Below are 113999 nucleotides of genomic sequence, written 5' to 3'. Positions count from 1 at the left end.
CCGAGCTGGCGCTCGTGCTGCTCGACTCCGGCGACCCGGACGCCGCCGCCGACGCCCTGGCGTCCCTGTTCGACCGCTTCGCCTCCCTCAAACGACCCGCCGGCCACGAGGCTGCGCTGGCCGGGGCACTCTTGGCGCGGGCCGCCGTCGAGGCACCCGGCGATCCCCAGGCGTCCGAGCGCTCGCTCCAGGAAGCCCACGCTCTGGTCGCCGGCCTGCTGGACGCCACGCCCGCCGGCCGCACCCTCTGGGCGGGCGCCCCGGCCGAGGAGGTCGCCCACGACCGCGCCCGGGGCCGCCTCAGCCGCTCGCCCCTGCCGACGCCGCACTGGGAGCCCCTGTCGGACGCCGACGCCCTCGCCGGAACGACGCGCGGCCGTGCCGTGCCGGAGCCCATCGCGGAGCCGGAGCCCGTAGCCGAGCAGGTCGCGGCACCCGAGCCGGCCGCCGAGCGCGAACCCGTCGCGGCACCCGAGCCTGTCGCGGCACCCGAGCCTGTCGCCGAACCCGTCGCGGAACCGGAGCCGGTTGCCGAGCCCGTCGCCGTTCCGGACACCATCGTTGAGCCGGAGCCGGAGCCGGAGCCGGAGCCGGAGCCAGAGCCGGCGCCGCAGGCCGAACCGGAACCGATCCTCGACCCGCAACCAGCGACAGCGCCGGAACCTCAGCCCGAGCCCGAACTCCAGCCCGAACCCCAGCCCGAGCCGACCCCCCGGGCGGACGCGGTGGCCGCCCTGGTGGGGCAGGCGGCCGAGCGGTACGCGTCCGCCCGGGCCGCAGGCGACCGGCGGGAGGCGCTCGCGGCGGCGGTCGCGTGGGTCGAGAGCATTCGCCCGCTCGAGGGCGCGGACCGCACCACCTGGGGGCCGCGGCTCGTCGAGGCCCTGCACGCCCTGGGTGAGGCGCGCTTCCGCGCCGGCGACTGGTGGGGGTCACGGCAGCCGAACAAGGAGGCCAAGCAACTCGCCAAGGAGTTGGGCCTCTGACGCCCACGGCACCCGGCGCGCGTTAGGGTCGGGTCATGCCGGATGACTTCCTGGTGGCGCGCAACCCCGAGGAGAATTCATCCCTGCCGTTCCTCATCCGCATCCCGCTGGGCGAGCGCGGCATCGTGCTGAAGGCGCGCGAGGCGTGGCCCCGCACGGCCAAGGTCTACTGCCACCGCGCCGACGCCTGGCCCGACGAGCCCGACGTCGTCGAGCGCGTCGGCACCCGCTCGTGCCAGAAGCGCGGCGCCGCGATCGACCTTGTTCTCGACCGCGGCCGGGAGAACCGCTCGCAGTTCGTCCTCACCTATGTGCGCGGGCGCGAGGCCATCTTCTGGCAGACCTCCCGGACGACCAAGCAGGCCCGGCCCCACGCCTCCGCGCCGACGGGACGCGCGCAGGGGCGTCCGGACCTGGAGATCCTCGTCGACGCCCACGAGCGCTACGCCTGGAAATTCTCCGATCTCCCGGTCACGACGCGCACGAAGGCGCTGGCCGCCGGTGACTACGGCGTCGAGGTGGACGGGCGGCTCGTGGCCAGCGTGGAGCGCAAGTCGCTCGCCGACCTCATCAGCACCCTCAGCAGCGGCAGGATGCGCTACGTTCTCGCCGACCTCAGCTCACTTCCCCGGGCCGCGCTGGTGGTGGAGGACCGGTATTCCAAGATCTTCGCCGACGCCCACGTCCGTCCTTCGGTGATCGCGGACGCCGTGGCCGAGTGCCAGGCGCGCTTCCCGAGCGTCCCGGTGATCTTCGCCGAGAACCGCGCATTCGCCCAACAGTGGGCCTACCGCTTCCTCGCCGCCGCGCTCACCGAGATCGAGGCGGACGCCCCCGCCGCCTCACGGCTGGCCGAGCTGCCGACCGCGCCATTGCCGCCCCGCGCCCCCACGACCGCCGAGATTCGCGCGTGGGCCCTCGCCGAGGGGCTCCCGGTCAGCGATCGGGGCCGGCTGCGCCCGGACGTGCTCGCGGCCTACGCCGCAGCGCACCCCACCGAGCCATGACTCCAGCGTTCCCCGGCAGGGCCAGGGCCAGCACCCGGCCGGCTCAGGCCTTCTTCTTCAAGTCGCGCCGCAGCTCGGGCGGCAGCGCGAAGACGAGATTCTCCTCGGTGAGACGCTCCTCGACGGCGGCCGGGTAGCCGCGCTCGACCAAGTAGTCGAGCACCCCCTGCACGAGGGCGTCCGGCACGGATGCACCCGAGGTGACGCCCACCTTCTCGACACCCTCGAGCCACGCCGGGTCGATCTCACCGGCGTTGTCGACGCGGTGGGCATCCTTGGCGCCGGCCTCCAGCGCGACCTCGACGAGCCGCACCGAGTTGGACGAGTTCTGGGAGCCGACGACGATGACGAGGTCGGCGTCCGCCGCGATCTGCTTGACCGCCGACTGGCGGTTCTGGGTGGCGTAGCAGATGTCATCGCTCGGCGGGTCGATGAGCTTCGGGAACTTCTCGCGCAGGCGGGTCACCGTCTCCCAGGTCTCGTCCACGCTGAGGGTGGTCTGCGAGAGCCAGGCCACCTGGCTGGCGTCCTTCACCTCGACGCCGTCGACGTCGTCGGGGTGCTCGACGAGGATCGTCCGCTCGGGCGCCTCGCCCATCGTGCCCTCGACCTCCTCATGGCCCGAGTGGCCGATGAGCAGGATCTGGTTGCCCTGGCCGGCGAAGCGCTTGGCCTCGTGGTGCACCTTGGTGACGAGCGGGCACGTGGCGTCGATCGTCTTGAGCTGGCGGGCGGCCGCCTGGTCGTGGACGGCCGGGCTCACCCCGTGCGCGGAGAACACCACCGTCGCCCCCTCCGGCACCTCGGCGACCTCCTCGACGAAGATCGCCCCGCGCGCCTCGAGGTCTTCCACCACGTGCCGGTTGTGCACGATCTGCTTGCGCACGTACACCGGGGGGCCGTACAGGTCGAGGGCCCGCTCGACGGTGATCACCGCACGGTCCACCCCCGCGCAGTAACCCCGGGGGGCTGCGACGACAACGCTCTTGGTCATGCGGGCGAGTCTACCGAGCCGTCCTGGACGCCTCGGCGCGCGATCCCCACGTATTCCCACAGACCCCCACCGTTGCCAACCTTTGCCTTCATGTTGAGCGTACGTTTGAGTCGCGTAGACTAATAGTCGTGTTGGGGAGCTACCCCAGCCACCTTCCCCGAAGGAGAAACACCATGAGCTTCCTGAACGATGTCACCCGCTCCCTCGCCCTGCTCGGCCTGGCGACCGCCCCGGCCACCGCGGGCAACTACCAGATGATGCGCGACCTGCTCGAGGGCAACGAGGACGCCGAGATCTGAGCCCCCACCACCCCGATCGACCGACTTCCCGAGAGGAGGAAACACACATGAAGTTCTTCGGTTACGTCGTCGAGTCCTGGAAGGAACTCGCCGAGCTCGAGCTCAAGGCCAAGGGCCTGCTCTGAGCCCACCCAACACCACCGGTTCGCACTCGCTGACGACCAGCCCGAACCACCCGGAGCCCTCCCCACGACGCAGTGGCGGTGGGCATCTTCGGTCTCTGGGGCCATGTGGCCCCGGTCAGGGGTAGCGTCACCCCATGGAGTACCGGCGCCTCGGCCGTCTCGGCCACGAATCCTCTGTCCTCATCTATGGCGCGGCGTCGCTCGGGGCCGTCAGCCAGGACGTCGCCGACGCCTCGGTCGCCGAAGCCCTCGCGGCCGGCATCAACCACATCGACGTCGCGGCCAGCTATGGGGACGCCGAGCTGCGCCTGGGCGCGATGATGGACGACCTGCGGCCGCGTGTCTTCCTCGCCACCAAGACCGGCGACCGGGACGCCGAGGGTGCATGGGCGTCCATCAACCGCTCCCTCGAACGGCTGCGCACCGATCGGATCGACCTCATCCAGCTCCACGAGGTGGGCCAGCAGGAGACCCTCGACGAGGTCACCCGCACCGGCGGGGCGCTGGAGGCGCTCGTCCGGGCGCGCGACGAGGGGCTCGTGCGCGGCATCGGCATCACGGGCCACCACCACACGGCACCGGCCACCCACGCCGAGGCGCTGCGGCGCTTCGACTTCGACACCGTGCTGACGCCGCTGAACCGGCGGCTGTGGCGCGTCCCGGGGTACGCCGACGACTTCGCGGCCCTCGCCGAGATGACGCAGGCCCGCGACGTCGGGCTGATGACGATCAAGATGATCGCGCGGCGTCCCTGGCCCGACGACGAACGAGAGCTCGCCACGTGGTATGAGCCGTTCACCGAGCAGCAACTCATCACGGCGTCGCTCGCCTGGCTGCTGAACGGCCACCCCGAGGTCACCGGGTTGGCGACGGCCGGCGAGACGCGCCTGCTGGGCCGGGTGATTGCGGGCGAGCGTGCGCGGGTCGGCCTGTCCGCCGAGGACGCCGCCGCCACCCTGGACGCCCTGCCGGCCTCCGAGTACGTCTCCGTCTACGACGGGTAGCCCGCACGGGCGACCGTTTGGTGGAAACATCGCCGTGGTTGCCCTGACGGGGCATCAATATTTCGCTCCGAGGCCCCGTAGGCCGTAGAATCAGGGGTGTCAGTAGCCAACTGGCGCCCACCGGCCGGACCGCGCCGGAGCAACACGTAAAGGAAACACAGTGCAGCCGTTCGTCATCATGGTCGCCCAGGGCCACGCCGCGCAGATGGCCCACCTCACGCGCCGCTGAACCACAGCGTCGCCTCGACAGCCCGAGCCCGCACCGCACCGTCGGTGGCGGGCTCGTTGCCTGTCCGGACGCCTCGCGTCCCTCGGCACGCAGAACTGTCCGGGGCACGCCGTAGGCTGGCGGCCATGGCCCTGGAGAGTTCCCCCGAGCAGCCGCAACCGCTGCGCGCGGTGGTCACCGCGCTGAAGGGCTGGGTGGAGCGCACGGGCGCGGTCTGGGTCGAGGGTCAGGTCATCCAGGTCAAGCGTCGCGCCGGGTACGCCGTCCACTTCCTCACCCTGCGCGACAAGCTGGCCGACGTCTCGGTGCAGGTGAGCATCTCCACCGCGGTGTTGGACGCCGCCGGTCCCGTCCCCGAGGGCACGCTGGTGGCCGCGTGGGTGCGCGCCACGGTGTTCCCCGGCAGCGGCTCGCTGACCTTCGAGTGCCGCGACCTACGGCCCTCCGGCGAGGGGCGCCTGCTCGCCCACCTCGAGCAACGCAAGCGCGCCCTCCAGGCGGAGGGCCTCTTCGATCCGGCGCTGAAGAAGCGGCTCCCCTTCCTGCCGCGTGCCATCGGGCTGGTGACGGGCAAGGATTCCGCCGCCGAGCGCGACGTGGTGGAGAACGTGCTGCGCCGCTGGCCGGCCGCCCACATCGTCACCCGCCACGCCCTGGTGCAGGGCCAGCAGGCGGTCGAGCAGGTGACGGACGCCGTGCGCGCGCTCGACCGCTCCGGCGAGGTGGACGTCATCGTCATCGCCCGCGGCGGCGGCTCGTTGGAGGACCTGCTGCCGTTCTCCGACGAGACCCTGGCCCGCGCCGTCCACGCCTGCCGGACGCCCGTGGTGAGCGCGATCGGCCACGAGCCGGACGTCCCGATCCTCGACCTGGTGGCCGACGTCCGAGCCTCCACACCCACCGACGCCGCCAAGCTGGTCGTGCCGGACGCCGCCGAGGAGGCGCGCGTCGTCGCCACCGGACGCGATCGGCTGCGGGAGGCGGTCGTGCGCCGGGTGCGCTCCGAGCAGGACCGCCTGGGCGCCCTCCGCTCGCGTCCCGTGCTCGCGGACCCGAGCGGGGCCATCACCCTGCAGTCCGAGCGGCTGACCGAGATCCGTGCGCGGCTGGGGCGCGGCGTCCGGCGGGCACTGGAGCGGGAGGACGACTTCCTGTCCGGCTCGCTCGCGCGCGTGCGGGCCCTGTCGCCCCGGGCCACCCTGCAGCGTGGCTACGCGATCGTGACCACCGACGACGGCCGGACGGTGGCGTCCATCGCCGACGTCGAACCCGACGAGACGATCATCGCCCGGCTGCTCGACGGCGACATCGCCGCGGCCGTGATCGATGTCGAACCCCACGCCCACGAGGAACACGCCCACGAGGAGGAACGGTGAGCGAGAACGCACCGGAGGAAAAGCTCAGCTACGAGCAGGCCCGCGAGCAACTGGTGGAGGTGGTGCGCCAGCTCGAGTCGGGCCACGTGCCGCTGAGTGAGTCGATGGCACTGTGGGAGCGCGGGGAGAAGCTGGCCGCGCAGTGCCAGGCGTGGCTCGACGGGGCGAAGGCGAAGATCGACGCCGCGCGGAGTTCGGCCGACGCCTGAGTTGGGGTGCCCCGCGGGCGTGTCGTAGACTCACCGGGCCAGGTCCCCATCGTCTAGCGGCCTAGGACTCCGCCCTTTCAAGGCGGCAGCGCGGGTTCGAATCCCGTTGGGGATGCCAACAGGAGTGGACCGGGGATGACCTGTCCGCTCGAGTTCCCACCGCACGTCCACGCCAGGACGGCGTCAGCTCGGTGGGGCAGAAGGCGGCCGCGAAGATGGAGGCGAACATGTGTGGCATGGTCGCCACGGAGCCGTCCCTCAGCCACGACTGCGCTCACGCGGGCATCTCCACATGAGTCAATGACCCTCCCACGCGGGCATCTCCACATGAGTCAACGACCCTCCCACGCGGGCATCCAGCATGAGTCAACCCGTCGATTTCGCGGTCACGGGGCGGCTGGGCTATGCTTCTCAAGCTGCCTTTTGAGGCGGCAGGCCTTCTCCAAGGCCCCGTAGCGCAGTTGGTTAGCGCGCCGCCCTGTCACGGCGGAGGTCGCGGGTTCGAGTCCCGTCGGGGTCGCTGCCGGTTCCGGATCACGGTCCGAATCGCCCGGCATGGCCAGGTAGCTCAGTTGGTACGAGCGTCCGCCTGAAAAGTGGAAGGTCACCGGTTCGACCCCGGTCCTGGCCACCCAAAGATCGTTGTTCAAACCGCCGACATCTGGGGTTTGAAGCCTCGATTCCGCCGTCCGCCCTTGTCGGCGGACGGCGAGGGCCTGCACCTCCGGGTTGAAGAACACGTTGAACGGTTCGCCTGGCTCGCCGTCGATCCCGTCGTCGGGCAAGACGACCAGCTTGTTGAAGAAGGCCTGGTTGGCCACCCGTCGCAGTGAGTCGTCGATGCTCAGTAGATCGCGTGGCAGTCCGCGGCGAGGGCGAGGCAGTCGTCGAGGTGTGCCTTGGTCTGCTCGTACTCGATGTTGCCGGCGTCGATCTGCGCGTCGAGGAACGCCAGCCTCCTGGCGATCCGGTCTTGTTCCTCTCCGAGCAGGTCGAGCGGGACCATGCCGGCGTAGTGGGCTTGGAGCAGTTTCTTGCGCTCGTCGCGCAGTGCCTCGCGTTCGGTCTGGTAGGCCTGTCGTTCGTGTCGCCCGACCTCGTGCAGGCGGTCGAGTTCGGTGGTGATGAGTTCGCGGAGCGCGTCGACGATGTGCGGGGCGATCTGGATGCGGCGGTAGTAGTCCTCGACGGCGGCCTCGATGTCGGGAATGTACATGGCCTTGCGCTCGCAGTTGGTGCGCTTGGAGTGACGGCCCGCGCAGATGAAGTACGGGTAGATCACACCGCGTCGGCTCTTGGCGTTGGACAGGATCAGCCGGGAGCCGCACTCCCCACAGAAGATGCTGCCTTTGAGGTAGTGGCCGTGGGCTTGGGTCTTCTCCCCGGAGGTCCGGTTCGCGGCAAGGACAGCCTGGACCCGATACCAGACTTCGGGGGCGACCAGCGGTTCGTGGAGCCCGTCGTAGGTCGCTCCCCGGAACAGCACGTTGCCCTTGTAGTACGGGCTGGCCAGCATCTTCTGGATGGTGGACAGCGCCGGAGGCTTGGCCGGACGCTTCGGTGTGGGCACGGTGGTCAGTCCGCGGTCGATCAGTTCCTCACGCAGCGTGTTGGTCGAGTAGTTCCCGGTGGCATACGCCTCGAACGCCCACTTCACCAGCGGCGCGCGCACGGGGTCGAGTTCGATGGTGCGGACCTCACGGCCCAGCTCGTCGCGCCTGGTGACGTTGAGGTAGCCGACTGGTGCCTTGCCGTTGGTGCCTCCGGTACGGGCCTTCTTGCTCATACCCTTGGACACCTCGCTGGCGAGGTTGCGCGAGTAGAACTCCGCGATGGTGGACATGATCCCGTGCAAGAGCATCCCGGAAGGGGTCTCGTCGATGTTCTCTGTTGCGGAGACGAGCATGACCCCGGCCTCCTGCAAGGCCAGGTGAATGGCCACGTCGTCGGCACGATTACGGGCGAGCCGGTCGACCTTGTGGACGATGCAGTAGGCGACGTCGTGGGTCTTGACGTACTCGATCAGCCGGATCAGTTCGGGCCGGTCGGCCTTACGAGCGGACTCCCCCGCATCGACGAACTCTTCGGTGATGATCGCGTTCAACTCGCGCGCCTTGCGCAGGTTCGCCTCCCGCTGCGCGGGGATCGAGAACCCCTCGTCGCGGCCACCCTTGGAGGCCTGCTCCTTGGTGGACACGCGCAGGTAGGACACTGCGAGGCAGGTCGTCTCACCGAGACGCGAAAGCGACCCCGGTGGCGATTGGGTGATGGTCATGGGTCGTGTTTCCTTCCCGGACGAGTGGTGCCGACGCGAGCAGCGCGAACTGCTCGCGCGGTGCGACTCGTAACGGGAAACACGGCCCGGACGGACTCTCTAGAGAGCCTGCCGGGTAAGCCACGATGGGCCAAACATGACTGCGCACCACGGCCGAACCGAGGTTCAGCCGTTGGCTTCTTGCGTACCCGATTCTACCTTGCCGGCACCGGCCCGGCCAGCACTTTCACTGGCCCGGCCGGTTGCGCGGTCCTGCTCTGCGCGTTGCATAGCCATGCCGATGAACAGCTGCGCGAGCCGGTGAAGGTCGGGGGTCTCCCGCATCTCGGCGGCGACCCGGTAGTCGCGCATCCGGGCTGGCGGGTCTCCGCTGGGCCGCGTCATGTCAGCTCCCCGGTCTCGTAGTCGAGGGTGCCGTAGAAGGCCTCCTCAGCTTGCTGTCGCTCGGCGACCTGATCGAACACGAACTGGACGAAGTCCTCGGCGCGGTCAGTGATGACGACATCTTCGACCGGTGGTGCGGGGTCCTCGCCGGGCCAGCTGGTCTGGCGGGTCGGGCGGTCACGGTCCAGGCGGGTGCCGGAGGTAGCAACCCAGTCCCGGAGCCGGGCGCGGGCGTCGGCGAAGTCGCGGTGCCAGCCCAGCGGTGCGGAGCCGTGTTGCTCGGGGTCGTAGGCGCACAACCAGTGGAGGTGGAGCGCGGAAAGTTCCCACACCAACTCGGGGTGGCGATGCCAGAACGGCGGGATCACGGTCGCGGGCAGTCCGTAGGTGCGGCGCAGCCATGCCACCCAGTCGTTGAGCGCCAGCCATTCCTGTTCCAGCTCGTGGGCGGTCAACAGGTTCCAGTTCACCGGACGCGGCGGCTCGGGCTGATCGAAGACCCCGGGCTGGGGTGGGCTGTCGATGGTGCCGGGCTCGTCGGGTTCGGGTGTGTGGTCCGTCATTGCTCTGCCCTCGTCACATGCTCACGGTCGCGGGCTGCGTGACCGATCGTGGTTCCGGAGACTCGAACCCGACGGCCTCGCGTTCGGTGGTGCGGCGGGCGCTGCGGTCGACCTCGTAGCGGGTCCGGGCCAGGTCGTGGCCGATCCGGCGGGCGACGAACTCCTCACCCTCGACCGCCTGGCCGCTGGCGTCGCGGTAGCGGTACTCGCGCACGTAGCCCTCGGCGATGATCTTGTCGCCCTTGGCCAGCCTCAGGTGGCCCTGCTCGGCGGCGGCCTTGAACGCGACCAGGTGGTGGAAGGTCGTCTCCAACTGGGTGAAGGAACCGTCATCCTCCTGCCGGTAGTGCTCCTTGCCGACCTTCATGTAGAGCCTCGCGTCCCCGCTGTCGGTCTCGGAGAGCTGCGGATCGGACGCGATGAAGCCCGAGAACGCCTGCTGAGTCTGGATAGCCATCGGGATGTCTCCTTGTCACACCTCACGCGACCAACACCTCGCAGTCGCTGTGATGGACAGGTGCGCTCGTCGTTCCAGCGGTGAGGTCAGGAGGGGCGGCGCAAGAGAGCTTCGAGTTCGTCGCGGTCGTGGCGGAGTTGGGCTGCATCCGGACGGCTTGGCCAGGCGCGCAGGTCGGTCACGATCGGCGGCGCAGAACGGAGCAGAGTGATCCCGGTCCCGAAGGGCAGGGTGCGGATTCGGTCTGGTGGCAGGATCGGGACGCGTCGGATGGAGCGCTGGTTGGAGCGGGTCCCGTGATCGCCCAACGTCACGGAGTTGGTGTATTCGTCGCGTTCGCCGATGAGGGTGGAGAGGTCTTGGAGGTCGCGGCTGTTGGACGCGCCGCCGAGGATGATCTTGACAATGGAGGCGTCCCAGATCGCACCGGCTTGGTGTTCGCTCCACCGGTCGCGGGCCTGGGCGAGAGATTGCAGCACCGGCATGGTGGTGACCCCGGTCCCGCCGCCCTCGGCCATCAACACCGGCAGCGACGGCAGGGGCGCGAGGTTGCCTATCTCGTCGAGAGCCAAAAGCAGTGGTGGGTCGAGCCGCGCGCCGGGTGAGCGAGCGGCGAGGTTGCGGGCAGTTTCGATCAAGTCTTCGACGAACGCTGCCACGAGTGCGGCGGATGCACCGGCGCCGGCGCCGGTCGCGAGCAAGTAGAGAGTGCCCTGTTCGGTCAGGAAGGTTGCGGGGTCGAAAGTCTCACCGGGTCCGGGGGTGACAGCATCGAGGACGCGTGGGTCCGCCAGGGCGGCGAGGGCGAGGGAGACGCCTTGCCAGATGCTGTCGCGGGTCTTGGGGTCGGCGTCGATCATCGCGGCCAACGAGTCGTCCCAGCCCATCGCCGCGTTCGGATGTGAGTTGAGGATGGCGACGGCCTCGGACGCGGCGCTGGGGTCGAGAGTCCATCTGAACAACTCCGCCGGCGGGCGACCGTCGAGCGCCGCGGCGTGGAGCAGGCTTTGGAGCGCGGTCCGGGTCTTGCCTTCCCAGAACCCGCCGGACTCGACCCCGCCGGCGGACAGCCCGGTGGCGGCGGCGAGGCCGTTGGCGCGGATCATCGCGGTGAGCGGGTCGTGGCAGCCGCGTACCGGTGACCAGCGCAGTCCGGCGGGGATGCCTTCGGCGAGGTGCTGGGGGTCGAACACGGCGACTGGCCCGCCCTTGCGTTGTCGGGCGCGGAGAGTTGCGGTGAGGTTGTCGGGTCGGGTGCTGGTGGTGACGACTGCGCCGGGGGCGTCGAGGATCGCATTGATGACGACATGGAGGCCTTTGCCGGAGCGGGGTGGGCCGATCAGCAGGATCGAGTCCTCGACGGATCCCCACACCTTCGTGCCGCGGCTGGCCCCGAGGAGGTAGCCCACATCCTGCGGTGTGGGCGACTCCAGGGAGGGTCGCAGGGTGCTGGCGCGGCGCAGGAGGGCTTTCGCGGAGGCGGTCGTCTTCACCTCGTGGCTGGTGGCGATTCCGGCCAGCCGGTGCGGGTCGGCCTCGGCTATACGAGTCTGACGGCGCAGGAGGGTCCACACCCACACGGCGGTGGCGGTGAGTGCGCCGAGCAGGCCGGCGCTGACGAGCCAGTAGATGACAGGATCGAGTCCGTCCGCGCCCAGCGCCGTGGCGGGGTCGGTGGGGCTGAACAGGACGGCAATACCGCCTGCTGCCCCCACGGTGGGCTGGGCCGTGCCGGTCAGGACGGCGGTGATGGTGCCGGACGCGCGTAGGACGAGGCCGATACAGAAGATGCCGATCAGGCCGATGAGGGCGGCGTTGGTGAGTTCGTCACCCATGCTCCCCGACTGGTATTGGGTCATGCGAGCCGCCGGACCGTGCTCGTGCCCGAGATACGGCCAAACAGGAGCACCTCGCTGGTCGCTCCGATCGACAGGTCGTCGAGATCGACGATGGCCCGAGCCGTGCCGGTTCCGGTGGCGTCGGTATGGCCGACGATGACGGCGAGGGCGACGTCTTCGCCCGGCACGAACCCGTCCCCGCTGACTTCGACCAGGCGTGGCGTTTCGGGTGGGAGTGCGCGTCGGCCGCGTCGTGGTCCCGGCTCGGGGTCGGTCTCGGCAGTTGGGGCGGGTGGGCGTGGGCGGGCGCTGATGATGTCGGTGAAGACGGTCTGGTCGACTTCGTGGACTTCGATCCGCACCGGGAGGCTCCGATCCCTGCTGGCGTGGTCGATGATCTGCGGCAGCGATGACCGTCGCCACCGGCCGATTCCTTCTGGTGGGAGCAGGGGGTGGCCGTCAATGGTGGCGTCCAGGGTGCCGTCGGCGCGGACCTGGAGCAGGACGGTCGGGATCGTGACCGGCATGGGAACCGGTTCGGAAGTGTGTTTCCTCATGCCACCAGGTGCGCCTGCCCCGGCGCGCCGGGGCTACAGCGTGGGACCGGTGTGCGTCGTCGTTGGACGGGAGCGGCCAGCCTCAGGCGTGAATGCGTTGGCCGCCGTGGTGGTGGTCTGGGTGCCGCGGATGTGGGTGATGAGGGCGTGGTGGACGGCCTGGCCGGCGTGTTCCAGAATCCGGCCTCGTACCGAGGGCCAAGCCGAGGGCGGCAGTACTTGGTCGATGACGGCTGCCAGCAGTTCGGCCGGCCCGGACACGCGGAGCCGGGTGGTGGCGGCCTGTGTGCGGGTCAGGGCTATGTTGGCGCTGGCGCCGTCGCCGGCGACCCAGGCCGCGATCCCGGCGATCACCGCCGGCACCTCGGCGAAGCTGTTGGGCGTACGGTTCAGGACTTCGCTCCACAGCGCCAGATGGCGAGGCGCGGTGGCTTTGGTGATCGACGCGAGGGCGAAGTCGCGTGCCTGCCGGTTCTTCACGAGGTGCGCCAGCTGGGCGGCGTCCGTGGTGCTCATCGGCGTCGAGGGCCGACCTGAGCCGAACGGTGTGCGCGTGCTCAGGTTGCGGTGCAGAAGATCGCGGGTGTGGTTCAGGAGTGCGGGGAGGTCGCGATGTCGCGGGAGGTCGTCGAGGGCCGCCCGGACGGCCTTGGCGAGTTCGGGGCTGTCGGGAGCGCTGGCGAACCGGGCTTCTAGGTCGGTGCGGTGGGTGAATGTTCGGAGGCCGTGGTGGGCGGCCTCGGCGGTGATGCGGCTCGATGGGTTGAGGTGGCCGTGGGTGCCGTCGGGAAGGTGCCAGGTGTCCTGGTTGACGAGCATGGTCTGTCGCAGCACAGCGTCGGGAAGGTGGTCGGCGCTGCGTTCCAGGAGCGCCCAGCCCGTCTCGGGGTGTTGTGTGTAGGCGATCAGGGTTGCGTCGGCGGTCGGGAACCGTGCCCAGATGCGATCCAGCACATCCTCGGCCGCACCGGGCTGCCGCATTTCGGCGAGATCGGCTCGGGCGGTGACCTGGACCTGCTGGTCGTCGATCACCACGATCACCAATGATTCTTCGGGTGCGAAGCCGATCAGGTAGGGCACGAGTTGGGCCATGTCGGCCGGGCTGTCGAGACGGAACCGGGGAATCGGGGTGTCACTCATCGGGATGTTCCTTCCATGAGGTGCGGCGTCGGTGTGCGTGCCGCTGCGCGGCTGCTGGTGTCGAACAGGGCGAGTTCGGCGGGATGGAGTTGGTGTTGGCAGACGAAGCTGCGCGCTTTGATCCGCCACAGCCCTTGACCGACGCCCAGGTTCGGCAAGAGCTGTTGTTCGGTGCGGCTGAGGCCGAGCGCGGTCGCGGTCGAGCCGAGTTGGTCGGACTCCTGCCGGTAGACGATCCGGGTCTCGGCGTTCGCGAGCAGTGAGTTGGCCAGGGAGCGCATGGCGGAGCCTTGGTCGCCGACGTTGTCGAGGTCGCCGAGGCGATGGAAGATCAGCATGTTCGCCAGCCCGTAATGCCTAGCCAGACGCCAGTGGGCGTCCATCCGGCGGAGCAAGGATGGATAGCTCATCAGCCTCCACGCCTCGTCATAGATGACCCACCTCTGCCCACCATGAGGGTCGAGCAGCGCGGACTCCATCCACGCCGACGAACACGTCATCAACACCGAGATCAGGGTCGAGTTCTCCGCGACTCGGGACAGATCGAGGCTGATCATCGGCAGGCTCGGATCGAAGGCGACGGTGGACGGTCCGTCGAACAGGCCGGCCAGGTCCCCGGCGACCAGGCGGCGCAGCGCGTGGCCGACGAGCCGGCCATCCTCAGCCAGCCGGCCGTCGGCATCCGAGCTGGGGTTGAGGATGTGATCGACCACCATCGGCAGGATCGGCACATGGTTCTCTCGCACCGTGTGGGTGAGGGCCAGGTCGATCGCGGTGTGCTCCAGCGGCGTCAACCCCCGGGCGAGGACGGTCTCGGCGAGTGCGCCGATCAGGTCACGACGGCGGGACGCGACCGTGCTGGCCCACTGGACGTTCGACAAGCCGCTGGGCCGGTGGCCCTCGTCGAGGGGGTTCAGCCGGGTGTTGAGCCCGTGGCCGAGCACGATGGCCCGACCACCGACCGCGTTGGCGACCGCGGTGTGTTCACCCTTCGGATCACCGGGCACATAGACACGCCGGTTGAAGGGAAGCGACCTCGTGTACAGCGACTTCGCCAACGAGGACTTGCCCGAGCCGACGATCCCGGCCAGCACGACGTTCGGTGCGGTGATGAGGCCGCGGGAGTACAACACCCACGGGTCGTAGACGAACGAGCCGCCGCTGTAAAGGTCTTGGCCAATGAACACCCCGTCCGCGCCGAGACCACCTTCGGCCACGAAGGGATAGGCCCCCGCCAATGTCGCGGACGTGTCCTGATGCCGGGTCAGCCGGAACCAGCCCGGCGACCGCAGCGCCGCCGGTCCCGGGTCACCCACCCGCGGCAGGAACGTGGTTGCTCGCCGTTCGGCCCGCTCCCGCTCGGCCTTCATTCTCACCGCCGCCAGTTCGGCCTTGCGCTGCTCGGCGTGCAACCTGACCTCGGCGCGGCGGCGCTGCCTACGGAGCCGGCGGCGTTCCTTCGCCGGGGCAACCAGAACAGCGGTGTGCAGCCGCTCGTGCTCGCTCACAGCGATAACTCCCGACGACCGGCGGCATCACCAGCTGCGGGGCCGGCGAACCAGTCGCGGCCAGCCGGTCCGGCGCTGCGGCGTGGTGGCGCTGCTTTGGTGGCCGTCGTCGTGGCGTCGGTCGCGGGGCCGACGGTGAACGGGGTGTCGATGCCGAGCAGCGCCGGGTCTGGTAGCGCGGTGGCCTCGCGGTAGAGACCGACATGGCCCAGCAGTGAGCTGTAGGTCAGGGTGTACACGTCCTGGGTCGCGGTCCGGTCAGCCGCACCAGCCTGCGGCTGGTCGTAGACGTGCCCGTTGGCGATCGCCGCTTCGACGGTCTCATCGCCGTAGTCGTAGCCGGCCAGGTGCTCGAACGCCGCATCAATGCCCTGAGCGTCGATCAGATCGAGGACCTCGTCGGCCTCATCGCCTTGAAGGAACACCACACTGATCCACTGCGGCACCGGCTCCTCCGCCACCGGCTCAGGTGCCGGTTCGGGGTGCCAGGCGATCCGCCCCGCGGCAATGAACCCGGCCGAGAGTCGGTCGTCGGCCCGGTCGACCAGCAGGGCGCATTGGCGCAGCTCCTCCGCCGCCGCGAGCGCGTCCCGCACCCCGGCGTCGTGATCACCGTCGTCGTTGAAGGCGTGAGCAGCCTTGCGTTCATGGACATCGGCGAGCTGCTCCAACGACTGCCGCAGCGAACGGATACTCGAAGACAGGTCCCCGATCACCCCGTACATCTCGGCAGGCCGCTCGAAGGCTCGGCTCGCGTGGGCCAGGCCTCGCAGGGCCTGGGATGCTTCCGCGGCATCGGCAACAGGATCATGGAAGGTGGGCATCTGGGCCTCCGGCTGGAACGGAACTGGTTCAGTAGCCAGGTGCGCCTTCCCCGCGCGGGATGTGGGCGTCGACCAATACCCTTTGAGGCATGAGTTTCACTGCCTCGGTGCTGCGGGTCATGATCGCCTCACCCTCAGACATCCCCGACGCCCGCGATGCCGTCGAGGCAGCCATCAACGACTGGAACAACGCCAACGCCAAGAACAAGCAGATCGTCTTGTTGCCGTGGCGGTGGGAGACCTCGTCCGTGCCACTCCTTGGCGGTCATCCCCAGTCCCTCATCAACGCTCAGGGGGTCGACGAGTCGGACATCGTCTTCGCACTGTTCGGTAGCCGGCTGGGCTCCCCGACCCCCGATGCCGTGTCCGGAACGGTCGAGGAGATTCAACGGGCCGTCGATGCCGGTAAGCCCGTTCACCTCTACTTCTCGACCGCCGCGCTCCCCAACGATGTCGACACGCGCCAACTCGATGGGCTACGCGAGTTCCGAACCGAGATCAGCCAACGCGGACTACTCGGTGAGTTCGCCACCACCGCACAGCTCGGACACGAGGTATGGAAAGCTGTCGAGTTCGACATCTCGTCGCTTGGACTCGCGGGCGCAGCACCAGCAGTCATCACGCCGTCAGGCGTGGACATCCGGGTTCAGCCTCAACAGGAACGCGAGGTCTCAGGAGTCGACAAGAAGGGCGCGCCCCGATATCGGACGAAACGCTGGCTGGAGGTGACCAACGATGGCGACCAGGACGCCGAACAGGTGAGCTTCGAGAGCATTACCGCAGCCGGGATGTTGCGCGTCATCGCACCTAGTCAGCCGACGACCTTGCACAAGAAGACAACGCGCAGGCTGCCGATTGCCCTGTCAGCAGGCGTCGACGGAGCGAAGCTCCGCGTCACCTGGGTGGAGGACGAAGAGACGAGAGAGAAGATCTTCGATGTCTACTGATACTCATACCCTCCGGCAGAGCGGGAGAGCAGCCGCCGTGAACGCGGCGGCCTGTTGGCCGACGAGGAGTCGGGTTTCGCAGGAGGCTTGGATGGCGGCTTGTTCGATGGCGGCGACGGCGGCGTCGAGTTCTTCGACGGTGGGTGCGGAGACGGCGATGAGGCCGGTGTAGCGCAGGATGCCGTGGCCGGCGGTGAGGTCTGCTTCTTGCTGGAGGACGTCGCCGTATTCGGCGGTTTGGGAGGCGTCCTCGATCTGGCCGATCTTGGCCCGTTGGGCTTGGTCGGAGATGTGTTCGACTTTCTTCTTGCGGATGTCCCGCACGGCAGCATCGGCGCGCATCGGGGTGCAGATCAGCGAGAAGCTCCGCTGGACACCGGTGGACAGCAGCACCGGGGACAAGAACCCGGGGTACACCAGCGAGCGTGGCCACTCCGAGATCCAGAGCACGGCGTGGTGGGCAGAGTCGGTACGGAGGCGTCCCCAGGTCTCAGTCACGGCGACCGGCCCTGCGATGGCCAGCGATTGTCCGAGCTGGCCGTGGCGTTCCAGGGTGGCGGCGATGGCCGGGTCGTAGGCAGAGCGCAGCATCACCGCGATCTGCCCTGGTGTCAGCCAGCCTGAGGGTGACAGGTCGGCGGAGCGAAGCGCGGCGACGAGAGTGTTCATCTCCTGGCGAAGGACAGCGGCAGCACCACGGACTCCGCCGCCGGCAGTCCTGATCTGCCGCGCACTGGTCTTCATATCCAGCGACAACGAGAGAGTCGTGGCGTGGCGTTCGCCGGCGGGTCCGGCCCGGCTGATCAACTCGGCGTAGGTGTCGGCCGCCCAGGACCCGTCCGCGGTGCCGTGCGCGGCCCACCATTCAGCCAGGCCGGTGCCGGAGTCCGGCAGGGTCCGCTCCAAGACCTGAAGGGTGGCGATCCGTCCGGAACGGCAGACGGTGGCCAGGACGCGGCCCCAGGAGGTGACGCGGCGTTCTTGTTCGGAGGGGTCGAGGAGGACGAAGGCCGGGTGGCTGACTTCGCAGACTGCGGTGAGGGTCGCTTGGTGGGGGTCGTGGATCATCCCGGCGTCGGTGGCGGGGTCGGTGTACTCCCTGAGGCGTGCCTGGTCGCCGGGCAGCGCGAGGGTCCCGGCCGGACGCGGGACGACGATCCTGCGCCGGTACAACAGCTGCCCGCCGGTGGCGCGCCACAGCCACCAGCACACCACCGGCAACCATTCGACCATCGGCCGCCCCGCGACCGGTGTCCAGGTCAGCACGGCGGCGAGCACCCAGACGGGGGCGGTGTAGGCCAGCAGCAGCCCACCGCCGGAGTAGAACGCGCCGACCAGGGTGATGCCGCCGATGGCGAGGGTGACGAGTTGGGCCAGGGAGAGTCCGAGGAGGATGCCGCGGCGGGTGAGCCGGGAGAACTTCACCGGCACCAACTCGCCAGCTGTCGGGGTTTCGTGGTGCTTCGACATGCGCGGGTCTACTCCTTCGATGGGCGGGGTGCGGGCGGAGCGGTCGGCGTCGACGAACGCGGTGACACCTCCGCACTTGAAGCTCTGGGGACCGGAGTCGATGGCGGAGGGGGTGCGGCAGCCGTCTGGACGGCCGCGTCCGCGGCACGTTCACTCTGGCCGGCCAGGGCCGTGCCGGCTTTCGGGCCGGCGGTCGCAGCTGTCTTGGCGACCTGCGCGCCGACCACCACCGCGGCGGCGACCGGACCAGCCGCCGCAGCACCGCTGCCCGCGGCCGCACCCCCACCACCGGCAGCACCTCCGGCGGGTGCGGGAGCTGGCTTCGGTGCGGGCGGCGTCGCCCCTCCACTACTCGAGCTGCCGGCCGACCCGCTGGTGCTCCCGCTGCTGGCGCCGTCGAGGACCTTCTTCGGTTCGCTGCCGCCTGGTGTCTTGCTGGGGATCGGGATGGGCCGGTTGAGCGCGTTCTTGGCGTCCTGCTCGGAGCCGATCGCGTGGTACATGTCGAACCCGACGAACGCGATGAACTTGTAGGTCAGATACGGCGCGAACGCTGCCATCGCCATCAACACGATCCCCGCGATGGGATCGCTGATCGACGCCAGGTCCGCATCGATCGGCGCCGACACCTGAGTGATCGCGACCAGGAACATGACGACCAACACCAACTTGGAGCAGATCAGGGCGATGACGAACATCGCCCACTTCCCGATCCACCCCCGCGAGGCGTCCCACGACGCCCCCGAGAAAGCGAGTGGGGCGAGCACGACTGCGACCAGCAGCAGCGCCTTCCTGACGAGCAGGGAAAGCCAGACGATGGCGGCGGAGGCTATCGCCAGGCCCGCGAGGAAGATCGTGATGATCGCCCCGACACCGGGAGCGGCGAGGTTGATCCCGACCAGCCCGGCGGCCATCAGGGCGAGCCTGTCGCCCATCGACTCTGTGGTCTCCCCGGCCGCGTGCACGATCCCCAGGCACAGCTGATCGACGACCTCCAGCAGCAGCGCCGTCAACGTGATGACAACGAACGACCCCAGCACCGACTTGGCGAGCCCCAGCGCCGCCCTGGCCAGGGCGGTGGGGTCGCGGCGGACCAATCCGGTGAGGAGTTGAAGGCAGAAGAAGATCAGCATGACGAAGACCGCGACCCCGAAGACCACGTTGTACACCGCGACGTAGCCGGGCCGGGTGACATCCACCAAGGTCGTGCTATCGAACACCGACCAGACCGCCTCGAACAACCAGCCCGCGGCGGCGCCCATCGCTTGGGCGAGCCAGTCGAACGGGGCCGCCACCAGGGAGGCGGCCCCTTCGCCGACGGCATCGCAGACCGAGGAGATGACCGGAACGTCACACACACTCATCACAACCACCAGCACTCTCGACGTGACCGACCGGAGCGGGGTCAGACGGACTGGCCGACGCCCCAGAAGAAGTTGACCAGCGTGACGCTCGCGCCACAGATCACCGCCGCACCACAGGAGACGAGCACGCCGACCTTCCCCCGGGAGGCGAGGTGCGGGTTGGAGGAGTTGGCGCCGAAGCCCCACACGATCGCCGACACGATCAACGCCAGCACGCTAAGGATGAGGCCGATGGTCATGACCGCGCCCACGATGGTGCGCAGCTGGTTGATCCCAGGCAAGCCGTTGGTGTTCGGGTCGATGGTGATGTCCATCGGCACCAGCAGCGGCAGGAACGAAGCGGTGGTGGTGAGTAGATCGAACACAGCAGGACTCCTCGACACGGACAGGCCCACGCACAGACGGCGCGAGCGGGGTACGCACCACAGGTGCACCCAACACCCCGCCCTGGCTGCCGTTCGATAGACGTGACGATGCCCGCACCCCCGGGGGCGCGGGCAGTCGCAAGACTCTGGGGTGTGGGTCAGAACTGCTCGCCGAGGTTGATCAGCCAGTTCATCCACGCGACCCCGCTCCCAGCCAGCGCGGCAGCTCCGAGGGCCACCAGGACGCCGGTTCGGGCCTTGCCCGCACTGGCGTAGTTGCCGTTGGCGGCGGCGATGGCCCAGACGATCGCGGAGATGATCAACACCAGTACCGCCACGATCAGCACGACCGTCAACAGTGCGCCGACGACCGCGCGGAGATCACCGATCCCGCCGAGGCCACCGAAGTCGGGAAACACGTTCATCGCCGGTGTCACCTTCCTGCATCAGACGTAGTCATCGCTGGTTCACCGCTGGCTGAGGTGGATATGGTCGTGGTGACCCCCTGTGGGACTGGTCACGTCATAGATGCCGCCGCCGGTGTAGGTGCGCCAGCCTTGGCTGGCGCGGGCGGAGCTCCACACGCGGCCACCCCAGATGACGTAGTTCACGCCCCAGACATCGGCGTTGGCGACGAGCCATTCCGCGAGCCGGTCGCCATTGGCCTTGTCGGCGCCTTCGGGAAAGTGGCCCAGGCTGCCGAACACGATGTCGCAGGCCTTCCCCTTGGGATGATCCGACGTGGGGTTCCAGGCGTGCGGGTCCCAGCACGCGATGCCGTTGTGTCCGACGTTCATGGCTTCGATCTGCCGGATGATGGTCGCGGTCCGCGGGGTGACGCACGCGCCGCGACGGCGTGGCTGGGTCGGGTCCGGCAGCGAGCAGGACTCGGCCGGCCAGCTCCCGTCCGGGTTCTTCGGTGGTGGTGCGATGCCGGTGTTGGCGTAGAGCCCGGTGCCCTGGCAGCCTCTGGCCCGGCTGTCGGTGGTGGCTGCGGGAAGGTCGGCTGCCTGGTGGGCGGTGAGCCAGGCGGCGGCGTCGACTGCCGGGCTTCGGGTGCCGCTGGGTCGGACCTCGAAGTGCAGGTGCGGGCCGGTGGACAGTCCGCTGCTGCCGACATCTCCGATGTGCTGGCCGGCCTGCACGCGCTCGCCGACGTTGACGTGGACGCCGCGGTCCCACATGTGGGCGTAGGCGGTCGCCACGGTTTGGCCGTCGATGGTGTGTTCGATGACGATGAGGTTGCCGTACCCGCCCGAGGCTCCGGCGACGGTCACGGTGCCGTCCGCGACGGCGAGGATCGGGGTTCCGTCCGAGGCGGAGAAGTCTGTGCCGGCGTGCAGTTTGCGTTCCCCGGTGATCGGATGCACCCGCACGCCATAGGGCGAACTCGTCACCCAGGTGCCGGCCGGCAGCGGGAACACCACCCGCGACGATGACACGGCTCCACTCGCCCCCGCACCGCTGGTGGTGAGGGTGGCGAGGATCGTGTCGGCGACCGGTCCATAGTTGCGGTAGCGGTCGGGGAACGCGCTGACTTCGACGGCCTGGGCGGCTTGGCCGGGGTCCATCTGCTGCCAGCCGGGAATGTCGAGAAGTCCGCGGGGGCTCGGGTAGTTCGGGCCCGTGTTACCGCCGTAGAAGGCCTGCGCCTGGTAGGTGGGGTTCATGAGGTCGGCGACCGTGCCCCAACCGGACTGGGGACGCATCTGGAACAAGCCCAAGCTGTCATGGTCCGAGCCGTTGCCATCGTGGGGATAGTTCGCCGATTCCGGGTAGGCGCCGGTGTTGGACAGCATCCGCAGGGTGGATTCGGTGAGGGCGGCCATCAGTGCGATCTTGATCCCGGCCCGTCCGACGCCGTCGATGCCGCTGCCAACACCGATGATGGTCGCCGCGTGGGTGAGTTGCTGGCGGTTGAGGGTGAAGGTCTCGCCCCTGACGGTGGTCACGGTCAACGACTCGGGGATGGCGCCAAGGTTCACGCTCCCGGTGAGGTTGGCGCAGTAGGCGGCGGCCGGGTTCATCAGCACTCCGATCCCGATCAGCCCCATAGCGGGGCCGAAAAACACCAGCGCGAGCGCGGCGGCGGCGAGTTTCCGAACCATGACGGCACCCTCCTTCTTCAGCGCAGCGGGTTGTCGAGCTGCGACAGGCGCAGCAAGTGGCAGGTCGGATAGGAGGGTGCGCAGACCATGAACATGGTGAACGCGACCGGATGCTCCGAGGTCACGGGTTGGCCGTTCCACACGCCGGCGCGGTGGCGGGTGCCCTCGATCGTCACCGCGACCGTCCCGGGGGCCAGCTGTCCGGGGTTCGCCTGTTCCACCGCCTCTCCCCAGGCGTCGGGGATGACCGTGGTGTCGATGACCAGGTGCTGGCGGGTGGCGTGCTGGCGCAGTTCGATCCAGGCGTTTCGGGTCGGCAGGTAGGTGGAGATGTCGGAGGCGAGTCCGGCTTGTTCGTCGCCGGAGGGGTCGCCAACGCCAAGGATGGCCGAGGCGTAGTCCAGCGGTAGGAGCCCCGAGGCGGTGTCCCACGCGAACAAGGCTGTGGCCACGTTCCGGGCGAACACCTCGGGGTCAGCCGAGCGCGCCACTGCCGGAAGCTGAGGCAGAGACGGCGAGACCGTGGCCGAGGGTTTCACGTCGGGCGACGGCGTGGATGTCTGGCTACCAGTGGTCGTGGTGCGGGGGCCGGTGAGGAGGCCGTAGACGCCCACGCCAGCAAGCAGGAGCAAGACGACGCCTGCGGCAAGAAGGACGGCCAGGCGACGGCGTGAACGAGGATCGGGATCGGCAGGATTCATGCCTGCCAGGTGCACCAAGAGCACCCACGCTTCAGCTCAGAGGGCGCGGAGCAGCGGTGGTCCTGGTTCCTCGTCGGGGGTGCGGGCGGCGCGCAGGTCGTCGGCGAACCGGCTGGTGCCTTCAGCCGTGGTCAGGAAGTTCTCGACCTGCTCATCGGTGAGGTGGACGGCCAGGTCGTCAGCGTCGTAGTGGGTCCACCAGCCGGCCAACTCGCCCCAGGTCTGCACGAACGCCCGCACCGGGTAACGCACCGGCTCTCCCTCATCCCCAGCGACGGGCAGGGAGCGCAGCGGGGTCCGCTTTCCCTTCTTGCTCGCCTTCGCGCGAGCAACCGCCGCCTCGGCACGGGCTTGCAACTCAGCCTCACGCCGCTGCCTGGCGGTGGCATCGTCTCGCGGATCGTCTGGTAGATCGGATGCACCGGGTCGCCGGCCTCGATTCGCTCCAAACCGGCGGCCGCCTCCGCCCGCAAGGCTTCGGGCTGGGTGGTGTCGGCGGCGATGGCTTCGAGGTAGCCGATCTTCTCCAAGGTGGTGTGGGACGCGCCGCCGGGGATCATCGCGGCAGCCTGTGCCCGCGCCTCACCAAGCGCACTGGACGGTCCCGCAAACTTTGCGGGACCGTCGCTTCCCGGCTGGTTCTCGCTGCTGAACTGCGTCGCCGACTTCCGGCGGGCGGCGTCCTCGGCGAACAGCTGCTTCAACTCCCGGTACAACCCGGCAGCTTCCAGCTGGCTGAGCGGCTTGTGAAGGGTGTTGTCGTCCTGTTCGGCGAGGAGCTGTCCGAGCCGGTCGGACAGACCACTGCGCACCCACACGTTCACGGTGCGCCAACCCAGCTGCTTGATCGCCGCCAGCCGCCGCGCCCCACAGATCAGCACGCCGTCGATGGTGATCGTGATCGGCTGCAGGAGTCCGTCGCGTTCGATGGACGCCGCCAGCGCATCAATGTCGCCCAGGTCGACGCGGTGCCGATGTCCGACGAGGATAGATTCCACCGTGCGGTCGAGCTGGATGCTCCCGATCTGCGCCTCAGACATCACTCGCCCCCTCGGCCGACGGGCGCGGCGAGCGCGAGGGCGAGGATCAGGTCGTCGTCGCGCAGCAACACATCCAAGGTCTCCCCGACCAGGAGCCGCAGCAGCACCCCGCGCCCGGCACTGGTGGCCCGGTAGGCAGGGTCCGGGTTCCCGAGCAACGCCTTCAACAGCACGTTCCACGAGCGGCGTGGCAGGTCGAGCAGCGCTCGGACGTGCCGGTCGCGGCGCAGCGCCTCGGCGGCGGCCTGACGGCTGCCGGACTTCATCAGCGCACCGCACACATGCTCCACCGACGCCCGCGCCAAATCCGCGGGCCAACCCAGCAGACCCAGCAGCACCATCGCATCCTCGGCCGCCGACGTGGCCGAGCGGCAGGCCTGCCCCGACCTCAGCTCCTCACTGTCGGCCGGCTCGCCGGGATCGTCGTGGGGATCGGTGGTGTGGAACGCGGGATGGTAGTCGGCCAGAGGAGTGTCCCGGTCGCAGAACCGTTCAGGATCGTGGAACGCCGAGACATGCGCACGGCGCGCCTGATGCACCGAACACAGCAGACCTTGGGCCCGTTCCTCGTACACGCAGGTGATCCGCACGGCGTGGGTGATGATCGCCCACGGATCGTTCGCCTCCCGGGTCGAGCGGTACTGCATCGCATCGAACGCCGCCGTGGCCGCCTCCCAGGTATCCAGCTTGTGCTTCCTGGCCAGAGCCGCGTACTTATCGGCAGCGAACTCCATCAACTTCCGTGCGACCGGGTCGTGAACCCAGGCGTCCTCGCCGCTCTCGCAAAGCCGGTTCAGCAAGGCGCGTAGGCCCTCGCCGGTGGTGAAGTCCTCAGCCCCGAACGCCGTTTGGTCGCTGCCGGTGGTGGTTGTGGTGGTGGGTGTGGTCATCGTGTCGGCACCTCCTGGCAGACAGGTGCGCACCCGCTCCCACGAACGCGTTCCCTTTTCTGCCGATGCCCTGGCCATGACCTGTCACCGTCAACCCATCCCGACCCCGGACCGCACCGGAGCCGACTGCGACGCGGCGTGCCGGCCGAACGCCGACACCGGAGGCAACCTGCGCACCCGCTCGCTGAGGCGACGTATCCCCGCGCTGAGCGGGGCTCGGGCGCGCCGGGACAACTCGGTCTGGAAGTCGATGCCCCGTCCCGCGGCGGTCGCGGAATGCCGGACCATCAGATCGGTCGGGCGCACCCACTCCACACCCCGACCCCGGACGAGCGCGTGGCGCTTGTCGTGACGGGCGACCTGCGCAGCCCGCACCGCCTCCGGCGTCGTAGCCGCTACCGGCTCAGGATGCTCACGCGACGCTTCCGGGCGCTCGCCGGCTGGGTCGGTGACCGTCGGGCGCGGGTCGTGGTGGTGGGTGTCGTGTTCGTTCATGGGGTCGTCTCCTCCCGCTCGACTGTGGCGTCATCATTGGTGTCGGGAAGGTGCGCGGCGGCGAACCATCTCCCCACCGTTGCCGGATGAACCTGCATCTCGCGGGCAATCCGCTTGTTCGACCAGCCCGCGGCCCGCAACGCCGAAGCACGGGCCTGGCGGTCAGAACGACCAGGGGTTTCATCCGAGGCTAAGGACAACTCCCGCTCATCGGCCAGAGGTTCAGAGGCAACGGACAACAACGACTTTGAGTGGACAACACCCTGCGGTCCGGCATACACCTCGGACAGCATCTCCGGGATCTCGGACAACACCTCAGGCTGCCCCGGCAACTCCTGTGGGAAGGTGCGGGTGAGGATCACGGTGAGATGGGTGATCGCCAGCAGCACCACCGGCGGTACCGCGGCCACCGAGGCAGCCAGCAGGCCGGGCACATCGGCGTCCGCAGCGACCACAGCGTGGATCGCATTCGCCGTCACCGACACCAGCGCCCCGCCGACCAGCAGCGACCAGGGATACCAGGCTGAGCGTTGCCCAGCCAGCGCCACCACCGCGACCGTCGCCACCACGATGATCCCATCAACGATCAACGGCCACGCCCACGCCTGTCCCCGGTCGACCCCGGAACGCGCCGCCAGATCGGCGAGCGCGGTAAAGCTCAGCCAGAACGCACCCAACGCGATGAACACCGTCCCCACCACTGCGGTGCGCCCCGCCCACTGCCTACCGGTCGTCTTCATCACAGCCTCCGCCCACCCATGCCTGGGTTCGGGGCGTTGGCTCGCTCGAACCAGGCGCCGCCACCGAGGCCGGGGCCACCGGCTTCGGGCGCGGGGTGCGCGATCCGGTAGGCGGAGCGCACCGTGGTGGCGATCTCGCGTTCGCCCAGCCCCGCCTGGCTGGCGGCTGCGCTGAGGACATCGAGCGCATCCGAGGCAGAGACATCACTCTCGGCCAAGCGGCACGCGGCCCAGAACAGCCCCCGGTTCCGCTCACCCTCACCACGCCCAGCGACCCAGAACGCCAGCCGGTTCACATCCGCCAACCGCACCAACCCACGACCCTGCCGCACGACCGGTCCCGGACGTGGATCGAGGAAGTCCCGCAGCCGACGCGAGTCCAGCGCAGCGGCAGGCTGGTCGCCGACATTGACGACCTCGTAGCGGATCGGGACACCGCCGAGGATGCGAACCGAGGGCGACACGATGATGTAGCCGCCATCACCCCGGAAGTCCACCCCAGCGCGAGCGGCCTGCCATGACCGCTGCTCGACCCCCGCCGTCGCAGCGAAGTAGGCGTGCAGGCCACCCGTCGGGGTCTCCACCAGCAGACCCCAGCCATCGACGAGCCCGGCTCGCTCGGCGCGGGCGAACGCTTGCCGCCCATCAACCGGGCCATGCACGTCCACATCCACCACGACCATCCCCGACACCGCGCCAGTCGGGACACCCAGGTTCGCCTCCGGAGTCCGCGACCACCACACTTCGACCCGGCCGATATCGGTGGTGGCATCGTGGAACCCCCGCGTCGTGAGCGGACGCTTCCCGCGCGGCTGGCACGGGAACACCGGCACCCCCACCTGCGCGAGATGCCGGGCCGACGCCGCCAGCGTCGAAGCACCACTGGCACGCAGCAACGCCCTGGTGAAGTCGGCACGCGCAGGCATCACAACCCCCGACCCGCCACCACCGGCACCCTCGCCGCCGGCCGATGCTCCGACGGCGGCGGCACAAGCAGCGCCTTCGGCTCCGCAGTGGGAACATCACGCGCAAGACCAGGCGGCGTGCCATCGGCGACCTGGAACGTGTCCAGCTGGTCGAGGATGCCCAGCGCCGTCCTCCGCACCCGCTCACCGGTCGCCTTGACGACCTCCGCAGGTTCGGTGTCCTTGACCGACGACGCCCACCCCGCCACATACGGGATCGTGTAGCCACTGGTGTCCAGGCCGTGCGCGGCACCGATCATCAGCGCGACCGACTCGGCCTCCACCTCCCGGATGCCGCGGTGCTGGCGGGCCTCCTCGTCCTTGGGGTCGTGCATCAGGACATGCGCCAACTCGTGCGCCAACGTGGCAACCTGATTGACCTCCGTCACATCGGTGCGCACCGACACCTGCCGAGCCACATAGTCGGTCAGGCCATCCGCGCCGCCGATCCGCCCGGCATCCGGCACCCGCAGCACCTCGAACCCCAACGCTTCGACCTGCATGGCCAGGCCCTCCCACAATCCTCGCGGGGGTTCGCCATCCAGCAGCTTCGGCGCCGGCGTCTCGGGGATCGGATCGCCCTCGGTCTGCGTCACATCCCACACATAAGCGGGCCGAGCGCCCACCATCTTCGTGCGCACTACCTCGTTGACCTTGTGCTTCTCCCGTGGCCCCAACCTGCGCCACGATGACGGATCGGCAGGGCTAGATGAGGCGAAGCGGCCGGTGACCGGGGCGAAGATCATGTAGCCCGGCTGGCCCTTCTGCACCTGACGGCCAAGCTGTTGCCACTGCCGGTACCCGGCTACATACGTTGGCACTGGCACGGGCACCCGTCCGGCGTCGAACGCAGCCTGGTGCTGTGCCCAGATCAGCAAAGTGTTCCCGAACGAGCGCGACCGGAACCGAGCCGCGAACTCCAACGCTCGCGCCCAGTCAGCGCCGGACACCAGCGTCTCCACCGCGCCAGTCAGCTTCTCGTGCAGCTCATCGAGCTTCGCGTCCCGCTTGGCCCGTGCTTCCTCCATCGCAGTCATCCTGGACCTTCCCTCCGCCGAGATCACCCGATCGTCGGTGACCGTGAGGTACGCCAGGAACATCAAGAAGCACGGCGGGCCAGGGGTGCGACCAAGACCGCCAGGCGACAACACGAACCTGACGAGTCCCTACCGGACTACATCACCGACCGGCTATGAGAGGCCCAGGGAAGACAGACGTCCCGAAATCGGGCACTGAACACGACGAGATCGGGTACATCAGTTGCGCCCACACGACCCTTGGCGTCGTCGGTAGGCACCCGGCGTCAGTCCGACGTACTGACGGAACAGTTCCGTGCCGTGACTTCGGCTGCGCCATCCGACCCGCCACATTGCCTCGGTGACAGTGAGGTCCGTCTCGCGCAGGTACCTTGCCAAGCGTTCGGCTCGCACCATCGTTAGGAACGCGAGCGGTGTCTTGCCAAAGGCGTCGACGAACACCCTGCCTAGCTGAGCAGCCGACAGGTGTACTTCCATGGCCAAAGCAGCGAGAGTCCATCGCCGCTCGGGTGATGTCCGCAACAGCTCAGCAACTCTGCGGGCCTCCTCCCTGATGGGAGCGAACCGTCGTTCCCTCGGCAAGGTTGGCCGGACATGACTCGGCCGGGCGGCTGATATCCGCACCGGGGACGCCTTGATGAACGGGGCAATGACGTGTGCTATGGAAAACCACAGGGCCTGCATCCGGAAGAAGTAGCGAGCAACGGGCCGCTCGGCGCTCAGCGCGACCATCTCGTCGAGCCAAATTGTGAGTGCCTCGGCCTGCCTTTCACCGAGGCTGAGAACCTGCGCTGGCTCGGCGTAGATGGTCGCCGCGAAGTCCTGAGCATCAAGCCGATCCCGCACAAGCCCAGCGTGCTGCCAGTAGACCTGATCGATCACATAGTCCGTATCCGCATGGATCGTGGTCAAGGTGATGTGGCCCTCAGGCTCGCTTCCGCACAGGACGTTTGCTGCAAGGAGGACCACATCCCCCGTCTTCACAAGCCTTTGCCCCAACTCGCCAACGAGGAGTGCGCTACCACTACGGATCACGATGACTCTGACACAATCGAGAGCCGCGGGGCCGATGGGGCGAGAGCCGGCGTACGTGCATGCCCAAACCGGCCAGTAGTCGCTGCCGACCCGCAGTGGCTCAGACATGTAGGCAGTACCGCACCCGCAGCGGTCTACTCAGCGAGCGCCTGGTCGAGCATGGTGGTGAGGTCATCAAGGGTCTCAGGACTGATCAACTCTCCATTGAGGAAGAAGGTTGGCGTACCAGTCACGCCCAGGGCCACACCGTCGTTGAAGTCGTTGCGGATGAACTGGAGCGTGGCCTCAGAGTTGTACGCGGCGTCCCATTGCTCAAGGTCGAGGCCGAGTTCTTGGGCGTACTGGCGGAACAGGTCGTCTTTGGGTATCTGCTGTTCACCCCACTCGGTCTGGGTCTGGTACATCTTGGTGTACATCGCTTCAAGTTCTCCTTGCTGAGCGGCGGCTTCGACCGCTCTGGCCGCGCGTTCGCTGTTGAAGTGGCTGGGTAGCGGGAAGTACCGGATGACAAAGGACACTCGATCGCCGTAGGTCTGCCGGAGTTGCTCGATCGCCGGGAAGACCGCGGCGCAGGCCTCGCACTCGAAGTCCAGGAACTCTACGAAGGTCACAGTGGCATCTGGCACGTCGTTGAGTCGGCGGGAGTCTTCGCGTACCACGAGCGCGCCGGAGGTTTCGGTGGGGACGGGTGTGGACGGCTCGACGACGGCGGCGGGCTGGCGACTGGCTTGGATGATGCCGAAGATGACCACCGAGATCACCAGCACCGCGCAGATCAAGATGATGGTTCTTCGGGCGCCACGTTCCCCTGGTTCGGGGCGTTCGTCGACGATTGGCTTCTTGGGCTTCTGATTGCTGGGCATGTAGGGCTCCTTGCCGGAAGATGTGGGTAGGACGCGTGCTGACTGGCGGCGACGCGGTGTGTGGGCAGGTCGTTTGGTTGGGGTCCTTACCCGAAGAGGGCTGGACCGTATTTGGCGAGCACCAAGGTGGTGATCGCTCCGAGCCAGAGCACGACGAGCAGGTTGTCGACTCCCAGGCGAAGCCCTTTGGTCAAGGTCTTGTGCAGGCTCGTTGGGAGGAACAGGTTGTTGTCGCGCAGGTTGACGTGGGTGAGTGATGCGAACACCAAGGTGGTGGACACAGTCACCAACAGGCACCAGGGGCACAGCGCCCCGATGACAAAAGTGGACTCAAAGAACAGCCAGTAGGCGAACACGAAGCCCAGGCCATAGACGATCTGGGCGGCGAGCATGAAGCCTCGCGGAAACCTGACGCCGGCGAGGCTGGCGACCGCGATGGTGATGACTACGGGCTCGGCCATCAGGCCGAGGAACGCGTTCGGGAATCCGAACAGTCCGGCCTGCCAGGATCTGGCGACTGCGCTGCAGTTGATGACCTCGTTGAGGTTGCATGGGAGTCCGACTTTGGGGTTGGCCGCTAGCCGGACGGCGTCGGTTGACAGGACGAAGGAGGCGTACAGGCTGAGGCAGGCCGAGAAGAGCATGGTGGAGAAGATCCACCTGTCGGTCTGTCTGAAACGGTGGATGCGCTCCAAAAGGTCGTCTGATGTGGTCAAGGTGGTTGGACCTGTCTGTCGTCGTTCGGACACACCGCAGCGCCGCGCCGAGCACCAGGACCTCGGCGTTCACCGAAAGGGCGCTCGTCTGCGCACGGGTGCGAGTTGAGTCGATCAGCAGGACAGGGCGGGTGGGCCTCGGCGTTGAAGCGGGTGATAGGGGCGACGTCCGGGGGTGGCCACCACGAGGGCCGTGACGGCAACGTGGGTAGGCACGGTAAGGGTCGCCGGCCTGGCATCACTTAGGCGTGTCCGGAACCAGTCGCGGGCCGTCTTTGCTGCCTGGCGGGCGTAGAGTCCCACGCCGAGCCCGAGCAGCAGAACGACCAGGCCGGCGATCAAGGTGGTTGCTGAGAGCACAATGAAGGACTGTGCGAAGCGTCCGAAGTTCAGCCCTGGCAGGTAGCTGTGCTCTGGGCACAGCTCGGACTCGACCAACAGATCGAGGTGGACGCCGAACGGCGCGATCAGGGGCACCTGCGGCATACAGGCTGTATCGGCGATGTTCACCGATCTCACTCCGGTAGCAAGGTTGCTCGCACCGATGAGCATCAACACGGCGGCGCCTGCGGCGCCGCCGCGTTGTGATCTCATGCTCGCTCCTCGGGTTGTCGATGAGTCTAGCTTACTGGCCGAAGCGTGCCGCTGCGCTCTGTCCGACGACGGCAGTACTCGCAGCGATAGAGGGTTGACGCGAGATCACGTGGCTGATGGGGTTTGACTACCAGGCCACGAAGCTGCTTGCCGGGGGCCCTTTTCGGCTGTGGCAGTCTTGTGGGCCAGGGACGGTCCCTGGCAGTGGTCGGGACCGCAACTGTGACTCTGAGAGGTTGGATCAGTGCAACGGTCGCACATTGGGAGCCTTCCGCACACGGTCAGGCGCCGGCTCTGGAGCGCGGCCGTTGCGATCGCGTCGGGTGTTCTGCTCGCGGGTTGCGGGTCGGCACAAGCCAACACTGGAGGGTTCGTGTCGGGTGATGGCAGCCTGGCGGTGCTGCCTGCCGATGAGCGTCCGCAGGCGCCCGTGATCGAGGGCGTCACGCTGGATGACGAGCGGTGGACGAGTGCTGACGTCTCCGGGAAGGTGATCGTCTACAACGTGTGGGGTTCCTGGTGCGCGCCATGCCGCTCCGAGGCGCCCGCGCTCGTGGCCGCCAGCCAGAAGCTTGCCGACCAGGCAGTCTTCGTCGGGTTGAACACCCGAGACTTCGACAAGGCCGCGCCCCGTGCGTTCGTGCGGGCATTCGAGGTTCCCTATGTGAACCTGTTCGACCCTGAGGGTGCGCTTCTGCTGAACTTCTCCGGCGAGTTGCCGCCCAACGCCATCCCAAGCACGATCGTGGTCGACCTGGAGGGCCGGGTCGCTGCCCGGATCATCGGCGAGACCACAGAATCGACCCTGGTGGGTCTGATCCAAGACGTGGCAGCGGGCAAGTGATCCCGCTGGAGTTGGGCGACTGGATCCGCCAGGCTGTGGGCGGCTCGGTCGCATTGGGTTTGCCGATCGCGCTCCTCGCCGGGCTGGTGTCGTTCTTCTCACCGTGCGTGCTGCCGCTGCTGCCTGGCTACCTGTCGTACGCCACCGGGATGGGGGCTGCGGACATCACTACCGGCCAGAGCGCGAAAGGGGTGGCCGGGCGGGGTCGCGTACTGCTCGGGACGCTGGGGTTCGTGGGCGGTTTCGCGGCGGTGTTCGTCGCCACCGGAGCGCTGATGGGTTCGGTGGGTGCCGCGCTCTTCGCGTGGCAGCGGCCATTGATGGTGGCTGCCGGCGTGTTGAGCATCGCCCTGGGATTAGTGTTCACCGACTGGCTGCCGTGGGGTCGCGGGACGTGGCGGCTGCAAGTGCTCCCCCGAGCCGGCGTGGCGGCGTCGCCGCTGCTGGGAATCGTGTTCGGGCTGGGGTGGACGCCATGTATCGGCCCGGCGCTATCGGTCGTGCTCACGTTGGCCCTGAACGAGGGCACTGCGCTGCGCGGCGCCGTGCTTGCCTTCGCTTACGCGCTCGGCCTCGGGCTGCCGTTCATTGTCGCTGGACTGGCCTTCGACCGGCTGGGCGGCACGCTGGGCTGGGTGCGCCGCCACCATCGTGCCATTCAGGTCACCGGCGGGGTGACCATGATGGTGATCGGGGTGCTGCTGATCACCGGCTGGTGGGACATCGCAATGGCCGGTGTACGGCAGTGGGCGAGCAGTTTTGCACTGCCGGTCTGACCCGACACCGATCCACGTACTCACCGCCGGGATCAGCGTGAGCCACGTTGCGGCGTCAAAAGAAACCGGGCTGCCTGGGTGACCCATCCTCACGCATAAGGTCAGCATCCGATGTATGGTCAGTGTGTGCTGACTCTTGCTTCCCGGTTGGACGTGATGAATCGGTTGGGCCGGGCGATGGCCGATCCGACCCGTTCGCGGATTCTGCTCCAGTTGCTGGAGGCGCCGGGGTACCCGGTTCGGTTGTCGGAGTCACTGGGCCTGACCCGCACCAATGTGTCGAACCATCTGGCCTGCCTGCGCGGCTGCGGATTGGTGGTGGCAACGCCCGAGGGCCGGCAGACGCGGTACGAGATCGCTGACCCGCATCTGACGCGAGCGCTGGAGTTGCTGGTGGAGGCGGTGGTCGCCTACGACGACGGCGTGTCCTGTGTGAATGAGGACTGTGACGTGCCGTTGTGCTGTGGCCCGGGTGCTGGCAGGACGGGAGAGGCCCGGTGAGCAGGGAGTGCTGCGGCGAGGACGCTCCACGTGGGGACGGCTCCTTGCCGATGAGTCTGCTGCGGGAACCTGGAACAAACCAACCCGGACCCGCCGGAGACCTGAGAGTTGCGGCGCACACACCGGGCGGCGCGTGCTGCGAGCCGGCTTCCAATGGTCGCGGCGAGCGCGACGAGGACACTGAGGGGGTGCGGCCACCGTGGTGGCGGGATCCCGCTTTGCTGCCGTCGCTGGTCTCTGGGGTGTTTCTGCTTGCCGGTTATGGTCTGGCATGGGCCGGGCTCGACCTGGCCGCTGGAGGGCTTCAGGCCGTTGCCCTGGCGGCTGGGGCCTACACCTTCGTGCCGGGCGCTCTCCGGCGGCTGGCTCGCGGCCGACTCGGCGTAGGCCTGCTCATGACGATCGCGGCGGTCGGGGCGGTTCTTCTGGGACATGTCGGGGAGGCGGCTGCGCTGGCCTTCTTGTTCTCGTTGGCCGAGGCTCTTGAGGACCGGGCGATGGATCGTGCGAAGGACGGTCTGCGGGGGCTGCTGGCGCTGATTCCGCAGACCGTTCGTATCTCGCGGCTGGGCGGAGACGTGACGGTCCCGGCCGCGGAGGTGCAGGTGCTGGACATCCTGGTGGTCGGCGCTGGTGAGCGGGTTGCGACCGATGGGGTCGTGGTGATGGGCCGATCGAGCATCGACACATCGGCAGTGACTGGAGAGTCGATCCCGGTGGAGGTGGGTCCGGGCGATGAGGTGCCGGCGGGGTCGGTGAACGGCTCGGCGACCCTGCAGGTCGAGGCCACCGCGGATGGCCGGGATAACTCGCTGACTCAGATCGTGGCGCTGGTCGAGCAGGCCCACGCCCGCAAGGGGGAACGGGCGCGTTTGTCGGATCGGATCGCCCGCCCGCTGGTGCCCGTGGTGCTGGTCGTGGCGGTCCTGGTGGTTGTCTTCGGGTTCATCGTCGGTGATCCATGGACCTGGACCGAACGAGCTCTGGTGGTGCTGGTCGCGGCGTCACCGTGCGCTTTAGCCATCGCGGTGCCGGTGACCGTGATCAGCGCAATCGGCGCGGCGTCGAAGTTCGGTGTCGTGATCAAGTCGGGCGAAGCGTTCGAACAATTGGGGACCATTCGCACGATCGCGCTGGACAAGACCGGCACCCTGACCCGGAACGACCCCGCGGTGGTGGACGTACGAACCTCGCCTGGCATCTCGCGGGGGGACTTGTTGTCGCTGGCTGGGGCTTTGGAGGCATCCAGCGCCCACCCGTTGGCGGCGGCGATCGCCGCGACCGTATCGGGCGCGCCCGCGGCATCCGGGGTGGTCGAAGAAGCCGGCTGCGGCATCACCGGTCAGGTCGGAGATGCCCGGGTCAGGGTCGGTAACGTTCGATGGATCGACCCCGCAGGGCTTTCGCCAGATGCTGATGCAATGGCGGGCGAGGGCATGACGGTCGTCGTGGTCGAAGCCGACGGTCAGATAGCCGGGCTGATCGGCATTCGTGACGAACTGCGACCTGAGTCCGCAGAAACGGTACGTCTGCTGCGCGCCCAGGGCATTGACACGATCATGCTGACCGGCGACAACGCCAGCACCGCGAACGCGCTGGCCCGGCAGGCCGGGATCACCAACGTGAGGGCCGAGCAACTTCCGGCCGACAAGGCCCTGGCCATCAGGGAACTTACCGGTGGCAGCCCCACGGCGATGGTGGGCGACGGCATCAATGACGCCCCAGCGCTAGCGACCGCGACGGTGGGCATCGCCATGGGCGCCAAAGGAGCAGCCGCCGCGATCGACTCAGCGGACGTGGCGTTCACCGGTCACGACCTGCGGCTCATACCCGCCGCGCTGGCTCACGCGCGCCGGGGACGGCGGATCATGACGGTGAACATTGGCCTCGCGCTGGCGATCATCGTGCTGTTGTTCCCGCTGGCGCTGTTCGGCATCGTCGGACTGGCTGGGATTGTCCTGGTCCACGAGGTGGCCGAGGTCGTGGTGATCCTCAACGGCATCCGCGCCGCCCAACGACCGGCCGCTTTGAGCAATGCCAGGTCTGCGGAACAACCCAGTGCCGTGCTGGCCAGCACCCACTAGCGGTCAGCATGACCATCACCACGACCAGTCCGCCTGCGGACGGCATCAGCCAGCCCGCGCAGCCGGCGCGGCCTGCGCTGCCGCTGGGGTGGGCCATTGTGACCTCGGCTTTGGCTGGCGTGGGGCTGGACGCTGCATTCCCCGAACTCGGCTGGTGGCCGATCGCCTTCGTCAGCGTCACCCTGGCCCTGCTCGCGCTCGCCGGCCGGAAGTCGGGCGGAGCCTTTCTGGTCGCTCTGGTCTACGGCGGTGCCTTCTTCGTGGCGCACCTGAGTTGGGCGGGACGGTTTCTGGGTCCGCTGCCGTGGCTCGGTCTGGCCGGCTTGCAGGCACTGTTGTTCGCCGCGGGAGCAATACCGATCGCGTTGGCCTACCGGTGGTCCACGCGGACGCTGCGCGGCAAGTGGGGTCAGCTAGTGATCGTCCCGCTTCTGGTCGGAGGGTTGTGGACACTGCGCGAGTCCATCATGGGCAGCTGGCCCTACGGCGGGTTCCCCTGGGCTCGTCTGGGGATGAGCCAGGCCGGCAGCCCGTTCGCCGAAGCTGTCTCGTGGGTAGGTGTGACCGGCTTGTCGTTCCTGATAGCAGCCGTCTGTGCAGGGATCGCGCAGTGGTGGCGGATCGGTCGCCGGCGTGACTGGCGGGGCCTGGTCATGCCTGCCGCGGTGACCGCCTTGCTGCTCGTGACACCGCAGTTCCCCACCACCCCGGCTGGTGAGGTGACCGTGGGCTGGGTGCAGGGCAACGGGCCGGCCGGCTACTTCGACGCCGCGGCCCCTGGTGCGATGCTCACCGCACAGACCGCCGCGACCATGCCGCTGATCGGCCAACCGATGGATGTGCTGGTCTGGCCCGAAGGAGGGGTCGACAGTGACCCACTCAACAACCTGGGGACCAGCAGGGCACTCGATGAGCTGTCCCACCAGGTCTCGGCGCCCTTGCTGGTGAACGCTGCAACCCGCCGCGGGGAGAACACCTACAACACCTCCCTGCTCTGGCCGCCTACCGGCGGCGAAGTCCAGCTGTTCGACAAGGCGAATCCGGTGCCGTTCGGCGAGTATGTGCCCGACCGCTGGTTCTACCAGCGCATCGCTCCGGACCTGATCGGCCTGATCGGACGCGAGTACACTCCCGGCACCAACTCCCCGTATGTCAGCCTGAACGGGGTCGGGGTGGGATTGGCCATCTGCTTCGACGTCATCTTTGACGACGTCATCTGGCAGGGCGCCCAGGACGGGGCTCAGCTGTACCTGCTTCAGTCCAACAACGGCGACTTCCGCGGCACCGACGAGAACCTGCAACAGGCCGCCCTCGCCCGGATGCGCGCAATCGAGACCGGTCGCGGCGTCGTGAACGTCTCCACGACCGGCACCAGCCAGGCCTTCGCCCCCGACGGCACAATCCTCGACGAACTCCCCACCGACACCATCGGCGCTCGGGTCACCACCATCCCACTACGCACCGGACTGACCCCGGCTGTCTCCCTCGGCCCGTGGATCGCCGGTCTCCTGGCCGCGACCAGCCTGCTCGGCCTCCTGCTGCTCAGGTTCGCAGCTCGGCGCTAGGCCTGCCGCGCGTCCCCGTCCTCGATCCAGTCAACCCGGCTACCTGAGGCCGCGAAGGCTGTGCCCAACGCCTGGGACGAATCTGCCGACTCTAGCGGCGTAGTCGCGGTAGGCGTCGCCGTGAACGGCGAGTAGGTAGGGTTCCTCGACCGCCCGGACTTGTACCTGAATGGCGGCGAGCAGCACGACGGTCGCCGCCGTCGCCGCGATCGTCGGGGCCAGCAGGAACAACCCGACGCTTGACACAGCCATCCCGGAGAACACCGGGTTGCGCACCATCGCAAAGGTCCCATCGGTCACCATCTCGGTGTGCTCCTCCGGGTCGACGCCAACCCGCCAGGAAGCGCCCATCTCCCGCTGCGCCCGCAGCAACGTCTTCATCCCGAGCAGTGCAAGGACCAGCCCGATCCCTTCCACGATCGTGCCGCCGGGGATGGTCAGGCGTCCGATGCCGACGATCTGCGTCACCGGGCCTGCCAGTCCGAGCAGCAGCGCGACCGCGAACAGCAACTTCCCCCACCATCGGGCGGAGCCCGCCGCACCTGCTTTGAGTCGGAACCCCGTATCTCCGTTGCGGCGCAGGTGCACCACCGCTCGAAAGCCGAAGGCCAGACCGAGACCGATCAGGTACAAGGCCAGCGCGATCCAGCCGTTCAGGGCCGTCACTCCACTCGCCCGTCCAACTCGGTCTGGGTGCGGCCGGCGAGTTCCTGCCGTGGAGCAGCCGATCCTGCACGTCCGGCCGGACGGTCTTCGTGGGTGATGCCGTGGTGGTCGCGGTTGTGGTCGAACCGCAGCAGTCGCAGGGCGTTGAGGACGACGAGGATGGTCGAGCCTTCGTGGATGAACACGATCGGACCCATCGCTAGCCCGAGCAGGCTGGCCGGCACGAGGAACGCGACGATGGCGAGGGCTGCGATGAGGTTCTGCCGGATGAGCCGGGAGGTTGCTCGACCGAGTCGCACCATGAACGGTACCCGTCCGAGGTCGTCGGCCATCAGAGCGATGTCGGCGGTCTCCAGGGCGACCGCCGACCCGGCAGCGCCCATCGCGATGCCCAGGCTCGCGCTGGCCATCGCGGGGGCATCGTTCACACCGTCGCCCACCATCGCCGTGGTGCGACCGCCTTCGGTGAGGTTGCGGATCGCGACCACTTTGTCCTCGGGCAACAACTCACCCATGGCCCGGTCGATCCCGACTGAGCGGCCCACGGCGTCGGCGACCGCCTGGTTGTCCCCGGAGATGAGGACCAGTTCCCCGATGCCGGACTCGCGCAGGACGTCGAGCGTCTGGCGGGCCTCGGCCTTCGGCGCGTCCATCACACCGATCACGCCGAGCACCCGGACACCATGGGTGACCACCATCGTGGTACGGCCCTCGTCCTGGAGTTGTTCGACCGAGGCTTCGACCTCGACCGGCAGCTCATGGCCGGCCCCGGCCATCATCCGGACGCTGCCCACCAGCACGATCTCGCCGTCCACCATCGCGCGGATACCGCGACCGGTGACGGCTTCAAGGTCAGTCGCCACGCGGCGCGCGTTCGCTCCGACCAGATCGGTGAGGTCGCGGACGATGGCGGTCGCCAACGGGTGGTCGCTCAACGTCTCGGTAGCCAGGGCGATCGCAGCGAGTTCGTCGGCCGACACGCCTTGTGCTGGGATGGTGTCGGTTACCGTGGGGTGTCCCCAGGTGAGGGTGCCGGTCTTGTCGAAGGCCATGGCGTCGACCTTGCCGAGAGTCTCCAGCGGGGCACCGCCCTTGACCAGGACGCCGGCGCGGCCAGCACGAGCGATCCCCGCCAGCACAGCTGCTGGGGTTGCGATCGCCAAGGCGCAGGGGCTGGCCGCGACCAGGACCAGCATCGCCCGGTAGAAGCTGTCACCGAACGGCTCGGCAGACCAGATCATCCCGACCGCCAACACCACGACCACGGCCAGGATGACCGCGGGCACATAGAACCGCTGGAACCGGTTGATGAACCGCTGGGTGGGCGATTGGGCTGTGTCAGCCTCGGTGACGAGCTTCACCACCCGCGCCAATGTGGTGTCGGCGGCCGCTGCGGTCACCACCATGTCGAACGCGCCGGGGCCGTTCACCGTCCCGGCGAAGACCCGCGAGCCACTGGAGATCGCGTCGGGATTGGCCAGGGCCTTGGCGACGTCGGGCACTGCAGCCTTCTCCACCGGGATCGACTCCCCGGTCACCGCGGACTGGTCGATCGCCGTGCTGCCGACGCTGACGAAACCATCCGCAGGTACCCGCGAGTTCGGTCGCACGACCGCGACATCGCCCACCTGAAGCTCTTCCACCGGACGCTCAACAAGCTCGTCCGGGCCGACGCGGAGCGTGGCCGTGCGGGGTGCGAGCTCGCCCAGCGCCTTGATCGAGCGCGTCGCGCGGGCCATCGCGTACTCCTCCAGGGCGTGTCCGAGGCTGAACAGGAACAACAGCACGGCACCCTCGGAGAGCCTGCCGACCGCTGCTGCACCGGCGGCGGCCACGATCATCAGGAAGTCCACTTCGAACCGGCCCCGGCGGATCGAGCCCCACGCCCCCCGCACGGTGAAGAAGCCCCCACAGAAGTAGGTCGCAAGATACAGGCCCAGCACCAGCGGTTCCGGGGCACCAAAGCCGAACTCAGCGATCAGCCCCGCGATGTAGGTCACGCCGGAGGCGATAGCGAAGTACAGCTCCCACCTGCCCTGTCCGTGGGAGTCGTCTTCGTGATCTTCATGCGCAGCACTCATGATCTATATATATCATGATGTAATGATGCATTGCCACAGATCGCTCGGAATCTGGTTGGATCAATCCAGGCCGCGTTCCGGAAGGGGGGTGGTGGTTCATGAGGTTGAATGCCAGCGAAGCCGAGCGCATCGCGGAGGTGATGGGCGGCCTGGCGACGCCGGCGCGCGTCCTGATCCTCGCTCGCCTGTTGGACTCCCCGGCCACCGTCAGTGAGCTCGTCACAGAACTGGCGATGTCGCAAGCCTCGGTCTCCAACCACCTGCGCATCCTGCGCCACCTAAACCTCGCCGCCGGCGACCGGCAGGGACGCAACGTCCTCTATCGCCTGCAGGACGACCACGTTCGAGCGATGGTCGAACAGATCCTGAACCATGCCAGTCACGACTAGAACCCTGAATGGAATCTGAGAAACTCTTAGGCTAGTCTTACCGCCGTCGAGAGGGGACGGGGTGGCTGCCAGCGAGGTTCGCGCGAAGCGATTGCCGGGAACGGCAAGGATTATCGCTCTGGCAGCTGCCGTCCTCATCGGCGCCAGCGGGTCGCTGGACCAGGGACACACGGCTCATGCCGCTGATGCGCCGTTGCCCCCCGCCTCGGCGGCAGCCGTCGCCGCTGAGCGGGCGCCCACCTTCGAGGACCTGCTGGAGAACCGCAGCAAACAACTCCAGGCAACCGCCGCTCAGGTCGACCAGGTGCGGTTCCAGTCTCTCCTCGCCAAACACGAGAAACGCGAGCGCAAAGTCGCCTCCGACATCGAGGCAGAACTCACCCGGTTGAAGGACCTCAGCAGGTTCACCTGGCCCACCAAGGGTGGCGTGGCCTCGGGATTCGGGATGCGCAAGCACCCCATCCTCGGCTCCATGCGCCTGCACAACGGCGCGGATATCGGAGGCGCGTGCGGGAACCCCATCTACGCCACTCAGTCCGGAACCGTGACCAGGGCCAACTTCAGCCGCAGCGCCGGCAACAACGTCCGGATCGACCACGGTCGTATCAAGGGCAAGAACGTCGAGACCTCCTACCTCCACATGAGCAAGTACGCCGTCAGCGCAGGCCAGAGTGTCACCAAGGGCGACGTGATCGGCTACGTCGGAACCACCGGGCTGTCCACCGCCTGCCACCTCCACCTAGCCCTCTACGAGAACGGCAAGGGTGCCGACCCTGTGCCCTACCTCGTGAAGGACTGAGCGGTGGCCATCTCCCAAGCTCGGACTTCTCCGACCACCAGTGCCGGCATCCAACCACCCCGCGACACCGGAACCTCACGTCGAGCACTGCTGGGCGGTGGATTCGCACTCGCCGGCAGCTGGCTTCTCACCGGATGCGTACCCGCGGCGAGCGACCCTGCGATTCCCGGTGGCTCGCGGTGGCCACGTGGATCGCTCACCGATCAACCCATCGTCCAGAAGACGCTGCGGGCAGCGCCTTCGATCATCGACCTCGGCGGCACGTTGGCCGAGGCCTGGGCCTACAACGACACCCTTCCCGGGATCGACCTTCGAGCCAACCCGGGCGATCTGCTGCGCCTCAACCTGGACAACCAACTCCCCAGCCCCACCACGATCCACTGGCACGGAATGCCCATTCCGAACGACGTCGATGGCGTCCCGGGACTCACGCAGAACCCGATCCAGCCAGGGCAACAGCATCTCTACGAGTTCACCGCACCCCAGCCCGGCACTTACTTCTTCCACTCGCACGTCGGAGTCCAACTGGACCGCGGCCTCTACGGGCCACTGATCGTTGATGATCCCGTAGAGCCGGGCCGTTACGACGCCGAATGGACCGTAGTCCTGGATGACTGGCTGGTCGTCGACGGTCAAACCCCTGAGGACATGTTCCGGCGCCTGAACGCCCGCCGCCCCTCGACCACCGGCACCCAGGCCGTTCAGCTGTCCTCCCGCAACGAGCCGTTCTTCGGCGACGCTGGCGACATCCCCTATCCGCTCTACCTGATCAATGGAGCAGTACCGACAGCGCCCGTAACCCACCAGGGCCGCCCCGGCGACCGTGTCCGGCTCCGCGTGATCAACGCCGCCTCGGACACGATCTTCGCCCTCGCCCTCGGCGGACATCGCCTGACCGTCACCCACACCGACGGCCACCCGGTCAAGCCGCACACCACCTCCGCGCTCTATCTCGGCATGGGCGAACGATACGACCTCCTGGTCACCCTCGGTGACGGCGTCTTCCCTCTCGTGGCCAAGCCATGGAACAAGCCCGGCCACGGCCTCGCGCTGGTACGCACCGGGTCCGGGAGCCCACCGGAACCACCGGTCCAGCTGGCCGAGTTCACAGGCCAACTCACTCAGGGGCTCGACCTGTACCCGGAGGAGTCGTCGTTGCTCCCGACCCGGCCGATCGATGCGCGCGCGACCATCGAGCTGGGCGGGCAGGCCAACCCCTACCGGTGGGTCATCAACGGTGCGCCCTTCGGCCAGAATCAACCCCTTGAAGTGGTCGACAACGACCGCCTCCTGCTCGAGGTCGTCAACACCACCACACGCGCACACCCGGTGCACCTGCATGGCCACACCTTCGCGCTGGACAACGGACTGAGGAAAGACACCCTCCTGGTTCCCCCATCCAGCACCACCGCCGTGCACCTGGATGCCACCAACCCGGGAACATGGGCACTCCACTGCCAAAACGAGTACCACACCAAAGCCGGCATGATGCTCACCATGCGCTACAAGGGCCGCTGACCCGCTCGCCGATTGCCTCCGCCAGGCCGTGTCGCCCAACTACACTGGGCGTGTCCGGACGAGGAGCGCTGATGAGGAACCGTCACCACAGCCTCTGGAGCGCTGCGCTGATGACGGTGCTGGGCGGGATCGGCCTGGCTAGCGCGGCCGGCAGTCTGGACGTGAGCGACAAGACCTGTTCCCCGCAGCTTCCGCTGCTCGCCTCCGTGGGCGTCCACCTGGACCTGTTCGCACAGGCTCGAAGCTGCCCCGAACACAGCTATCTCCCCGGCAGCAACTTCGACACCACGGTACGGCTGTGGGTGCTGGTCTCGACCTCAACCCTGGCCGCCGGCATCGTCGGCGTGCTGCTGGCGCTGGGCGCAGGACTATGGGTACGCCGCACCCTGCGGTCGGCGCGCGACTGGCTGCACCGAAGGTTCCCGACGCCGTCATTCACCAGGCCAGTCGTGGCCAAGCCTGTACTTGCGGCCGCCACCCCGCGGCCTTTCCACTCTTTCGAGCACTATCAGCCATCGCAACGTCGCGGGCCACCAGTTTCGTTCTGCTGACTAGCCCTCTTCGTTCGCCGCGCCCAGCCGGATCGCGGCACCGCTTCCGCACGCGGTTCATGCCTCCGACGCCGTGGGCGTGACGAACGAGCCATCCCGATGGCGAACTCAGCGGGCAACCCAGGTTCGCACACGACGGACTCGATGGTGTCCTTCGGCCCGCTCCGCAGTTCACCGTCCGCTGCAAATCGCGGGAGCCGTCACCATCGCTACGCAGTCATCAGGAGACTGACATGAGCAAGGATCAATCGACTCACCCAAGCGCTGGTGACGCCCGAGCGGCGCCGCGAGCCCCCATCAGGCTGAGGACCAGGACGATCGTGATGCTCCTCATCGGGGTCGCATTCATCGCTCTGTGGGTCTACCTCGGACTCCAGTTGACCCGTCCGGTACCGACGCCGGCACATTCAACGATCTCGGCAGTTCACTCCAGGTGAGCGAGATCCAGGCAGTGATCCCGAGAGGGATAGCCGACTTCGTGCGAACAGTGGCGAGTGACCATGGCGGTGAAACGGCCTCGCACACTGTCGTCTCTGAGTTGGCCCACCAGGGCCAGCGCCGACCGCAGCCCGATCGGGCGCGCGCACGGCTCTACGCCTGCGCCGGAGTTGTCGTGAAGATACACCCCTTTGGGGCCGATACAGCACTCCTACGACGCCGGCTGCAGGTCATCACCCAACCCGGAGCAAGCCGCTTCTGGGTTCAGCCACTGCACGGCATTCCGATACTCGCGCCCGACGGACAACTCACCACGATCTGGCCACGAGTAGCCGTGCTGGCTCCCGACCACCGGCCACCGTGGACGCAGTTGGGAACCCTGCTTGCTGAGCTGCATCGCACCCGTCCCGCTGGGTCGTCATTCCCGCAGGCGGGCGTGCTTGCCCGGCTTGGCCGGGCGATTGACTATCTGCGCCGCCGTCCCTACGACGACCTGATCTGGCTGGTCGAACTCGGCGAGAACCTTGCCAGCCGGCTACGCCGGCCACAACGCACCGCGATGATCCACGGCGACCTCCACCTGGGTCAACTGGGCCGCCCCTCGCCGGCGGGCGACTGGTACCTGCTCGACCCCGACGACACGGGCGTCGGCGACCCGGCCTGGGACCTTGCGCGCCCAGCCGCGTTCTGGGCGGCAGGGTTGCTCCCTGACGAGCCCTGGACGATCCTCCTCAATGCCTATCGAGCCGCTGGCGGTCCCGCCGTGCCGCCAGCCGGCGACCCCTGGACCGACCTCGACCCACCGGCTCGCGCCGCGACCCTGATCGCGGCCGCTCGCTCTCTCCGCTCCGGCGAGTCCCCAGCCACGACCCGCGCACTGCTACAGGCGTGCCGCCGGATGCAGGACAGTTGACAGCCCCAGCAGAAACCACAGGTGCCGGCGGTTCACCGTGCCACGCCGACATCCGAGTCAGCGTCAGCGACCCGCCTCACTCCGACGCCCGGGTGCATCCGCACAAGCCACAACGGCGAGCGGGCCGGACGGCCCGCGACCGAGGCTGTCCTCGTGGTTGGCGAGCACCGCCCGCGTCGCCACCAGTCGATGAACGCAGGTCCGCGAGACTAGCTGGAAAAGAACAACCCCGCCAGGCCGCCTTTGCGATACCGACGATCACCGTGCTTGCCCCAAGCGGGGCCATAGCCGGGCGGTGGCGGTGCCTGGCTGACGAACCGGCCCTCCATCTGCGTGAGGTGCTCAAGTTCACCGAAGTCGAGGAAGAGCCCTCGACAACTTCCGCACTGCTCCAGCTGGATTCCGTTGCGCTCATAAGTTCGCATCGCGCCGTGACACTTCGGGCACACAATCGCCGCCCGCGGGGGTTCCTGCCCCGGATAGGGATCGTATGGACGCGGGTGGTTCGGATAGGTCATGCCACCAATCATGACGACCCGAGCCAAATCATCGGCCAGCTCATCGAGGCCGGGACGGAATGTGGAACGCGGGGTCTGGATGAAGACGAAACCGGCGTCTGGCTTGCACAAACGCCACGGAACAAGACGGGAGAGTTGTGTGACTCCTCCAACACCAAGTTGTGCATAGACACACCAGGGAGCCGTCGGAGAGGGTGGAACTCGAAGGGGAGTAGTTCCGTCCAGGCCCTCGGTTCGGACGCGGTGCGTCGACATGCTGGCGGTCATCTTGATCCGCCCGGCGTAGCACCTCATTTTGCGAGGCGAACGAGACCTTCGGCCACGGCCTTGACCTGGAGTGCCCAATGCCTGCTGCCCTGATCCGCCGCGTCCTGCTGTGTCTACTCGTTGCAGGCCCAGCCGTCGCCATCCGTGTGTTGGGAGTTGAGTTCTCAGCAGTGGCTGAGGTAGTCGTCTTCGGCGCGGCTGTGGTGGCAGCAGCGTTCCTTCTCGCCTGGGCCGCCGAAGCCGCCCAGAAGGACATCTCGGGCGCCCTCGCCATTGCCTTGCTGGCACTGATCGCAGTTCTCCCGGAGTATGCCGTAGACCTGTACTACGCCTACCGCTCCGGTTCCGATCCGTCCTACCTCCACTTCGCGGCCGCGAACATGACCGGCTCGAACCGGCTGCTACTCGGCTTCGGCTGGCCCCTCGTCGTGGTCGTCGCACTCGTCGTCGCGCGCCGCCAGGCACGCCGGGACGATGCACCCACCCCCAATGCGCTGGAGCTGCCTGTTGCCAGCCGACGAGACGTCGGCTTCCTCGCTATCCTCGGGCTCGTCGCGTTCGTGATCCCGCTCATCGGGAGCATCCCGCTGTGGTTCGGGGTCGGTCTCATCGTCGTGTTCGGCCTCCATCTATGGCGAGCCGCGCAGACCTACGACGCTGACCAGGAGGAGTTCGTAGGCGCGGCAGCGCTGATTGCCGGGCTTGACGCCCGACCGAGGCGCATTCTCGTCGTGGCGATGTTCCTCGTCTCCGGGGCGGTGATCCTGATCTCAGCCGAACCGTTCGCCGATGCACTAGTCGCCTCAGGCTCGGCGCTCGGCATCGACAGCTACTTTCTGGTTCAGTGGCTCGCCCCGCTAGCCTCGGAGGCCCCGGAGTTCATCATCGCGGTGATGTTCGCCGCCCGCGGCAAAGGTGTGGCTGCCATCGGCACGCTGATCGCATCCAAGGTCAACCAGTGGAGCCTGCTGGTCGGCTCACTGCCCGTGGCGCACTTCCTGGGCGGTGGACCCAGTTCGCTGGCTCTAGACAGCCGCCAAGTCGAGGAGTTCACCTTGACGGCCACCCAGACGCTGCTCGGGGTGGCAATCATCCTCGCGCTGCGGTTCCACTGGTGGTCCGCGATCGGGCTCGCCGCGCTCTTCGGCGTCCAGTTCCTCATCACTGACACCACCGGACGGTACGTGCTGAGCGCCATCCACCTCGCCCTCACCATCGGCTTCCTCGTCGCTCATCGACACAGCATCCTCCCCACACTCGTCGCGCCCTTCCACGAGCAGCCCGCAGTCGATCAAGACGAGCCGAAGACCGTTATGGACACCCACGCCTAGGATGACCCCGATGAAGCGCTCTCCTGCCACCCGCATGGTCGAGGACTATGTAACGCTGATCTGGAAAGCCCACGAATGGCCTGGCGGGGAGCCCTCTACAACAGACCTAGCCGCCCAACTCGGCGTGACTCCCTCGACCGTCTCGGCCAACCTAAAACGACTCGCCCGCGACGGACTCATCTCCTACGAGCCTTACGGCCCAATCGAGTTGACCGACGACGGGCGCGCAATCGCGATAGACATCGTTCGACGACACCGAATCGTGGAGACCTATCTCGTCGAGCATCTAGAGCTGTCCTGGGACCAGGTCCACGACGAGGCGAACCACCTGGAGCACGCCGTTTCCGACCTCGTACTGGACCGCATGGACGCCGCACTCGGGCACCCCACCCACGACCCCCACGGAGCCCCGATCCCCGACCCTGACGGACGGATCCCGCCCGATCACAGCCAAGCTCTCAACGAGGCCGAACCCGGCACCTCCGTGCAAGTGCTGCGCGTCTCGGATCGCTCGCCCGACATCCTCCGCTACCTCACCGGACACGGAATCTCGGTCGGTACCAGACTTACCGTCACCGACGTCAGCCCCGCGGCTGCGGCCGTCCGGGTCACCGTCGACGACACTACGATCGACCTCGGCCTCCCGGCCGCCATTGCAGTACGCGTCAGCCCCCGAACAGACCCAGAAGCACACACCCCTGGTCCCGCCTAGGTTCCGCCAATGAAGGGCCTCGGCATGGACAGCGCTCAGCCGGGGCTCACGGGAGCACACAGAGAGCACTGCACATGGCTTATCCCAGCAATCAGCCGGACCCAGACAGCAGGACGGACAAGACCTCGCCCGCGCCGCCGGTCACCTACGCTGAGCAGCTCAGCTGCCAAGCAGGACGACCCGCAGCGCTGCTCGGCATCCTCATCGCGTTCGCGTTCTACTTCACTCTCACGCCATGGATCTCGCTGGCGATCACCGCCGTCTCCCACTACGTGACAGCACCCGACGTGCCTTTCACCGACTTTCAGAGTTATGCCGCCAGCTACCAGATACCCACCGGACTCGCGGCGAACGGCATCGCCATCGCCGGGCTGCTCCTGTGCTGCTGGCTCCTGATGACCCGACTCCACCGTGCCCCGCTTGGACAACTCTCCTCGGTGGAACAACGTCTGCGCCGCGGCTATCTCGGGATATGTCTCGGGATAGCGACCATCCTCATCCTTGGCGGGAGCTTGCTGGTCGGCTACCTCCAAAGCCAGCCCTTCCAGTTCGCGCCGCAGCCGCAGTGGTGGAGCTTCCTTGTCGTCGTGGCAATCGTCACCCCGTGGCAGGCCGCAGCCGAAGAGTACCTCTTCCGCGGCTACCTACTACAGTCGATGACCAGACTCACCGCCAACCCCTGGATCGGGGCCGCCGCATCGTCACTCGTGTTTGCCTCACTCCATGGCGTCCAGAACGCCGCACTGTTCGTAGACAGACTCGCTTTCGGGCTGCTCGCCTCGACCCTCGTGATCCTCACCGGCGGTCTCGAAGCAGGCATCGCGGCTCACATCATCAACAATGTCGGCGCCTACTCCATCGCCGCAATGACCTCCAGCATCGCGCAACTCCGGGCAACGCAGGCGATCTCATGGACCGACGCCCTCACAAACATCACCATCTTCGCCGCCTTCGCCACGGCGGCGACACTCGTCATACGACTACACCGGCTACCCACGAGGATGGATAACGCGGACGCGTCATAGGCCCAACCCCTGTCAACGACTCCCAAACAGGCAACAAAGCGCGCTACCCCACACCTCTCAATCACCACCCACACCGCGGACCCCAGCACGCCGAGCGCCAACGGGCTCCTACTGCTCGCTGCCTGGCCGACCTACGAACGCAGGATCACCGCATCGGGGACACCCCCGCCGCTCACCCAGCGGAGTGATCGCGGCCGGCGGTCGCGTAGCCTCCGCTACCCAAGCGGCGAGAACGCTGACACGGCAGTCAGTGCGATCGCCGCTTGTAGAGGCAGGACCCCATTGCCAAGCGCCATCAGTTGCTGGTTCGGCGGAAGGCCATGTCGTGGATCGGAGAGCCAGGCGGTAGGGAGTCCCATGAGCCACTCCACGAACTCCGGTGCTGGACGCGGGCCATTCTCGTTCCTCAGGAGTGCGGGCGCTGGTGCGACTCGTCCGGTGATGTGCTCCCAACGAGCCACGGCGTGGGCATAGCGTCCCCAGCGGTGAAGATGTCCTCGGTCAGCGACCACAACGTCGCCGAGTCGCTGTGCCTGCTGAGCGAGCCATCCGGTCCGTGGAGCGCGAGGTCGATGATCTGGTGCGAGAGTGCGATCGTGCCCCGTCTCGCCTTCACCTTGTCCAGGGTCTCTCCACCTCGAAGCGAGTCCGACGCGAGCGGGGTTCGGAACAGCGTCTTGACGCTGGGCCAGGAGGAAGATGCGGAACCGGGGGTGAGGAGCGCCGACAAGGGAAGCAGGTAGACCGACCCATCGTGCATCCATCCGCAGGTCGGCCAAATCGCCGAGTACGGCGCCGGCTGCTCGTAGAGGTCGAGTTGCGCTGTCTCCCAGATGCCACGGGTCGGGCTCCAGAGCGCGAAGGGCTGTATCGTCGGGGGTTGCTGCGCAGGGGTTGCGCGGGGCATTGTCGTCTCCTTCGGTGATCGGTCGGATGGCTGGGGACGAGAGCAGACCGCGGACGTTTTCGACGACGACCCATTGGGGTTGCAGCACTTCGATGGCTGTGCCCATGTGCGCCCATAGACCTGAGCGGGTTCCGGGTGCGAGACCGGCGCGCTTGCCGACGGTGGACACGTCTTGGCAGGGGAAGCCGCCGATCAGAATGTCAACGGGCTCGACCTGCGACCAGCTGATCCTTGTGATGTCGCCCAGATTCGGGGCGTCGGGCCAGTGGTGGGCGAAGACCCTGGCCACGGGCTCATTGATCTCAGAGAACCAGACGGTCTCTCCGCCGAAGACATGTTCGACAGCGAGGTCGAGGCCGCCGTATCCCGAGAAGAGCGAACCGATCCTCAGCGGACTCGCGGGATCGGTCGGTGTGTCGTGCATGAATGCTCCGGCTGACGAGATGATCCCCGGCCAGAACTCGCGTGAGTCGTGTCGCCGGGCTGGTCACCTGTCAGGTGCACCACTACGTCGTGCTGACCTGTCCTCGCGGTCGCCGGCCCAGTGCCATCCAGTCCATCGACCAGCAACGTCCATTCACGACAGCCCGCACTCAGGAAGCTCCGCCACACCCTGCCTTTTCTGAGCTGACACGCCTCTTGCAGGTCGAGGGTTAAGGCTCTGTGGCAGCAGAAGTCACAGGAGGCTGGCGCTCACCTGCCCGGCAGGACCGGGAGGTGGGCATGACGGTTGCCATGCGGGTGATGTCGGCGGGCGACGGCTACAAGTACCTGCTGCGCACGGTCGTGGCCGCGGACGGTGATCGTCCTCTTTCGACGCCGTTGACGCGGTACTACATGGAGCCGGGGACGCCTCCTGGCCGCTGGCTAGGTGACGGCGTGGCCTCGCTCGGTGCGGGCGAACTGGATGTCGGGGATGTGGTGTCCGAGGCGCAGCTCCAGCTGTTGATGGGGATGGGTCGTGACCCGATCACCGGTGATCCGCTGGGCTTGGCGTTCCCTGTCTACAAGACGCCGAGGGAGCGGATCGAGGCCCGGATCGCTGACCTGGACCCAGCGCTGTCACCGGGTCGCAAAGGTGAGGTGGTCGCACAGATCGTGGCCGAGGAGACCGCGCGGGGCACTCGGCGGGCAGTAGCCGGGTTCGACTTCACCTTCTCGATTCCGAAGTCCGCGAGCGTGTTGTGGGCGGTCGCGGATGCTGGGGTGCAGGCGTTGATCGGTGAGGCGCATCATCGCGCGGTTGCGGAGGTGGTTGCGTTCATGGAACGCGAGGTTGCAGCCACCCGCACGGGCGCAACCGCCGGAGATGGCGCGGTTGCACAGGTGGATGTCACTGGCCTGATAGCGACGGCGTTTGATCACTTCGACTCCCGCGCCGGCGACCCCCACCTGCACACGCATGTGGTCATATCCAACAAGGCCAAGACGGTCCTCGACGGCAAGTGGCGCTCCCTTGACGGCAGGCCGATCCACGCCGCGGTGGTTGCGTTGTCGGAATTGCATGAGGCGGCATTTGCCGACCACATGACCCGCACCTTCGGCGTCGCCTGGGAAGCCCGCGATATGGGCCGCGACAAGAACCCAGCGTGGGCGATCACCGGCGTTCCCGAGGAACTGATCGCGGAGTTCTCGACCCGCGCCCGCGACATTGATGCCGAGACGGATCGCCTCATCGCCGACTACGTCACGGCGCATGGGCGGCGTCCGTCTCCGGCGACGATCATGAAGCTCCGTGCCCAAGCGACCCTCAGCACCCGGCCCGAGAAGGATGTCCGGTCCCTGGCGGAGTTGACCGCCGACTGGTGGACCCGCGCGACCAAGAGACTCGGGGCAGATGCGACCCTGTGGGCTCGCGGGGTCACGGACAACGACACGCCGTTGCTGCTGCGCGCCGACGACGTCCCCCTCGACGTGATCGACGAACTCGGCCATTCGGTGGTGGAGGCGGTGGGTGAGAAGCGTTCGACCTGGCGCAGGTGGAACCTGATGGCCGAGGCCTCCAGGCAGACGATGGGCTGGAGGTTCGCCACCATCCACGACCGGATAGCCATCGTCGCGATGGTCGCCGACGCCGCCGAGCACGCCTCCCTGCGATTGACACCACCCGATCTGGCCACCTCACCTGCGGCGTTTCGCCGGACGGATGGGTCCTCGGTGTTCCGGCCGAAGCACTCCACCGTGTTCTCCTCCGAGGTACTGCTTCAAGCTGAGGACCGGCTGCTCGACCGCTCCCGCACCCTCACCGGCCCGACCGTCTCGTTGGCGACGGTCGAGAAGATCACCCGCAAGCGTGATGCCGACGGCCGGCTGCTCGGTGTCGATCAGGCCGACGCCCTGATCCGGATCGCGGTGTCGGGGCGGATGCTCGATGTGTTGATCGGTCCCGCAGGCTCGGGTAAGACCACCGCGATGAACGCGCTCCGCCGAGCATGGGAGACCGAGCACGGCCCCAGCTCCGTCGTCGGTCTCGCACCGTCGGCTGTCGCCGCTCAGGTTCTCGCCGACGACCTCGGCATCGATACGGAGAACACCGCCAAGTGGTGGCAGAACCACCTTCTCCACGGCACGACCTTCCAGGCCGGTCAACTCGTCATCATCGATGAGGCCTCTCTAGCCGGCACGCTGTCCCTGGACCGCATCACCCACCTCGCCCAGAACGCGGGAGCGAAGGTGCTGCTGGTCGGCGACTACGCACAACTCCAATCGGTCGATGCCGGCGGAGCGTTCGCGATGCTCGCCGGCGACCGGAACGACACGCCCGAACTGGTCGACGTCCACCGCTTCAAGAACGCGTGGGAGAAGACCGCGTCCCTGGAGCTCCGGCACGGACGAACCCAGGTCATCGACACCTACCTCAACCACCACCGCATCCACGACGGCGACCACGAGACCATGACCGACGCCGCCTACACGGCATGGCGAGCAGACCGAGACACCGGCTTGGTGTCGGTGCTGATCGCCGAAACCCAGCAGGACGTGACCGCCCTCAACACCCGTGCCCGTGCCGATCTGATCCTCGACGGCACCCTCACCCCGAGCCGGGAAATCGAGCTGCACGACGGCACCACCGCCGGAGTCGGAGACACGATCATCACCCGCCGCAACGACCGACGACTCCGCACCACCACCGGACGCGACTGGGTACGCAACGGCGACGTCTGGACCATCACGTCCATCCGCGGCGACGGGACCATCACCATCCGCAAACCAGGCCGCCGGTTCGGCGGGACGATCGTCCTGCCCGCCGGGTACGTGGCCAAGCATGTCGATCTCGGGTACGCGGTCACCGCCTACCGCGCCCAAGGCGTCACCACCGACACCGCGCACGTCCTCGTCGAGCCGACCTCCACGAGAGAGAACCTCTACGTCTCCATGACCCGCGGCCGCCACACCAACCATGCCTACGTGATCCTCGACCACGCCGACGACCACGTGGAACCGCACCCCGGCGAGAACCCCGACGCGAGTGCACGAAGCGTCCTCTACGGTGTCCTGCAGCACACCGGCGCCGAACTGTCCGCGCACGAGACCACCGTCGCCGAGCAGAACCAGTGGGGCTCGATCGCCCAACTCGCCGCCGAGTACGAGACCTTGGCCGCCGCAGCCCAGCATGACCGCTGGGCCACCCTCATCCGTCACTCCGGACTGACCACCGATCAAGCCGAGAGCGCGATCGAGTCCGACGCGTTCGGCCCGCTCACGGCCGAACTCCGCCACGCCGAAGCCAACCACCACGATGTCGAGACGCTCCTGCCACGACTCGTCGGCGCGCGCGGGTTCAGCGATGCCGACGACATCGCCGCCGTCCTCCACTACCGCGTCGAACAAGCCACCCGACGACCCGCCCGAGCAGGCCGAGCCAGGAAGGCCCCTCGCCTCATCGCTGGCCTGATCCCGCACGCGGACGGCCCTATGGCCACCGACATGCGCGAAGCACTCGACCAACGACAGAACCTCATCGAAACCCGCGCCGACGCCGCCCTCGACATCGCCCTCAACGAAGCTGCACCGTGGACGGAAGCGCTCGGCGCGCCGCCGACCGACCGACAAAGGTACGCGGCCTGGCGACGGGCTGCTCGCACAGTTGCTGCCTACCGGGACCGCTACCAGATCACCGACGACACGCCGCTGGGATCGCCTCCCGCATCGACCGCGCAGAAGATCGACGCAGCGCGCGCTCGCGTCGCGGTCGACCGGGCCGCGAGTCTCGTCAACGCGCAACAGCAGCCCGAAGCACCGATCCGGCCCGCTGCGCCGGGCTGGGTCGGGCCCGCGCTGTAGCTCAGACCACCGTCAGCACTGACGTACCGGTCAGCTCGCACCACCCGGGTGCCTGTGCATCGGGTCGGTGTATGTCGGCGTTCCCAGCTATGCTGTCCGTGGGCGGTCTGGACTGCCCCTCTCCGAGTCTGAGTCCCCACGCGACGAAGACGCTGAGGACAACGGTTGCCGATCCAGAGAAGAAGTACCTGTTGGACCGAGGAACTCTCTCTTGTCGCAGGGCTAGCAGGCGTGGGTTGCATAGCCCGGAACAGAGATAGAGATGCCCTCCAACAACCACACACAGAACCGCGAGCTTCAGCAGGAAGCGCGCGCCTGGTCCGACCGCACGGGCACGAAGTACACCGCTGCGCTACGGCAGCTGAACTCGCCTTTGGCCCAAGGTCTGCTGGGCGATCGAGTCAGCCCAAGGCAGCTGATCGCGGTCCTCGACGAGCATGAACTGATCGGCGCACGCGGCGGCGATCCCGTCCTGGGCGAGAACGGGTTCCGCTCGGAATCACCGTGGCGCTTCAACGGCGAGACCGACCTCATTGAACTCGCGCTCATCACGGACATGCTCCGCATGTTTACCCCCATCCCGGGCGACGCAACGCCGGAAGTCGGCAGCTACGCCTTGAAGCACACAGCGGAGTGGTTCCTCAGCCCGCACTGCTCCTACGTATCCAACGGCCGCCTGATCTGGGCCGCCGCCGCACTGGGGCTCCCGATTGCCACTCCGGACGGCGCCGGCCCAAACCTTCTGATCGGCGTGCCCGAGCGCGAGCACGACTACGTGCGCCGGATGGTCAACCGTGGGCCGAGGCGACCGCGTGTCCACCACTATCGGCCCGCCGGATACGAACACTTGCAGGCTGCGCTCGCCCAGGCAGCGGCAGGTCAGCCCATCACGGGTGGCTGGGTTCGTCCGGCGGTCGTGGAAGACGCAACTCCATTCCACGACTGGCTGGTTCTGCAAGCGCGCCGCGACGACGCCGTAGGCGACTTCGCGAGCGACTACGCCGCCGGTGTCCGAGACAGCGACCACCACGTCGCCCGCACTCCGGAGGAGCTACTGGCCATCCTGTACGAAGTCTCGCTCTCACCCGCGGCATACGACTCTGCTGTGATCACGATCGCCGAATGGATGAGGACAGTGCCCTCGTCGGTACCCATCCGCACCGAACGTATCGGCAGGAATGCGCATGACCACAACGGGTGGGGCGCGGGAGCTGGCACCGTGGAGCGCTACGAGTACCGCTGTCCCTGCGGAGACGGGACGATCATCGAAGAACACGACAACATTCCCGGCTTCCGAGAGCACGACGTTTGGATCACATGCGACAAGTGTCGCGAAGAGTGGCGGTTCGTTCCCGGAAGGCCTATACGTCAGTGGGGGCTGGAACCTGCGGCCGCCTTGGACGGGACGCACTAGCCAGGTCCCTGGCACGGGTGCAAGCCCTGTCGGTCGCGGGGCACCAGCAGGGACGCTACCAGTGCGCCGGGACAGAGCAGACTGTCTCGGCGCACCGCAGCGATTGACTGGAGGCGCGCCAGAGGTCTGAGGTCTGAGTCGAGTCATACTACTTGATCGAACACGTGTTCGATACTAGAGTCATGGCGCGGAGAACCCCGCAGAGCCGGAAGGGGGGCATCATGGCATCGGACCAGAAGGTGGACACCAGTCACGTCACAGTTCACAAGCTGCCGCCCGTCACCCGGCGACTCAGCGAGGACCCCCGCTGGGAGGTCCGCGCACAAGGACAGGTCATCGGCTGGGTCGAGGCCCGCCACCTGGGCAAAGGCCACACCTTGTTCTACTTCGCAACAGGCATCCACCCACAGACCGGGCGGGAGTACAGGCTTGAAGGAAGCACAAGCTTCGATGAACGGGTCAACACCGTCGCTGACTTCTACCGGGACCCCATGACCCAGCGCCAGCATCTCGGGGGCTATTCGGGCACAGCGCAGACCTGAGAAGTCAAGTCCTCGTACCGGCACGTCCGCGCGGCTAGTCTTCCCGATCGCAGGAGCCGAGCGTATGGTTGGGGGTGAGGCAGATTTCTCCTCTGTAACGCGCCGCTCGCGGCAGGCTCTCGCAGCCACTCTTCAACGCACTGCCTCGCTCTACCTGTTGTGCGCTGGAGAGGAACGAAGCCATGATCCGCCTACTGTGGGCCGCAAGCAGCAACATCCGCTACTTCATGCGGCGCTACCTGCCCAGCAACGTCCTGCTCGACGCGATCCGTACCCGTCGAGGATTGAAGTGGGGCGTGCCCGCGATGCTGCTCGCCATCCCGTACCTGTTCGTCGCCAACCTCTGCGTGCGCCTCATCGCGGACGGCGGCGCCGGCTGGCTCCACCTCGTCGTGCTGGTGTGCATCTGGAGCGCATTCAAGATGCTCTGGATCGGCCCGGTCAGCATCGTTCTGCTCATCCGGGTGCGCTTGCGCGAGGCCGCAGCAGCTCGCCGTCAGCGTCGCGAGATGGCAGACGCCGCGAAGCACTCAACCTGCGTCGGTTGATGCGGAGGGTCACATGCTGCGCGAAGGGGTGCCCGTCGTCGGCGCGTGCCGTTCCTGACCGGTGCTGAGTTGGTCGCGTTCCACTCTCCGTATCGTGGCTGGCGCCTGTGCTGCCCGGCTTACGAGGTCCATCAGGTCTGAGGCGTCGGTCACGAGCGACGCCGTGCCCGCTTGGATGAGTCGATGCGGTCCGTAGCTGGTTGCGCTGGTCACCGGACCCGGCGCGGCGCCCACGACGCGGCCAAGCTCATGTGCCCACTGGGCAACGGGCATGGCACCCGAACGGCTCGCGGCCTCGACGATCGTCGTCGATCCCGATAGCGCGGCTTCGATCCGTGCCCGCGCGAGGAACATGCTGTGCGTCGGCAGCGTCCCGGGCGGGAACTCGGTGACGAGCAGACCGAGGTCGCCGATGCTTTCCAGCAACTCCCGGTGTCCGGCCGGGTGGGGGCGGTCGAGCCCTCCGGCCAGCACAGCGACGGTATGACCGCTGCTCGCCAGCACGGCACGGTGAACCGCTGCGTCGATTCCGTAGGCGCCACCGGAAACCAACACCTTCTCTTCGGCGGCGAGTTCGTTGGCGAGCGTATGCGCGACATGAGTCCCGTAGCTGGTCGCGGCCCGCGCCCCGGTGATCGTGAACCGATCCTCCTCGCGGCCCGTCATCAGCGAGTCAGCACCCTTGACCCACAGCACATAGGGCCGGCGATCCCCGAGACCACGGAGCGATGCAGGGAATCCATCGTCCCCGGGAATGAGCGTCTGGCATCCGAGCTTCTCCGTGTCTCGAAGCGCAGCACGCACGGCATCCGGAGAGCCGTCGAAGCGCAGGCGCCTTCGCCACAGCGCGGCCGCGGTCTTGTCCATCGTCGGCACCGGGCCGTCCGTCGTCAGTAGGCGCACCGTCTCGACGGCACCGACCGTACTGACCAAGCGGCCCGTCCTTGGGTCGTCCGGAGGGACGAGGACCGCGAGCGCGATCCTCGCGGCTCGTTCGTCTGTGGCCAATGCGGCGATCGTGTCCATGCCGGTTCCTCTCCGTCATCGGACAGGTACGCCAGCCTGCGCCCGCGCGAGAGCCCGAGGAGACAACGGCTGCCGTCGCTCATCCCGGCGGCGGGGAGTCAGGCGTGTGCGGGCGGCGACCACGAGGACGCAGCGTGCCGCCTGCCTCGATCACCAACAGGCGAACGGTCTTGTCGTTGATGCCGAGCCGCTCGCCGACCTCCACCAGAGTCAGCCCGTCAACGTAGAGACGCACTGCCTCTTGACGCACCGGCTCCGGCACGGCCGGCCGCCGGACGGCGAGCCCCGCCTGCCGGACGATTTTGGTCACGGTGGCCCTGTGCACCTGGAAGCGAGTCGCAAGCTCGTGAACGGGCACTCCATCGGCGTACCCAGCGAGCAACTCAGCGTGATTCGAGGCACTCAAACGGGTTTGAGACTGGCACGAATCTCCGCACACCGGACCCCGCTGATCGACGAGCTGGGAGCCCCGTGGGCGGCGTCGCCGACGGTGAGACCCCTTGACGACGCGGGAGATCAGCGTGCGGAGCGGCCTCGGGGGGTTTGAGAAGCACCTACGGAGGTCCACCACCGCAGATCCCTTTGAATGAGGGGTCCGCGTCTTGTATGAAGGGGACGTGGACGTCTTCCGCAAGCACCGCCCCGCCGCCCCACGAGGGTTCTTCGCGGTCGAGGCCGCCGGTCTGCGCTGGCTGGGGGCCGTGGGCGCGGTCCGCGTCGCCCAGGTGATCGACGTCGGGGAAGAGCACATCGCGATCGAGCGGCTCACCGAGGCGGCGCCCACTCCCGCGCACGCGGAGGACTTCGGCCGCGACCTGGCCGCGCTGCACGACGCCGGCGCACCCGCGTTCGGCGCCCCGCCGCAGGGTTGGGACGCCGACGGCTTCATCGGTGAAGCGCCCCTGCCGCTGCGCACCGAGGCCACGTGGGGCACGTTCTACGCCCGCTGGCGCATCGAGCCGTACCTGGCCGAATCCGGCATCGACGCGCGCGGGCGGGCCGTCCTGGAGCGGCTGGCCGAGGCGCTGGCGTCCGGCACGTTCGACGATGCTGCTCCGCCGGCCCGGATCCACGGCGATCTCTGGTCGGGCAACGTGCTGTGGACGCCGAGCGGCGTCGGCCTGATCGACCCGGCCGCCCACGGCGGCCACCGGATCACCGACCTCGCCATGCTCGCGCTGTTCTCGACGCCGCAGCTGGGCCGCATCCACGCTGCCTACGCCGAGGCGTCGGCGCACCTGCCCGCGCACTGGCGGGAGCTCGTGCCGCTCCACCAGGTCCACCCCCTGCTCGTCCACGCCGTGCTGTTCGGCGGCGGGTACCGGGCCCAGGCCGTGGACGCCGCCCAGCGGGCGCTGGCGCTGGCGGGCTGACTCGACGTCGAACGACCACCGCGGTTCCGTCGGGAGGTGCGTGGCGCGGCCCGAGGGTCGGTGGGGCATGATGACCGACGTGGCTGAGGCGGTCTCCATCGTGATGCTGGTGCTCGTCCTGGGATTCGCCGTGGTCCGACCCCAGGGCTTGCCGGAGGCTGTCGGTGCGGTGCCCGCTGCACTGGTGGTGCTCGCCGTGGGAGCGCTGAGCAGCGACCGGGCACTCGCTGAGATCGAGCGCCTGTTGCCCGTCGTGGCGTTCTTGGCCGCCATGTTGGTGATCAGCGAACTGTGTGATGCCGACGGTCTGTTCCGGTACGCCGGTGCGCGGATGGCCGCCAAGAGCCGCGGTGAGCCGCATCGCCTGCTGCGGTACGTGTTCGTGCTGGCGGCCGCGGTCACGGCCGTGCTGTCGTTGGACGCGACCGTGGTGCTCCTGACTCCGGTGGTGTTCGCCACGGCGTAGCGCCTGGGCGTCCGGCCGAAACCCCATGCCTACGCGTGCACCCATCTGGCCAATGCAGGGTCGTTGCTCTTGCCGGTGTCGAACCTGACCAACCTGCTGGCGATGGGCACCGCTGGTCTCACGTTCGTGAGCTTTGCCGGTCTGATGACCCTGCCGTGGCTCGTGGTGCTGGTGGTGGAGTACGGGGCGTTCCGGATGTTCTTCGCCTCCGACCTGTCCATCCCTGCCACCCAGCCGAGCAGCCCGGACGCCCCTGCCCTGCCCCGGTTCTCGGCCGCCGCGCTGGCGTTGACCCTGGTCGGGTTCGTCGTGGCGTCCCTCGTCGGTGTGGAGCCGGCCTGGGTGGCGCTGGCCGGGGCACTGGTCATGGCGGTCCGGGCGCTCGTCGTGGGCCAGGTCTCCCCGCGTGACCTACCGAGGTTCGTCAACCTGCCGTTCCTGCTGTTCGTGCTGGCGTTGGGGATCGTCGTGGCGGCCGTCGTGGAGGGAGGCCTCGGAACAGCGATCGGCACCATCGTGCCGCTGGGCGACTCGTTGACCTCACTCCTCGCGTGGGCTGGGCTGGCAGCTGTGCTTGCCAACGTGGTGAACAACCTGCCGGCGGTTCTGGTGCTGTTGCCCTTCGCTGCCGATGCCGGAACCGGAGCCGTCCTTGCCACCCTGATCGGAGTCAACGTGGGCCCCAACCTGACCTACGTCGGTTCGTTGGCCACCCTGCTCTGGCGGCGGGTCGTGGCCGACCACGACCAGGACGCGCGCCTGGGGGAATTCACCCTGCTCGGGCTGCTCGCCACGCCGGTCGCCATCGTCGCAGCCGTCGTGGCGTTGTGGATTTCACTGCAACTGATGGGAGCCGTCTGATGAACATCCTCGTCTGGGTCGTGGCAGGCACCTGGCCGGCCTGCGTGGGAGCGGCCAAGGACATCGCAGAGGTCAGACACCGGGCCGGGCAGGACGTCTCCATCACCCTGCTGCACGTGATCGACGACGCACCCCACGAGGTTGCGGCAGGTGCCTTCGACGCGCTGATGGGCCGCGGGAGACACCGCGACCCCGCCGAACAGATCAGGCAGCTCACCCAGGAGGCGGCCGAGGACATGCTGGCCGCCGCGCACCATGAGCTGGGCCTTCCCGCAACCCGGCGGTTGGTAACCGGCCGGGTGGAACGCGTCGTCACTGCCGCCGCCCAGGATGCCGACTACGTGATCGTGGGCCGTGACGGCGACAGGAGCCGCCTCGGCCCCGACAGCCTGGGCCGCCACACCCGCTTCGTGGTCGACCACGCACCCTGCGCAGTCATGCTGATCTGGCCCGAAACCGCGCCAAGCCTCGGCTCCATCCCACCACCCCCACCCCGACACCAACGTCCTTCCGAGGCATGAGGCCGCATCTCTGGCGGCCCGGCTCACGTCAGCTCAGGACCACGACGGCTGCGCCCGTTTCGGGTTCCAGGTCCACGAGCAGCTCCTCTGCCACCCAGCGCGCAGACCCGCCCGTGACGCTCATCCGCTGATGCGGTTGGTGCCGGCCGCTCCACGGGCGCAGCACCACCGTCTGTGCCGTCTCGGGTCTGCCGAACACGAACAGTACGACCCGCGGGTCGTCCTCGGCCCCCACGTACTCCACCACGTAGCCGTGTCGGGCAGGGTCGCCGTGGCGTTGCACCGTGCCCCCCAGCACGACGGGGCGGATGTCGCGGTACAGCGCGATCAGGTCCCTGGCCAGGTGCTCCTCCTCGGGCGACCAGCCGCGCAGGTCGGCCCCCACCCCGAGCACGCCGCACATGGCGACGCAGAACCGGTAGGTCAGCGAGGCGGGCGTGGTGTCGAGGTGCCCGGGGAGGTCGGTGACCCACGAGCTCATCGTCGCTGCGGGGTACACCGACAAGAACCCGTGCTGGATGGCCAGCCGGTCCCGTGGCCCGGTCTCGTCGCTGGGCCACACCACGTCGCTGCGTTCCAGCACGGACGCCGCGACCCGGGCCCCGCCGCCGCTGCAGGCCTCCACCGTCACGTCGGGGAACTCCGTGCGCAGCGCGTCCAGCAGCCGGTGCCAGGCCTGCGTGTGCTGCAGGCCTGCCTCGCGCCCGTGGAGATCCCCCGCGCGCACCGCATCGGTGAGGGCCCGGTTCATGTCCCACTTGAGGTGGTCGACGCCGGTACCCGTGAGGAGGCGCCGCAGGGTGCCCAGCACCCAGGCCTCCACCTCGGCCCGGCCCAGGTCGAGCACGTACTGGTTGCGGATCGTCACGGGCTCGCGGTCGGGCGAGCGGTGGATCCAGTCCGGATGGGCCCGGTAGAGCTCGGAGTCGGGGTTCACGCCCTCGGGCTCCACCCACAGCCCGAACCGCATCCCGAGCCCGTGCACCTCCTCGACCAGCGGCGCGAGACCCTCGGGGAAGGCGACCGGATCCGGCGTCCAGTCACCCAGCCCGGCGGTGTCGTCGCGGCGACCGGCGAACCAGCCATCGTCCACAACGAACATCTCGCACCCCAAGGCGGCGGCCCGGCGGGCCAGATCGCGCTGCTGGTCGCACCCCACGTCGAACTCGGTCGCGTACCACGAGTTGTACGTGACCGGACGCCGGGCCGCGGCGGTGTCGCGCAGCCGCTCGGCGCGATGGTAGGCGTGCCAGGCGCGGGCGGCGGCGTCGGCGTCCGGCGCCCAGAGACCGAGCAGCTCCGGGCAAACGAAGCTCTCCCCGGGTTCGAGCAGGATCGGTGTTTCGTCGTGGACGCCCGCCGCCACCCGCACCCACCCCAGCCGGGGGTTGGCGTGCACGTCGAGCCGCCACGACCCCGACCAGGCCAGCGCCACCGACCAGCGTCCGCGGCTCGCGTCCGCCGGGTCGCCCAGCGTGGCGACGGGGGCCCACAAATGCGACGTGAGGCCCTGCCGGCTGCCCATGCTCCAGGTGCCCCGGGGCAGGACGACGCGGGTCGGCGTGAACTCCTCGCACCAGCCCCCCGCCAGCGCGTCGATGAGGGCACCGGCGGGCAGAGGCAGGTTGAAGGCGCCGGTGAGGGCGCGCGCCAGGGTGAGGGGGGCGTCCCCCGCGTTGCGGACCGTCGCCCCGCGCACCACCACGTCGTGCTCCGTCGAGACCCGCCAGCTCAGCTCCACCTCCAGGCCCACCGCGTCATCGCGCAACAGGCACGTCACGGTCTCCCCGCCGTCGGTGGACGCGCGGTGTGGTTCCCCCACGAGCCGGACGCGAGCGCCGTCGCGCCGGTCGTCGCGCTGCACGAGCAGCTCGGACTCCAGCACGTGGCGGGTTCCGGCGACGCCGAACTCGTGGGGAAGCAGGTCGTCGGGGGTGTCGAAGCCCGGCAGCACCGGCGGCGCGGGTGGCTCGACCTCGGCCTCCCGTGCCCCCCACCCGAGCAGGCGCAGGCCGCTGCCGGATGCCGTCGGAGCGAAGGAGTAGCGGGTGTGCGGGGTGTGCAGCTCGATCGGCTCGCCCATCAGGCCAGCGTATGAGAGCCCGCCGCCCCCGACCATGCGCGAACCGGCGGCCCGGCTGGAGGATTCTCTGCCCGAGCCACACCGGCCGCGCCCGCGCGGCCTAGTCTCGCGGCAGGAGGCAGGCATGACCCCATGGCATCCGGTGCAGCTCGCACTCGCGACCGACCCCGACCTCGGAGGTCGGTGGACGTCCCTGCGCGCCGGCAACCGGGAGTGGCTCTGGGCCAACCCCGACCCGGCGATCGCCTCCGCGCGCCCCCAGGTCACGCCCGGGGACGCCTTCGTGGACGCCGGCGGCGGCGAGGAGTGCTTCCCCTGCCTGCGGGCCCCCCACGACCACGGTCTGGTCTGGAACCGGCAGTGGCACATCGACGGTGGCACGGCTCACGTCAGCGCCGAGGGTCACCACCTCAAGCGCACCGTGCGGGAGGCCGACGACGGGCTGACCGTCACCTACACCGCCACCGCGGACACGCCGCGCGACGTGCTCCACGCCACCCACCTGTTGCTCGACCTGTCCGACGCCGCCCAACTCCACCCCGGCGCGCACAGGCCGGTGGTGTTCCTCGACCCACGCCCCACCGCCGAGATCGAGGCCCTGGGCGGTGAGGACGCCTGGGTCCGGTCCCTGGGGCGCGGTCATCGGGGAGCCGTCTGCTACCTGCTGCCGGACTGCCGCACCGTCACCGTCACCGACGGCGACGACGCGCTCCGGCTCACCCTCGACGCTGCTCCCGACGTGCCCCTGGGCTTCGTGGTGTGGCGCAACCTGCGGGGCTGGCCGACCGACGGGCCGTACCGCAGCATCGGCGTCGAGCCCGTCCTTGGACGCGACGTCTCGCTGCCGCCCTCACGCCCCGGGGACGCCGTGCGCGTGGGCCCGGACGCGCCGGTGACCTGGCAGCTGACCCTCCAGGGGCTGCGCCGCGACGACGGCCCGGCGGACGCCTGAGTGGCGTTACTTGTTGGCGCCCACCAGCAGGCCGGACACGAACTGCTTCTGGAAGGCGAAGAACACCAGCGCCGGGGGCACCGCCGCCATGAGCGACGCGGCGGCGAGGAGGTTCCAGGAACTCGCGTAGGCGCCCTGCAGGTTGAGCAGCGCGGCGGTGATCGGGAACTTCGCCTCACTCTGCAGGGTGGTGAGCGCCCAGAGCAGGTCGTTGAACACCCAGGTCGTCGCCAGCGCGGCGAGGGCGGCCAGCGACGGGCGGCACAGGGGCAGCACGATGCGCCAATACGTCTGGACGGGCCCGCACCGGTCGAGCAGCGCCGCCTCGAAGACCTCCTTGGGCAGCCCGCGCATGAAGCCGTACAGCACGAAGGTGTAGAAGCCGAGGCCGAAGCCGATCTGCACGACGATCACGGCGGTCAGGGTGTCGTAGATGCCCATCCCCTGCGCGATCCGCGCCACCGGGATGAGCAGGATCTGGGGCGGCAGCAGGTTGCCCGCGAGCATGAGCATCAGGATGGTCCGCCGGAACGGGATGCGGTAGCGGCTGAGCGCGAACGCCGCCATGGACGCCAGCGCGAGGGTGAGGGTGACGACGAAGAACGTCACGATCAACGAGTTCCAGAGTCCTCGGCCCACGCCACCGGAGCGGAAAGCCTCCGGGAAGGCGGCGAAGGTGAACGAGGTGGGGAAGGCGCCCAGGCCGTTGAGGGCGATGTCGTCGAACGTGCGCAGCGAGAGCAGCACCACGAAGGCGATCGGGCTGATCCAGAGCAGGCACACCACCGTCAGGATCGTGTGGAAGGCGAGGGTGCCACCGAGGCCGCGGCGCCGGCGTCCGGCGTGGGAGAGGGCGGTCACAGGTCATCCTCCTCAGCGCGGGCCTGGCGGGCGACGTAGGTGATGATGAAGAGGATCGCGAGGGCGAAGATGACCACCGCGATGGCCGAGGCGTAGCCGAGGTTCACATAGCTGAAGGCCTGTTCGAACATGTAGGTCGACAACAGCTGGCTCTGGTTGAAGGGGCCACCCCGCGTCATGACCCAGACGATGTCGAAGGTCCGCAGTGAGTCGATGACGGTGATCGCGAAGATGACGGTGTTGACGCCGGCCAGCTGCGGCATGACGACACGCCAGAACCGCTGCCACGCGTTCGCCCCGTCCACGGCCGCGGCCTCCTCCAGGCTCGGGTCGCAGCCCTTGAGCCCCGCCAAGTACAGCACCATGATGTACCCGACCTGGCGCCAGACCGCGGCCACCAGGACGGCCCCCAGGGCGGTGTCGGGGTTGGCCAGCCACTGTTGTTGCAGGTGGCCCAACCCGACGAGCTCGAGGGTGTTGTTCACGGGCCCGCCGGGGGCATAGACGATGCGCCAGAACAAGCCGGTCACGGCCATGGAGATGACCATCGGCAGGAAGATCACGGTGCGATAGACACCGACGAAACGGCGCGGCTGGTTGAGCGCGACGGCCAGCGCCAGACCACCCACGACGCTCAGCCCGCCGAACCCGAACACCCACAGCACGTTGTTCCACAACGCGGTGCGGAAGATGGGGTCGGCCAGCAGCCGTTCATAGTTCGCCGTGCCCACGGGCTCGGCCACCCCGACCCCGCCCCACGTCGTGGTGGACAGCCAGAAGCTGTTGAGCGCGGGCCAGAACACCCAGAACAGCTCGACCGCGAGCGGGACGAGCAGGAAGAACCACACCACCGGCGGCACGCGCCGGCCGAGGCGTGACCGCCGCGGCCGGCGTCCCTCGCCCGGGGCAGCGGCGGTCGCCGGGGGTGCGGAGGTGCTCACTGCGAGAAGACCTGCTCCGCGGCGGTCTGCCAGTCGGCCAGGATGACGTCGACGTCACCGGGGGCGTTGATGAACCGCATCAACGCCGTGTCGGCCGTGCCCTGCAGCTCGTCATTGGAGTCACGGTTGAAGAACTGGGTGATCTGATCGGTACCGTTCAGCAGCTCCAGGCCTTTCTGGATGAGCGGCGAGAACCCGGCAGTGTCCACGTCGGGATGCGTGGGGAGGTTCGGCGAGACAGCCTTCTCGATGAACTCCTGCTGGGCTGCAGCACTGGCCAGGTAATCGGCCACCGCCTTGCCCCCCTCGGGGTTGCGTGCGTTGGCGGCGACCATGAAACCGTCGGTGGGGGCCTCCTCCGCGGACGGGATGCTCGGATCGATGGTGGGCACGGAGAAGAAGTCCAGATCCGATTGCTGGTCCTCCGGCCAGTACGCGGTCGCGAACGTCCCGACCAGATACATGGCGGCCTCGTTGCGGGCGATCGGTGCAGCGGCCTGCTGCGGATCCCACGACAGCGAATCGGGGTGGAAGTAGGGCAGGATCTCGGCGTAGCGCGCCATGACGGCCCGCACCTCGTCGCTGTTGAAGGAGTGCTGGCCCGCGAGCAGCTCCCGATGGAAGTCGGCGCCGTTGACACGCAGGTCAAGGTAGTCGAACCAGGCCGCCGCCATCCACGCGTTGTTGGCGAGCCCGGTGGTGAGGGGGGCGACCCCGCGGGTCTGCAGATTGTCGAGCAGCCCCATGAACTCGTCCCACGTCTCCACGGCCGAGACGCCCCACTCCTCGAACGAGGAGGTCCGGTGGAACAGCGCCCACCAGTAGTAGTTGGTCGGCACGAAGTACTGCCGCCCGTCGTAGGTCGACAGGTCCTTCAGGGCGTCGGAGAAGCCGGACGCGTTGCCGGACTCCCACAGCTCACTGACGTCATACAGCAGGCCCTCCTCTGCGAACGAGTTCGTGACGGAGCCGGCGTACCAGGTGAGCACATCAGGGGCCTGGTTCGACGTCAGGTAGGTGGGCAGCTGGGCGCGGAACTGACTGGTGGCGACGGTGTTGATGGTGACATCGAAGTCGCTCACCCCGCCGATCACATCGGCCAGTGCCTGCCGTGGGCCCGCGTCCTGCATGTTCGACTGGAGAACGACCTCACGCGCCACCTCGGCGGGGGTGCCGCCTCCGGTGCCGGTGGAGGGCTGCGCGGCCGGCCCGGCGCCGGCGCCGACGCAGCCCGTGAGCACGGCGCTCCCGGCCAACCCGGCGGACCCCAGCAGCAGATTGCGTCGCGTGATTCCGAACGGTGACGAGTGGTTCATGATGTCCTCCGGTGGTGGAGCCGCGGCCTCGTGAGGCTCCCTTGGTTGACTACGGCGTCGATCCTGATGGTTGGTGCTCACCTGCGAGCACAAGGTCAGCGTAGAAGACCCTCCGCAGCGTCACCCATGGGCGATCCGATGCGCGACATGGACGAACAGACGAAAACCACATCATCCCAACGAGGGCAACAGATCGTCCCAGACTGCGCGGAGAATCTCGTGGGTGTCTCCCTCGTGGTGGGCGGTCACGGTGACGGCGGCAGCGTGTTCCGGCAGCACGACGCAGTGCTGCCCGTAGCGTCCGTCCGCTCGGTAGGCCCCAGGTGGTGTGCACAGCCAGACGTGGAGCCCGTACCGTCGTCCTTCGACGTCGGGCGTCCACCCGGAGGAATCGACGGTGGCCGACGCCATGAGGTCGACCCACTCCTCCGAGACCAGACGTCGTCCGTCCACGTGGCCCCGGCGGAGCAGCAGGGCGCCCAACCGAGCGAACTCTCTGGTCGTGAGATGCAGACCGGTGCCACCCCACGTGTGGCCCCGCGGGCAGGACGCCCAGAGGGGGTTCCAAATTCCCAGCGGCCCGAACAGACGCTGATCGAGATAGTCGCGCAGCGGCTCGCCACTCCGGTGCTCCACGATGCGCCCCAGGACGTAGCTGCATGCGGAGGAATAGTGGAACCGCGTGCCCGGTTCGGCCACGAAGGGTCCCGCCCAGAAGTCACCCAGGATGTCGTCGGATCTGAGTTCCTCGTCGGTGAACAGCGTGTGCTCATGACCGGGTGTCATGGTGAGGAGGTGCGCGACGGTCACGTCCGACGCCTCGGCCGAGGGACGTCGCGCCGGTGCGGGGAGCAGGTCGAGCGCACGGTCATCCAGATCCAGGAGACCCTCGTCGCGCGCGATGCCGACGGCAAGGGAGGTGAACGTCTTGGCTGCGCTGTAGAGGTTCACGCGCTCGTCGGCCCGGTACTGCCGAGCGACCAGCGGCGCTGCGAGGCGATCGACCGTGATGCCGTACACGGGCAACCCTCCCCGCACCCGCACCGAGAAGTGCTCCAGGAGGTCCGTCGTCACCCTGCGACCGCCGATCGCCCCGCGGCCAGATCGCGGTGCAGACGCAGCGCCTGCGGGTGGTTCGGGTCTTCACCCAACGCCTCGCGCAGGCGCTCGTTCGCCACGTCCGTATCACCCTCCAGTGTCGCCACCTGGGCTCTCAGGACGGCCACCTCCACCCGATTGCGCCGTTCGAGGTCGTCGGTGAACAGCAGCAGGCTCGGCAGCGAAGTCGCGAAGTAGTCCACCGTCGGCGTCGTCCCCGCCAGATCGTCCGACCACCGGGCCAGCCCTTCCACGAGGGTGTCGGCTCGGTCGTCCAGACCGAGACGCCGGGCGGCCAGCACCGAGAAGTAGGTCAGGTCGGAGAACGGTACGGCGGCCATCGTGCGGAAGTCCCCGACGGACTCGGCCGCCCGCAGCCATGCGGCGCGCGCCTCGTCATCGCGGCCCTGGGCCGCCAGCGCATCACCGAGCGCGACGTGCAGCGCGGAGCGGTTGGCGAGCGGATGGGGCCCCTCCCCCAGCGTCACCGGGGGGTCGAGGGCGCGATTGACGAACGCGACCGCGTCCGCCGGTCTGCCCCCCGCCCGGGCCGCTCCGGCGAGTGCCAACATCGTCTGTTCCCACGCGGCCAGGACGCGTCCCTCACCGCCCTCCCACGGCTGGAAGTCCCGCGCCTCGAGGATGCCCAGTGCCTCCTCGGCGCGTCCGAGGTGGGTCAGGAGTTCGACGTACTCCACCGTGAGGTCGTCGCGCTGGGCCACCAGCTCTTCGTGGGGGGCAAGGTGCGCCAGCCGCTGCTGCGGGGCGCATCCGGTGCGCTTGCGGAGCTGGTCCAGCTCGTAGACCAGGCGGGCATCCCCCGGCGCGAGGGCCAGTGCCCGGTCGTAGTGCGCTTCGGCCGCGGCGGGGTCCCCGTCGATGTTGTGGGCGGCCACGGCGAGATTGCGCCGGGTGATGGGGTCGCTGTCGTCGAGTTCGACGGCCGTCACCCATGCCTGTTGTGCCTCCACTCTGCGGCCGACGTGGTACAGCTGGTGCCCGAGCAGCCGATGGACCAGGGCGCAGCCGGGGTGCAGGTCCGTCAACCGCCCGAGCATGTCGAGATCTGCCGGACGCGAGGGGTGACACCACCGCGCGTCGGCGTGGGTCGCCGCACGCAGGGCCGTGCCGGCCTCCTCGGTTCGGCCCGCCCGCTCCAGGAGGTCGACAGCGTGCAGGTGCGCCAGCGGCGCGACGTTGACCTGACCCCGCGGGAGGCTGGCGGACGCCGCCGCCGCGAGCAAGTCGAGCGCCGGTCCGGTCTCTCCGACCGACGCGTACTCCAGCGCCACATCCAGCAGAGTCGGGCCGTCGGATCCAGCCCCCTCGCCCGCCAGATGGCGAGCCCAGGCATCCAGCGGGTCCACCGCCAAGAGCTGCTGGATCACGCGCGTCGCGTCCCCGGTGGCCCCCATTCGTCGCAGCAGGATCGCCTCGATGCACCGCTCCTGGTTGCGCGGATCCCGTGCGCTGCCCGTGCCGGCCACCAGCGCGAGCGCCTCGGCATCCTCACCCCGGGCGGCCAGCAGGCGTGCCATCGCGAGGCGGGAGGGGTCCGCCCACGCCTGGTTCCAGGCCGCCTTGCCGAAGGCGGCGAGGGCGGCGTCCACGCGACCCGAGCGCGCGAGCACCTGCCCGAGGCGGTGGTGCGGTTCCCCGTCGAGCGGGTTGGGGTTGCGGAGCATCAGCCGGTCAAGCGCGCGGCGCAGGTGCTCCTCGGCCGCGCCCAGGTCACCCCGCCGCAGGCACCCCACAGCCAAGGCGGTGCGGCAGCGCGCATCACAAGGATCGCGGCGCAACGCCTCCTCCCAGTACGGCTCGGGCCGGCGCGTGGCGTGCCGATACTGGGCCAGGTGCAGCCCGGTCGTGTAGAGCTCGTCGGCGGACGCGATGGCCTCCGGCGGGGGCGGTTCGGTGGCCGCGGCGGGCTCCGTGGCCACCGCCTCCGCGGCCCGGGGCGTCCACGACAGCAGCACCGCGCCCTCGTGTGCGACCGTGAGCGTCACCTCGTGGGCGGCGACCGCCCGGGGCAGCGCCGCGTCGACCTTCACCGGTGAGCCGGGGGCCGCGTCGAACTGGTCCTCCCACAGGGTGGCCCCGGTGGCCACGTCGGTGAGGGCGAGGCGCAGACCGGAGCGCGGTCGGGTGACGGACACCCCGATCCGCGCCTGCTCCCCCTCGACCAGCAGGGCACACGCGGCGTGCAAGGTGGCCTGGTGCACCGGCCCGATGTCCTGGAAGGGGTACCAGTACTGGCTGAAGGACTTGGTCTCCCCAGGTGCCAGGAAGGCGAAGTCGGGCTGGTTGTCGGTGTAGACGCCGGCCATCAGTTCGACGTACGGGCCGTCGGACTCGGTGAGGTTGCGATCCCAGGCCCAGCCGAACTCTGCGTTCCCCCACGTCCACTGCTTCTTGCCCGGCGAGATGTGGCGGTCGGCAAGGTGGATGAACCCGGCCCCCACCGCGTGGTCGTAGCCGCCGAAGAACTCATCGTCGGTTTCGACGCACATGTAGGAGGTGGGCACCTTGATGTTGCGGTACCAGTCGATCCGATCGGCCCCCGGGTGCTGTTCAGCGGCCGCCGGATAGTCCCAGCCGTAGTAGGGGCGATCGGCGCCGGGAAACGCGGTGATGGCGCGTCGGGCGTGGTCGGCCACGTGGTGCACGTCGGTCGGGAAGAACGACTGGTAGTGATCCCCGGCCCGCGCCGCAACGTTTGCCCACCACAGGAAGGTCTGGACGTCGTCGGAGCGGTTGTGCAGCCGCACGCGCAGCTCGATGACGGTCGAATCGGGACGCAGGCGGACGCCGTGCATGCCCTTCATACGGTGGAAGGGGTCGTGGTCGGCACACCAGACAGTGACGGCGCCGTCGTCCTCGTGCTCGATGTGCACTGCTGTGGGGAGGAAGGTGGCCGGCCGGTGGTGTTGTGGCCAGTTGAACTCGACGCCACCGGAGATCCACGGCCCGGCGAGGCCGACGAGCGCCGGCTTCACCACGTGATTGCGGTAGAAGAAGTCGTAGTCGCGGGTTCGGTCGATCGCCCATGCGAGCCGCCCGCCCAGCTCGGGCAGGACGGCGAGTTCCACCCACTCGTTGCGCAGCGTGACCAGATCCCAGGGCCGGTCCTGCCAGTCGTCCTCGATGCGTTCGTGGAAGGGCAACGGGTAGACCGCACCGGAGCTGCCCTGGTAGACGCGATTGTCGAGGTAGGCCGGGTACTGGTCCGGGTCGGCGGGCATGCGCGTGGGAATGACGGTGGGCTCGCGCCGCACCTGGACGGCCGCACGATCCTGCTGGGCTTCCTTGACCATGCATCCCAACCTATGCAGACTGACCGACCCCGATGAAGGCGCATTAGGCTGATGCCCATGGACGGATCGATGATGACCGTGATGAAGTCGGTATGAGCGCCGGCGCGGCCACCCGCATCCCGGATGGGTTCCCGGGTGAGCGCATGCGCGTCCTCCCGCGTCCCCTCGTGGCCAAGGCGCGGGTGACGCCCCCCACCGCCTCGGTGCTCGTCACCGATGCCGGGTTCTTCCCGCACGCGGCCCACCACGGCCGCTCGCGGGCTGCCGCAGACGAGACCATCGTCATTCACTGTGTCGCCGGGCGGGGGCTGTGCCGCGTCGGCACCCGCACGTTCCGCGTCGGCCCCCACCAGGTGCTGGTCATTCCCGCCGGTGTCGGCCACCGCTACGAGGCGGACGACGACGACCCGTGGACGATCTGGTGGGCCCACGTCACGGGGACCGCGATCGGCCCCCTGGTGTCGGCCCTGCACGCCGACGAGGCCCCGGTCTTCGACGTCGCGGAACCCACCCGGGTGTCGGGCCTGCTGGACACCATCCTGCGCCGCATGGAGACCGACGAGGGGTTGCGCTCCCTCGTGGCGGCCGGCGGCGCGGCCTGGCACCTGCTGTCGGTGCTCGTCGCGGATCGACGGGCCCCGAGCCGGGGCCGGGCCGACCCGATCGCCGAGGTCCAGGACTACCTGCGCCAGAACCTCGCCGAGCACATCGGCGTCGACCAGTTGGCCGCCATGGCGGGGTTCAGCGTCTCGCACTTCTCCGCCCTGTTCCGCAAGGCGTCCGGGTTCGGGGCGCTGGAGTACCAGACCCGCCTGCGGATGTCGCTCGCCCGCCAGCTGCTCGACACGACGGATCGGACCGTCACGTCCATCGCGCGCCAGGTCGGCTACTCCGATCCGATGTACTTCTCCCGCCAGTTCCGGCGCATCCACCACCTCTCACCCACCCAGTACCGGACGCGGTCGGGGTCCGACGCGGCGGATTCCGCGTCGCCCCCCGACCGCGCCGGGCGACTCAGCAGGTGATGGACAGGTCCACCCAATCCGCCCGGTCGTTGTAGGTGGAGTCGCCGCCGTCGCCGACGACGAGACGCAGGTCGCGGACGCCGGTCGTGTCGACGTCGAACGTCACCAGCTCATTGCGACCGATGACCCCCGTCTCGAACAGCGTTCGGCCGTCCCCGATCACATGGAACGTGACCGTGGCCCCCTGGTCGGTGAACAGCGCCGCATCGTCGATGCCGGCGCCGCCGGTCAGGGTGGTGCACTGGCCACCCAGGAACCAACGGATCTCCGAGCGGGACGCCACCCCGAGGCCGGTGCTGTGCGTCGTGCCGTCGATGATCAGCGGCGTCCAGCCACCCACCGACCGGTCGATCGTCGGCTGCATCCAGCCGCTGGTGCCGCTGACCCACGGGTGGTGGGCCAGGTCGGCGGCGCCCTCCGGGGCTGCGGGCGCGACGCGGACGGTCACGACTCCGGCTGCCGCCGGCGCACCGCCGACCGTCGGGGTGATGCCGATCTGGTGGGTACCGAGTGCGGCATCCTGCGGAACGGTGAGGGTGAGGACGGCGGTGACGGTCCGCGTCGGCGGCAGCACCCCGATCGACGTCTGCCCGCCGACCTCCCAGCCCTCGGGAACATCGACCGTCAAAGCCACGCCGCGGGCCGGCTGGGTGCCGTCGTTGTTCACCGGAACCGCCACCTCGATGGTCGAACCCGCCGCGCTGAGAACCTCCGATGAGACGGTGGGGAGCGGCTGGCCGTCCACCCCGCGCACCTCCGGCTGGCCGATGACGACGCGGGACGTGCCCGGCCGGCCCGTCGCGCGCTCGACGCGCAGGAGCACGGCACCGTGGCCCTCGACCGTCTGGCGGATCTTGGTGTTGGCCTCCGCCACGTGGTCGGTCCACAGATCGGTGACCGTCACGCGGGCGCCGCGCAGACCGATCGCGGAAACGGTGGTCGCCACGGTCGCGGGGCTTACGGTGCGGTTGAGCAGCACGACCGCCTTCGAACCGTCGGCGAGGTCCTTCACCCACACCTCCTGGTCGCCGGCGCCGGACACGCGCACGGCCTGGTCACCCAGCGGGTCCTGGTTCACGGCGATCACGTCGGGGTCGGTGAGGATCGCCAGCGAGGTGTCCGACAGCGTTCGCACGTCCGACGCGATCATCAGCGGCGCCGCCGCCACGCTCCACAGGCTCATCTGGGTGCGGAACTCGGTGTCGGTCATGCCGAGCTGCGGGCCCAGGTAGTCGGGGTCGTTCCAGTGGCCCGGGCCGGCGGCCTCCGGATGCCGGGCGTTGGCGTCGTAGTTGCGCAGCACGTCCGCGAACTGAATCTGGCCGATCCAGCCGACGTCGGTGTAGGTGCGCCACGACTCCGCGATCTGGGGAGCGTAGGCCCAGGAGCCGGTCGACTGCAGATGCTCGGGGTACTCACCCCAGTAGGGCGAGGTCACCGGGTTGCAGAGGTTGACGATCATGGGACGGCCCTCGGCGTTGTTCCGGATGGCCTCGGCCATCGCCCCGAACTCGGTTCGGGGGTCGAGCTCGTTCTCCCACCCGCACAGGAAGTCCACCTTGACCGCATCGAAGCCCCACCGAGCGAACTGGTCGGCGTCCTGCTGCTGGTGCCCGCCGCCCGATCCGATGGTGCAGACCTCATTGGTGGGCAGCATCGGGCCGGCGTCGGTGTAGATCCCGGCGCGGAAGCCCATGGCGTGCAGGGTGTCGGTGAGATGGTTCAGCCCGTTCGGGAACTGGGTCGGGTCGGGGATGAGATTGCCGTCGGCGTCCCGGCCATCGGCGGCCCACCCGCCGTCGAGCCACACGATGTCGTAGCCGGCCTCGAGGAGGCCACGATCGAGCATCGACTGTGCCATCTCGATGAGTTCGTCCTCGGTGAAGTCGACCCCCAAGCCGTAGTAGGTGTTCCAGCCCTGGTAGGGCGTGGGCGCGAGCCAGGGCTCGGGGACGGAGGCACGGGCGGGCAGTGCGCCCAGGGTCGCGAGCGCCAGCACGGTGGCTGTGAGGGCGGCGAACCAGCGTCGCAGTCGGGGGCGCCTTGCCCAAGGGGTCACTGACATGGGTGCTCCTTCGATCGGCGATGACCAGGTGCGTTCACGCTAGCCACCAGGCTCCCGCCAGCTCCATGCAGCAACCGACGCCTGGTATGGACAGACCGATGGCGTGGGCGTCCTGGTGCCTCAGTCGTGCTTCTCGTGCCGCGTCGCACCGGTGACGGCGGAGAGAATGTCCTCATAAGACGCGGTCGCGGTGTCGAACGTGCCGTTGTTGCGGCCGTGCCGCAGGACGGCGATGCGGTCGGCCACGGCGCGCACGTCGTTCAGGTTGTGGCTGATCAGGATGACCCCCAGCCCGAGGTCGCGCAGCCCCTCGATGTAGCTCAGCACCTCGGCGGTCTGGCTCACCGACAGCGATGCGGTCGGCTCGTCGAGCACCACGAGCTGGGGCTGCCGGACGAGCGTGCGCGCGATCGCGACGCACTGGCGTTGGCCGGCCGACAACTGGTGGAGCGGCACGCCGAGGTCGGGGATCCGCGCGTTGAGCTGCCGCAGGTAGCTGCGCGCGAGCTCCTCCATCCGGGGCCGGTCCAGCAGCCCCCGGGTGCGCAGCTCGCGCCCCAGGAAGATGTTGTCGACCACGTCGAGGTTCTCCGCGAGGGCGAACTCCTGGAACACCGTGGCAATGCCGTGGGGGAACGCCGCGGCCGGTGAAGTCAGCGCGAGACACTCCCCGTTGAGGTGCAGCGTGCCCGCGTCCGGGGCGTAGACACCGGCCACGATTCGGGCCACCGTCGACTTGCCTGCAGCGTTGTCTCCGACGAGGGCGACCACCTCGCCGCGGTGCACGTCGAGGTCGACGTCCACGAGCGCCCGGACGCCACCGAAGTGCTTGCTGAGCGAGCGCAGGCTCAGCAACGGGGCTGAACGGTCCATGCGGTCATCCTTCCGAACTGGCGCCCGCTGCCGGGCCGATGGCGTCGTGGATCAGGGCGAGCGCGCCTCGGGCAACCATCTGTGGGTCCTCTGTCGGCACCACGAGTCCGTCGTCGCGCGGCAGGACCGGCCTGGAGCGCAGCGCCTCCCGAATGGGGGCGAGGAACACCTCTCCCGTCGCGGCCAGGTCGCCGCCGATGACGACACGTTGGGGAGCCAGGAGGGTTGCGGCGTCCGCCACGGCCCCGCCGACCGCGGCGGCGGCGTCCGCCACGACCTGTCGGCAGCCTGGATCGCCGTCGGCAGCCGCCCGAACGATGGCCCGCAGGCTCATCGGCCCGTGGCTGACCCGCAGGGGCTCCGCCAACGCCTCGGCCGACGCCACCGTGTTCAGGCACCCCCGGCCGCCACACCGGCAGATCGCCCCGCCGGGTTCGACGCGGACGTGCCCCAGAGCCCCCGCCGAGCCCGCGCCGCGGAACGGGACGCCACCCACCATGAGGCAGGCATCGACGGTGTCGGCGACGTGAACGAACAGACCCACCCCGACCCCCCGCAACGCCCCGAAGCGGGTCTCCCCCACGGCGCCGGCCTCCGCCTCCCGCACCACGAGCACCTGCCGCTGGAGCCGCGCGGCGAGCAGTTGGTCGATGTCGACGTCGATCCAGCCCGTCAGCGCGCCGAGCCCGGGGCGGACGCCGGCACCCAGCGCCGTGGGAATCGCGAGCCCCACGCCGGCGATGTCGTCCATCGACGCCCCCACCTGGTCGGCCAGCTCGGCGATCAACAGGGCCGTCCGGTCCAGGGTCGTGTCGGAGCGGTGCTCAACCGGCAGGGGGAGCCGCTGGGCGCCGCTGAGCGCCATCGAGGAATCAGCCAGGACGACCGACAGCGAGCGGGACGCGATGTGCACCCCCACCCCCAGCGATGAGGACGCCGCGAGCGACACCTCCTGCGCGCGGCGTCCGGAGCGGGTTGTCGCCCGCGTCTGCACCACGCCCTGATCGAGCAGTTGCTTGACGATGTTGGACACCGTGGCCGCGGACAAGCCGGTGACGCTCGACAATTCGACCTGCGTGATCCGGCCGTATGCCTTCACGGCTTCAACGATGCGCGCACTGTTGGCTTCCCGCAGGGACCCCTGCGATCCGGGAGCAACGGCGCCGACGAACACGCCTCGCAGGCTACCACTCGGCCCGTCGGCCCCCCGCACTCCTCAGTGAATCGGTTCACGTCCTGAATCAATCAAACTTTCTTGGATTCAAGTCTTGACGCCAAGGGCGGAGCCGGCCTACCTTCGTCCTGCGGTCACCGACGACGGTGCCGGTGTTGAAGGAGCAGACCCCCATGGTCGACGAAGACGTCCTGCTGGACATGCGCGGCATCACCAAGGTGTTCCCCGGCGTGCGCGCGCTGGACGGTGTGAGCATCCGGGTGCGTCGGGGCGACATCCACGCCATCTGCGGGGAGAACGGGGCGGGCAAGTCGACCCTGATGAAGGTGCTGTCCGGCGTGTACCCCCACGGCACTTTCGACGGCACGATCGTTCTCGACGGCGAGCCCGTCGCCTTCACCGGCATCAAGTCCTCCGAGGCCCGCGGCATCGTGATCATCCACCAGGAGCTCGCGCTGATCCCCGAGCTGTCCGTCGCCGAGAACATCTTCCTCGGCTCGGAGGTGACCGCCGGACTGCTGATCGACGTCAAGCTGGCCCGCCGACGGGCCGCCGCCCTGCTGGAGCGCGTGGGCCTCCGCGTCGATCCCGACGTCCCCGTCAAGCAGCTCGGCGTCGGCCAGCAGCAGCTCGTGGAGATCGCCAAGGCGCTCAGCAAGGACGTCCGTCTCCTCATCCTGGACGAACCCACCTCGGCCCTGAACGAGACCGACTCGGCCAACCTGCTCGGGCTCCTGCGCGGGCTGAAGGGCCACGGGGTCACCTCGATCATGATCTCCCACAAGCTCAACGAGATCGCCGCGATCGCCGACGCGGTCACGGTGATCCGCGACGGCCGCACCGTCGAGACCTACGACGTCGTGGCGGGTCAGGTGGACGAGGACCGCATCATCCGCGCCATGGTGGGACGCTCGATCGAGAACCGCTACCCCACGCGGACGCCCCACGTCGCGGGACCCCTGTTGGAGGTCGGCGACTGGACGGTCGAACATCCGACCATCCCCGGGCGGCTGGTCGTGGATCACGCGTCCTTCCACATCAACCGGGGCGAGGTCGTCGGCTTCGCCGGGCTCATGGGCGCGGGCCGCACTGAGCTCGCGCGGTCGATCTTCGGCCGCTCCTACGGCACCTACCTCGGCGGGGAGATGCGCCTGGAGGGGGAGCCGATCGAGGCGCCCACCGTGGCCAGCGCCATCCGCCACGGGCTCGCCTACCTGACCGAGGACCGCAAGACCCTCGGGCTCAACCTGCTGGACGACATCCAGACGACCATCGTGTCGGCCAATCTGCGCGACATCGTCCGCGGCGGCCTGCTCGACCGCCGCAGGGAGGCCGAGGTGGCCGACGGCTACCGGCGGGACCTGCGCATCAAGTCGGCCTCGGCCAAGGTCGGTGTGTCCACCCTCTCGGGCGGCAACCAGCAGAAGGCCGTGCTGGCCAAGTGGATGTACCCCGGGCCGCAGGTGCTCATCCTCGACGAGCCCACCCGCGGCATCGACATCGGCGCCAAGTACGAGATCTACAAGCTCATCCATGCCCTGGCCGACCAGGGCAAGGGCATCGTGCTCATCAGCTCGGAGCTTCCGGAGCTGTTGGGCATCTGCAACCGGCTCTACACCATCTGCGAAGGCCGCATCACCGGGGAGGTTGCGGCCGCCGACGCCGACCAGGAATCCCTGATGCGGCTGATGACCACCACGTCCACCACCCGGGCCACGCAGGCCTCGGCCTGACCGCACAGAAAGCACGCCATGACGACTCTCAAGAACATCTTCGGGGGCAACCTCCAGCAGTACACCATGGTGCTCGCCCTGGTGCTGTTGGCCGTCACCTTCAACGTGATCTCCGGCGGACGCATGCTGACGCCGTCCAACCTCCAGAACCTGATCTCCGGCAACGCCTACGTCCTGATCCTCGCCATCGGCATGGTGATGGTCATCGTGGTGGGTCACATCGACCTGTCGGTCGGCTCCGTGGCCGGCTTCGTCGGCATGGTCACGGCGATCACCACCACGCAGTACGGCTGGCCCTGGTGGGTGGGCCTGCTCGCCGGCCTGCTCACGGGTGTCGTGATCGGCGCCTGGCACGGTTTCTGGTTGGCCAAGATCGGCATCCCGGGCTTCATCACCACCCTCGCGGGCATGATGATCTTCCGTGGCCTCGTGATCTGGGTGTCGCGCTCGATCTCGGTACCCGTGCCCTCCGAATTCTCCGTGCTCGGCGCGGGGTATCTCCCGGAGTGGGGGCCGGCCTTCACCGGTATGAACAACTCGACGCTGCTGCTCGGCCTGCTGGCCGCCGCTTGGTTCGTCTGGACCGAGATCGGTCGCCGCCGCGACGCCACCGACCTGCCGGTGTGGATCACCGCCGTCCGCATCGTGCTCGTCCTCGCGGTCATCGGCTACCTGACCTTCCTCTTCGGCACCGGCCGGCCGGGCACATCCTTCCCCGTCCCGGGCCTGATCCTGGTCGGTCTCGTCATCGTGTACCACGTGCTGACCCAGCGCACGCCGTTCGGACGCCACATCTACGCCGTCGGCGGCAACAAGGCCGCGGCCGCCCTGTCGGGCGTCAACACCGGACGCGTCTACTTCCTCGTCATGCTCAACATGTCGTTCCTCGCCGCCGTCGCCGGCATCCTGTTCGTCGGCCGCGCGACCGCCGCCGGCCCCTCCGACGGCACGATGTGGGAGCTGGACGCGATCGCCGCGGTGTTCATCGGCGGCGCGGCCGTCTCCGGCGGCATCGGCACCGTCACCGGCTCGATGATCGGCGGGCTCGTCATGGCCGTCCTCAACAACGGCCTCATGCTGATGGGTGTGGGTCAGGACCAGACGCAGGTCATCAAGGGCCTCGTTCTGCTGGCCGCCGTGGCGTTCGACGTGCTCAACAAGCAGCAGGGACGTCCCTCCCTCCTCGGCCACCTGATGCGCTCGGCGGGCCGCGACGCCGGTCCGGCCCCCGCGGCCACGGCCCCCGCGGCCACGGCGTCCGCGGCCGCCACGGACGCTGCCGTCACGAGTGTGCCGGTGTCCGCCGGCCCGGTCGACGCCGCAGACACTCTCCCGCCCCGTTCGAGCTAGGCAGGCCCCGAACCGTTCCCTCCGCCGCCTCCCGGCGCGCACCACCCACGGCGTCCGACGCCACCACCTGGGCACTGCCTTGCCCACAACCCACCGATTGACCGACACGTCAACGAAAGGAACCATCATGAAGACCAGGGTCACCGCTCTGCTCTCCACCCTCCTCGCCGCATCGCTCGCCCTCTCCGGGTGCGGCGGCGGACGCGAGGCCACCACCACCACCGAGACCACCGCCGGAACGACCGCCAGCGCTGAGGGCTTCGCCTCCGACGCCACCATCGGCGTCGCGCTGCCGTGGCTCGGGACGCAGAACTGGAAGGAGGCCGAGGTCATGTTCACCGAACAGCTCACCGAGGCCGGCTACCAGCCGCTCGTGCAGGCCGCCGACAACAAGGTGCCGCAGCAGCAACAGCAGATCGAGGCCATGATCGAGCAGGGCGCGAAGGCCATCGTCGTCGGCGCCGTCGACGGCACGCAGCTGGGCTCCGTGCTCGAGACGGCCAAGGGCGCCGGCGTCACGATCATCGCCTACGACCGTCTCATCGAGAACACGGACGCCGTCGACGGCGTGGTGCAGTTCGGGTCGCTGCGCACCGGTCAGCTCCAGGGCCAGTCGCTGCTCGACGGTCTCGCCGAGCGCAAGGGCGACGGCCCCTACACCATCGAGCTGTTCGGCGGCGGCCCTGCGGACGCCAATGCTCCCAACTTCTTCACCGGCGCCATGGAGGTGCTCCAGCCGAAGATCGATGACGGCACGCTCGTCGTGGTCTCCGGCCAGACGGAGTTCACCCAGGTCGCGACGCCCGATTGGGACAACGCGAAGGCACAGGCCCGCATGGACTCGCTGCTCTCCGGGTTCTACTCCGGCACCCCGATCGACGGCGTGCTCTCCCCCAACGACGGCATCGGACGCGCCATCCTCACGTCCGCCAAGCAGGCGGGCCAGGAGCTCCCGGTGGTGACCGGCCTGGACGCGGAGAACGAGTCCATCGTGTCGATCGCGGCCGGTGAGCAGTACTCCACCGTCGCGAAGCCGACCCAGGACCTCGTCGCCAAGACGATCGAGCTCATCGACGCGGCCCAGCAGGGTGAGGAGCTCCCCGCCCCCGATGAGACGGTCGACAACGGCGCCACCGAGGTCGGCATCTACCAGCTCGACCCGATCGTCGTGACCCTCGACAACGCCCGCGAAGTGTTCGCCGACGACCCCGACCGGCTCCAGTACCTCTCCTGACCCCGGCCGCCCACCCCCGACGCCGCCCCGGTGCCACCGGGGCGGCGTCGCCGCATTCCGGAGCTGGCACCGCTGCGCGGTATCTGAGAGGGTGCCTGCCATGGAGCTGCGGCGGTGGGTGGGCCTCGGGGCGGCGTCGGTGCTGCTGGCGGCCACGCCGGCGTGCTCGGCGTTCAGCCCTCCCGAGTATGTGCTGGTCGGCCCCGTGCAGGAGGCCCTCGGCTGTGACGGCGAGGACGCCGGCTGCCGCGCGTCCGCGTTCACCGAGACCGCCGACGGCGTCCGCCAGCTCGAGGTGACGCTGCCCGAGGGCGTCCACGCGTTCCGCCTCGCCGGGCCCGACGAGCAGGTGTGGGGCGCGGGCGGCGTGGTGGACGGCCCGGCCCAGACCGTGGCGCTGGGCGGCGAGGCGCGCGTGCGTTTCACGCTCGACCCGGCCACGCATGCCGTGACCGCCGCCCCGGCCGCGCCGGCGGCGTCCGGCACCGAGACTTCGGACGAGGCGCTGGCCCTCGACGCGCTGCGGGCCCCGCTCACCCGGGAGCGGTTCTACTTCGTGATGACCGACCGGTTCGCCAACGGCGACCCGTCGAACGACGCTGGCGGCCTGGCGGGCGACCGGCTCGCGACCGGTTTCGACCCCACCGACAAGGGCTTTTACCACGGCGGCGACCTGCGCGGCCTGATCGATCGGCTCGACTACATCGACGGGCTCGGCGTCACCACCCTGTGGCTGACGCCGGTGTTCGTCAACAAGCCGGTGCAGGGTGAGGGGGCGGACGCGTCCGCCGGCTACCACGGCTACTGGATCACCGACTTCACGCGCATCGACCCCCACCTGGGCACCAACGAGGAGATGCGCGAGCTGATCGACGCCGCCCACGCCCGCGGCATCAAGGTGTTCCTCGACATCATCACCAACCACACCGCCGACGTCATCGCCCGGGCCGAGGGCCGCAACGCCTACGTCGGCAAGGCGATCGAGCCCTACACGGACGCCGCGGGCGAGCCCTTCGACGACCGCGATTTCATCAACGCCGAGTTCCCTGAGCTCGATGCCGAGACCTCGTTCCCGTACACGCCGGTGTTCCCGAACCCCGAGGACGCCACGGTGAAGGTGCCCGGCTGGCTCAACGACCCCACGCTGTACCACAATCGCGGCAACTCGACGTACTCCGGGGAGTCCGACACCTACGGCGACTTCGCGGGGCTGGACGACCTGTTCACCGAGCGCCGCGAGGTGGTCGACGGCATGAGCGACATCTACGCGAGCTGGATCGGCTTCGGCGTGGACGGATTCCGCATCGACACCGTCAAACACGTCAATCTCGAGTTCTGGCAGCAGTTCGGCCCCCGCATGGCGGACGCCGCCCGCACGGCCGGCAACGACGACTTCTTCATGTTCGCCGAGGTGTACGACACCGACCCGGCGGCCAAGGCGCGCTTCACCACCACCGGCAGCCTGCCGGCGGCGCTCGACTTCGGGTTCCAGGCGGCGGCGCTCTCGTTCGCGCAGGGCCGGGCGCCGGCCGACATGGCCGAGCTGTGGGAGGCCGACGATTTCTACACCGACGCCGACTCCAACGCTTATGCGAACCCCACGTTCCTGGGCAACCACGACATGGGACGCCTCGCGAGCCTGCTGCGCGGGCGGGCGTCCGGGCCCGACGACCTGCTCGCCCGGGTCGAGCTGGCGCACGACCTGATGTTCTGGTCGCGGGGCCAACCGGTCGTCTACTACGGCGATGAGCAGGGCCTCGCTGGCTCGGGCGGCGACAAGGATGCCCGGCAGGATCTCTTCGCCACCGCCGTCGCGCAGTACGCCGACGAGGAGGTCGTCGGCGGCACCCCCGGCGCGCAGGACCGCTACGACCCCGCGCACCCGTTGTACGCGCACATCGCTGCGCTCGCCGAGCTGCGCGAGCGGTATCCGCCCCTGGCCGACGGCGCGCAGATCCCGCGTCACGCCGGCACCTCGGCCGGCATCCTGGCCTTCTCCCGCATCGACGCGGCCGCGGGCGTGGAGTACGTCGTCGCGCTCAACAACTCCGAGCGCGCCCAGGACGTGACGGTCGACACCTGGTCAACGGGGGTCGCGTTTTCCCCGCTGTACGGGTCGGACGCCGTCGCCTCCGCCGGGCCGGACGGACAACTCACCGTCACCGTGCCGCCGCTGGGTTCGGTCGTCTACCGCGCGGACGCCCCGATGCCCACCCCGGACGCCGCCCCCGCGGTGGCCCTCGACCTGGCGCCCGGCACCACCGTCGAGCGCCGCGCCGAGATCGCCGCCACGGTGGAGAGCCCCGGGTTCGCGCAGGTGAGCTTCTGGGCGCGTCCGCTCGGGGCGTCCGACTGGACGCCGATCGGCACCGACGACCACGCGCCGTTTCGGGTGTTCCACGACACCGGGGCCCTCCCGGCCGGTTCGCTGGTCGAGTACCGCGCCGTCGCCCACGACCTCGCCGGCCAGTACGCGGCGGCGTCCACTTGGGCGACCGTGGGCTGACCGCTCCCCGGGGCGGCGTCGACAACGCAGGCTGGTGCATGGGTTGTCGACGCCCACAGCCCGTTTCGCGTCGACAAGCCGTGCTTGTGCCTGGGTTCTCGACGGCGACGGCCCACCCCGGCCCACGAACAGAGCGCCCCTAGCGCCCCGACACCCAGGCGCGTTCCCAGCGGGTCAGGTCGTCGAAGAACTGCGCCCGCGCCGCGGGCTGGGAGATGGTCAGGTCGTGCATGCCACCCGGGATGCGCACGAGGGTCAAGCTCCGCCCCAGCCGAGTGGCGGCCGCGCCGATGCGCTCGACGTCGAGCACGGTGTCGGCCGTGCGGGCGGAATCGGCGAAGCGACGGAGCCAGACGGTCCGGTCGCTGGTCGCGACGAACACCGGGCACTCCAGGCCCAGGCCGGCCGCCACGCGGGCGTGCCCGGCCAGGATCGCCCGCAGCCAGCCCAGCCGCAGCGGACGCGGGCCGTCCGACTTCAGCGTCAGGTCCCAGTTCCACTCCCCGCCGTGGTCGGCGTGGGCGGCGCGGGCGTAGATGCGCTCCTCGTTGTCCTTGATCGGGATCGCCGTGGTGCCCCGTCGGCCGCTGAACTGCTGCAGCAACGGCCGCGCGAGGGCCGCCAACGCCGGCGGGCCGTGCATCTCCAGCCACGGCGAGTTGAGCACCAGCCCGTCCACCACCCCGGGCCGCCCGGACGCCCACAGGCTGATCGTCAGCCCCCCGGTGGAGTGCCCCATGCCGACGATGCGGTCGTGGTCGTGGCGGATCACCGCGACGGCGGCGTCCAGCTCCGCCTCGTAGTGGCTGAGGTCGGCGACGTAGCCCCACAACTGGCCGTCGCGGTGACTGCGCCCGTAGCGGCGCAGGTCCACGGCGTGGAACGCATACCCCAGGCCCTCGACCACCTCGGCGAGGTGGGTCTGGAAGAAGTAGTCGTTCCACCCGTGCACGTACAGCCACGCGGGGCGTCCATCCCGCAACGCGGGATCGGCCCGTCGCACCAGGGTGCCCACCAAGGCGTCCTCGGGCTCACCGATCTCCGGCTCGGCGTCCAACGGCAGGTCGAGGCACTCGAAGCCGGCCAGCGCCGCGTCCGGACGCCAGCCCGCGCCCTGCCGCCCGGCCTCAGCCGTCGACGGTGGGGGCGGGGTGGGTTCAGGAGGCTCCACGCGCGACGGGACGATACGGCTCGTCGTCGGGATCCCCGTCGTCGGCGTCGGGGTCGTCGTCGAAGTCGTCCGACTCCTCAAGCGCCGCCCACGGGGCGTGCGTCCCATCGCGGAGCTCACGCTCCAGGGAACTGAAGTCAGTGTCGACGGTACGGTATTTCAGATCGCGAGCGACCTTGGTCTGCTTCGCCTTTGCACGGCCGCGCCCCATCTGGGTCGACCCCCTTAGCGTTCTGGCGGTCTAGCCGCGTGAGTCATCTGTCGTGACGCAGATGTTACCCGACTCCACCACCGCGACAAAGCACGATCGTGCCCGCTGGACATCCGCGTCGCGTCCACCCCTGCGGACGCGCCCGCTCACCCCGTGGGACGGAGCCGGACGAGACCCGCCGGACGCGCGCCCGCGTCAGGCCGACGCGTGCTCGCCCACGAGCCGGACGCCGGCCGGCCCGTCCGCTGCGGCCACCTCGCCGAGCACCCAGGCGTCCAGGCCCCGCTCCCCCGCGACGCGCACCAGGGTGTCCGCCGCGTCCGCCGGCGCCACGAGCGCCATGCCGACGCCCATGTTCAACGTCGCCTCGATGTCGGGCTGCGACACCGCGCCCACCTGTTGCACCAGGCCGAAGACGGGCGGGGGCGTCCAGCTCGAACGATCCAGGGTGGCCGCCACCTTGTCGGGCAGCACGCGCGCCAAGTTGTTGGCCAACCCGCCGCCGGTGATGTGGCTGATCGCGTGCACCTCCGCGGCGTCGATGAGGGCGAGGATGTCGCGGGCGTACACGCGGGTGGGGGTCAGCAGTTCCTCGCCGAGCGTCTTGCCCAGCTCGTCGACGTGGCGCTCCAGCGACCAGCCGGCCTTGGTCAGCAGCACGTGGCGCACCAGGCTGTAGCCGTTGCTGTGCAACCCCGAGGACGCGAGCGCCACCACCACGTCGCCCGGCCGGACGCGCTCGGGGCCGAGGATGCGATCGAACTCGACGACGCCGGTGGTGGCGCCGGCCATGTCGTACTCGTCGGCGTCCAGCAGCCCCGGGTGCTCGGCGGTCTCGCCGCCGAGCAGGGCCGCACCGGCGACCTCGCAGGCTGCGGCGATGCCGGACACGATCGCCGCGATCCGCTCGGGCACGACCTTGCCGCACGCGATGTAGTCGGTGACGAACAGGGGCTCGGCGCCGACGACGACGAGGTCGTCCACCAGCATGCCGATGAGGTCGAACCCGACCGTGTCGTGCTTGTCGAGGGCTTGGGCGATGGCGACCTTGGTGCCCACCCCGTCGGTGGATGTGGCCAGCACCGGGTGGTCGTAGCCCCGAAGCGCCGAGGCGTCGAAGAACCCGGCGAAGCCACCGAGCCCGCCGAGCACCTCGGGCCGGTGCGTGCGGCGCACGTGGGCCTTCATCAGCTCGACGGCGCGGTCGCCGGCCTCGATGTCGACGCCCGCCCGGGCGTAGGCGGACTCACTCATCGATGACCTCCAGGTTGAGCCGCATCTCCTCGGCGACGCCGGTGGGAACGGGAATCGGGTAGATGCCGTCGAAGCACGCCCGGCACAGCCGCTTCTTCGACAGCCCGGTCGAGGCGACGAGGCCCTCCAGGCTGATGTAGGCCAGCGAGTCCGCGCCGATGGAGCGGCAGATCTCATCGACGCTCATGCCGGGCGCGATGAGCTCGGCGCGGGTGGCGAAGTCGATGCCGTAGAAACACGGCCATTCCACGGGCGGCGAGCTGATGCGCACGTGCACCTCCGCGGCCCCGGCCTCGCGCAGCATCTTCACCAGCGCCCGCTGGGTGTTGCCGCGCACGATGGAGTCGTCGACCACGACGAGGCGCCGCCCCTCGATCACGTCGCGGATCGGGTTGAGCTTGAGCCGGATGCCGAGCTGGCGGATCGTCTGGGACGGCTGGATGAACGTGCGCCCCACATACGCGTTCTTCACCAGCCCGACGCCGTACGGAATCCCGGACGCCTCCGCGTACCCCACCGCGCTCGGGATGCCGGACTCGGGGGTGGGGATCACCACGTCGGCGTCCACCGGGGCCTCCATGGCCAGCGTCCGGCCGATCTCGACGCGCACGGCGTGGACGCGGCGGTCGGCGATCAGCGTGTCGGGCCGCGCCAGGTAGACGTACTCGAAGATGCAGCCCTTGGGCCGCGCCTCGGCGAAGCGGGCGCTGCGCAGGCCGCCGGAGTCGACGCAGATCAGCTCGCCGGGCTCGACCTCGCGGATGTAGGTGGCGCCCACGATGTCGAGCGCCGCGGTCTCGGACGCGACGACCCAGCCGCGCTCGAGGCGTCCGAGCACCAGGGGCCGGACGCCCTGGGGGTCGCGCGCGGCGTAGAGGGCGTGGGAATCCATGAACGTGAAGCAGAACGCACCCTGCAACCGGGGCAGCACCTGCAACGCGGCGTCCCACGTGGAGGTCTCGAAACTCGCCAGCAGCGCCGTGACGAGCCACGTGTCGTTGGTGGAGTCCATCGAGTCCTTGATGGTCACCTTCGCGTTCGGTTCGCGTTCGTGCAGCCAGGCCAGCAGGGCGTCGGTGTTCGTGAGGTTGCCGTTGTGGCCGAGCGCCAGGCCGCCGTTGACGGTGGCGCGGTAGGTGGGCTGGGCGTTCTTCCAGACCGACGCCCCTGTCGTGGAGTAGCGATCGTGCCCGATGGCCAGGTGCCCCACCAGGGAATTCAGCGTCGGCTCGTCGAACACCTGGGAGACGAGCCCCATGTCCTTGAACACCATGATGCGCTCGCCGTTGCTCACGGCCATGCCGGAGGACTCCTGCCCGCGGTGCTGCAGGGCGTACATGCCGTAGTAGGTGAGCTTCGCGACCTCCTCGCCGGGGGCCCAGACGCCGAAGACGCCACACTCCTCGTTCGGCTTGGGATCGTCCAGCGGGTCTCGCCCGGTCGGTGCGCCGCAGGTCACGCGGTGAGTCTACCCACGCCGGACGCCGCCGCTCACCTTCACCCGGGGCGGTTGCCGGGGCTCAGGCCATCGCGTCGCGGATCGGGGCCTCCCAGCAGGCGCGGACGTCGTCGAGCGACAAGCTGAACTGGCCGAGCACCTCGATCTCGCCGGTGTCGACCACCTCACCGATGCGCTCCAGCGGCACGCCGTGCTCGGCGCACAGGGCCTCGAACGCCGCGTACTGGGCCCCCGCGAGCGACACGACCGCGCGGGCCGGCGTCTCGGAGAACAGCGCGACGGTGGGGTCGCCGTCCGGCAGCGTCAGCGACACGCCCAGCCCGTGGCGCAGGGACGCCTCCACCAAGGCCTGGGCGAGCCCGCCGTCGGCGAGGTCGTGCGCGGAGGTCAGCAGCCCGTCGCGGGCCGCCGCCACCAGCACGCGGGCGAGCGCCTGCTCGGCCGCGAGGTCCGGCGTCGGGGGCATCCCACCGAGGTGGTCGTGGATCGCCTCGGCCCACGAGCTGCCCGAGAGCTCCTCGCGCGTCGTGCCGAGCAGCACGACGGCGTCCCCGGGGTACGCGAAGCCCTGCGGCGTCCGCCGGGCCACGTCGTCGATGATGCCGAGCATGCCCACCACCGGGGTGGGCAGGATGTTCACGCCGTCGGTCTGGTTGTAGAAGCTGACGTTGCCGCCGGTGACCGGGGTGCCCAGCTCGCGGCAGCCGTCCACCAGCCCCAGGATCGCCTCGCGGAACTGCCACATCACGTCGGGATCCTCCGGCGAGCCGAAGTTGAGGCAGTCGGTGATCGCGACCGGTTCGGCGCCGGACGCCGCCACGTTGCGGTAGCTCTCGGCCAGGGCGAGCTGCGCGCCGAGGTACGGGTTGAGCAGGCAGAAGCGGGCGTTGCAGTCGGTGGCGAGCGCGATGCCGAGCCCGGAGTTCTCGTCGATGCGCAGGACGCCGGCGTTCTCCGGCTGCGCGAGCACCGTGTTGCCGCGCACGTAGCGGTCGTACTGGTCGGTGATCCAGCTCTTGTCGGCCAGGTTGGGCGAGCCGGCGAGGGTGAGCACCTGCTCGCCCAGCTCGCGGCCGGACGCCGCGCGCGGCAGGTCCTCGGCGCGGTCGGCGTTGAGGGCGTCGATCCAGTCCGGGCGGTTCCACGGCCGCTCGTACACCGGGCCCTCGTGGGCGACGGTGCGCGGGTCGACGTCCACCACGCGCTCGCCGTGGTAGTCGATGATCAGGCGGTCGCCCTCGATGACCTCGCCGACGACGGTGGCCAGCACGTCCCACTTGGCGCAGATCGCGAGGAACTGCTCGACGTCGTCCGGCGTCACCACCGCCATCATCCGCTCTTGGCTCTCGCTCATGAGGATCTCCTCGGGCGAGAGCGTCGGGTCGCGCAGCACGACCTCGTCCAGGTTGACGTACATGCCGCCGTCGCCGGCGGACGCGAGCTCGGACGTGGCGCAGCTGATGCCGGCCGCGCCGAAATCCTGGATGCCCTGGATGACGCCGGCCGCGAACAGCTCCAGGGTGCACTCGATGAGCAGCTTCTCCATGAAGGGGTCGCCCACCTGGACGCTGGGGCGCTTGGCGGGGCCGTCGGCGTCGAAGGTCTCCGAGGCCAGGATGGACGCCCCGCCGATGCCGTCGCCGCCCGTCGCGGCGCCGTACATGATCACCTGGTTGCCGACGCCGCGGGCCTGGGCACGCTTGAGGTCGTCGTGCTTGAGGACGCCGACGCACAGGGCGTTGACGAGCGGGTTGCCGAGGTAGGTGCGGTCGAACACCACCTCGCCGCCGATGTTGGGCAGGCCGAGGCAGTTGCCGTAGCCGCCGACGCCGGCGACCACGCCGGGCAGGACGCGAGCGGTGTCGGGGGCGTCCAGCGGGCCGAAGCGCAGCGGATCCATGACGCCGATCGGTCGGGCGCCCATGGCGAGGATGTCGCGGACGATGCCGCCGACGCCGGTCGCCGCCCCCTGGTGGGGCTCGACGTAGCTGGGGTGGTTGTGGGACTCGATCTTGAACGTCACGGCCCAGTCGCCGCCGATGTCGACGACCCCCGCCTGCTCACCGATGCCGGCCAGGAGGGGGCCTCGGGGCGTCTCGGAGCCGACCTCGGCGAAGCGTGCGAGGTGCACCTTGGAGGACTTGTACGAGCAGTGCTCCGACCACATCACCGAGTACATGGCCAGCTCGCAGCCCGTCGGCCGGCGGCCGAGGATTTCGCGGATGCGGTCGTACTCCTCGGCGCGGAGCCCGAGCGCGGCCCAGGGCTGCTCGGCATCGGGGGTGGCAAAGGCGTTTCCAACGGTGTCGACCACGCCCCCAAGATAGCGTGCGCGCACTGCGGCCGACGCCCCCCGCCGATAGGCTGGGACGCACCATCCACACGACCCATCGGAGGGACGCATGGTCGCTCACCTCGTGGCCGACGCAGGCCAGAGTTCCACCCGCTACCGGTACGTGTCGGACGCCGGCGCGGCCGAGGCCAAGGGGCCCGGTGTGGTCACGGACATGCCCCTGCTGCGTCAACTGGGGGCGGGGATCGAAGCGGTGTTGGACGCCCACCCCGACTGGCACCCCCACACGGTGGCGCTGGGCTCGAGCGGCAACGAGGACGGGGACGCGGGCGTCCTGCTGCGGCGGCTGGCCGGCCGCGGCGTGGCGAAGGTGATCCTGTGCCACGACTCGGTGACGAGCTACCTCGGCGCGCTGGGGTCGGACACGGGCTGCGTCATCGCGGCCGGCACGGGCACGATCTGCTTCGCGGTGGGGCCGGAGTCCGTCGCGCGGGTGGACGGCTGGGGCTACCTGATGGGCGACGCCGGCTCGGCGTACTGGATCGGGCGCACCGGGCTGGAGGCCGCGCTGCGCGGCTTCGACGGCCGCCGGCAGATGACGGCGCTGACCGAGGCGATGGCCGAGGAGTACCCCAACCTCGAGCGGGCGTACCTGGATCTGCAGACCGACGTGAACCGCGTGCAGCGCGTGGCCTCCTTCGCGGCCAAGGTGGACGCCCTCGCCGCCAGCGACCGCGTGGCCGGCAACATCCTCGACAAGGCGGCCGCGCACCTGTCCGAGGCCGTGCAGGCGGCGATCAGGCGGGTCGAGCTGCAGGGCACGCCGGCCCCCCGGGTCGCGGCGATCGGCGGGGTGTTCGACAGCCACCGCGTCGTGAACCGCTTCACCGACTACCTCAGCCTGCAATGGCCCAACTTCGCGCTCACCGAGCCGCAGGGCCAGGGGATCGACGGTGCCCAGCGCCTGGTGGACCTTCCCGACGACCACCCCCTGCACGCGAAGCTCTCCGTCGCCCACGCCTGACCTGCTGCCCTGAGATGGCGGCTGCCGTGTGATGGCATTTGGACCCGAGGACATGGCGCCATGGCGCCATTTCCCCGGGTCCAAATGCCCGCCGATGACCAACCCCCCGCCCGGGGGGCGCCTAGGGTTGAGGCATGCCCATCACCGTGAAGGCCCTCCAGAAGACCAGCGCCGACGCCCCGTTCGAGGTGCGCACCATCGAGCGCCGCGACCCCCGCCCCGACGACGTCGTCATCGCCATCAAGGCGGCCGGCATCTGCCACTCCGACATCCACACGATTCGCGAGGAGTGGGGCCCGGTGACCTACCCGCTGGCCGTCGGCCACGAGATCGCCGGGGTGGTCGAGGCGGTCGGTGATGCCGTGACCCGCGTCAGCGTCGGCGACCGCGTCGGCGTCGGCTGTCTCGTAAACTCCTGCGGCGAGTGCGAGGAGTGCCGCAACGACCAGGAGCAGTCGTGCCTCAAGGGCAACGTCGGCACGTACGCGTCCACCGACGTCGACGGCACCACCACCCAGGGCGGTTACAGCGAGAAGGTCGTCGTCAACGAGCGGTTCGTGCTGCGCCTGCCGGACGCCCTCGACTTCGACGAGGCCGCTCCCCTGTTGTGCGCCGGCATCACCACCTACTCCCCGCTGGCCACGTGGAACGTGCAGGAGGGGCAGAAGGTCGCGGTGCTCGGCCTCGGCGGCCTGGGCCACATGGGCGTCCAGATCGCCGCCGCTCGCGGCGCGGACGTCACCGTGCTGTCCCGCTCGTTGAAGAAGGAGGACCTGGCCAAGGAGCTGGGGGCGTCCCGCACCCTGTCGACCACGGAGGACGGCTTCTTCGACGACCACGCCGGGGAATTCGACCTGATCCTCAACACCGTCAGCGCCGACATCGACCTCAACGCCTACCTGCGCCTGCTCAAGCCGCGCGGCGTCATGGCGTGCGTGGGCGCGCCGCCCACCCCGATGCCGCTCGGCATCTTCTCCCTCATCGGCGGGCGCAAGGTGCTCACCGGCTCCGACATCGGGGGCATCGCCCAGACCCAGGAGATGCTGGACTTCTGCGCCGAGCACGGCTTCGGTGCCCGCATCGAAAAGATCGGGGTGGACGAGGTGGACGCCGCCTACGAGCGCGTGGTGGACGGCGACGTCCTGTTCCGCTTCGTGATCGACACCGCGACCTTCGCCGACGCCGAGCCCGTCAACTGACGCGTCCCGACTGGCCACCAGGGGGCAACCCGCCCCCAGCGGGCATTTGGACCCGAGGGAATGGCGCCATGGCGCCATTCCCTCGGGTCCAAATGCCAACAGTGCCAAGCAGGGCCAATCAGCGCCAAGCAGTGCCAATCAGAGCCCACGGAGGCCAACCGCCACCCAACCACCCACCAACGCGGTAGCGGCCCAGAGGTCAGACGCGGGCGAGGAACGCCTCGACGGAGCGGAAGAACCCCTGGCCGTCCAGGGACGGGCCCGTGAGCTCTTCGACGTTGTGCTCCGGGTGCGGCATGAGGCCCACCACGTTGCCCCGCGGGTTCGTGATGCCCGCGATGTCGTTGCGCGACCCGTTCGGGTTGCCCCCGACGTAGCGGAACGCCACCAGACCCTCGCCCTCCAGGCGGGCCAGCGTCTCGTCGTCGGCCATGTAGGAGCCCTCACCGTTCTTCAGCACGATGGTGATCTCCTGGCCGGCGGTGAAATCGTTCGTCCACGCCGTCGTGTCGTTCTCCACGCGCAGCTTCTGGTCGCGGCACACGAACGTCAGCCGATCGTTTCGCACCAGGGCGCCCGGCAGCAGGTGCGACTCACACAGCACCTGGAACCCGTTGCAGATGCCCAGCACCGGCATCCCCCGGCCCGCCGCGGCAACCACCTCGGCCATGATCGGGCTGAACCGCGCGATCGCGCCGCAGCGCAAGTAGTCCCCGTAGGAGAACCCACCGGGCAGGATCACGGCGTCCACGCCCCCCAGGTCCGCAGCGTCGTGCCACAGCGCCACCGGCTCGGCCCCGCACAGCTCGACGGCGCGGCGGGCGTCCTGGTCGTCCAGCGACCCCGGGAACGTGACGACCCCGATCCGGGTCACCGCTCCTCCACCCGCACGTCGTAGCTCTCGATGACGGTGTTCGCGAACAGCTTCTCGGCGGCGTCGCGGACCTGCGCGAGCACGTCCTCGGTGACCTCGCCGTCCACCTCGACCTCGAACCGCTTGCCCTGCCGCACCGTCAACCCGGTGAACCCCAGCCGCCCGAGTGCGCCGGTCACCGCCTTGCCCTGCGGGTCCAGAATCTCGGGCTTGGGCATCACGTCCACGACCACTCGCGCCATGCCGGTCATGCTATCGGACGCCGCCGGCGCGGCCCGCTGCGGCCCAGCGTCCGGCTCGGCCAGGTCGGACGCCGACCGGGCACCCCCGACCAGCAGGTCCGCACCCGAGGCGGACGCCACCAGCTCGACCCACTCGTTCGCCGGCAACGCGCGCCGGGGCGGCGCGGGCTCGTCGTCCTTCTCGGCGGCAGCGGCGTCCACCCCCGCACCGGCAGCCCCGGGCGCGAACGGCGCCCCCGTCAGCCGCTCGTAGGCCTCGACGTAGCGCGCCCGGGTGGCGGCGATGACGTCGTCGGGCAGCGCGGGCGGCGCGGCGTCGCCGGACCGGTCCCAGCCGGAGTCGCGGGTCAGCCAGTCGCGGACGAACTGCTTGTCGAAGCTCGGCAGGGCCTCGCCCGGACGCCAGCCGTCGGCGTCCCAGAAGCGGGAGGAGTCGGGCGTGAGCACCTCGTCGGCGAGCACCAACGTGCCGTCGGGGCGGCGTCCGAACTCGAACTTGGTGTCGGCGAGGATGATGCCGCGCTCCCGGGCGATCTCCTCCGCGCGCCGATAGAGATCGAGGGTGGCCGAACGCAGCGCTGCGGCCAGCTCCTCGCCGTGCTGGGCGACCACCTGCTCGTAGGTGATGTTCTCGTCGTGTTCGCCGAGGTCGGCCTTCGCCGCCGGCGTGAAGATCGGCTCGGGCAGCCGCGAGCCGTCCACGAGCCCGGCCGGCAGCGGCACCCCGCACACCGTGCCGGAGGCCTGGTACTCCGCCCAGCCGGAGCCGGTCAGGTAGCCGCGGGCCACGCACTCCACCGGCACCATGGCCAGCTTCTCGACGACCAGCGCCCGGCCGGCGACGGCGTCCGGCACCTCGGTCGACACCACGTGGTTCTCGACGCCGAGCTGCTCGAACCACCACAGCGAGAGCTGCGTGAGCACGGCGCCCTTGTCGGGGATCGGGGTGTCGAGCACGAAGTCGTAGGCGCTGATGGTGTCGGTGGCGACCATCAGCAGCCGGTCGTCCGGCCACGCGTACAGGCGGCGGACCTTTCCGGCATGGACGAGGGGCAGGTCGAGGCCGAAATCGCTCACCGGCCGATCCTAACCGCCGCACCCCGCCGCAATCTGCCGCCGAGGCGAAACCTTTCCGTCCAAGCCCGCGTCTGACACGGTGTACGCCAACCGAGGAGGTGGCCATGACCGGGCCGGGACTGGACGAGGAGTTCACCGCGTTCGTCCGCGACGCGTCCCCCGCGCTCGGACGCACCGCCTGGCTGCTGTGCGGCGACCGCGACCTGGCCGCCGACCTCGTCCAGGCCACCCTCGTCAAGACCTTCCGGGCCTGGCGGCGCATCGCCCCCGAGGCGCGCCTGGCCTACGCCCGCCGCGTCCTCGCCCACGAGAACATCGACCGGTGGCGGCGCCGCCACGGCGAGGTGGCCGTGGCCGAGGTGTTTGACCGGCCGGACGCCGCGCCCACCCCGGACGCCCTCGTGGCCGAGCGCGACCGCGTCACCCGGATGCTCGCCGCGCTGCCCGACACGCAGCGCCGCGTGGTGGTGCTGCGCTACTACGACGACCTCTCCGAGCGGCAGGTCGCCGAGACGCTCGGCCTCAGCGTGGCCGCCGTCAAGTCCGCGACCCACCGGGCCCTCACCGCCCTGCGTACGCACGAAAGCCCCGAAGGAGTCTCGGCATGACGAATTTCGAGAACCAGCTGCGCGACGACCTGCACGCCGCTGCCGACGGCGTCGAGATCCACGTCGACCCGGACGCCGTCGCCGCCGCCCACGCCCGGGCGGCCCGCAGGTCGGCGATCGGGTGGGGCGCGCTGGCGGCCCTGGTCGCGGCGGTCGTCGTCGGGTGGGTGGCGACGGCCTGGAACCCGCCGACGGACCGCGCCGTTCCCGACCCGCTGCAGACCCCCGTCGACACGGCCTCCCCCGCCCCGTCGCCCACGCCGAGCACCCCGACGCCAGCGACGACCTCCGCTCCCACGGCGACACCGGGGGCGGACGCCACCACCCCGGCTCTCGTCTACGCGGTGGTGGACACCGAGATCGGGCCCCGCCTCGTCCGGGAGACCCGCTGGGTCCCCGCCGCAACCCCGGCCCGGGGGGCCCTGGAGGCCATGCTCGCCGGCCCGCTCGACCCCGATCACCACTCCGCCTGGCCGCGCAACACCCGCGTGCTCGGCATCGCCGACCACGGCGACGAGATCACCGTGGACCTCTCGGCCGAGGCGTTGCGCGCCGACGTCGGTGCCGAGGCCGAGTCGTTGATGGTGCAGCAGCTCGTCTGGACGGTCACCGAGGCGCTCAACCCGGACGCCCGCGTCCTGCTCCGCGTTGACGGGGCGGTGCCGAGCTGGGGCCACCAGGAGTGGTCTGAGCCCGTGGCCCGGGCGGACGCCGACGCCGTCCGCCTGTTCGTGGGCATCGACACCCCCAGCGAGGGGGACGCGGTGGACTCCCCGGTGACCGTGCGGGGCGAGGCCTGGGTATTCGAGGCCAACCTCCTCTACACGGTCACGGACGCCGCCGGCGCCGTGGTGGCCGACGGGTACGCGACCACGCAGGATGGCACGACCTTCGCGCCCTATGCCTTCGACCTCGACCTGACACCGGGCACCTACACGGTGACGGTGCGCGAGGACGACGCGAGCGACGGCGAAGGGCGCGCCCCGTTCAGCGAGAGCCGCACGTTCCGCGTCCGCTGATCTGGCGCGACCGGCCGGAGACAGGGGCGGAGAGAGGGGGGCTGACGGCCTCCGACTAGGCTGGATGCATGAGACCCCGCACCCTCGCCTCCCTGACCGGCGTGTTCGCGTGGGGCCTCGCCGCGTGCGCAGGCCCCACCACCACGCCCGATCCCACCACCGCCCCCGAGGCCACGACGCCCGCAACCACCCCCGCGACGAGTCCGGCCACACCCGCCCCCACCACCGCCGACGGCGCCGAGATGCCCCTCGGCCCCGACGGCCGGCCGTTCACCGTCGCCGAGGTGGCCACCTTCGACACCCCGTGGGCCATGGCGTTCCTGCCCGGGACGCAGACGGCCCTGGTCACCGAGCGGGAGGGCGTCCTGCACCTGGTCGACACAGCGTCCGGGGAAGCGACCGAGGTCGAGGGCATCCCGGACGTCGTGGCGTCCGGCCAGGGTGGGTTGGGCGACGTCCTGCCCGGCCCGACCTTCGAGCAGGACGGCACCGTCTACCTCTCCTGGGTGGAGAGCGGCAGCGGCGGCACCGGCGCGGTCGTCGGCCGCGCGGAGCTCATCACCGGTGACGCCCCGCGGCTCGAAGGCCTGGCCGTGATCTGGGAGCAGACGCCCAAGGTGTCGGGCAACGGCCACTTTTCCCACCGGCTCGCGTTCTCCCCCGACGGGCAGCACCTGTTCGTCAGCTCAGGCGACCGCCAGGAGATGACGCCGGCGCAGGATCCCGCGAGCATGCTCGGCACGATCATGCGGATGAACACGGACGGCTCGGACGCCCAGATCTGGACCAACGGCCACCGCAACCCGCTCGGCCTCGCGTTCGACGCCGACGGCAACCTGTGGAGCTCCGAGATGGGCCCGCAGGGCGGCGACGAGCTGAACCTGATCGTCGAGGGGGCCAACTACGGCTGGCCCGAGGCGTCCATGGGCGTCCACTACAACGGCACCGACATTCCCGACCACACCGACGGCGACGGCTTCGAGGCGCCTGTGGCGTACTGGGTGCCCGCGATGTCGCCCGGCTCGCTGATGATCTACACCGATGACGCTTTCAGCGGCTGGACCGGCGACGCCTTCCTCGGCGGCCTCTCGGGGCAGAACCTCGTCCGCGTCGACCTCGACGGCACCACCGGTGACATCGCCGACACGTGGGACATGGGTCAGCGCATCCGCGAGGTCGAGCAGGGCCCGGACGGTTCGGTCTGGCTGCTCGAGGACGCCCCCGGCGGCCGCCTGCTGCACCTCACGCCCGTCAGCTGAGTGACCCCGTGGCCGGGGGTGGGGCCGCTCAGCCCTCGGTGACGGCCACGGTGCCGTGGGCGCCGCGTTCGGCGTCCACCATCACGTGGCTGACGACGGAGTAGTGACCGGCTTCCGGGAACGTCAGTTCCACGAACCCGCCCTGGGCGGGCTGCAACGCCAGCACCTGGGCGCCGCCGTCGGTGGCACCGAACGCGCCGACGCCCTCGCGCAGGGTGTAGGTGCCCTCGGTCCACACCGTGTCGAACTGGCCGCCGACGATGTGGAACGCGCTGGCGCGGTTGGGGCCGGCGTCCAACACCCAGAAGCGGACGCGCTCCCCCACCCGCGCCTCGAACGGGGCCAGGTCGTACTGGTTGGCGACCCCGTTGAACACCACCCGGTCGGGCCGCTCGGCGACGACCTTGTCGGCGTCCAGCTCGCGGGCGTCCTGCGGCGAGGTCGCGGCGTTGGCGAGGAACACCTCGGACTGCACCAGCGCGTAGGTCCGGTCGACCGCGGGCAGCCCCTCCGGCTCGATCACGACGGCCCCGTGCATGCCGGCCGCGATGTGGCTGCTCATAGGCGCCGTGGAGCAGTGATACATCCACATGCCCGCCCGCTCGGCGGTGAAGCGGTAGACGAGCGTCTCGCCCACGCCGATGGTGCGCATGGGCTCGTCCGGCGCCAGCGCGCCGGCGTGGAAATCGATCGAGTGCCCGATGGTGCCGTCGTTGACGAGCGTCACCTCGAACACGTCGCCGACGCGGCCATGGAGCGTGGGCCCCACCGACCCGCCGTTGAACGTCCAGCGCGTCTGCCACAGCCCGGGCGCGACCTCCAACGGCACCTCGGTGACCGTCAACGTCACGCGGCGCACGGTGACATCATCCAGCGGCGGCAACACCGGGTCGACGACCGTGCCCAGCTCGTCGGACGGGTTCGGCCCGATCACGGCACCGCTCGCGGCCGCCGCGGCACCCGGGGCCGCGTGCGCCCCGTGGGCCGGCCCGCCCTCGGCGACGACGTCGAGCACCATGCCCATCTGCCGGTGCCCGGCCACGGTGCAGTAGCCCTGCACGGATTCAGTGATGACGCCGGCGTCGAGCTCGACGGTCTCGCCGGGCGCGAGGCGCGGCGTCCGGGAGGTGCCGATGAGAAGGTCGTGCGCCATGGCCTGATCGCCGTTGGTGAGCACGACGACGAGGCGGTTGCCGGCGGGCACGGTGATGGTGCTCGGCTCGAAGCGCATGTCGACGGCGGTGACCTCGACGCGGGTGGTCTCGCCCGTCTCGGCGGTGGCGGACGCGGCCGCTCCCCCCAGGCGCAGACCGGCGGCGGCCGGATCGGCCGCGACGCCCGCCCCGTACGCGAGCGCCAGGACAGCGAGCCCGGCGACCAACTGCCGCACGCTCCAGGGGCGCCGCGGCGTCGGCTCCGGGAGCGGGTCGCCGGTCATGACGGCGCGGCGGGCGCGTCCGGACGCCTTCGCCCCGCCCAGCAGCAGCGGGATGAACGCGGCCAGCGCGACGAGCACCGCCGAGGAGATCGCGACCTTCACCCACGAGGGCGCGGGCAGCAGAAACAGCACCAGCCCGCCGTTGATGACGACGAGACGGACGCCGGCCCACCGGTTGAACCACGCCTGGCCGGCGCGCACCACCGACGGGCCCCCGCCCATCACCGATGGGATCAGGTAGCTCAGCGCCCCCGACAGCAGCTGGGCCGCGAAGCCGACGGCGACCACCCCGGCGACGGTGGGGACGGCGTCCGCGAGGGCGGCCCAGGACGGCGCGGTCGCGAGCAGCCCGGCGACCCAGATAAGCGCGACGCCGCCCCACACCAGCGCGGCCAACACGGACGCCGGCGCGAACTCGCGCAAGCCGTGGGCGCGCAGCGGCCGGGCCAGGGCGCGGCCCCACCACAACAGCCCGACGCCGTACAGCGCGACGCCCACGAGCGCCACCGGACGCCAGCCCACCAGGGCACCCGAGGTGACGATCGCGATGCCGACGAGCTGGGTGGGCAGCGCCTCGCGCGCCAGCAGCTCGGCGCGGTCGTCCATGCGGGCGCGCAGCATCGTGGGCCAGAACGTGACGAGGGTGCCGGTGACGGTCAGGCCGATCCAGCCGAGCAGGTTGACCGCCAGATGGGCGACGAGCAGGCGCCCGTGCCACACCTCGGGCAGCCCGAACGCGAGCGCCGCGCCGAAGCCGACCCCGATCGGCAGGCACGCCACGGCGGCCACGTAGGAGTGCGTCACGACGCGGAAGCGGCTGGGCAACGCGCGGCGCAGTACCGCGACGAGGTGGACGCCGTGCCACACCACCGCGGCGCTCACCAGCGTCGCGCCGACGACGACCAGCCACCACACCTGCGCCGGAACCCCGAGGAACACGGCCAGCGCGCCGGCGGCGAGCAGGGCGACCCGGACGTCCTGCCGGCGGCGACCGGCGGCGTCCGGGAGGGTGCGCAGCAGCGTGTGAGCGAAGTGCTCGCTCCACACCAGCGCGGAGTGGCTCAGCGCCCCGAGGAGAACGAGGTGCACCATGAGCCACGTCGAGGCCGGCACGAAGCGGTGCACGAGCGCCACCGCCACAGCGGCGAGCAGCCAGACGACCGCGACCTGGTCGCGCAGCCGCCGCGAGCGCGAGCGTCCGGGTGCGGTGGGGCGCGTGCTCTCGGCGGTGGGCAGACCGGTCACGAACCCTCCCTGGTGACGATGGTGGGTCGGTTCCCGCGTCCGGACGGGAACCGACCCGCGTCAATTATTACATATCTCTGTGTAACTTTTCGTGCGCCAGGCCTAGACTGCGGTCATGGACGAGGAGCTGGGGCCCGCCCCGACGCCGACCGGCGCGCTCTCCCCCGCGCGCGCCCGCGTCGCCCGGGCCCTCGGGCACCGGGGCCCCGGCGTGGCGCTGGCCGATCTCGCCGACGAGCTGGGCGGCCACCCCAATGCGACGCGCGCCCACCTGGACGCGATGGTCGCCGAGGGCCACGCCGAGACCGCGGAGCGGCAGGGGGCCGGGCGCGGGCGTCCGGCCCGGGTGTACACCCTGACGGCCGCCGGACGCCGCGCGCTCGCCGGCCCGGTCGCACCCGTCAGCGAGGTGCTGGACGCCGTCGTGGCCCACCTCGCGCACGAGCCGGACGCCGCCGCCCGCGCCCACGCGATCGGCCGGGCCTGGGGGGCGTCGCGCCGCGGCGACGCCGCCGACCTGCTGGCCACGCTCGACGCACTGGGCTTCAGCCCCGACCCGGCCGGCGGCGGCCCGTCCGCCCTCATCCGGCTGCGCACCTGCCCGATGCTGGCGTCGGCGCGGGCCCATCCCGACGTGGTGTGCGGCATGCACGCCGGCCTGGTGCAGGGCGCGCTGCCGGAGGCGGCGGACGGCCTCCGCGTGGTTCCGTTCGCCGAGCCCGGCTGCTGCTGGGTGGAGTTCGACGGCACCCCGGGGCGACCTCGCGACTAGGCGCGTCACCCCCGCCGGGGTGGTGCACCCGTCGATACTTTACGGTACCGTAGCTTTTGTTCGTTCCCGGCTACCGTGAGGCTCCTACCCATGGATCGATCCCGCCCGCCCATCATCCAGGGAGGCATGGGCGTCGCCGTTTCCTCGTGGCGCCTCGCGAACGCCGTCGCCCGCGCCGGGCAGATGGGCGTCGTCTCCGGCACGGCGCTCGACGGCGTCGTGGCCCGCACGTTGCAGGACGGCGATCCCGGTGGCCACGTCCGCCGCGCGCTCGCCCACTTCCCCAGCCGGGCCATCGCGCAGCGCGTCCTGGACACCTACTTCCTCGACGGCGGACGCCGCCCCGGCCAGCCCTACCGCCCGCACCCCACGCTCACCATCTCCCCCAGCCGCCCCGCGGTCGAGTTGGCCCTGGCCGGCAACTTCGCCGAGGTGTGGCTGGCGAAGGAGGGCCACGACGGGGTGGTCGGCATCAACTTCCTGGAGAAGATCCAGACCGCGACGCTCTCGGCGACGCTGGGCGCCATGCTCGCCGGGGTCGACTACGTGCTGATGGGCGCGGGCATCCCCAAGGAGATGCCGCGGGTCATCACCGAGTTCGCCGCCGGCCGGACGGGCCGGCTCACCATCGAGGTCGCCGACCAGACGAAGGTCCACGTCGCCGAACTCGACCCGGTCGCCCACCTCGGCGACGAGCTGCCCGAACTCACGCGCCCCGATTTCATCGCGATCATCTCGCTGCACGTGCTCGGCGGCTACCTCGCCCGCGACCCCGAGATTCGGCCCGACGGGTTCGTCGTCGAGGGGCCCGTGGCGGGCGGTCACAGCGCGCCGCCGCGCGGCAAGTTCGGGCTCGACGAGGACGGCCAGCCGATCTACTCGCCCAAGGACGAGGCCGACATCGCCAAGATGGTCGACCTGGGCCTGCCGTTCTGGCTGGCCGGGGCGTGGTCGACGCCGGAGCGCGTGGCCGCGGCGCAGGCGTCCGGAGCCCAAGGCGTGCAGTGCGGCACCGTGTTCGCGCTGGCGTCCGAGTCGGGCCTGAGCGACGAGCTGCGCGCCAAGCTGCTGGCCGACCTGGAGGCCGGGACGCTGGTCGTCCGCAACGACCCGCGGGCCTCGCCGACGGGGTTCCCGTTCAAGGTGGCGCAGGTGGAGGGCACGTTGTCGCAGCCCGAGGTGTACGCCGAGCGGCCCCGCATCTGCGACCTCGGCTACCTGCGTGCGCCCGCGGAGCGTCCCGACGGGTCGATCGTCTACCGCTGCGCGTCCGAGCCGGTGCACATGTACGAGCGCAAGGGCGGCGACGTGGCCGACACGGTGGGCCGCAAGTGCCTGTGCAACGCCCTGTTCGCCAACATCGGCATGCCCCAGGTGCGCAAGAGCGGCTACGTCGAGGAGCCGGCCCTGACCCTCGGGCAGGACCTCACGGCCGCCCACGCCCTGCTCGCGCGGTACCCCGACGGCTGGTCCGCTCCCCAGATCATCGACTGGCTGCTGTCCGACGTGGCGGCCTGAGCGATTCGCTCCTGTTCGGGGTGACGGCGGCGGCTCAGTCGTCGCGGGCGGCGGGCTGACGCTGGGCGGCGTCCTCGCCCTCGCGGTGGCGCCCCGGCCGCCCGGGCCACAGCGCACCGGCCAGGATCAACCCCAACCCGAGCGCGATGAAGTTGAGGTTCTCGGCGGCCGAGAGCAGGTTCAGCACGAGCACGATGAGCCCGGACAGGATCGCCATCTCCCTCATTGGCTGGCTCCGCATCGGCTGGTTCCGCATCGTTTCCCCCTCGGATCGTGGCCGGCTCCACGATATCGGCCTGACCGGCCGGGGAGCGAGGTCAGGCAGACAGTCGCAGACCCCGCCCCCACCCCCTGGACGCCGCCGGACACGCCCACCCGCGCCGGCCCGTGCCACGCTGGTGGCCATGGGACGCCGCCGCGCACGCTCGCCGCTGCCCCCGCGCGACGGGTTGGACGCCGTGTGGGTGCGGACGCCGGCGCGCATCGGGTCGGCACCGAACCCGTGGCCCACGCTGCCCGCCTTCCTCCGCGACCGGCTCCCCGCGGTCGTCCCCGTCGACGCCTGGGTGGCGGCCGGCCGGTTCGTCACCGCGGCCGGGACGCCCGTGGCGTCCGACACCCCGTACACCCCCGCGACGCTGGTGTGGTTCCACAAGGATCCGACCGAGGAGCAACCGCCCGCGCCGCTCGCCGTGCTGCACGCCGGGGAGCGCCTCGTGGTGGTCGACAAACCGCCTTTCCTCGCCACGATTCCCCGGGGCGCCTTCGTCCGGCGCAGCGCCCTGGTGCAGGCCCGCGTCCAGCTCGGGCTCCCGGAGCTGGCGCCCGCCCACCGGCTCGACCGGCTGACCGCCGGCGTCCTGGTGTTCACCACCGAGCCGCGTTGGCGAGCGGCGTACCAAACCCTGTTCGCCGATCGAGCCGTGCGCAAGACCTACGAGGCCCTCGCCCCGAGCCTCGACCTCGCGGGCCCCCTCGAGATCCGCAACCACCTCGTCAAACGACGCGCCTCGCGGCAGGTCGAGGTCGTCCCCGGCGCCGCACCGAACTCCGAGACCCGAATCACCCTCCTCGAACGGCGCGACGCCCTCGCCCGCTACCGCCTCGAACCGGCAACCGGCCGGACGCACCAGCTGCGCGTCCACCTCGCCGGCCTGGGCGCACCCATCGTGGACGATCCGCTCTACCCCGACGACCGCCTCACCGACGACGCCCCCGAGGATCCGGCGCGCCCGCTTCGCCTCCTGGCCCAGCGGATCGATTTCACCGATCCGGTGGACGGAACCCACCGCACGTTCACCTCACGGCACGAGCTGGCCTGGCCGGATCAGAGCACCGCCCCCGGCTTGTAGGCCGCGGCCTGCGGGTGGAGCGCCGCCATCTCCTGGACGCGTTGGGCCAGCTGGTTGACCTGGGACGCCGCCGATCCGGTGAGCTCGAGGGGGTGCGCGATGGCCTCATCCAACGCCTCGCGGGCGATGCCGAGGCGCGCGTCGGCGGCCAGCCGGTCGAGCAGGTCGTTCTCCTTCTGCCCCTGCCGCATCGCCAACGCCACAGCGACGGCATGCTCCTTGATCGCCTCGTGCGCCTGCTCGCGCCCCACGCCGTGCCGGACGGCCGCCATGAGCACCTTCGTCGTCGTGAGGAACGGCAGGTAGCGCTGCAGCTCGGCCTCGATCACCGCCCCGAACGCGCCGAACTCGCCCAGCACGGTCAGGAACGTCTCGAACAGCCCGTCGAGGGCGTAGAAGGCGTCCGGCAGCGCGATGCGCCGCACCACCGAGCACGAGACGTCACCCTCGTTCCACTGGTCGCCCGCCAGCTCGCCCACCATGGAGGCGTAACCGCGCAGCACCACCGCGAGGCCGTTGACGCGCTCGCACGAGCGGGTGTTCATCTTGTGCGGCATGGCGGACGACCCCACCTGCCCCTCCGCGAACCCCTCGGTCACCAATTCAGCACCGGCCATGAGCCGGATCGACGTCGCCACGTTGGACGGCGCCGCGGCCACCTGCACCAGGCAGGTCAGGGCATCCACGTCGAGCGAGCGCGGGTACACCTGACCCGTCGCCGTCAGCACCCGCTCGAAGCCCAGGTGGCGGGTGACGCGCTCCTCGAGCTCGACGAGCTTGGCGTCGTCGCCGCCCAGCAGATCCAGCATGTCCTGCGCCGTGCCGACCGGCCCCTTGATGCCGCGGGCCGGGTAGCGCCCGATGAGATCATCGAGCCGCTCGTACGCCACGAGCAATTCATCGGCTGCGGTCGCGAACCGCTTGCCCAGCGTCGTGACCTGCGCCGCGACGTTGTGCGAGCGCCCCGCCATGGGCACGTCCCGGTGCTGCACCGCGAGGCTGGTGAGCGCCGTCAGCACCGTCACCACGCGCTCGCGCACCAGCTTGAGCGCGCTGAGCACCTGGAACTGCTCGACGTTCTCGGTGAGATCGCGACTCGTCATGCCCTTGTGCACGTGCTCATGCCGGGCCAGGGCATTGAATTCCTCGATGCGAGCCTTCACGTCATGGCGCGTCACCCGCTCGCGCGCGGCGATGCCGGCCAGGTCGACGTTCTCGACCACCGCGCGGTAGTCGGCGATCACGGCGTCCGCGTCGTCACCGCCGAAGTCGACGCCCAGGTCGCGCTGCGCCTCCAACACCGCGAGCCACAGCTCGCGTTCGGCCACGATCTTGCGCTCGGGGCTCCAGATGTCGCGCATCGCGGGCGACGCGTACCGGGTGGCCAGCACGTTCGGGACGGTCATGGGGCAGCTCCTGCCAGGGGGACGATCGCTAGGACGCGCACCATCTTCCCACGGGCGGGGCAGACGCAGGAGCCGGCCCAGTGCGGCGTCCGGACGCGAGCGGCCGGCGTCCGACGTCAGTGGTCCTGCCGCGTGTACACGCCGATCGACACGACCAGGGACGCCGCCTGGGCGAGCACCCCCGCGCCGAGCACCCACCACGACGCCTCCGGACCCACGCCCGCGAGGCCCCGCAGGGCGCCCGCCAGCACGGGGTTGTCGCCGAACGCCAACAGCCCGCCGATGACCGTCGCGACCACCACCAGGGTCACCAGGCCGCCGGTCCGCGTCCCCCAGGCGACATACGCGGGCGTCACGAGCGCGAGCACGAGGAGCAGGGCTCCCAGGGTGCCGACCCCCTCGGCCACCCCGACCGCGGGTTCCGCCCGCACCCACGCGGCCACCCCGGCCGCGAGCGCGCCGAGCAGCACGAACACGCAGGTCAGCACGGCCGTGACCGCGTAGTGCGACACCATCACGGTGCGACGCCGCAGCGGCAGCGAGCCGTACAGCTGGGTGAGCCGGTGGTTCTCGATGGTCCCGAAGAGGTTGAGGCACACCATCATGGACGCCACCCCGATCATCGGCAGGGCGACCAGCGCGCCGTTCACCGCGACCAGAAAGCACACGACGAGCACGTAGATCGCGAGCATCTTGCGGGACGCCACGAGCGTGAGCAGGTCGAGGCGCAGCATGGGCGCCAGATCACGCATGGCGGGGCTCCTTCGCGAGGTGGACGACGATCTCCTCCAGGGTGGGCACCTCGGCGACGGCGCGGCGTCCGAGCGACACCGTGTCCTCGGTGGCCATCAGGCCCTGCCAGCCCACCCCGTGCTCCCGCAGGCCGTGAACCAGGGGTCGCAGGTCGGCGTCCAGCTCGGACGCCGCACCGCGCACGAGGCGGTAGCTGTCGACCAACTCGTCCCGCGTCGTGGAGGCGACCACCCGGCCGCGCTCGATGACGGTGACGTAGTCAGCGATCTTCTCCAGGTCGCTGGTGATGTGGGTGGAGAACAGCACCGAGTGACGCTCGTCCGTCATGAAATCCGCGAGCATCTCCAGCAGCTCGGATCGGGCGAGCGGATCAAGACCTGAGGTGGGCTCGTCCAGGATCAGCAGCTCGGCGGCATGGCTCAGGGCCACGGCGAGCTGCAGCTTCATGCCCATGCCCCGCGAGAGCTCCTTGACCTGCCGGGTGGGCTCGATGCCGGCCCAGTCGAGCAGCGCGCGGAACCGCTCCGGATCCCACGCCGGGTGGAACGGCGCGACGGCGCGACCGACCTGCGCGGCCGTCCACTTCCCCACGTAGGCCGGCTGGTCGTGCACGACGCCCACCCGATCGTGACCCACCAGGCGCACCGAACCCTCGTCGGCATGGACCAGGCCCAGCGCGATCTTGATCGTCGTGGTCTTGCCGGCACCGTTGGCCCCGACGAACCCCATGACGTACCCGCGGGGGACGACGAGGTCGAGGGGGCCGAGGGTGAAGCCGTCCCGGCGCTTGATGACGCCGGTCAGCTCAAGGGGATTCATGACTGCTCCTGTTCGGTGGAGGGGGTGAGGGCGGCGTCCAGAACCGCGTGGAGTTCGGCCGCGCTGAGGTCGACCAGCCGGGCCTGCGTGACCGCCTCGGCGAAGTGCTCCTCGATCTCGCGCAGGACGCGCTCGCGGACGAGCTCGGCGTTGCGCGGCAGCACGTAACTGCCCTTGCCGGGGACGTTCGTGACCAATCCCTCGGCCGCCAGATCGGAGTAGGCGCGGGTCGTGGTGATGATGCTCACCTGCAGATCGCGCGCCAGCCCCCGGATGGACGGCAGCGCCTCACCCTCGGCGATGTGTCCGAGCAGGATCGCGGCCTTGAGCTGGGCCTTGATCTGCTCGTAGATGGGCAGCCCGGAGGTCTTCGACACCACGATGTCGATTTGCATGCACCCTCCCTTGCTGTCTATATGCACTATAGACAGAAGATACAGGGAGTGGCAAGGAAAGACGAAAAGACGAGGGTGCCGCCCACCGGTGACCGTGGGCCGATGCTTCCGTCCGCGAAATGGGACACGCTGGTGCCGTGCACCACCTCACCCGAACGACTCTCAGCGGCTGCGCGGTCATCCTTGCGCTGGGCGCGGCGATCGGCCTGTCCGGGCTCAACCGGCCCACGCCCGAGCCCTTGCTCCCCCCTGCCTCAGCCCCCGAGGCGGCCCGGGGTAGCGGGGTCGACATCGCGATGACGCAGCGCCGCGACGAGTGGTCGCCAGTGTGTGCGACGACGGGTGAGCCCCTCATCGACTTCTCCCCCGTCGACCACGGCCAAGGCGTGCACCGCATGACGCTGACCGCGGACAACTGCTCTGACCAGCCGGTCACCCTCACCGAGCCGGCCATGTGGTTCGGCGGCCGTGAGGGGCTCACCGATCCGCTGCGCCTGGACGCCGGCCGCACCGAACTCACCCCGCTCACCCTGGAGCCGCAGGCGTCGGCCACCGCGGTGCTCACCTGGGAGTCCGCTCCCGGCGAGGTCGGAACGGTGCTCAGTATCCGTTTACCCGATGTCGGCGAGGGCGAGCTTCAGGACGACCTGGCGCTCGGCCCCACCTCGCGGGTGTGGCTGTCGGGCTGGCTGCGGTGACCCCGACCGGCCCGGGGTGCCGCCGCCCCGCCTAGAGCTGCCGCGTCGGGATCTCCCCCGCCGCGGCGCGGGCGGCGATGTCCGAGCGGTGGAATAGCGTCGGCGCGTCCAGACGACCGATGGCGTCGTAGGCACCGTCGCGGGCAACGGCGAGGTCGGCCCCCGTCGCCACCACCCCCAGCACTCGGCCGCCCGCGGCGACCAGGTGGCCCTCGGAGTCCTGCGCGGTGCCGGCATGGACGATGTGGACGTGGCCGTCCGAGCCGAACAGGCGCGGGCCGGCGATGACCCCGCCCCGCGCGGGCACGCCCGGGTAGCCGTCGGCGGCGAGCACCACGACCACGGCGGCGCCGTCGGCCCAGCGCAGCTCACCGATGGTGTCGAGCCGGCCGCGGGCGGCGGCGTCCAGCACCTCCCCGAGGGGTGAGTGCAGCAGCGACAACACCGCCTGGGTCTCGGGGTCGCCGAAGCGGCAGTTGAACTCCACCACCCGCAGCCCGCGGGAGGTGAGCGCGAGCCCGGCGTACAGCAACCCCTGGAAGGGCGTCCCGCGCGCGGCCATCGTGGCCACCGTGGGCTCGACGACGTCGCGCATGATCGCGTCGACCAAGCCCTCGGGCGCCCACGGCAGCGGCGTGTAGGCGCCCATGCCGCCGGTGTTCGGGCCGCTGTCGCCGTCGCCGACGCGCTTGAAATCCTGGGCGGGCTGCAGCGGCAGGCAGGTCGTGCCGTCGGTGATCGCAAAGAGACTCACCTCCGGGCCGTCGAGATACTCCTCCACCACCACCGGGAGCGAGCCCTCGGCGTGCTCGAGCGCGGCGTCGCGGTCGTCGGTGACGATGACACCCTTGCCGGCGGCGAGCCCGTCGGCCTTGACGACGTGCGGGGCGCCGAATCGGTCGAGGGCGTCGGCCACCTCGCCCAGGGTGGTGCAGTAGGCCGAGGCGGCGGTCGGTACCCCGGCCTGCGCCATCACGTCCTTGGCGAACTGCTTCGACCCCTCGATGCGCGCCGCCTCGGCCGACGGGCCGAAGCAGGCGATACCCGCAGCACGCACGGCATCGGCGACGCCGGCCACCAGCGGCGCCTCCGGCCCGACGACGACCAGCGTGGCGCCGAGGCTGCGGGCCAGCTCCACCACGGCATCGCCCGAGGTGGCGTCCACCGGGTGGTTGGTGGCCACGGCGGCGGTGCCGGGGTTGCCGGGCGCGCAGTGCAGAGCAACCACCGAGGGATCGCGGGAGAGCGCGAGGGCCAGCGCGTGTTCGCGGCCACCGTTGCCGAGGACGAGGACGGTTCGTTCGGTCACCCGGCCAGCCTAAGGGGTCCGGCGAGACCGGTGATCACCGGCCCAGCGACGAAAAGGCGACACTCGATGTCGCACCGGTCACGGATTCACGCTCAGCGGCCGGCACGCGTGCGCATCGAGTGTCGCCTTTTCGTCGCCGACGCCCTCGCACAGCCTCGCCTGCTACATCTTGAGCCGTGCTCACCGACCTCTGGCAGCGCGCCAGCGCCACCCAGCCGCCCCTGCCCTGGGCGTGGACCGTGGCCTGGGCGGTGGTCGCGCTCGCGCTCGTCGCCGCGCCGCAGGGGTGGCGCGTGGTGCGTCACCTGGTGACCCTCATCCACGAGGCGGGGCACGCTCTGGTGGCGGCGCTCGCGGGTCGGCAACTCGGCGGGATCCGGCTGCACTCGGACAGCTCGGGGGTCACGCTCAGTCGCGGCCGGCCGCGCGGGCTCGGGATGGTGGCCACGGTGTTCGCCGGCTACCCCGCCCCTGCCGTCGTCGGGTTGGCGGGTGCCTGGCTGCTGGGCGTCGGGCACGCCGCAGGCGTGCTGTGGGCCCTGGTACTCACGTGTGCCCTGATGTTGGTGCTGATTCGCAACTGGTACGGCCTGTGGGTGGTGTTGGTCACGGGTCTCGGGGTGGCCGCGTTGTCGTGGTTCGCGCCCGCGGACGTGCTGTCGAGCGCCGCCCACCTGCTCGTGTGGGTGCTGCTGTTCGCCGCGCCGCGGTCGTTGGTGAACCTGCAGCGGGCGCGTCACAGCCGCGCTGATCGCACCAGCGACCCCGACCAGCTCGCCCGCCTCACCTGGCTGCCCGCCTGGTGTTGGGTGGGCTGCTTCTGGGCAGTCTGCCTCGCCGCCCTCGGCGTGGCCATCTGGCAGCTGGTGCCCGGGGCTCAGGGCAGCTGACAGGCGGCCGTGCCACCCGGCAGCTGATGGCGTCGCGCCGCGACCCCGCGGTAGACCCGCTCGGCGATCTGGCTCACCCCGGGAGCCGCCAGCAGCCACCCGAGCCCGCGCAGCCACCACGGTCCGGAGACCAGCGCCGCGGCGAACGCCGCCGCGCCGTAGCGCACCTCACCCGAGGCCAGCACCGCCGGAATCTCGCGGCGCACCCGGTCGGCGTCGATGCCCAGCACGGCCAGTTCCTGGGCCGCCACCGCTGCAGCTTCGTCGGCGTCTCTCCCCGCTCCCCGCCCGGTGGGCAGCGGCCGGACGCTGAGCCAGCGGCCCAGCCACGTGCCGACGCGGGTGCAGAAACCGCAGTCGGGGTCGTAGTAGAGCGTGGTCACGCCCCGGCCGGCGCCGGGCACCGACGCGTTCACCGGAGTCACGGCGTCACACCAGGTCGTTGATCATCACGACCTGCTCGCGGCCCGGGCCGACGCCAATGCCGGAGATGCGGCAGCGCACCAGCTCCTCCAGGCGCTTCACGTAGGCCTGGGTGGTGGCCGGCAGCTCGTCGAAGGAGCGGCAGGTGGAGATGTCCTCCGTCCAGCCGTCGAGGAACTCATACACGGGCGTGGCCTTCACCAGGTCGGCCATGAGGGCCGGGTAGGTGTCGACGCGGCGTCCGTCGATCTCGTAGCCGACGCACACCGGGATCTTCTCCCAGCCGGTGAGGATGTCGAGCTTGGTGAGGAACACGTCGGTCACGCCGTTGTACGTGCACGCGGCCTCGACCACCAGCGGGTCGAACCAGCCGCAGCGCCGCGGGCGTCCCGTCGTGGTGCCGAACTCCCCACCCTCGGTGCGCAGGCGGTCGCCGTCGGCGTCCAGCAGCTCGGTCGGGAACGGCCCCTCCCCCACGCGGGTGGTGTAGGCCTTCGCGATGCCGACGATGCGATCGAGCCGCGTCGGGCCGATGCCCGAGCCCGTGCATGCGCCGGCGGCGATCGGGTTGGAGGACGTCACGTACGGGTACGTGCCGTGGTCTATGTCGAGGTGGTGCGCCTGCGCGCCCTCGAAGATGACGAGCTTGCCGGCGTCCAGCGCGTCGTTCAGCTCGCGCGCGACGTCGCGCACCATGGGCCGGACGCGATCGGCGAAGCTCAGCAGGTGGTCGGCGACCTCGGTGGCGTCCACGGCGAGCTGGTTGTAGACCTTCACCAACAGCTGGTTCTTCTGCGCCAGCGCCGCCTCGACCTTGTCGCGCAGCAACTGCTCGTCCAGCAGGTCCTGCACCCGGATGCCGACGCGGTTGATCTTGTCGGCGTAGGCGGGGCCGACGCCGCGTCCGGTGGTGCCGATCTTGCGCTTGCCGAGAAAGCGCTCGGTGACCTTGTCGAGCGTCTTGTGATAGGGCGCGATCAGGTGGGCGTTGGCCGAGATGACGAGCCGGGAGGTGTCGACGCCGCGCGCCTCAAGGGCGTCGATCTCACCGAAGAGCACCTCAAGGTCGATCACCACGCCGTTGCCCAGCACCGGGATGCCCGGGTTCAGGATCCCGGAGGGCAGCAGGTGCAGGGCGTACGTCTCGTCCCCCACCACGATGGTGTGGCCGGCGTTGTTGCCGCCCGAGTAGCGCACCGTGTAGTCGACGGAGTCGCCGAGCTGGTCGGTGGCCTTTCCCTTGCCCTCGTCCCCCCACTGGGTTCCGATCACGACGATGCCAGGCATGCGTTGCCCTCCCTGCGCAAACAACAAGCCCGGGGCCGCAAGGTCCGCCGGGCTCTTACAGCGAAATGCTACCAAACACCCCCGGGGACGCCATCGCGCCTGATCAGAGCGTGAGGGGGCGCTCGGTCGTGAGGGCCGCGTAGCCCTCCTCGGACGCCTCGGTGAGGAACGCCACGCACCGCTCGTACTCCGGCAGCTCGCCGATGCGCCGGGCCGCGCACGCCAGCGCCCACAGGGCCCGCAGGAAGCCCTGGTTCGGCTCGTGCTCCCACGGGACGGGACCCTTGCCGCGCCAGCCGGCGCGGCGCAGCGCGTCCAGCCCGCGGTGGTAGCCGGTGCGGGCGAAGGCGTAGGCGGTGAGGTCCCCCTGCGGCGTCCGGGCCGACAGCGATCCCTCGGCGAGCAGCGCCCACACGAGCGGCGAGGACGGGTGCTCGGCGACGACGGCGAGGAAACGGGACTCCCCCGCGGCCACGATGGCGTCCAGGGCCGGGTCGGGGGGCAGGCGCGTCTCGCCGACACCATGGGCGAGCAGGAGGGTGCGGGCGTCGTTCACGCGAGCCAGCTTAGGTGGCGCCGACCTCAGACGAGGGCGTTGACCAGCGCACGCGCCGCCTGCAGCGACAACCCGGGCTGGGCCTGCCGCAGGATCTTCATGGCGTAGACGGGGTCGCTGTCGGCATCCACCCCGGCCTCCCACAGGACGCCGAGCGCCCAGCGCCGCGCGTTGGGGCCGGGGTTGGGCCCGTCAGGGTCGTCGAACAGCTCGGCGAGTTCGGCGTGGGCCGGGCGCCGGTTCCGTCCGGAAGAAATCATCAGGAACAGCAGGACGGCGAGCGCGAGCAGCGCGGCGACCTCGAGCGGACCGATCCTCATGCGTTGCACCCTACCTACACCCGAACCGGACGCCCGCGGTGAGCAACGCAGGTTGACACACGCCATGCGTCAACCTAGATTGACAGGCGTGATTCCCACCGAGGTCGCCGCGCTGGCGTCCGACACCACCGATCCGCGCCGCGGACTCGCCGCGGTGGCGTCCCTGCGCCGCCTGACCGACGCCCTCGAACTCGCTCAGGTCGAAAGCGCGCTGCGCGCGGGCCTGACGTGGGCCGACATCGCGGCCGAGCTGGGCGTCACGCGCCAGGCCGCGCACAAGAAGTTCTCCCGCCGGGTCGCCCCCGGCCTCGCCCGATCGAGGAAGTGAGCCATGAAGATCGCCCTGTCCATGCACTGGATCACCGCCGCCTGGCGCGAGTCGGCCCGCACCGGCGCCCGCGCGATCGACGTCGACCACCTCTACCTCGGGCTGCTCGCCCTGGGCGGGGCGGCCGCGCGCCTGCTCGGACGCCACGGCATCAGCCTGGCCTCCGCGCGGGAGCGGGCGAAGGAGGCCCAGGCGGACGGCGTCCGCGCACTCGGCCTCGATCCGACCCCCCTGGAGCTGCCACCCCGGCCGCTCACCGATCTCGGCGAAGCCGACGTGCAGTTCACCGCCCCGGCCCGCGCGCTGTACGACGACCTCGTCAAGGCGCCCGACTCCTTCGCCCTGCTCGTCGGGTTGCTGAAGGGCTCTGAGCAGGTCCGCCGCCTCGTGGACGCCGACGGCGTGGCGCCGAACGAGCTGGTTCCCGAGCTGCGTGCCGGGTCGGACGACCCGGTGCGCGCCGAACCCGTCCCACCCACCCCGGGCCTGTTGCCCGCGCCGGCCCGGGCCGTGCGCATCAGCGGGTTCGTATCGCTGCCTCCCGAGCGGTTGGCGGCGGTGCTGGCCGATCCGGTGTCGTTGACATGGTGGGCGTACGACCCCGACCGAGCCGAGGTCACCCCCGGCGGAGAGGCCGCCCGATTGCGCGTCGGGAGGAGCACGATGGGCGTCCGCTTCCACCTCACCCAGCGGGAATCCGAGGGGCGGCACAGCCTCGCCTGGCTGGAGGAGATCACCGATGGGGAGTTCGCCGGCCAACCGCTGCGGCACGACCGCTTCGAGATCGTGGCCGCGCCCGGCGGGAGCGAACTGACGCTGACCCGCAGCTATCGGCTGTTCCGGCTCTCCGGACGCCTGCTGGCGCCATTCACCGGCTGGATGATCGCGATCGGAACACGGCACACGCTGCAGATGATCGCCTACGGCGCCGCCGAGTCGCCGCAGGCGGGCTGAGGCGGTTGCCGCCTCCGGGCTGCACCGGGGCGGCGGCGCGCCGTACGATCGAGGGTGCAGCAACCCACGAGGAGATTCACCATGCCCCGCGTCACGCCCGTTCGCAGCCTGCCCGTCCTGGCCCTCGCCGCCGTCGCCGCCGTCGGGCTCCAGGCGTGCACGACCGGCCCGGCTCCCGCTCCGGAATCCGCCACCACCACGGTGCTGCGCGTCGGGCTCCCGGGAGGGGAGACCGACCCGGCGCACGCCGCGCTGACCGATCTCGGCCAGCGCCTGTCGGACGCGACGGAGGGCCGGTACAGCCTGGCTGTCGAGGCGGGCGGCGGCGACGTGGCGTCGCTGACGGCCGAGGACGGCGTCGCGCTCACCCTGGTGGACGGAGAGGAACTGGCTGAGATCAACGGCGACTTCGGCGTCTTCAACCTGCCGTACGTCTTCGACTCCCCCGCCCAGCAGGCCGACGTCCTGGGCGACGCCGAGCTGGTGGGCGACCTCTACGCATCGCTGGAGGGCGAGGGCGTCACCGTGCTGGGCGGGGCGTACGGCGGGGCCCGCAACCTGCTCGCCAACCACGCGGTGGCCGCCCCGGCCGACGTCGCCGGTCAGCGCGTCAGCGTCGGCCAGTCCGACCTTCAGGTGGCGGTCGTGGAGTCCCTCGGCGCCGTGGCCGTGCCGCTGGCGTCCGACCAGGTGGCCCCCGCCTTCGGCGCCGGCGCGATCACGGGCGCGGAGGGCACCCTCGCCGACTTCGCGTCGCTGGGGCTGGCGGGCGGCACGTTCGTCGCGCTCACCCAGCACCAGATGGTGCCCGACTATCTGGTGATGGACGCCGACACCCTCGCCGGCATGACCCAGGCCGACCGGGAGGCGCTCGTCGCGGCCGTGCCGGAGACGGTCGCCGCAGTGAACGAGGCCGTGACGGCGGCCGAGGTCGAGGCGCGCGCCACGGCGGAGGCCAACGGGGCGACGTTCAACGAGGTCGAGCCGCTGGCATTCGAGGCGGCGCTGTCTCCGGTCGCCGAGCCGGTGGTCACGACGCCCGAGCGTCGGGCTCTGTACGACGCGGCGTCCGCGCGCTGACACACCTGCGGGCTCGGCGGGTCGGGCTCTTGCAGGGTCCGGTCACGGGCCAGGACGCCCGGCGTGCGGGTGCCCCGTGTCGCAGCGGTCGCCACCCTGTCCGAGCGGGCGCCTCCCTGTCCGAGCGGGCGCCACCCTGCCGCGAACCCACCTCCCCAGCGTTGCGCCCTGCGTGTCAGCCTGTTGTGGGACAGCGGGGTGGTGGAGAGGATTGAT

The 113999-nt window shown here is 69.8% G+C and carries 104 protein-coding genes, 3 tRNA genes and 2 pseudogenes (1 of these 109 running past the window's edge); 49 read left to right on the top strand and 60 right to left on the bottom strand.

Going from position 1 to position 113999, the window contains the following annotated elements:
- Together IFY26_RS07575 and IFY26_RS07570 are read left to right on the top strand one after the other, a co-directional pair.
- On the top strand, positions 1-986 hold the 3' portion of the coding sequence (locus IFY26_RS07575; protein WP_232548388.1) for a hypothetical protein. 1015 nt of this gene lie to the left of the window's left edge; only the last 986 of its 2001 coding nucleotides appear in the window; the start codon falls outside the window, past its left edge; its stop codon occupies positions 984-986.
- A gap of 35 nt (positions 987-1021) precedes the next feature.
- A complete protein-coding gene (locus IFY26_RS07570) occupies positions 1022-1993 on the top strand; it encodes an ERCC4 domain-containing protein (protein WP_232548387.1) in 972 nt (323 codons plus the stop codon).
- A gap of 43 nt (positions 1994-2036) precedes the next feature.
- On the opposite strand, the gene IFY26_RS07565 is transcribed toward IFY26_RS07570, so the two are convergent.
- Positions 2037-2987: a 4-hydroxy-3-methylbut-2-enyl diphosphate reductase gene (locus IFY26_RS07565; protein ID WP_232548386.1), complete on the bottom strand. Its 951-nt coding sequence runs from the start codon at positions 2985-2987 to the stop codon at positions 2037-2039.
- Positions 2988-3160: 173 nt separating this feature from the next.
- Between IFY26_RS07565 and IFY26_RS17785 the strand changes: the two genes are divergently transcribed.
- The 7 genes from IFY26_RS17785 (at position 3161) to IFY26_RS07535 (ending at position 6860) form a co-directional block, all read left to right on the top strand.
- Positions 3161-3286 carry a hypothetical protein gene (locus IFY26_RS17785; RefSeq protein ID WP_269779239.1) on the top strand — a complete coding sequence of 42 codons (126 nt, stop codon included), beginning with the start codon at positions 3161-3163 and terminating at the stop codon, positions 3284-3286.
- Positions 3287-3545: 259 nt separating this feature from the next.
- Positions 3546-4415 (top strand): aldo/keto reductase, encoded by an 870-nt coding sequence (locus IFY26_RS07560; RefSeq protein ID WP_232548385.1) that lies wholly within the window; start codon positions 3546-3548, stop codon positions 4413-4415.
- 354 nt (positions 4416-4769) lie between these two features.
- Positions 4770-6020: an exodeoxyribonuclease VII large subunit gene (gene xseA, locus IFY26_RS07555; protein ID WP_232548384.1), complete on the top strand. Its 1251-nt coding sequence runs from the start codon at positions 4770-4772 to the stop codon at positions 6018-6020.
- Positions 6017-6229 (top strand): exodeoxyribonuclease VII small subunit, encoded by a 213-nt coding sequence (locus IFY26_RS07550; RefSeq protein WP_232548383.1) that lies wholly within the window; start codon positions 6017-6019, stop codon positions 6227-6229. The genes xseA and IFY26_RS07550 overlap by 4 nt, the downstream gene beginning before the upstream one ends.
- Before the next feature lie 42 nt (positions 6230-6271).
- Positions 6272-6347 (top strand) — tRNA-Glu (locus IFY26_RS07545).
- Between the two features lie 328 nt (positions 6348-6675).
- A tRNA-Asp gene (locus tag IFY26_RS07540) sits at positions 6676-6749 on the top strand.
- Between the two features lie 37 nt (positions 6750-6786).
- A tRNA-Phe gene (locus IFY26_RS07535) sits at positions 6787-6860 on the top strand.
- 213 nt (positions 6861-7073) lie between these two features.
- Here the strand turns inward: IFY26_RS07535 and IFY26_RS07530 are convergent.
- From IFY26_RS07530 to IFY26_RS07490, 9 genes are all read right to left on the bottom strand, one after another.
- Positions 7074-8504, bottom strand: a complete 1431-nt coding sequence (locus IFY26_RS07530) for a recombinase family protein (RefSeq protein ID WP_232548382.1) — start codon at positions 8502-8504, stop codon at positions 7074-7076.
- A gap of 165 nt (positions 8505-8669) precedes the next feature.
- Entirely contained in the window at positions 8670-8888 is a 219-nt protein-coding gene (locus IFY26_RS07525; RefSeq protein WP_232548381.1) for a hypothetical protein, read from the bottom strand.
- Complete coding sequence (locus IFY26_RS07520; protein WP_232548380.1) at positions 8885-9451, bottom strand: DUF4913 domain-containing protein; 567 nt, start codon at positions 9449-9451, stop codon at positions 8885-8887. The genes IFY26_RS07525 and IFY26_RS07520 overlap by 4 nt, the downstream gene beginning before the upstream one ends.
- Before the next feature lie 13 nt (positions 9452-9464).
- Positions 9465-9908, bottom strand: coding sequence for a single-stranded DNA-binding protein (locus IFY26_RS07515; RefSeq protein ID WP_232548379.1), 444 nt, complete (start codon positions 9906-9908; stop codon positions 9465-9467).
- Between the two features lie 86 nt (positions 9909-9994).
- Positions 9995-11767 carry a type IV secretory system conjugative DNA transfer family protein gene (locus IFY26_RS07510; RefSeq protein ID WP_232548378.1) on the bottom strand — a complete coding sequence of 591 codons (1773 nt, stop codon included), beginning with the start codon at positions 11765-11767 and terminating at the stop codon, positions 9995-9997.
- On the bottom strand, positions 11764-12108 hold the full coding sequence (locus IFY26_RS07505; RefSeq protein ID WP_232548377.1) for a hypothetical protein: 345 nt from the start codon (positions 12106-12108) through the stop codon (positions 11764-11766). Before IFY26_RS07505 ends, IFY26_RS07510 begins: the two co-directional genes overlap by 4 nt.
- A 228-nt stretch (positions 12109-12336) precedes the next feature.
- Entirely contained in the window at positions 12337-13443 is a 1107-nt protein-coding gene (locus IFY26_RS07500; RefSeq protein WP_232548376.1) for a DUF4192 domain-containing protein, read from the bottom strand.
- On the bottom strand, positions 13440-14951 hold the full coding sequence (locus IFY26_RS07495; RefSeq protein WP_416046560.1) for an ATP-binding protein: 1512 nt from the start codon (positions 14949-14951) through the stop codon (positions 13440-13442). The genes IFY26_RS07500 and IFY26_RS07495 overlap by 4 nt, the downstream gene beginning before the upstream one ends.
- Complete coding sequence (locus tag IFY26_RS07490) at positions 14948-15775, bottom strand: hypothetical protein (protein ID WP_232548375.1); 828 nt, start codon at positions 15773-15775, stop codon at positions 14948-14950. Before IFY26_RS07490 ends, IFY26_RS07495 begins: the two co-directional genes overlap by 4 nt.
- Before the next feature lie 89 nt (positions 15776-15864).
- Between IFY26_RS07490 and IFY26_RS07485 the strand changes: the two genes are divergently transcribed.
- Positions 15865-16722, top strand: a complete 858-nt coding sequence (locus IFY26_RS07485; protein WP_232548374.1) for a DUF4062 domain-containing protein — start codon at positions 15865-15867, stop codon at positions 16720-16722.
- Between the two features lie 3 nt (positions 16723-16725).
- Here IFY26_RS07485 and IFY26_RS07480 read toward each other — a convergent pair whose 3' ends face one another.
- The 16 genes from IFY26_RS07480 to IFY26_RS07405 all read right to left on the bottom strand — a co-directional run bounded on the left by IFY26_RS07480 (position 16726) and on the right by IFY26_RS07405 (position 31105).
- Positions 16726-18192 carry a PrgI family protein gene (locus IFY26_RS07480; RefSeq protein ID WP_232548373.1) on the bottom strand — a complete coding sequence of 489 codons (1467 nt, stop codon included), beginning with the start codon at positions 18190-18192 and terminating at the stop codon, positions 16726-16728.
- A gap of 8 nt (positions 18193-18200) precedes the next feature.
- The gene (locus IFY26_RS07475) at positions 18201-19556 is read right to left on the bottom strand and encodes a conjugal transfer protein TrbL (RefSeq protein WP_232548372.1); all 1356 of its coding nucleotides are present in this window, start codon (positions 19554-19556) and stop codon (positions 18201-18203) included.
- Between the two features lie 41 nt (positions 19557-19597).
- The gene (locus IFY26_RS07470) at positions 19598-19921 is read right to left on the bottom strand and encodes a DUF6112 family protein (RefSeq protein ID WP_332836164.1); all 324 of its coding nucleotides are present in this window, start codon (positions 19919-19921) and stop codon (positions 19598-19600) included.
- Positions 19922-20079: 158 nt separating this feature from the next.
- A complete protein-coding gene (locus tag IFY26_RS07465) occupies positions 20080-20346 on the bottom strand; it encodes a DUF6112 family protein (protein WP_232548371.1) in 267 nt (88 codons plus the stop codon).
- Between the two features lie 42 nt (positions 20347-20388).
- On the bottom strand, positions 20389-22029 hold the full coding sequence (locus tag IFY26_RS07460) for a M23 family metallopeptidase (RefSeq protein ID WP_232548370.1): 1641 nt from the start codon (positions 22027-22029) through the stop codon (positions 20389-20391).
- A gap of 17 nt (positions 22030-22046) precedes the next feature.
- Positions 22047-22730 (bottom strand): hypothetical protein, encoded by a 684-nt coding sequence (locus IFY26_RS07455; RefSeq protein ID WP_232548369.1) that lies wholly within the window; start codon positions 22728-22730, stop codon positions 22047-22049.
- Between the two features lie 131 nt (positions 22731-22861).
- Positions 22862-23770 (bottom strand): ParB N-terminal domain-containing protein, encoded by a 909-nt coding sequence (locus IFY26_RS07450; protein WP_232548368.1) that lies wholly within the window; start codon positions 23768-23770, stop codon positions 22862-22864.
- Complete coding sequence (locus tag IFY26_RS07445) at positions 23770-24738, bottom strand: hypothetical protein (RefSeq protein WP_232548367.1); 969 nt, start codon at positions 24736-24738, stop codon at positions 23770-23772. Before IFY26_RS07445 ends, IFY26_RS07450 begins: the two co-directional genes overlap by 1 nt.
- Positions 24739-24750: 12 nt before the next feature.
- A complete protein-coding gene (locus IFY26_RS07440) occupies positions 24751-25155 on the bottom strand; it encodes a hypothetical protein (RefSeq protein ID WP_232548366.1) in 405 nt (134 codons plus the stop codon).
- A complete protein-coding gene (locus tag IFY26_RS07435) occupies positions 25152-25895 on the bottom strand; it encodes a DUF2637 domain-containing protein (RefSeq protein WP_232548365.1) in 744 nt (247 codons plus the stop codon). The genes IFY26_RS07440 and IFY26_RS07435 overlap by 4 nt, the downstream gene beginning before the upstream one ends.
- On the bottom strand, positions 25895-26821 hold the full coding sequence (locus tag IFY26_RS07430; protein ID WP_232548364.1) for a bifunctional DNA primase/polymerase: 927 nt from the start codon (positions 26819-26821) through the stop codon (positions 25895-25897). Before IFY26_RS07430 ends, IFY26_RS07435 begins: the two co-directional genes overlap by 1 nt.
- Positions 26821-27888 carry an ArdC-like ssDNA-binding domain-containing protein gene (locus IFY26_RS07425; RefSeq protein ID WP_232548363.1) on the bottom strand — a complete coding sequence of 356 codons (1068 nt, stop codon included), beginning with the start codon at positions 27886-27888 and terminating at the stop codon, positions 26821-26823. The genes IFY26_RS07430 and IFY26_RS07425 overlap by 1 nt, the downstream gene beginning before the upstream one ends.
- 228 nt (positions 27889-28116) lie before the next feature.
- On the bottom strand, positions 28117-29040 hold the full coding sequence (locus IFY26_RS07420) for a helix-turn-helix transcriptional regulator (protein WP_232548362.1): 924 nt from the start codon (positions 29038-29040) through the stop codon (positions 28117-28119).
- Between the two features lie 26 nt (positions 29041-29066).
- Positions 29067-29795, bottom strand: a complete 729-nt coding sequence (locus IFY26_RS07415; RefSeq protein WP_232548361.1) for a DsbA family protein — start codon at positions 29793-29795, stop codon at positions 29067-29069.
- 86 nt (positions 29796-29881) lie between these two features.
- Positions 29882-30511, bottom strand: a complete 630-nt coding sequence (locus tag IFY26_RS07410) for a vitamin K epoxide reductase family protein (RefSeq protein ID WP_073186155.1) — start codon at positions 30509-30511, stop codon at positions 29882-29884.
- A gap of 114 nt (positions 30512-30625) precedes the next feature.
- On the bottom strand, positions 30626-31105 hold the full coding sequence (locus IFY26_RS07405) for a hypothetical protein (protein WP_232548360.1): 480 nt from the start codon (positions 31103-31105) through the stop codon (positions 30626-30628).
- Positions 31106-31364: 259 nt separating this feature from the next.
- Between IFY26_RS07405 and IFY26_RS07400 the strand changes: the two genes are divergently transcribed.
- From IFY26_RS07400 to lnt, 5 genes are all read left to right on the top strand, one after another.
- A complete protein-coding gene (locus IFY26_RS07400) occupies positions 31365-31949 on the top strand; it encodes a TlpA family protein disulfide reductase (RefSeq protein WP_416046566.1) in 585 nt (194 codons plus the stop codon).
- Complete coding sequence (locus IFY26_RS07395; protein WP_077684795.1) at positions 31946-32725, top strand: cytochrome c biogenesis CcdA family protein; 780 nt, start codon at positions 31946-31948, stop codon at positions 32723-32725. The genes IFY26_RS07400 and IFY26_RS07395 overlap by 4 nt, the downstream gene beginning before the upstream one ends.
- 126 nt (positions 32726-32851) lie before the next feature.
- The gene (gene cmtR / locus IFY26_RS07390; RefSeq protein WP_332836163.1) at positions 32852-33226 is read left to right on the top strand and encodes a Cd(II)/Pb(II)-sensing metalloregulatory transcriptional regulator CmtR; all 375 of its coding nucleotides are present in this window, start codon (positions 32852-32854) and stop codon (positions 33224-33226) included.
- Between the two features lie 218 nt (positions 33227-33444).
- On the top strand, positions 33445-35310 hold the full coding sequence (locus tag IFY26_RS07385; RefSeq protein WP_232548357.1) for a heavy metal translocating P-type ATPase: 1866 nt from the start codon (positions 33445-33447) through the stop codon (positions 35308-35310).
- A gap of 8 nt (positions 35311-35318) precedes the next feature.
- Entirely contained in the window at positions 35319-36875 is a 1557-nt protein-coding gene (gene lnt, locus IFY26_RS07380) for an apolipoprotein N-acyltransferase (RefSeq protein WP_232548356.1), read from the top strand.
- A gap of 39 nt (positions 36876-36914) precedes the next feature.
- On the opposite strand, the gene IFY26_RS07375 is transcribed toward lnt, so the two are convergent.
- Together IFY26_RS07375 and IFY26_RS07370 are read right to left on the bottom strand one after the other, a co-directional pair.
- Complete coding sequence (locus tag IFY26_RS07375; RefSeq protein WP_232548355.1) at positions 36915-37541, bottom strand: methyltransferase family protein; 627 nt, start codon at positions 37539-37541, stop codon at positions 36915-36917.
- Positions 37538-39622 (bottom strand): heavy metal translocating P-type ATPase, encoded by a 2085-nt coding sequence (locus IFY26_RS07370; RefSeq protein ID WP_232548354.1) that lies wholly within the window; start codon positions 39620-39622, stop codon positions 37538-37540. Before IFY26_RS07370 ends, IFY26_RS07375 begins: the two co-directional genes overlap by 4 nt.
- Positions 39623-39720: 98 nt before the next feature.
- On the opposite strand from IFY26_RS07370, the gene IFY26_RS07365 reads away from it, so the two are divergent.
- The 5 genes from IFY26_RS07365 (at position 39721) to IFY26_RS18140 (ending at position 44230) form a co-directional block, all read left to right on the top strand.
- The gene (locus IFY26_RS07365) at positions 39721-40011 is read left to right on the top strand and encodes an ArsR/SmtB family transcription factor (RefSeq protein WP_026926296.1); all 291 of its coding nucleotides are present in this window, start codon (positions 39721-39723) and stop codon (positions 40009-40011) included.
- Between the two features lie 61 nt (positions 40012-40072).
- Entirely contained in the window at positions 40073-40810 is a 738-nt protein-coding gene (locus IFY26_RS18145) for a M23 family metallopeptidase (RefSeq protein ID WP_073186135.1), read from the top strand.
- Between the two features lie 3 nt (positions 40811-40813).
- Positions 40814-42328 carry a multicopper oxidase family protein gene (locus IFY26_RS07355; RefSeq protein WP_232548353.1) on the top strand — a complete coding sequence of 505 codons (1515 nt, stop codon included), beginning with the start codon at positions 40814-40816 and terminating at the stop codon, positions 42326-42328.
- 71 nt (positions 42329-42399) lie between these two features.
- Positions 42400-42879: a hypothetical protein gene (locus IFY26_RS07350; protein WP_026926298.1), complete on the top strand. Its 480-nt coding sequence runs from the start codon at positions 42400-42402 to the stop codon at positions 42877-42879.
- A gap of 433 nt (positions 42880-43312) precedes the next feature.
- Entirely contained in the window at positions 43313-44230 is a 918-nt protein-coding gene (locus IFY26_RS18140) for a phosphotransferase family protein (RefSeq protein ID WP_232548352.1), read from the top strand.
- A gap of 209 nt (positions 44231-44439) precedes the next feature.
- Here the strand turns inward: IFY26_RS18140 and IFY26_RS07340 are convergent, their stop codons facing one another.
- Complete coding sequence (locus tag IFY26_RS07340; RefSeq protein ID WP_073186152.1) at positions 44440-44748, bottom strand: TFIIB-type zinc ribbon-containing protein; 309 nt, start codon at positions 44746-44748, stop codon at positions 44440-44442.
- A 344-nt stretch (positions 44749-45092) separates the two neighbouring features.
- On the opposite strand from IFY26_RS07340, the gene IFY26_RS07335 reads away from it, so the two are divergent.
- The 3 genes from IFY26_RS07335 (at position 45093) to IFY26_RS07325 (ending at position 48083) form a co-directional block, all read left to right on the top strand.
- Positions 45093-46346 (top strand): sodium:proton exchanger, encoded by a 1254-nt coding sequence (locus IFY26_RS07335; RefSeq protein ID WP_073186132.1) that lies wholly within the window; start codon positions 45093-45095, stop codon positions 46344-46346.
- A gap of 10 nt (positions 46347-46356) precedes the next feature.
- A complete protein-coding gene (locus tag IFY26_RS07330) occupies positions 46357-47058 on the top strand; it encodes a metal-dependent transcriptional regulator (protein WP_139280077.1) in 702 nt (233 codons plus the stop codon).
- 74 nt (positions 47059-47132) lie between these two features.
- A complete protein-coding gene (locus tag IFY26_RS07325; RefSeq protein WP_073186130.1) occupies positions 47133-48083 on the top strand; it encodes a CPBP family intramembrane glutamic endopeptidase in 951 nt (316 codons plus the stop codon).
- A 406-nt stretch (positions 48084-48489) separates the two neighbouring features.
- On the opposite strand, the gene IFY26_RS07320 is transcribed toward IFY26_RS07325, so the two are convergent.
- Entirely contained in the window at positions 48490-48990 is a 501-nt protein-coding gene (locus IFY26_RS07320; protein ID WP_226997256.1) for a hypothetical protein, read from the bottom strand.
- A 46-nt stretch (positions 48991-49036) separates the two neighbouring features.
- Positions 49037-49414: pseudogene (locus IFY26_RS07315) on the bottom strand (DNA cytosine methyltransferase); the annotation flags it as partial.
- A 299-nt stretch (positions 49415-49713) separates the two neighbouring features.
- On the opposite strand from IFY26_RS07315, the gene mobF reads away from it, so the two are divergent.
- The 4 genes from mobF (at position 49714) to IFY26_RS07295 (ending at position 55778) form a co-directional block, all read left to right on the top strand.
- Complete coding sequence (mobF, locus tag IFY26_RS07310) at positions 49714-53274, top strand: MobF family relaxase (RefSeq protein ID WP_232548351.1); 3561 nt, start codon at positions 49714-49716, stop codon at positions 53272-53274.
- Positions 53275-53536: 262 nt separating this feature from the next.
- The gene (locus IFY26_RS07305; protein ID WP_232548350.1) at positions 53537-54688 is read left to right on the top strand and encodes a hypothetical protein; all 1152 of its coding nucleotides are present in this window, start codon (positions 53537-53539) and stop codon (positions 54686-54688) included.
- Positions 54689-54909: 221 nt separating this feature from the next.
- On the top strand, positions 54910-55230 hold the full coding sequence (locus IFY26_RS07300) for a hypothetical protein (protein WP_232548349.1): 321 nt from the start codon (positions 54910-54912) through the stop codon (positions 55228-55230).
- 182 nt (positions 55231-55412) lie between these two features.
- The gene (locus IFY26_RS07295; RefSeq protein WP_232548348.1) at positions 55413-55778 is read left to right on the top strand and encodes a sulfate permease; all 366 of its coding nucleotides are present in this window, start codon (positions 55413-55415) and stop codon (positions 55776-55778) included.
- A 9-nt stretch (positions 55779-55787) separates the two neighbouring features.
- Here IFY26_RS07295 and IFY26_RS07290 read toward each other — a convergent pair whose 3' ends face one another.
- Positions 55788-56804 carry a DNA-processing protein DprA gene (locus IFY26_RS07290; protein ID WP_232548347.1) on the bottom strand — a complete coding sequence of 339 codons (1017 nt, stop codon included), beginning with the start codon at positions 56802-56804 and terminating at the stop codon, positions 55788-55790.
- Between the two features lie 79 nt (positions 56805-56883).
- Positions 56884-57114 (bottom strand): helix-turn-helix domain-containing protein, encoded by a 231-nt coding sequence (locus tag IFY26_RS07285; RefSeq protein ID WP_232548346.1) that lies wholly within the window; start codon positions 57112-57114, stop codon positions 56884-56886.
- Between the two features lie 292 nt (positions 57115-57406).
- Here IFY26_RS07285 and IFY26_RS07280 point away from each other — a divergent pair, with 292 nt between their 5' ends.
- From IFY26_RS07280 to IFY26_RS07270, 3 genes and pseudogenes are all read left to right on the top strand, one after another.
- Positions 57407-58177, top strand: coding sequence for a fructosamine kinase family protein (locus tag IFY26_RS07280; protein ID WP_269779238.1), 771 nt, complete (start codon positions 57407-57409; stop codon positions 58175-58177).
- Positions 58178-58244: 67 nt separating this feature from the next.
- Positions 58245-59504 (top strand): annotated as a pseudogene (locus IFY26_RS07275) (SLC13 family permease).
- A complete protein-coding gene (locus IFY26_RS07270; protein WP_232548344.1) occupies positions 59504-60025 on the top strand; it encodes a universal stress protein in 522 nt (173 codons plus the stop codon). The pseudogene IFY26_RS07275 and the gene IFY26_RS07270 overlap by 1 nt, the downstream one beginning before the upstream one ends.
- A 28-nt stretch (positions 60026-60053) precedes the next feature.
- Here IFY26_RS07270 and IFY26_RS07265 read toward each other — a convergent pair whose 3' ends face one another.
- Entirely contained in the window at positions 60054-62108 is a 2055-nt protein-coding gene (locus tag IFY26_RS07265) for an alpha-galactosidase (RefSeq protein WP_232548343.1), read from the bottom strand.
- Between the two features lie 124 nt (positions 62109-62232).
- Between IFY26_RS07265 and IFY26_RS07260 the strand changes: the two genes are divergently transcribed.
- Positions 62233-63060 carry a hypothetical protein gene (locus tag IFY26_RS07260; RefSeq protein ID WP_232548342.1) on the top strand — a complete coding sequence of 276 codons (828 nt, stop codon included), beginning with the start codon at positions 62233-62235 and terminating at the stop codon, positions 63058-63060.
- Positions 63061-63066: 6 nt separating this feature from the next.
- Here IFY26_RS07260 and IFY26_RS07255 read toward each other — a convergent pair whose 3' ends face one another.
- The 5 genes from IFY26_RS07255 to IFY26_RS07235 form a co-directional block, all read right to left on the bottom strand.
- On the bottom strand, positions 63067-63921 hold the full coding sequence (locus tag IFY26_RS07255) for a carbohydrate ABC transporter permease (protein WP_232548341.1): 855 nt from the start codon (positions 63919-63921) through the stop codon (positions 63067-63069).
- On the bottom strand, positions 63918-64862 hold the full coding sequence (locus IFY26_RS07250; RefSeq protein WP_232548340.1) for a carbohydrate ABC transporter permease: 945 nt from the start codon (positions 64860-64862) through the stop codon (positions 63918-63920). Before IFY26_RS07250 ends, IFY26_RS07255 begins: the two co-directional genes overlap by 4 nt.
- Positions 64859-66178, bottom strand: coding sequence for an ABC transporter substrate-binding protein (locus IFY26_RS07245; RefSeq protein WP_232548339.1), 1320 nt, complete (start codon positions 66176-66178; stop codon positions 64859-64861). Before IFY26_RS07245 ends, IFY26_RS07250 begins: the two co-directional genes overlap by 4 nt.
- Positions 66179-66349: 171 nt before the next feature.
- A complete protein-coding gene (locus tag IFY26_RS07240) occupies positions 66350-67252 on the bottom strand; it encodes a serine hydrolase domain-containing protein (protein WP_232548338.1) in 903 nt (300 codons plus the stop codon).
- Positions 67249-70590 (bottom strand): DUF5107 domain-containing protein, encoded by a 3342-nt coding sequence (locus IFY26_RS07235; RefSeq protein ID WP_232548337.1) that lies wholly within the window; start codon positions 70588-70590, stop codon positions 67249-67251. The genes IFY26_RS07240 and IFY26_RS07235 overlap by 4 nt, the downstream gene beginning before the upstream one ends.
- A 92-nt stretch (positions 70591-70682) precedes the next feature.
- Between IFY26_RS07235 and IFY26_RS07230 the strand changes: the two genes are divergently transcribed.
- Positions 70683-71615: an AraC family transcriptional regulator gene (locus tag IFY26_RS07230; RefSeq protein WP_232548336.1), complete on the top strand. Its 933-nt coding sequence runs from the start codon at positions 70683-70685 to the stop codon at positions 71613-71615.
- Here IFY26_RS07230 and IFY26_RS07225 read toward each other — a convergent pair.
- From IFY26_RS07225 to IFY26_RS07215, 3 genes are all read right to left on the bottom strand, one after another.
- The gene (locus tag IFY26_RS07225; protein ID WP_232548335.1) at positions 71605-73680 is read right to left on the bottom strand and encodes an NPCBM/NEW2 domain-containing protein; all 2076 of its coding nucleotides are present in this window, start codon (positions 73678-73680) and stop codon (positions 71605-71607) included. The two genes, IFY26_RS07230 and IFY26_RS07225, sit on opposite strands and share 11 nt — an antisense overlap.
- A 120-nt stretch (positions 73681-73800) precedes the next feature.
- Positions 73801-74553 carry an ATP-binding cassette domain-containing protein gene (locus IFY26_RS07220; protein ID WP_232548334.1) on the bottom strand — a complete coding sequence of 251 codons (753 nt, stop codon included), beginning with the start codon at positions 74551-74553 and terminating at the stop codon, positions 73801-73803.
- 4 nt (positions 74554-74557) lie between these two features.
- Positions 74558-75727: an ROK family transcriptional regulator gene (locus IFY26_RS07215; RefSeq protein ID WP_332836162.1), complete on the bottom strand. Its 1170-nt coding sequence runs from the start codon at positions 75725-75727 to the stop codon at positions 74558-74560.
- Between the two features lie 173 nt (positions 75728-75900).
- On the opposite strand from IFY26_RS07215, the gene IFY26_RS07210 reads away from it, so the two are divergent.
- The 4 genes from IFY26_RS07210 (at position 75901) to IFY26_RS07195 (ending at position 82550) form a co-directional block, all read left to right on the top strand.
- On the top strand, positions 75901-77460 hold the full coding sequence (locus tag IFY26_RS07210; RefSeq protein WP_232548332.1) for a sugar ABC transporter ATP-binding protein: 1560 nt from the start codon (positions 75901-75903) through the stop codon (positions 77458-77460).
- Between the two features lie 18 nt (positions 77461-77478).
- Positions 77479-78810: a sugar ABC transporter permease gene (locus tag IFY26_RS07205; RefSeq protein WP_232548331.1), complete on the top strand. Its 1332-nt coding sequence runs from the start codon at positions 77479-77481 to the stop codon at positions 78808-78810.
- A gap of 127 nt (positions 78811-78937) precedes the next feature.
- Positions 78938-80044: a substrate-binding domain-containing protein gene (locus IFY26_RS07200; RefSeq protein ID WP_232548330.1), complete on the top strand. Its 1107-nt coding sequence runs from the start codon at positions 78938-78940 to the stop codon at positions 80042-80044.
- Between the two features lie 100 nt (positions 80045-80144).
- Positions 80145-82550 carry an alpha-amylase family glycosyl hydrolase gene (locus IFY26_RS07195; protein WP_232548329.1) on the top strand — a complete coding sequence of 802 codons (2406 nt, stop codon included), beginning with the start codon at positions 80145-80147 and terminating at the stop codon, positions 82548-82550.
- A 139-nt stretch (positions 82551-82689) separates the two neighbouring features.
- Here the strand turns inward: IFY26_RS07195 and IFY26_RS07190 are convergent, their stop codons facing one another.
- From IFY26_RS07190 to purL, 5 genes are all read right to left on the bottom strand, one after another.
- Positions 82690-83721: an alpha/beta hydrolase gene (locus IFY26_RS07190; protein WP_232548328.1), complete on the bottom strand. Its 1032-nt coding sequence runs from the start codon at positions 83719-83721 to the stop codon at positions 82690-82692.
- Positions 83708-83932 (bottom strand): DUF3073 domain-containing protein, encoded by a 225-nt coding sequence (locus tag IFY26_RS07185; protein ID WP_232548327.1) that lies wholly within the window; start codon positions 83930-83932, stop codon positions 83708-83710. The genes IFY26_RS07190 and IFY26_RS07185 overlap by 14 nt, the downstream gene beginning before the upstream one ends.
- Positions 83933-84127: 195 nt before the next feature.
- Positions 84128-85186: a phosphoribosylformylglycinamidine cyclo-ligase gene (gene purM, locus IFY26_RS07180; RefSeq protein WP_232548326.1), complete on the bottom strand. Its 1059-nt coding sequence runs from the start codon at positions 85184-85186 to the stop codon at positions 84128-84130.
- Positions 85179-86645, bottom strand: coding sequence for an amidophosphoribosyltransferase (gene purF, locus IFY26_RS07175; RefSeq protein ID WP_232548325.1), 1467 nt, complete (start codon positions 86643-86645; stop codon positions 85179-85181). Before purF ends, purM begins: the two co-directional genes overlap by 8 nt.
- A 61-nt stretch (positions 86646-86706) precedes the next feature.
- Positions 86707-88959 carry a phosphoribosylformylglycinamidine synthase subunit PurL gene (purL, locus tag IFY26_RS07170; protein WP_232548324.1) on the bottom strand — a complete coding sequence of 751 codons (2253 nt, stop codon included), beginning with the start codon at positions 88957-88959 and terminating at the stop codon, positions 86707-86709.
- Positions 88960-89047: 88 nt separating this feature from the next.
- Here purL and IFY26_RS07165 point away from each other — a divergent pair, with 88 nt between their 5' ends.
- Together IFY26_RS07165 and IFY26_RS07160 are read left to right on the top strand one after the other, a co-directional pair.
- Complete coding sequence (locus tag IFY26_RS07165; RefSeq protein WP_232548323.1) at positions 89048-89962, top strand: N-acetylglucosamine kinase; 915 nt, start codon at positions 89048-89050, stop codon at positions 89960-89962.
- A gap of 134 nt (positions 89963-90096) precedes the next feature.
- Positions 90097-91161, top strand: a complete 1065-nt coding sequence (locus IFY26_RS07160; RefSeq protein ID WP_232548322.1) for an NAD(P)-dependent alcohol dehydrogenase — start codon at positions 90097-90099, stop codon at positions 91159-91161.
- 199 nt (positions 91162-91360) lie between these two features.
- Here the strand turns inward: IFY26_RS07160 and purQ are convergent, their stop codons facing one another.
- Together purQ and IFY26_RS07150 are read right to left on the bottom strand one after the other, a co-directional pair.
- Positions 91361-92035 (bottom strand): phosphoribosylformylglycinamidine synthase subunit PurQ, encoded by a 675-nt coding sequence (gene purQ / locus IFY26_RS07155; protein WP_232548321.1) that lies wholly within the window; start codon positions 92033-92035, stop codon positions 91361-91363.
- Positions 92032-93354, bottom strand: coding sequence for a phosphoribosylaminoimidazolesuccinocarboxamide synthase (locus tag IFY26_RS07150; RefSeq protein ID WP_232548320.1), 1323 nt, complete (start codon positions 93352-93354; stop codon positions 92032-92034). The genes purQ and IFY26_RS07150 overlap by 4 nt, the downstream gene beginning before the upstream one ends.
- A 104-nt stretch (positions 93355-93458) precedes the next feature.
- On the opposite strand from IFY26_RS07150, the gene IFY26_RS07145 reads away from it, so the two are divergent.
- The 3 genes from IFY26_RS07145 to IFY26_RS07135 all read left to right on the top strand — a co-directional run bounded on the left by IFY26_RS07145 (position 93459) and on the right by IFY26_RS07135 (position 96240).
- The gene (locus tag IFY26_RS07145) at positions 93459-93962 is read left to right on the top strand and encodes a SigE family RNA polymerase sigma factor (RefSeq protein ID WP_232548319.1); all 504 of its coding nucleotides are present in this window, start codon (positions 93459-93461) and stop codon (positions 93960-93962) included.
- Positions 93959-94981, top strand: a complete 1023-nt coding sequence (locus IFY26_RS07140; RefSeq protein ID WP_232548318.1) for a Gmad2 immunoglobulin-like domain-containing protein — start codon at positions 93959-93961, stop codon at positions 94979-94981. The genes IFY26_RS07145 and IFY26_RS07140 overlap by 4 nt, the downstream gene beginning before the upstream one ends.
- 68 nt (positions 94982-95049) lie before the next feature.
- Complete coding sequence (locus IFY26_RS07135; protein WP_232548317.1) at positions 95050-96240, top strand: PQQ-dependent sugar dehydrogenase; 1191 nt, start codon at positions 95050-95052, stop codon at positions 96238-96240.
- A 28-nt stretch (positions 96241-96268) separates the two neighbouring features.
- Here IFY26_RS07135 and IFY26_RS07130 read toward each other — a convergent pair whose 3' ends face one another.
- Positions 96269-98923 carry a multicopper oxidase domain-containing protein gene (locus IFY26_RS07130; protein ID WP_232548316.1) on the bottom strand — a complete coding sequence of 885 codons (2655 nt, stop codon included), beginning with the start codon at positions 98921-98923 and terminating at the stop codon, positions 96269-96271.
- 115 nt (positions 98924-99038) lie between these two features.
- On the opposite strand from IFY26_RS07130, the gene IFY26_RS07125 reads away from it, so the two are divergent.
- Positions 99039-99695 (top strand): helix-turn-helix transcriptional regulator, encoded by a 657-nt coding sequence (locus IFY26_RS07125; protein WP_232548315.1) that lies wholly within the window; start codon positions 99039-99041, stop codon positions 99693-99695.
- Between the two features lie 90 nt (positions 99696-99785).
- Complete coding sequence (locus tag IFY26_RS07120; protein ID WP_232548314.1) at positions 99786-101213, top strand: nitronate monooxygenase; 1428 nt, start codon at positions 99786-99788, stop codon at positions 101211-101213.
- 34 nt (positions 101214-101247) lie between these two features.
- Here the strand turns inward: IFY26_RS07120 and IFY26_RS07115 are convergent, their stop codons facing one another.
- A complete protein-coding gene (locus tag IFY26_RS07115) occupies positions 101248-101430 on the bottom strand; it encodes a hypothetical protein (protein WP_232548313.1) in 183 nt (60 codons plus the stop codon).
- 187 nt (positions 101431-101617) lie between these two features.
- Between IFY26_RS07115 and IFY26_RS07110 the strand changes: the two genes are divergently transcribed.
- Entirely contained in the window at positions 101618-102565 is a 948-nt protein-coding gene (locus tag IFY26_RS07110) for a pseudouridine synthase (protein WP_232548312.1), read from the top strand.
- Here IFY26_RS07110 and purB read toward each other — a convergent pair.
- The 4 genes from purB to IFY26_RS07090 all read right to left on the bottom strand — a co-directional run bounded on the left by purB (position 102541) and on the right by IFY26_RS07090 (position 105938).
- Complete coding sequence (purB, locus tag IFY26_RS07105; protein WP_232548311.1) at positions 102541-103971, bottom strand: adenylosuccinate lyase; 1431 nt, start codon at positions 103969-103971, stop codon at positions 102541-102543. The two genes, IFY26_RS07110 and purB, sit on opposite strands and share 25 nt — an antisense overlap.
- A 116-nt stretch (positions 103972-104087) precedes the next feature.
- Positions 104088-104723, bottom strand: coding sequence for an ABC-2 transporter permease (locus tag IFY26_RS07100; RefSeq protein WP_232548310.1), 636 nt, complete (start codon positions 104721-104723; stop codon positions 104088-104090).
- The gene (locus IFY26_RS07095) at positions 104716-105543 is read right to left on the bottom strand and encodes an ABC transporter ATP-binding protein (protein ID WP_232548309.1); all 828 of its coding nucleotides are present in this window, start codon (positions 105541-105543) and stop codon (positions 104716-104718) included. The genes IFY26_RS07100 and IFY26_RS07095 overlap by 8 nt, the downstream gene beginning before the upstream one ends.
- Positions 105540-105938, bottom strand: a complete 399-nt coding sequence (locus IFY26_RS07090) for a GntR family transcriptional regulator (protein WP_232548308.1) — start codon at positions 105936-105938, stop codon at positions 105540-105542. The genes IFY26_RS07095 and IFY26_RS07090 overlap by 4 nt, the downstream gene beginning before the upstream one ends.
- Positions 105939-106075: 137 nt before the next feature.
- Between IFY26_RS07090 and IFY26_RS07085 the strand changes: the two genes are divergently transcribed.
- Positions 106076-106636 (top strand): DUF4232 domain-containing protein, encoded by a 561-nt coding sequence (locus tag IFY26_RS07085; protein WP_232548307.1) that lies wholly within the window; start codon positions 106076-106078, stop codon positions 106634-106636.
- 31 nt (positions 106637-106667) lie between these two features.
- Here IFY26_RS07085 and purD read toward each other — a convergent pair whose 3' ends face one another.
- Positions 106668-107945: a phosphoribosylamine--glycine ligase gene (gene purD / locus IFY26_RS07080; RefSeq protein WP_232548306.1), complete on the bottom strand. Its 1278-nt coding sequence runs from the start codon at positions 107943-107945 to the stop codon at positions 106668-106670.
- Between the two features lie 176 nt (positions 107946-108121).
- On the opposite strand from purD, the gene IFY26_RS07075 reads away from it, so the two are divergent.
- The gene (locus tag IFY26_RS07075) at positions 108122-108835 is read left to right on the top strand and encodes a M50 family metallopeptidase (RefSeq protein WP_232548305.1); all 714 of its coding nucleotides are present in this window, start codon (positions 108122-108124) and stop codon (positions 108833-108835) included.
- Here the strand turns inward: IFY26_RS07075 and IFY26_RS07070 are convergent.
- The 4 genes from IFY26_RS07070 to IFY26_RS07055 all read right to left on the bottom strand — a co-directional run bounded on the left by IFY26_RS07070 (position 108823) and on the right by IFY26_RS07055 (position 111421).
- Entirely contained in the window at positions 108823-109260 is a 438-nt protein-coding gene (locus tag IFY26_RS07070) for a thiol-disulfide oxidoreductase DCC family protein (protein ID WP_232548304.1), read from the bottom strand. The two genes, IFY26_RS07075 and IFY26_RS07070, sit on opposite strands and share 13 nt — an antisense overlap.
- A 4-nt stretch (positions 109261-109264) precedes the next feature.
- Positions 109265-110545, bottom strand: coding sequence for an adenylosuccinate synthase (locus IFY26_RS07065; RefSeq protein WP_232548303.1), 1281 nt, complete (start codon positions 110543-110545; stop codon positions 109265-109267).
- Positions 110546-110648: 103 nt separating this feature from the next.
- The gene (locus IFY26_RS07060) at positions 110649-111101 is read right to left on the bottom strand and encodes a DUF3151 domain-containing protein (RefSeq protein ID WP_232548302.1); all 453 of its coding nucleotides are present in this window, start codon (positions 111099-111101) and stop codon (positions 110649-110651) included.
- A 26-nt stretch (positions 111102-111127) separates the two neighbouring features.
- On the bottom strand, positions 111128-111421 hold the full coding sequence (locus IFY26_RS07055) for a hypothetical protein (protein ID WP_232548301.1): 294 nt from the start codon (positions 111419-111421) through the stop codon (positions 111128-111130).
- Positions 111422-111509: 88 nt separating this feature from the next.
- Here IFY26_RS07055 and IFY26_RS07050 point away from each other — a divergent pair, with 88 nt between their 5' ends.
- The 3 genes from IFY26_RS07050 to dctP all read left to right on the top strand — a co-directional run bounded on the left by IFY26_RS07050 (position 111510) and on the right by dctP (position 113783).
- On the top strand, positions 111510-111749 hold the full coding sequence (locus tag IFY26_RS07050; RefSeq protein WP_232548300.1) for a helix-turn-helix domain-containing protein: 240 nt from the start codon (positions 111510-111512) through the stop codon (positions 111747-111749).
- A 3-nt stretch (positions 111750-111752) separates the two neighbouring features.
- Positions 111753-112703 (top strand): hypothetical protein, encoded by a 951-nt coding sequence (locus tag IFY26_RS07045; RefSeq protein WP_232548299.1) that lies wholly within the window; start codon positions 111753-111755, stop codon positions 112701-112703.
- Positions 112704-112784: 81 nt separating this feature from the next.
- Entirely contained in the window at positions 112785-113783 is a 999-nt protein-coding gene (gene dctP / locus IFY26_RS07040; protein WP_232548298.1) for a TRAP transporter substrate-binding protein DctP, read from the top strand.
- The last annotated feature ends 216 nt before the right edge of the window (positions 113784-113999 follow it).

The sequence above is a fragment of the Propioniciclava soli genome (assembly GCF_014858005.1).
GTDB lineage: Bacteria > Actinomycetota > Actinomycetes > Propionibacteriales > Propionibacteriaceae > Propioniciclava > Propioniciclava soli.
The sequence above is the reverse complement of the archived record's forward strand: the minus strand, read 5'-3'. Positions and strand labels throughout refer to the sequence as shown.

What these genes read in the sequence shown, in the direction of transcription:
- mobF (WP_232548351.1), top strand. Translation starts at nt 49,714, where the DNA reads ATGACGGTTGCCATGCGGGTGATGTCGGCGGGCGACGGCTACAAGTAC.
- IFY26_RS07365 (WP_026926296.1), top strand. Translation starts at nt 39,721, where the DNA reads ATGAGGTTGAATGCCAGCGAAGCCGAGCGCATCGCGGAGGTGATGGGC.
- IFY26_RS07095 (WP_232548309.1), bottom strand. Translation starts at nt 105,543, where the DNA reads ATGAATCCCCTTGAGCTGACCGGCGTCATCAAGCGCCGGGACGGCTTC.
- IFY26_RS07465 (WP_232548371.1), bottom strand. Translation starts at nt 20,346, where the DNA reads ATGAACGTGTTTCCCGACTTCGGTGGCCTCGGCGGGATCGGTGATCTC.
- IFY26_RS07260 (WP_232548342.1), top strand. Translation starts at nt 62,233, where the DNA reads ATGACCCCATGGCATCCGGTGCAGCTCGCACTCGCGACCGACCCCGAC.
- IFY26_RS07235 (WP_232548337.1), bottom strand. Translation starts at nt 70,590, where the DNA reads ATGGTCAAGGAAGCCCAGCAGGATCGTGCGGCCGTCCAGGTGCGGCGC.
- IFY26_RS07510 (WP_232548378.1), bottom strand. Translation starts at nt 11,767, where the DNA reads ATGACCCAATACCAGTCGGGGAGCATGGGTGACGAACTCACCAACGCC.
- IFY26_RS07045 (WP_232548299.1), top strand. Translation starts at nt 111,753, where the DNA reads ATGAAGATCGCCCTGTCCATGCACTGGATCACCGCCGCCTGGCGCGAG.
- IFY26_RS07205 (WP_232548331.1), top strand. Translation starts at nt 77,479, where the DNA reads ATGACGACTCTCAAGAACATCTTCGGGGGCAACCTCCAGCAGTACACC.
- IFY26_RS07160 (WP_232548322.1), top strand. Translation starts at nt 90,097, where the DNA reads ATGCCCATCACCGTGAAGGCCCTCCAGAAGACCAGCGCCGACGCCCCG.
- IFY26_RS07570 (WP_232548387.1), top strand. Translation starts at nt 1,022, where the DNA reads ATGCCGGATGACTTCCTGGTGGCGCGCAACCCCGAGGAGAATTCATCC.
- IFY26_RS07560 (WP_232548385.1), top strand. Translation starts at nt 3,546, where the DNA reads ATGGAGTACCGGCGCCTCGGCCGTCTCGGCCACGAATCCTCTGTCCTC.
- IFY26_RS07225 (WP_232548335.1), bottom strand. Translation starts at nt 73,680, where the DNA reads ATGTCAGTGACCCCTTGGGCAAGGCGCCCCCGACTGCGACGCTGGTTC.
- IFY26_RS07100 (WP_232548310.1), bottom strand. Translation starts at nt 104,723, where the DNA reads ATGCGTGATCTGGCGCCCATGCTGCGCCTCGACCTGCTCACGCTCGTG.
- IFY26_RS07565 (WP_232548386.1), bottom strand. Translation starts at nt 2,987, where the DNA reads ATGACCAAGAGCGTTGTCGTCGCAGCCCCCCGGGGTTACTGCGCGGGG.
- IFY26_RS07110 (WP_232548312.1), top strand. Translation starts at nt 101,618, where the DNA reads ATGGGACGCCGCCGCGCACGCTCGCCGCTGCCCCCGCGCGACGGGTTG.
- IFY26_RS07425 (WP_232548363.1), bottom strand. Translation starts at nt 27,888, where the DNA reads ATGGAGGAAGCACGGGCCAAGCGGGACGCGAAGCTCGATGAGCTGCAC.
- IFY26_RS07165 (WP_232548323.1), top strand. Translation starts at nt 89,048, where the DNA reads ATGGTCGCTCACCTCGTGGCCGACGCAGGCCAGAGTTCCACCCGCTAC.
- IFY26_RS07455 (WP_232548369.1), bottom strand. Translation starts at nt 22,730, where the DNA reads ATGAATCCTGCCGATCCCGATCCTCGTTCACGCCGTCGCCTGGCCGTC.
- IFY26_RS07530 (WP_232548382.1), bottom strand. Translation starts at nt 8,504, where the DNA reads ATGACCATCACCCAATCGCCACCGGGGTCGCTTTCGCGTCTCGGTGAG.
- IFY26_RS07265 (WP_232548343.1), bottom strand. Translation starts at nt 62,108, where the DNA reads ATGGGCGAGCCGATCGAGCTGCACACCCCGCACACCCGCTACTCCTTC.
- IFY26_RS07415 (WP_232548361.1), bottom strand. Translation starts at nt 29,795, where the DNA reads ATGCCCAGCAATCAGAAGCCCAAGAAGCCAATCGTCGACGAACGCCCC.
- dctP (WP_232548298.1), top strand. Translation starts at nt 112,785, where the DNA reads ATGCCCCGCGTCACGCCCGTTCGCAGCCTGCCCGTCCTGGCCCTCGCC.
- IFY26_RS07290 (WP_232548347.1), bottom strand. Translation starts at nt 56,804, where the DNA reads ATGGACACGATCGCCGCATTGGCCACAGACGAACGAGCCGCGAGGATC.
- IFY26_RS07515 (WP_232548379.1), bottom strand. Translation starts at nt 9,908, where the DNA reads ATGGCTATCCAGACTCAGCAGGCGTTCTCGGGCTTCATCGCGTCCGAT.
- IFY26_RS07340 (WP_073186152.1), bottom strand. Translation starts at nt 44,748, where the DNA reads ATGACCTATCCGAACCACCCGCGTCCATACGATCCCTATCCGGGGCAG.
- IFY26_RS07320 (WP_226997256.1), bottom strand. Translation starts at nt 48,990, where the DNA reads ATGCCCCGCGCAACCCCTGCGCAGCAACCCCCGACGATACAGCCCTTC.
- IFY26_RS07525 (WP_232548381.1), bottom strand. Translation starts at nt 8,888, where the DNA reads ATGACGCGGCCCAGCGGAGACCCGCCAGCCCGGATGCGCGACTACCGG.
- xseA (WP_232548384.1), top strand. Translation starts at nt 4,770, where the DNA reads ATGGCCCTGGAGAGTTCCCCCGAGCAGCCGCAACCGCTGCGCGCGGTG.
- lnt (WP_232548356.1), top strand. Translation starts at nt 35,319, where the DNA reads ATGACCATCACCACGACCAGTCCGCCTGCGGACGGCATCAGCCAGCCC.
- IFY26_RS07135 (WP_232548317.1), top strand. Translation starts at nt 95,050, where the DNA reads ATGAGACCCCGCACCCTCGCCTCCCTGACCGGCGTGTTCGCGTGGGGC.
- IFY26_RS07055 (WP_232548301.1), bottom strand. Translation starts at nt 111,421, where the DNA reads ATGAGGATCGGTCCGCTCGAGGTCGCCGCGCTGCTCGCGCTCGCCGTC.
- IFY26_RS07430 (WP_232548364.1), bottom strand. Translation starts at nt 26,821, where the DNA reads ATGCCTGCGCGTGCCGACTTCACCAGGGCGTTGCTGCGTGCCAGTGGT.
- IFY26_RS07330 (WP_139280077.1), top strand. Translation starts at nt 46,357, where the DNA reads ATGAAGCGCTCTCCTGCCACCCGCATGGTCGAGGACTATGTAACGCTG.
- IFY26_RS07445 (WP_232548367.1), bottom strand. Translation starts at nt 24,738, where the DNA reads ATGGCCAGGGCATCGGCAGAAAAGGGAACGCGTTCGTGGGAGCGGGTG.
- IFY26_RS07475 (WP_232548372.1), bottom strand. Translation starts at nt 19,556, where the DNA reads ATGAGTGTGTGTGACGTTCCGGTCATCTCCTCGGTCTGCGATGCCGTC.
- IFY26_RS07140 (WP_232548318.1), top strand. Translation starts at nt 93,959, where the DNA reads ATGACGAATTTCGAGAACCAGCTGCGCGACGACCTGCACGCCGCTGCC.
- IFY26_RS07210 (WP_232548332.1), top strand. Translation starts at nt 75,901, where the DNA reads ATGGTCGACGAAGACGTCCTGCTGGACATGCGCGGCATCACCAAGGTG.
- IFY26_RS07485 (WP_232548374.1), top strand. Translation starts at nt 15,865, where the DNA reads ATGAGTTTCACTGCCTCGGTGCTGCGGGTCATGATCGCCTCACCCTCA.
- IFY26_RS07325 (WP_073186130.1), top strand. Translation starts at nt 47,133, where the DNA reads ATGGCTTATCCCAGCAATCAGCCGGACCCAGACAGCAGGACGGACAAG.
- IFY26_RS07440 (WP_232548366.1), bottom strand. Translation starts at nt 25,155, where the DNA reads ATGAACGAACACGACACCCACCACCACGACCCGCGCCCGACGGTCACC.
- IFY26_RS07305 (WP_232548350.1), top strand. Translation starts at nt 53,537, where the DNA reads ATGCCCTCCAACAACCACACACAGAACCGCGAGCTTCAGCAGGAAGCG.
- IFY26_RS07460 (WP_232548370.1), bottom strand. Translation starts at nt 22,029, where the DNA reads ATGGTTCGGAAACTCGCCGCCGCCGCGCTCGCGCTGGTGTTTTTCGGC.
- IFY26_RS07115 (WP_232548313.1), bottom strand. Translation starts at nt 101,430, where the DNA reads ATGGCGATCCTGTCCGGGCTCATCGTGCTCGTGCTGAACCTGCTCTCG.
- IFY26_RS07185 (WP_232548327.1), bottom strand. Translation starts at nt 83,932, where the DNA reads ATGGGGCGCGGCCGTGCAAAGGCGAAGCAGACCAAGGTCGCTCGCGAT.
- IFY26_RS07490 (WP_232548375.1), bottom strand. Translation starts at nt 15,775, where the DNA reads ATGCCCACCTTCCATGATCCTGTTGCCGATGCCGCGGAAGCATCCCAG.
- IFY26_RS07300 (WP_232548349.1), top strand. Translation starts at nt 54,910, where the DNA reads ATGGCATCGGACCAGAAGGTGGACACCAGTCACGTCACAGTTCACAAG.
- IFY26_RS07435 (WP_232548365.1), bottom strand. Translation starts at nt 25,895, where the DNA reads ATGAAGACGACCGGTAGGCAGTGGGCGGGGCGCACCGCAGTGGTGGGG.
- IFY26_RS07335 (WP_073186132.1), top strand. Translation starts at nt 45,093, where the DNA reads ATGCCTGCTGCCCTGATCCGCCGCGTCCTGCTGTGTCTACTCGTTGCA.
- IFY26_RS07065 (WP_232548303.1), bottom strand. Translation starts at nt 110,545, where the DNA reads ATGCCTGGCATCGTCGTGATCGGAACCCAGTGGGGGGACGAGGGCAAG.
- IFY26_RS07195 (WP_232548329.1), top strand. Translation starts at nt 80,145, where the DNA reads ATGGAGCTGCGGCGGTGGGTGGGCCTCGGGGCGGCGTCGGTGCTGCTG.
- IFY26_RS07230 (WP_232548336.1), top strand. Translation starts at nt 70,683, where the DNA reads ATGAGCGCCGGCGCGGCCACCCGCATCCCGGATGGGTTCCCGGGTGAG.
- IFY26_RS07520 (WP_232548380.1), bottom strand. Translation starts at nt 9,451, where the DNA reads ATGACGGACCACACACCCGAACCCGACGAGCCCGGCACCATCGACAGC.
- IFY26_RS07295 (WP_232548348.1), top strand. Translation starts at nt 55,413, where the DNA reads ATGATCCGCCTACTGTGGGCCGCAAGCAGCAACATCCGCTACTTCATG.
- IFY26_RS07200 (WP_232548330.1), top strand. Translation starts at nt 78,938, where the DNA reads ATGAAGACCAGGGTCACCGCTCTGCTCTCCACCCTCCTCGCCGCATCG.
- IFY26_RS07350 (WP_026926298.1), top strand. Translation starts at nt 42,400, where the DNA reads ATGAGGAACCGTCACCACAGCCTCTGGAGCGCTGCGCTGATGACGGTG.
- IFY26_RS07125 (WP_232548315.1), top strand. Translation starts at nt 99,039, where the DNA reads ATGGACGAGGAGCTGGGGCCCGCCCCGACGCCGACCGGCGCGCTCTCC.
- IFY26_RS07420 (WP_232548362.1), bottom strand. Translation starts at nt 29,040, where the DNA reads ATGTCTGAGCCACTGCGGGTCGGCAGCGACTACTGGCCGGTTTGGGCA.
- IFY26_RS07270 (WP_232548344.1), top strand. Translation starts at nt 59,504, where the DNA reads ATGAACATCCTCGTCTGGGTCGTGGCAGGCACCTGGCCGGCCTGCGTG.
- IFY26_RS07245 (WP_232548339.1), bottom strand. Translation starts at nt 66,178, where the DNA reads ATGAACCACTCGTCACCGTTCGGAATCACGCGACGCAATCTGCTGCTG.
- IFY26_RS07480 (WP_232548373.1), bottom strand. Translation starts at nt 18,192, where the DNA reads ATGTCGAAGCACCACGAAACCCCGACAGCTGGCGAGTTGGTGCCGGTG.
- IFY26_RS07500 (WP_232548376.1), bottom strand. Translation starts at nt 13,443, where the DNA reads ATGAGTGACACCCCGATTCCCCGGTTCCGTCTCGACAGCCCGGCCGAC.
- IFY26_RS07220 (WP_232548334.1), bottom strand. Translation starts at nt 74,553, where the DNA reads ATGGACCGTTCAGCCCCGTTGCTGAGCCTGCGCTCGCTCAGCAAGCAC.
- IFY26_RS07120 (WP_232548314.1), top strand. Translation starts at nt 99,786, where the DNA reads ATGGATCGATCCCGCCCGCCCATCATCCAGGGAGGCATGGGCGTCGCC.
- IFY26_RS07145 (WP_232548319.1), top strand. Translation starts at nt 93,459, where the DNA reads ATGACCGGGCCGGGACTGGACGAGGAGTTCACCGCGTTCGTCCGCGAC.
- IFY26_RS07370 (WP_232548354.1), bottom strand. Translation starts at nt 39,622, where the DNA reads ATGAGTGCTGCGCATGAAGATCACGAAGACGACTCCCACGGACAGGGC.
- IFY26_RS07450 (WP_232548368.1), bottom strand. Translation starts at nt 23,770, where the DNA reads ATGTCTGAGGCGCAGATCGGGAGCATCCAGCTCGACCGCACGGTGGAA.
- IFY26_RS17785 (WP_269779239.1), top strand. Translation starts at nt 3,161, where the DNA reads ATGAGCTTCCTGAACGATGTCACCCGCTCCCTCGCCCTGCTCGGCCTG.
- IFY26_RS07405 (WP_232548360.1), bottom strand. Translation starts at nt 31,105, where the DNA reads ATGAGATCACAACGCGGCGGCGCCGCAGGCGCCGCCGTGTTGATGCTC.
- IFY26_RS07090 (WP_232548308.1), bottom strand. Translation starts at nt 105,938, where the DNA reads ATGCAAATCGACATCGTGGTGTCGAAGACCTCCGGGCTGCCCATCTAC.
- purB (WP_232548311.1), bottom strand. Translation starts at nt 103,971, where the DNA reads ATGACCGTCCCGAACGTGCTGGCCACCCGGTACGCGTCGCCCGCGATG.
- purM (WP_232548326.1), bottom strand. Translation starts at nt 85,186, where the DNA reads ATGAGTGAGTCCGCCTACGCCCGGGCGGGCGTCGACATCGAGGCCGGC.